At 62.3% G+C, this 110,473-nt stretch carries 104 protein-coding genes, 1 pseudogene and 1 riboswitch (2 of these 106 cut by a window edge); of the genes and pseudogenes, 36 read left to right on the top strand and 69 right to left on the bottom strand.

The genetic code is table 11. From position 1 onward, the window contains the following. Together ACQ4MS_RS12730 and ACQ4MS_RS12725 are read right to left on the bottom strand one after the other, a co-directional pair. Positions 1-2,005, bottom strand: partial view of a DUF2339 domain-containing protein gene (locus tag ACQ4MS_RS12730; protein ID WP_431094971.1) — the 5' portion only. 989 nt of this gene lie to the left of the window's left edge; 2,005 of the gene's 2,994 nt are visible here — the first part of the coding sequence; its start codon is at positions 2,003-2,005; the stop codon falls past the left edge of the window. 217 nt (positions 2,006-2,222) lie between these two features. Further along, complete coding sequence (locus ACQ4MS_RS12725; RefSeq protein ID WP_431094969.1) at positions 2,223-3,095, bottom strand: LysR family transcriptional regulator; 873 nt, start codon at positions 3,093-3,095, stop codon at positions 2,223-2,225. Positions 3,096-3,226: 131 nt separating this feature from the next. Between ACQ4MS_RS12725 and ACQ4MS_RS12720 the strand changes: the two genes are divergently transcribed. Continuing rightward, positions 3,227-4,195 carry a DMT family transporter gene (locus tag ACQ4MS_RS12720; protein WP_431094968.1) on the top strand — a complete coding sequence of 323 codons (969 nt, stop codon included), beginning with the start codon at positions 3,227-3,229 and terminating at the stop codon, positions 4,193-4,195. A gap of 741 nt (positions 4,196-4,936) precedes the next feature. Here ACQ4MS_RS12720 and glmU read toward each other — a convergent pair. After that, entirely contained in the window at positions 4,937-6,397 is a 1,461-nt protein-coding gene (glmU, locus tag ACQ4MS_RS12715; protein WP_431094967.1) for a bifunctional UDP-N-acetylglucosamine diphosphorylase/glucosamine-1-phosphate N-acetyltransferase GlmU, read from the bottom strand. Between glmU and ACQ4MS_RS12710 the strand changes: the two genes are divergently transcribed. Continuing rightward, positions 6,396-7,325 carry a DUF6279 family lipoprotein gene (locus ACQ4MS_RS12710; protein WP_431094966.1) on the top strand — a complete coding sequence of 310 codons (930 nt, stop codon included), beginning with the start codon at positions 6,396-6,398 and terminating at the stop codon, positions 7,323-7,325. The genes glmU and ACQ4MS_RS12710 overlap by 2 nt on opposite strands. Positions 7,326-7,347: 22 nt before the next feature. Here ACQ4MS_RS12710 and ACQ4MS_RS12705 read toward each other — a convergent pair whose 3' ends face one another. Further along, complete coding sequence (locus ACQ4MS_RS12705) at positions 7,348-7,539, bottom strand: hypothetical protein (RefSeq protein ID WP_431094964.1); 192 nt, start codon at positions 7,537-7,539, stop codon at positions 7,348-7,350. A 212-nt stretch (positions 7,540-7,751) separates the two neighbouring features. Continuing rightward, positions 7,752-8,510 (bottom strand): Crp/Fnr family transcriptional regulator, encoded by a 759-nt coding sequence (locus ACQ4MS_RS12700; protein WP_431094963.1) that lies wholly within the window; start codon positions 8,508-8,510, stop codon positions 7,752-7,754. 77 nt (positions 8,511-8,587) lie between these two features. Here ACQ4MS_RS12700 and ACQ4MS_RS12695 point away from each other — a divergent pair, with 77 nt between their 5' ends. Further along, positions 8,588-8,995 (top strand): BLUF domain-containing protein, encoded by a 408-nt coding sequence (locus ACQ4MS_RS12695; protein ID WP_431094962.1) that lies wholly within the window; start codon positions 8,588-8,590, stop codon positions 8,993-8,995. A gap of 15 nt (positions 8,996-9,010) precedes the next feature. Here the strand turns inward: ACQ4MS_RS12695 and ACQ4MS_RS12690 are convergent, their stop codons facing one another. Together ACQ4MS_RS12690 and ACQ4MS_RS12685 are read right to left on the bottom strand one after the other, a co-directional pair. Next, a complete protein-coding gene (locus ACQ4MS_RS12690; RefSeq protein WP_431094961.1) occupies positions 9,011-10,000 on the bottom strand; it encodes an MBL fold metallo-hydrolase in 990 nt (329 codons plus the stop codon). A gap of 235 nt (positions 10,001-10,235) precedes the next feature. Continuing rightward, entirely contained in the window at positions 10,236-10,796 is a 561-nt protein-coding gene (locus ACQ4MS_RS12685; RefSeq protein WP_431094960.1) for a gluconokinase, read from the bottom strand. A gap of 140 nt (positions 10,797-10,936) precedes the next feature. Here ACQ4MS_RS12685 and ACQ4MS_RS12680 point away from each other — a divergent pair, with 140 nt between their 5' ends. Further along, positions 10,937-11,416, top strand: a complete 480-nt coding sequence (locus ACQ4MS_RS12680; RefSeq protein WP_431094959.1) for a TfoX/Sxy family protein — start codon at positions 10,937-10,939, stop codon at positions 11,414-11,416. Between the two features lie 83 nt (positions 11,417-11,499). Here ACQ4MS_RS12680 and ACQ4MS_RS12675 read toward each other — a convergent pair whose 3' ends face one another. Continuing rightward, positions 11,500-12,129: a DUF2917 domain-containing protein gene (locus ACQ4MS_RS12675; RefSeq protein ID WP_431094958.1), complete on the bottom strand. Its 630-nt coding sequence runs from the start codon at positions 12,127-12,129 to the stop codon at positions 11,500-11,502. A 149-nt stretch (positions 12,130-12,278) separates the two neighbouring features. Between ACQ4MS_RS12675 and ACQ4MS_RS12670 the strand changes: the two genes are divergently transcribed. Both ACQ4MS_RS12670 and ACQ4MS_RS12665 read left to right on the top strand, forming a co-directional pair. Beyond that, positions 12,279-13,262: a LysR substrate-binding domain-containing protein gene (locus ACQ4MS_RS12670; protein ID WP_431094957.1), complete on the top strand. Its 984-nt coding sequence runs from the start codon at positions 12,279-12,281 to the stop codon at positions 13,260-13,262. Positions 13,263-13,345: 83 nt separating this feature from the next. After that, positions 13,346-13,705: a hypothetical protein gene (locus ACQ4MS_RS12665; RefSeq protein ID WP_431094956.1), complete on the top strand. Its 360-nt coding sequence runs from the start codon at positions 13,346-13,348 to the stop codon at positions 13,703-13,705. A gap of 459 nt (positions 13,706-14,164) precedes the next feature. Here ACQ4MS_RS12665 and ACQ4MS_RS12660 read toward each other — a convergent pair whose 3' ends face one another. From ACQ4MS_RS12660 to ACQ4MS_RS12625, 8 genes are all read right to left on the bottom strand, one after another. Next, positions 14,165-15,637, bottom strand: coding sequence for an N-acyl-D-amino-acid deacylase family protein (locus ACQ4MS_RS12660; protein ID WP_431094955.1), 1,473 nt, complete (start codon positions 15,635-15,637; stop codon positions 14,165-14,167). After that, complete coding sequence (locus tag ACQ4MS_RS12655; RefSeq protein ID WP_431094954.1) at positions 15,634-16,545, bottom strand: MurR/RpiR family transcriptional regulator; 912 nt, start codon at positions 16,543-16,545, stop codon at positions 15,634-15,636. The genes ACQ4MS_RS12660 and ACQ4MS_RS12655 overlap by 4 nt, the downstream gene beginning before the upstream one ends. Further along, entirely contained in the window at positions 16,545-17,828 is a 1,284-nt protein-coding gene (locus ACQ4MS_RS12650; protein WP_431094953.1) for an amino acid deaminase, read from the bottom strand. The genes ACQ4MS_RS12655 and ACQ4MS_RS12650 overlap by 1 nt, the downstream gene beginning before the upstream one ends. Then, positions 17,825-18,814 (bottom strand): ABC transporter ATP-binding protein, encoded by a 990-nt coding sequence (locus ACQ4MS_RS12645; RefSeq protein ID WP_431094952.1) that lies wholly within the window; start codon positions 18,812-18,814, stop codon positions 17,825-17,827. Before ACQ4MS_RS12645 ends, ACQ4MS_RS12650 begins: the two co-directional genes overlap by 4 nt. Then, positions 18,811-19,836: an ABC transporter ATP-binding protein gene (locus ACQ4MS_RS12640; protein WP_431094951.1), complete on the bottom strand. Its 1,026-nt coding sequence runs from the start codon at positions 19,834-19,836 to the stop codon at positions 18,811-18,813. The genes ACQ4MS_RS12645 and ACQ4MS_RS12640 overlap by 4 nt, the downstream gene beginning before the upstream one ends. Then, positions 19,833-20,681, bottom strand: a complete 849-nt coding sequence (locus tag ACQ4MS_RS12635; protein ID WP_431094950.1) for an ABC transporter permease — start codon at positions 20,679-20,681, stop codon at positions 19,833-19,835. Before ACQ4MS_RS12635 ends, ACQ4MS_RS12640 begins: the two co-directional genes overlap by 4 nt. Positions 20,682-20,685: 4 nt before the next feature. Further along, on the bottom strand, positions 20,686-21,627 hold the full coding sequence (locus ACQ4MS_RS12630; RefSeq protein WP_431094949.1) for an ABC transporter permease: 942 nt from the start codon (positions 21,625-21,627) through the stop codon (positions 20,686-20,688). 193 nt (positions 21,628-21,820) lie between these two features. Next, a complete protein-coding gene (locus tag ACQ4MS_RS12625) occupies positions 21,821-23,377 on the bottom strand; it encodes an ABC transporter substrate-binding protein (protein ID WP_431094948.1) in 1,557 nt (518 codons plus the stop codon). A 147-nt stretch (positions 23,378-23,524) separates the two neighbouring features. Here ACQ4MS_RS12625 and ACQ4MS_RS12620 point away from each other — a divergent pair, with 147 nt between their 5' ends. After that, on the top strand, positions 23,525-23,914 hold the full coding sequence (locus tag ACQ4MS_RS12620; protein ID WP_431094947.1) for a RidA family protein: 390 nt from the start codon (positions 23,525-23,527) through the stop codon (positions 23,912-23,914). Positions 23,915-24,554: 640 nt separating this feature from the next. Here ACQ4MS_RS12620 and ACQ4MS_RS12615 read toward each other — a convergent pair. Next, positions 24,555-26,417 (bottom strand): M48 family metallopeptidase, encoded by a 1,863-nt coding sequence (locus ACQ4MS_RS12615; RefSeq protein WP_431094946.1) that lies wholly within the window; start codon positions 26,415-26,417, stop codon positions 24,555-24,557. A gap of 112 nt (positions 26,418-26,529) precedes the next feature. Next, positions 26,530-27,168 (bottom strand): 5-formyltetrahydrofolate cyclo-ligase, encoded by a 639-nt coding sequence (locus tag ACQ4MS_RS12610; protein WP_431094945.1) that lies wholly within the window; start codon positions 27,166-27,168, stop codon positions 26,530-26,532. A gap of 10 nt (positions 27,169-27,178) precedes the next feature. Between ACQ4MS_RS12610 and ACQ4MS_RS12605 the strand changes: the two genes are divergently transcribed. Then, positions 27,179-29,296 (top strand): transglycosylase SLT domain-containing protein, encoded by a 2,118-nt coding sequence (locus tag ACQ4MS_RS12605; RefSeq protein ID WP_431094944.1) that lies wholly within the window; start codon positions 27,179-27,181, stop codon positions 29,294-29,296. Positions 29,297-29,520: 224 nt separating this feature from the next. Here the strand turns inward: ACQ4MS_RS12605 and ACQ4MS_RS12600 are convergent, their stop codons facing one another. From ACQ4MS_RS12600 to ACQ4MS_RS12590, 3 genes are all read right to left on the bottom strand, one after another. After that, complete coding sequence (locus ACQ4MS_RS12600) at positions 29,521-30,483, bottom strand: ROK family protein (protein WP_431094943.1); 963 nt, start codon at positions 30,481-30,483, stop codon at positions 29,521-29,523. A 15-nt stretch (positions 30,484-30,498) separates the two neighbouring features. Further along, positions 30,499-30,693, bottom strand: coding sequence for a DUF2905 domain-containing protein (locus ACQ4MS_RS12595; protein ID WP_431094942.1), 195 nt, complete (start codon positions 30,691-30,693; stop codon positions 30,499-30,501). Positions 30,694-31,026: 333 nt separating this feature from the next. Then, entirely contained in the window at positions 31,027-32,133 is a 1,107-nt protein-coding gene (locus ACQ4MS_RS12590) for a class I SAM-dependent methyltransferase (RefSeq protein ID WP_431094941.1), read from the bottom strand. Positions 32,134-32,198: 65 nt separating this feature from the next. On the opposite strand from ACQ4MS_RS12590, the gene ACQ4MS_RS12585 reads away from it, so the two are divergent. From ACQ4MS_RS12585 to ACQ4MS_RS12560, 6 genes are all read left to right on the top strand, one after another. Beyond that, positions 32,199-32,972, top strand: coding sequence for an SDR family oxidoreductase (locus ACQ4MS_RS12585; protein WP_431094940.1), 774 nt, complete (start codon positions 32,199-32,201; stop codon positions 32,970-32,972). Positions 32,973-33,025: 53 nt separating this feature from the next. Continuing rightward, positions 33,026-33,397, top strand: a complete 372-nt coding sequence (locus ACQ4MS_RS12580; protein WP_431094939.1) for a dihydroneopterin aldolase — start codon at positions 33,026-33,028, stop codon at positions 33,395-33,397. Between the two features lie 20 nt (positions 33,398-33,417). Further along, positions 33,418-34,368 carry a tRNA 2-thiocytidine(32) synthetase TtcA gene (gene ttcA, locus ACQ4MS_RS12575; protein ID WP_431094938.1) on the top strand — a complete coding sequence of 317 codons (951 nt, stop codon included), beginning with the start codon at positions 33,418-33,420 and terminating at the stop codon, positions 34,366-34,368. 51 nt (positions 34,369-34,419) lie between these two features. Next, complete coding sequence (locus ACQ4MS_RS12570) at positions 34,420-35,040, top strand: DUF4136 domain-containing protein (protein WP_431094937.1); 621 nt, start codon at positions 34,420-34,422, stop codon at positions 35,038-35,040. Between the two features lie 134 nt (positions 35,041-35,174). After that, on the top strand, positions 35,175-35,852 hold the full coding sequence (locus ACQ4MS_RS12565) for a histidine phosphatase family protein (RefSeq protein WP_431094936.1): 678 nt from the start codon (positions 35,175-35,177) through the stop codon (positions 35,850-35,852). Positions 35,853-35,876: 24 nt separating this feature from the next. After that, entirely contained in the window at positions 35,877-37,064 is a 1,188-nt protein-coding gene (locus ACQ4MS_RS12560; RefSeq protein ID WP_431094935.1) for a DSD1 family PLP-dependent enzyme, read from the top strand. Positions 37,065-37,231: 167 nt separating this feature from the next. On the opposite strand, the gene ACQ4MS_RS12555 is transcribed toward ACQ4MS_RS12560, so the two are convergent. The 4 genes from ACQ4MS_RS12555 to ruvA are packed head-to-tail and all read right to left on the bottom strand — an operon-like array spanning position 37,232 to position 41,038. Beyond that, positions 37,232-38,947: a rhomboid family intramembrane serine protease gene (locus ACQ4MS_RS12555; RefSeq protein WP_431094934.1), complete on the bottom strand. Its 1,716-nt coding sequence runs from the start codon at positions 38,945-38,947 to the stop codon at positions 37,232-37,234. Between the two features lie 54 nt (positions 38,948-39,001). Further along, the gene (gene ruvB, locus ACQ4MS_RS12550; protein WP_431094933.1) at positions 39,002-40,069 is read right to left on the bottom strand and encodes a Holliday junction branch migration DNA helicase RuvB; all 1,068 of its coding nucleotides are present in this window, start codon (positions 40,067-40,069) and stop codon (positions 39,002-39,004) included. Positions 40,070-40,097: 28 nt separating this feature from the next. Further along, a complete protein-coding gene (locus ACQ4MS_RS12545; RefSeq protein ID WP_431094932.1) occupies positions 40,098-40,469 on the bottom strand; it encodes a GNAT family N-acetyltransferase in 372 nt (123 codons plus the stop codon). Next, on the bottom strand, positions 40,466-41,038 hold the full coding sequence (gene ruvA, locus ACQ4MS_RS12540; RefSeq protein ID WP_431094931.1) for a Holliday junction branch migration protein RuvA: 573 nt from the start codon (positions 41,036-41,038) through the stop codon (positions 40,466-40,468). The genes ACQ4MS_RS12545 and ruvA overlap by 4 nt, the downstream gene beginning before the upstream one ends. A 426-nt stretch (positions 41,039-41,464) precedes the next feature. Here ruvA and ACQ4MS_RS12535 point away from each other — a divergent pair, with 426 nt between their 5' ends. Then, the gene (locus ACQ4MS_RS12535; RefSeq protein WP_431094930.1) at positions 41,465-42,478 is read left to right on the top strand and encodes a PhoH family protein; all 1,014 of its coding nucleotides are present in this window, start codon (positions 41,465-41,467) and stop codon (positions 42,476-42,478) included. After that, a complete protein-coding gene (gene ybeY / locus ACQ4MS_RS12530) occupies positions 42,468-42,923 on the top strand; it encodes an rRNA maturation RNase YbeY (protein ID WP_431094929.1) in 456 nt (151 codons plus the stop codon). The genes ACQ4MS_RS12535 and ybeY overlap by 11 nt, the downstream gene beginning before the upstream one ends. A 77-nt stretch (positions 42,924-43,000) precedes the next feature. Here ybeY and dtd read toward each other — a convergent pair whose 3' ends face one another. The 3 genes from dtd to ACQ4MS_RS12515 form a co-directional block, all read right to left on the bottom strand. Then, a complete protein-coding gene (dtd, locus tag ACQ4MS_RS12525; protein ID WP_431094928.1) occupies positions 43,001-43,450 on the bottom strand; it encodes a D-aminoacyl-tRNA deacylase in 450 nt (149 codons plus the stop codon). Continuing rightward, on the bottom strand, positions 43,450-44,205 hold the full coding sequence (locus ACQ4MS_RS12520) for a molybdate ABC transporter substrate-binding protein (protein WP_431094927.1): 756 nt from the start codon (positions 44,203-44,205) through the stop codon (positions 43,450-43,452). Before ACQ4MS_RS12520 ends, dtd begins: the two co-directional genes overlap by 1 nt. Before the next feature lie 77 nt (positions 44,206-44,282). Further along, positions 44,283-45,197 carry a cation diffusion facilitator family transporter gene (locus ACQ4MS_RS12515; protein WP_431094926.1) on the bottom strand — a complete coding sequence of 305 codons (915 nt, stop codon included), beginning with the start codon at positions 45,195-45,197 and terminating at the stop codon, positions 44,283-44,285. A 64-nt stretch (positions 45,198-45,261) separates the two neighbouring features. Here ACQ4MS_RS12515 and ACQ4MS_RS12510 point away from each other — a divergent pair, with 64 nt between their 5' ends. Next, entirely contained in the window at positions 45,262-45,828 is a 567-nt protein-coding gene (locus tag ACQ4MS_RS12510) for a FecR family protein (RefSeq protein WP_431094924.1), read from the top strand. Next, positions 45,825-46,460, top strand: coding sequence for an OmpA family protein (locus ACQ4MS_RS12505; protein WP_431094923.1), 636 nt, complete (start codon positions 45,825-45,827; stop codon positions 46,458-46,460). The genes ACQ4MS_RS12510 and ACQ4MS_RS12505 overlap by 4 nt, the downstream gene beginning before the upstream one ends. 103 nt (positions 46,461-46,563) lie before the next feature. Here ACQ4MS_RS12505 and tyrS read toward each other — a convergent pair whose 3' ends face one another. Beyond that, a complete protein-coding gene (gene tyrS / locus ACQ4MS_RS12500) occupies positions 46,564-47,796 on the bottom strand; it encodes a tyrosine--tRNA ligase (RefSeq protein WP_431094921.1) in 1,233 nt (410 codons plus the stop codon). Positions 47,797-48,023: 227 nt separating this feature from the next. On the opposite strand from tyrS, the gene ACQ4MS_RS12495 reads away from it, so the two are divergent. Both ACQ4MS_RS12495 and ACQ4MS_RS12490 read left to right on the top strand, forming a co-directional pair. Further along, positions 48,024-49,388, top strand: coding sequence for a peptidoglycan DD-metalloendopeptidase family protein (locus ACQ4MS_RS12495; protein ID WP_431094919.1), 1,365 nt, complete (start codon positions 48,024-48,026; stop codon positions 49,386-49,388). 140 nt (positions 49,389-49,528) lie between these two features. Then, positions 49,529-50,674 carry an anhydro-N-acetylmuramic acid kinase gene (locus ACQ4MS_RS12490; RefSeq protein ID WP_431094917.1) on the top strand — a complete coding sequence of 382 codons (1,146 nt, stop codon included), beginning with the start codon at positions 49,529-49,531 and terminating at the stop codon, positions 50,672-50,674. A 149-nt stretch (positions 50,675-50,823) separates the two neighbouring features. Here the strand turns inward: ACQ4MS_RS12490 and mdtD are convergent, their stop codons facing one another. The 6 genes from mdtD to rplM all read right to left on the bottom strand — a co-directional run bounded on the left by mdtD (position 50,824) and on the right by rplM (position 55,109). Continuing rightward, the gene (gene mdtD, locus ACQ4MS_RS12485) at positions 50,824-52,245 is read right to left on the bottom strand and encodes a multidrug transporter subunit MdtD (RefSeq protein ID WP_431094915.1); all 1,422 of its coding nucleotides are present in this window, start codon (positions 52,243-52,245) and stop codon (positions 50,824-50,826) included. A 103-nt stretch (positions 52,246-52,348) separates the two neighbouring features. After that, positions 52,349-52,714, bottom strand: a complete 366-nt coding sequence (erpA, locus tag ACQ4MS_RS12480; RefSeq protein ID WP_122955163.1) for an iron-sulfur cluster insertion protein ErpA — start codon at positions 52,712-52,714, stop codon at positions 52,349-52,351. 167 nt (positions 52,715-52,881) lie between these two features. Next, positions 52,882-53,283 (bottom strand): bactofilin family protein, encoded by a 402-nt coding sequence (locus ACQ4MS_RS12475; RefSeq protein WP_431094913.1) that lies wholly within the window; start codon positions 53,281-53,283, stop codon positions 52,882-52,884. Positions 53,284-53,339: 56 nt separating this feature from the next. Further along, complete coding sequence (locus ACQ4MS_RS12470; protein WP_431094911.1) at positions 53,340-54,047, bottom strand: DUF6776 family protein; 708 nt, start codon at positions 54,045-54,047, stop codon at positions 53,340-53,342. A gap of 230 nt (positions 54,048-54,277) precedes the next feature. Beyond that, a complete protein-coding gene (rpsI, locus tag ACQ4MS_RS12465; protein ID WP_341908585.1) occupies positions 54,278-54,670 on the bottom strand; it encodes a 30S ribosomal protein S9 in 393 nt (130 codons plus the stop codon). A gap of 10 nt (positions 54,671-54,680) precedes the next feature. Then, complete coding sequence (rplM, locus tag ACQ4MS_RS12460; RefSeq protein WP_431094908.1) at positions 54,681-55,109, bottom strand: 50S ribosomal protein L13; 429 nt, start codon at positions 55,107-55,109, stop codon at positions 54,681-54,683. Between the two features lie 219 nt (positions 55,110-55,328). Here rplM and ACQ4MS_RS12455 point away from each other — a divergent pair, with 219 nt between their 5' ends. The 3 genes from ACQ4MS_RS12455 (at position 55,329) to ACQ4MS_RS12445 (ending at position 60,689) form a co-directional block, all read left to right on the top strand. Further along, positions 55,329-56,324: a 23S rRNA (adenine(2030)-N(6))-methyltransferase RlmJ gene (locus tag ACQ4MS_RS12455; RefSeq protein WP_431094906.1), complete on the top strand. Its 996-nt coding sequence runs from the start codon at positions 55,329-55,331 to the stop codon at positions 56,322-56,324. A gap of 379 nt (positions 56,325-56,703) precedes the next feature. Next, a complete protein-coding gene (locus tag ACQ4MS_RS12450) occupies positions 56,704-58,620 on the top strand; it encodes a PAS domain-containing sensor histidine kinase (RefSeq protein ID WP_431094904.1) in 1,917 nt (638 codons plus the stop codon). Then, positions 58,617-60,689, top strand: a complete 2,073-nt coding sequence (locus ACQ4MS_RS12445; RefSeq protein ID WP_431094902.1) for a protein kinase domain-containing protein — start codon at positions 58,617-58,619, stop codon at positions 60,687-60,689. Before ACQ4MS_RS12450 ends, ACQ4MS_RS12445 begins: the two co-directional genes overlap by 4 nt. A gap of 325 nt (positions 60,690-61,014) precedes the next feature. Here ACQ4MS_RS12445 and ACQ4MS_RS12440 read toward each other — a convergent pair whose 3' ends face one another. The 3 genes from ACQ4MS_RS12440 to ACQ4MS_RS12430 are packed head-to-tail and all read right to left on the bottom strand — an operon-like array spanning position 61,015 to position 64,212. Beyond that, positions 61,015-62,046 (bottom strand): cytochrome d ubiquinol oxidase subunit II, encoded by a 1,032-nt coding sequence (locus tag ACQ4MS_RS12440; RefSeq protein WP_431094900.1) that lies wholly within the window; start codon positions 62,044-62,046, stop codon positions 61,015-61,017. Further along, positions 62,039-63,553 carry a cytochrome ubiquinol oxidase subunit I gene (locus tag ACQ4MS_RS12435; protein ID WP_431094898.1) on the bottom strand — a complete coding sequence of 505 codons (1,515 nt, stop codon included), beginning with the start codon at positions 63,551-63,553 and terminating at the stop codon, positions 62,039-62,041. Before ACQ4MS_RS12435 ends, ACQ4MS_RS12440 begins: the two co-directional genes overlap by 8 nt. A 2-nt stretch (positions 63,554-63,555) precedes the next feature. After that, positions 63,556-64,212: a GbsR/MarR family transcriptional regulator gene (locus ACQ4MS_RS12430; protein ID WP_431094896.1), complete on the bottom strand. Its 657-nt coding sequence runs from the start codon at positions 64,210-64,212 to the stop codon at positions 63,556-63,558. 536 nt (positions 64,213-64,748) lie between these two features. On the opposite strand from ACQ4MS_RS12430, the gene ACQ4MS_RS12425 reads away from it, so the two are divergent. Continuing rightward, the gene (locus ACQ4MS_RS12425; protein WP_431094894.1) at positions 64,749-65,219 is read left to right on the top strand and encodes a cupin domain-containing protein; all 471 of its coding nucleotides are present in this window, start codon (positions 64,749-64,751) and stop codon (positions 65,217-65,219) included. Positions 65,220-65,234: 15 nt separating this feature from the next. Here ACQ4MS_RS12425 and ACQ4MS_RS12420 read toward each other — a convergent pair whose 3' ends face one another. The 4 genes from ACQ4MS_RS12420 to ahcY form a co-directional block, all read right to left on the bottom strand. Beyond that, entirely contained in the window at positions 65,235-65,864 is a 630-nt protein-coding gene (locus ACQ4MS_RS12420; protein ID WP_431094892.1) for a septal ring lytic transglycosylase RlpA family protein, read from the bottom strand. Between the two features lie 10 nt (positions 65,865-65,874). Beyond that, positions 65,875-66,705 carry a methylenetetrahydrofolate reductase [NAD(P)H] gene (gene metF, locus ACQ4MS_RS12415; RefSeq protein WP_431094890.1) on the bottom strand — a complete coding sequence of 277 codons (831 nt, stop codon included), beginning with the start codon at positions 66,703-66,705 and terminating at the stop codon, positions 65,875-65,877. A gap of 8 nt (positions 66,706-66,713) precedes the next feature. Next, the gene (locus tag ACQ4MS_RS12410) at positions 66,714-67,787 is read right to left on the bottom strand and encodes a TlyA family RNA methyltransferase (RefSeq protein WP_431094888.1); all 1,074 of its coding nucleotides are present in this window, start codon (positions 67,785-67,787) and stop codon (positions 66,714-66,716) included. 158 nt (positions 67,788-67,945) lie between these two features. Next, positions 67,946-69,376: an adenosylhomocysteinase gene (gene ahcY, locus ACQ4MS_RS12405; protein ID WP_431094886.1), complete on the bottom strand. Its 1,431-nt coding sequence runs from the start codon at positions 69,374-69,376 to the stop codon at positions 67,946-67,948. Between the two features lie 98 nt (positions 69,377-69,474). Further along, a riboswitch (S-adenosyl-L-homocysteine riboswitch) is annotated at positions 69,475-69,547 on the bottom strand. Between the two features lie 263 nt (positions 69,548-69,810). Between ahcY and ACQ4MS_RS12400 the strand changes: the two genes are divergently transcribed. Beyond that, positions 69,811-70,644, top strand: coding sequence for an HAD-IIB family hydrolase (locus ACQ4MS_RS12400; RefSeq protein ID WP_431094884.1), 834 nt, complete (start codon positions 69,811-69,813; stop codon positions 70,642-70,644). Positions 70,645-70,718: 74 nt separating this feature from the next. Here ACQ4MS_RS12400 and ACQ4MS_RS12395 read toward each other — a convergent pair whose 3' ends face one another. Together ACQ4MS_RS12395 and uvrA are read right to left on the bottom strand one after the other, a co-directional pair. Beyond that, positions 70,719-71,687 (bottom strand): tripartite tricarboxylate transporter substrate binding protein, encoded by a 969-nt coding sequence (locus ACQ4MS_RS12395; RefSeq protein ID WP_431094882.1) that lies wholly within the window; start codon positions 71,685-71,687, stop codon positions 70,719-70,721. Positions 71,688-71,972: 285 nt separating this feature from the next. Continuing rightward, positions 71,973-77,846 carry an excinuclease ABC subunit UvrA gene (gene uvrA, locus ACQ4MS_RS12390; RefSeq protein ID WP_431094880.1) on the bottom strand — a complete coding sequence of 1,958 codons (5,874 nt, stop codon included), beginning with the start codon at positions 77,844-77,846 and terminating at the stop codon, positions 71,973-71,975. Between the two features lie 193 nt (positions 77,847-78,039). Here uvrA and ACQ4MS_RS12385 point away from each other — a divergent pair, with 193 nt between their 5' ends. Next, positions 78,040-79,152 (top strand): ABC transporter substrate-binding protein, encoded by a 1,113-nt coding sequence (locus tag ACQ4MS_RS12385; protein WP_431094878.1) that lies wholly within the window; start codon positions 78,040-78,042, stop codon positions 79,150-79,152. A 93-nt stretch (positions 79,153-79,245) separates the two neighbouring features. Here the strand turns inward: ACQ4MS_RS12385 and ACQ4MS_RS12380 are convergent, their stop codons facing one another. The 12 genes from ACQ4MS_RS12380 to ACQ4MS_RS12325 form a co-directional block, all read right to left on the bottom strand. Then, positions 79,246-79,710: a hypothetical protein gene (locus ACQ4MS_RS12380; RefSeq protein WP_431094876.1), complete on the bottom strand. Its 465-nt coding sequence runs from the start codon at positions 79,708-79,710 to the stop codon at positions 79,246-79,248. A 188-nt stretch (positions 79,711-79,898) separates the two neighbouring features. Further along, positions 79,899-80,057, bottom strand: a complete 159-nt coding sequence (locus ACQ4MS_RS12375; protein WP_431094874.1) for a hypothetical protein — start codon at positions 80,055-80,057, stop codon at positions 79,899-79,901. A gap of 109 nt (positions 80,058-80,166) precedes the next feature. Beyond that, positions 80,167-81,825: an MFS transporter gene (locus ACQ4MS_RS12370; RefSeq protein WP_431094872.1), complete on the bottom strand. Its 1,659-nt coding sequence runs from the start codon at positions 81,823-81,825 to the stop codon at positions 80,167-80,169. Positions 81,826-82,020: 195 nt separating this feature from the next. Further along, complete coding sequence (locus ACQ4MS_RS12365; RefSeq protein ID WP_431094870.1) at positions 82,021-82,722, bottom strand: 2-hydroxychromene-2-carboxylate isomerase; 702 nt, start codon at positions 82,720-82,722, stop codon at positions 82,021-82,023. After that, positions 82,719-83,471 (bottom strand): YbaK/EbsC family protein, encoded by a 753-nt coding sequence (locus ACQ4MS_RS12360; RefSeq protein WP_431094868.1) that lies wholly within the window; start codon positions 83,469-83,471, stop codon positions 82,719-82,721. Before ACQ4MS_RS12360 ends, ACQ4MS_RS12365 begins: the two co-directional genes overlap by 4 nt. Before the next feature lies 1 nt (position 83,472). Then, entirely contained in the window at positions 83,473-84,393 is a 921-nt protein-coding gene (locus ACQ4MS_RS12355; protein ID WP_431094866.1) for a hydroxymethylglutaryl-CoA lyase, read from the bottom strand. Positions 84,394-84,418: 25 nt separating this feature from the next. Then, positions 84,419-84,877, bottom strand: coding sequence for a DUF3592 domain-containing protein (locus ACQ4MS_RS12350; RefSeq protein WP_431094864.1), 459 nt, complete (start codon positions 84,875-84,877; stop codon positions 84,419-84,421). A gap of 24 nt (positions 84,878-84,901) precedes the next feature. Then, on the bottom strand, positions 84,902-85,831 hold the full coding sequence (locus tag ACQ4MS_RS12345; protein ID WP_431094862.1) for a 2-hydroxyacid dehydrogenase: 930 nt from the start codon (positions 85,829-85,831) through the stop codon (positions 84,902-84,904). Positions 85,832-85,859: 28 nt separating this feature from the next. Beyond that, positions 85,860-87,860: an acetyl/propionyl/methylcrotonyl-CoA carboxylase subunit alpha gene (locus ACQ4MS_RS12340; protein ID WP_431094861.1), complete on the bottom strand. Its 2,001-nt coding sequence runs from the start codon at positions 87,858-87,860 to the stop codon at positions 85,860-85,862. Continuing rightward, entirely contained in the window at positions 87,853-88,521 is a 669-nt protein-coding gene (locus tag ACQ4MS_RS12335; RefSeq protein WP_431094859.1) for a DUF4126 domain-containing protein, read from the bottom strand. Before ACQ4MS_RS12335 ends, ACQ4MS_RS12340 begins: the two co-directional genes overlap by 8 nt. Before the next feature lie 4 nt (positions 88,522-88,525). Next, positions 88,526-89,317: an enoyl-CoA hydratase/isomerase family protein gene (locus ACQ4MS_RS12330; RefSeq protein ID WP_431094857.1), complete on the bottom strand. Its 792-nt coding sequence runs from the start codon at positions 89,315-89,317 to the stop codon at positions 88,526-88,528. 31 nt (positions 89,318-89,348) lie between these two features. After that, positions 89,349-90,971 (bottom strand): carboxyl transferase domain-containing protein, encoded by a 1,623-nt coding sequence (locus ACQ4MS_RS12325; RefSeq protein WP_431094855.1) that lies wholly within the window; start codon positions 90,969-90,971, stop codon positions 89,349-89,351. A 181-nt stretch (positions 90,972-91,152) separates the two neighbouring features. On the opposite strand from ACQ4MS_RS12325, the gene ACQ4MS_RS12320 reads away from it, so the two are divergent. Then, the gene (locus ACQ4MS_RS12320; protein WP_431094853.1) at positions 91,153-92,187 is read left to right on the top strand and encodes an AraC family transcriptional regulator; all 1,035 of its coding nucleotides are present in this window, start codon (positions 91,153-91,155) and stop codon (positions 92,185-92,187) included. A gap of 40 nt (positions 92,188-92,227) precedes the next feature. Here ACQ4MS_RS12320 and ACQ4MS_RS12315 read toward each other — a convergent pair whose 3' ends face one another. Next, positions 92,228-92,533 (bottom strand): hypothetical protein, encoded by a 306-nt coding sequence (locus ACQ4MS_RS12315; RefSeq protein ID WP_431094851.1) that lies wholly within the window; start codon positions 92,531-92,533, stop codon positions 92,228-92,230. Beyond that, positions 92,530-93,939, bottom strand: a complete 1,410-nt coding sequence (locus tag ACQ4MS_RS12310) for an MFS transporter (protein WP_431099585.1) — start codon at positions 93,937-93,939, stop codon at positions 92,530-92,532. Before ACQ4MS_RS12310 ends, ACQ4MS_RS12315 begins: the two co-directional genes overlap by 4 nt. A gap of 256 nt (positions 93,940-94,195) precedes the next feature. Here ACQ4MS_RS12310 and ACQ4MS_RS12305 point away from each other — a divergent pair, with 256 nt between their 5' ends. The 4 genes and pseudogenes from ACQ4MS_RS12305 to ACQ4MS_RS12290 all read left to right on the top strand — a co-directional run bounded on the left by ACQ4MS_RS12305 (position 94,196) and on the right by ACQ4MS_RS12290 (position 97,913). After that, entirely contained in the window at positions 94,196-95,122 is a 927-nt protein-coding gene (locus tag ACQ4MS_RS12305; RefSeq protein WP_431094849.1) for a sigma-70 family RNA polymerase sigma factor, read from the top strand. Positions 95,123-95,233: 111 nt separating this feature from the next. After that, positions 95,234-95,407, top strand: a pseudogene (locus tag ACQ4MS_RS12300) (helix-turn-helix domain-containing protein); the annotation flags it as partial. Beyond that, a complete protein-coding gene (locus ACQ4MS_RS12295; RefSeq protein WP_431094847.1) occupies positions 95,404-95,928 on the top strand; it encodes a hypothetical protein in 525 nt (174 codons plus the stop codon). The pseudogene ACQ4MS_RS12300 and the gene ACQ4MS_RS12295, both read left to right, overlap by 4 nt. Continuing rightward, positions 95,904-97,913 (top strand): hypothetical protein, encoded by a 2,010-nt coding sequence (locus ACQ4MS_RS12290; RefSeq protein ID WP_431094845.1) that lies wholly within the window; start codon positions 95,904-95,906, stop codon positions 97,911-97,913. The genes ACQ4MS_RS12295 and ACQ4MS_RS12290 overlap by 25 nt, the downstream gene beginning before the upstream one ends. A gap of 118 nt (positions 97,914-98,031) precedes the next feature. On the opposite strand, the gene ACQ4MS_RS12285 is transcribed toward ACQ4MS_RS12290, so the two are convergent. Then, complete coding sequence (locus tag ACQ4MS_RS12285; protein ID WP_431094843.1) at positions 98,032-98,310, bottom strand: hypothetical protein; 279 nt, start codon at positions 98,308-98,310, stop codon at positions 98,032-98,034. Positions 98,311-98,385: 75 nt separating this feature from the next. Here ACQ4MS_RS12285 and ACQ4MS_RS12280 point away from each other — a divergent pair, with 75 nt between their 5' ends. Continuing rightward, the gene (locus tag ACQ4MS_RS12280; RefSeq protein WP_431094841.1) at positions 98,386-99,363 is read left to right on the top strand and encodes a Bug family tripartite tricarboxylate transporter substrate binding protein; all 978 of its coding nucleotides are present in this window, start codon (positions 98,386-98,388) and stop codon (positions 99,361-99,363) included. A gap of 54 nt (positions 99,364-99,417) precedes the next feature. Here ACQ4MS_RS12280 and ACQ4MS_RS12275 read toward each other — a convergent pair whose 3' ends face one another. From ACQ4MS_RS12275 to ACQ4MS_RS12265, 3 genes are read right to left on the bottom strand one after another with little or no spacing between them, the layout of a single operon-like run. Then, the gene (locus ACQ4MS_RS12275; RefSeq protein WP_431094839.1) at positions 99,418-100,365 is read right to left on the bottom strand and encodes a hydroxyacid dehydrogenase; all 948 of its coding nucleotides are present in this window, start codon (positions 100,363-100,365) and stop codon (positions 99,418-99,420) included. A 16-nt stretch (positions 100,366-100,381) separates the two neighbouring features. Further along, on the bottom strand, positions 100,382-101,065 hold the full coding sequence (locus ACQ4MS_RS12270) for an RraA family protein (protein WP_431094837.1): 684 nt from the start codon (positions 101,063-101,065) through the stop codon (positions 100,382-100,384). A gap of 1 nt (position 101,066) precedes the next feature. After that, complete coding sequence (locus ACQ4MS_RS12265) at positions 101,067-102,038, bottom strand: Bug family tripartite tricarboxylate transporter substrate binding protein (protein WP_431094835.1); 972 nt, start codon at positions 102,036-102,038, stop codon at positions 101,067-101,069. Between the two features lie 103 nt (positions 102,039-102,141). Here ACQ4MS_RS12265 and ACQ4MS_RS12260 point away from each other — a divergent pair, with 103 nt between their 5' ends. Next, the gene (locus ACQ4MS_RS12260) at positions 102,142-102,897 is read left to right on the top strand and encodes an IclR family transcriptional regulator (protein ID WP_431094833.1); all 756 of its coding nucleotides are present in this window, start codon (positions 102,142-102,144) and stop codon (positions 102,895-102,897) included. A 108-nt stretch (positions 102,898-103,005) separates the two neighbouring features. On the opposite strand, the gene ACQ4MS_RS12255 is transcribed toward ACQ4MS_RS12260, so the two are convergent. The 7 genes from ACQ4MS_RS12255 to ACQ4MS_RS12225 form a co-directional block, all read right to left on the bottom strand. Beyond that, complete coding sequence (locus ACQ4MS_RS12255; RefSeq protein WP_431094831.1) at positions 103,006-103,230, bottom strand: DUF6500 family protein; 225 nt, start codon at positions 103,228-103,230, stop codon at positions 103,006-103,008. A gap of 8 nt (positions 103,231-103,238) precedes the next feature. After that, the gene (locus ACQ4MS_RS12250) at positions 103,239-103,598 is read right to left on the bottom strand and encodes a DUF1801 domain-containing protein (RefSeq protein WP_431094829.1); all 360 of its coding nucleotides are present in this window, start codon (positions 103,596-103,598) and stop codon (positions 103,239-103,241) included. Between the two features lie 101 nt (positions 103,599-103,699). Beyond that, complete coding sequence (locus tag ACQ4MS_RS12245) at positions 103,700-104,158, bottom strand: hypothetical protein (RefSeq protein ID WP_431094827.1); 459 nt, start codon at positions 104,156-104,158, stop codon at positions 103,700-103,702. After that, positions 104,112-104,414: a transporter substrate-binding domain-containing protein gene (locus ACQ4MS_RS12240; protein ID WP_431094825.1), complete on the bottom strand. Its 303-nt coding sequence runs from the start codon at positions 104,412-104,414 to the stop codon at positions 104,112-104,114. The genes ACQ4MS_RS12245 and ACQ4MS_RS12240 overlap by 47 nt, the downstream gene beginning before the upstream one ends. A gap of 211 nt (positions 104,415-104,625) precedes the next feature. Beyond that, positions 104,626-104,925, bottom strand: a complete 300-nt coding sequence (locus ACQ4MS_RS12235; RefSeq protein ID WP_431094823.1) for a hypothetical protein — start codon at positions 104,923-104,925, stop codon at positions 104,626-104,628. Between the two features lie 47 nt (positions 104,926-104,972). After that, complete coding sequence (locus ACQ4MS_RS12230) at positions 104,973-106,130, bottom strand: formyltransferase family protein (protein WP_431094821.1); 1,158 nt, start codon at positions 106,128-106,130, stop codon at positions 104,973-104,975. Between the two features lie 89 nt (positions 106,131-106,219). Continuing rightward, positions 106,220-107,380: an aminotransferase class V-fold PLP-dependent enzyme gene (locus tag ACQ4MS_RS12225; RefSeq protein WP_431094819.1), complete on the bottom strand. Its 1,161-nt coding sequence runs from the start codon at positions 107,378-107,380 to the stop codon at positions 106,220-106,222. 327 nt (positions 107,381-107,707) lie between these two features. On the opposite strand from ACQ4MS_RS12225, the gene ACQ4MS_RS12220 reads away from it, so the two are divergent. The 3 genes from ACQ4MS_RS12220 to ACQ4MS_RS12210 form a co-directional block, all read left to right on the top strand. Beyond that, entirely contained in the window at positions 107,708-109,225 is a 1,518-nt protein-coding gene (locus ACQ4MS_RS12220) for a DUF4118 domain-containing protein (RefSeq protein WP_431094817.1), read from the top strand. Further along, positions 109,222-109,908, top strand: coding sequence for a response regulator (locus ACQ4MS_RS12215; RefSeq protein WP_431094815.1), 687 nt, complete (start codon positions 109,222-109,224; stop codon positions 109,906-109,908). Before ACQ4MS_RS12220 ends, ACQ4MS_RS12215 begins: the two co-directional genes overlap by 4 nt. A 186-nt stretch (positions 109,909-110,094) precedes the next feature. Then, on the top strand, positions 110,095-110,473 hold the 5' portion of the coding sequence (locus tag ACQ4MS_RS12210) for a potassium transporter Kup (protein ID WP_431094813.1). It continues 1,571 nt past the right edge of the window; 379 of the gene's 1,950 nt are visible here — the first part of the coding sequence; its start codon is at positions 110,095-110,097; its stop codon lies off the right edge, out of view.

The following is a 110,473-nucleotide window of genomic DNA, read 5'->3' as shown; positions in this document are numbered from 1 at the left end:
CGGGCGTGGCAAGCACGCGGTAGCCTTGACCTGCCTGCGCCACATAACCCAGCGCCAGCACCCCCACAGTGATGCGCGCGGGCCAGGTTGCCACCGCCCACTGCTTCTTCAGGCCCAGCAGCATCGACAAGGCCGCGCTGGCTACCACCGCCAGCATCATCAGCAGGCCGGTGGTGCGGTCGGTAAAAACCTGCTGGGGAAAGCCATCTGCCTCCAGCGCCGGCACACGGCGGTTGATTTCCAGCAACCAGGCCAGGCACCAGAAGAAAAAGCCGTAAAGGTACACAGGAGCGCTGAGCTGGGACTCCACACCGGCGTAAGCCCTCGCCCAGGAAGATTCGCTGTGCGGCAAGGGCTGGCGCAGCCACCACGCCAGTTGCAGCGCCGGCAGCGCGATCAGCAGCGCGCCGATAAAAGCCGGGTTGGCGAAAGGAATGGCCGAGACAGGATTGCCCAGCGCGCCGGCGTCATCCAGCCCGCCCAGAAACGCCATGGCGGCTACGCCCTGCAGCAGCAGGCCGAAGGCGCGCGGCATCCAGCGCGCCTGCCGCATGCCGACCCAGAACGCGCCCGCGCCTTCCAGCGCCCAGACCGCCGAGGTCCATTTCGCATCGAGCGCCAGCGGCACCGCCAGCGTGGCAAAACCCACGCCTGCCGCAATAAAGCATTCAATCAGCAAGCGGTAGCTGGACAAGGCACGGCGCACCAGCACCATGGCTGTCACCAGGTACAACGCGGCAAACCCCAGCGCTGAAAAGGCCGTCCCCAGTTCCATGTTGCGCACGAGCCCGGCCTGAAGGCCGAAGCCCACCAGCGGCGTGCCGAACACCAGCATGGTGTCGACCGCGTTGCCGAGCTTTGTGGGCGTGTTGCGCGCGTAGAGGATGGCGGCGAACAGATAGATCAGTACGAAGCCGATGAGGAAAGGCTGGGTGCTGGCGTAGTGCTCCGGCGTGTACCTGAGTACACCCCAGGCAGTCGCCACACCGAAGGTAGCGATGAAGCCCACCACGTTCAGGATGCGCCATGAGCGCTTGTATGCAATAAACAGGATGGCCAGGTTCAACAACGAGTAATAGCTGAAAAGCCCCACATGACTGCCCTGCCCCGTTGACAGCAGAATCGGCACGGCAAAGCCACCGGCGAATGCAGCCACCGCCAGCGCGCGCGAGTTTTGCAGCAAGGCCAGCGCGCAACTGAGCGCGCACACCACAATCATCAAACCAAAGGCCGGCAATGGTTCGAGCAGGCTGTACATGCGGAAGGCGGCAAACACCGTGAGGTACATCACCGCCACGCCGGCGCCCTGCAGCGCAAGCGCAAAGCCGGGCTTCTCGGTGCGCTTGCGAAAGCCCACAGCCAGCAGCGCGATCGCCGCGGCGGCAATGGCTGCCAGGCGGAATTCGACAGGAAGCAACCCGGCCGATGCAGCATAGCGCGCCAGGAAAGACAGGCCGATAAACAGAATGACCAGTCCCACCCGCACGATGGTGTTGCCACCCAGGAACCAGTTCTTGCCGGCAATCAGGGCCAGCTCGATGGCGTTGGGCTCGGCCGGCTTATAAGGAGGCCGCGCGGCGGGTGCAGGTTGAGCGTGCGGCAAGCCATTCGGGGCCAGGTCTTCTTGAAGGGATGCCTCTTCGTTGCTGACCGCGCTGAGCGTGCTGACCGCCACTGGCGCCATGGTTTGCGGCGCAGCGGGTGCACGTGCAGGAAGCGGAGCCACCGGCGAGGGAGTGGTGTTCTCAAAATCCCTGAATCCGCCGTCGTCTTCCGCGGCCTGCATATTGCCGCCGGACATAGCAGGCTGTGCTGCCGAGGCCGTCGCCACCCTGACCTGCGGCGCATGCTTTTTGCGCGCGGCCTCGACTTCAGCACGCACGGCCCAACGCAATGAAAGCCCGGCAAACAAACCGAGGAAGCCGCCCAGGAAAACACCAAAATCACCATAGCCCGGCCAGAACCAGCCCAGCACGGCACCCCAAAAAATACTCCAGATGATCATGACCCGGCCTCCCTGTTGTTTTCCGTGCTGCGAGGCAACGCGCCAGCCTGCGGAATGGGCTGATGGTACTTGATGGGCCTATGCCTGAGTCCCCACGGCACGCAGCCGGAGCAAGCCGTCAGGAAGGCCTGTCGAAATCCTACTTAATTTTGAGGGAAATCGGCCGTGGCCCAATCAAAACCGGCGTAATCAGCTATCAAATTAGTAGCATAAGGATTCAACGCGTCTTGGATCCCTCTTGGGCGGTGTTCCAGAAAGCGCGCGCCAGCGGCGACAGTTTTTCCACATTCAGGCAGGCCAGCCCCACCGTGCGTGGCTGTGGCGGTGACAAGGGCCGGTAGACCACGCCCTTGGGCGCTTCGGGCAGCGCCAATCGGGCAGCTACCGACACAGCCAGGCCCTGCTGCACAAATTGCAGGATGGAAATGATCTGGGTGAAGTGATACAGCACCTTGGGCAGCGCAATGTTTTTCTGCAGGATGGGCACGATAACCGGCCCGCAGCCAGCTTCCGTCAGCACAAAGTCCAGCCCTGTCAGCGCGGTGACCGGAACGGCCCTGAGTTTGGCCAAGAGGTGTTTCGCCGGCAGGATGGCGACAAACTCGTCCTGCACCAGCGGCAGCACCTCAAAGCGTTCGTCGGGCACAACCACAAATCCGAGCTCCACCCGCTTTTGCAGCAGCCAGTCGTCCACCACTTCGTCGCTTTCCTCTTCAATGCGCACCTGAGCGCCCGGGTGGCGCTTCTTGAATGCCGCTAGCAGTGGCGGCAACAGGTTGACGGTGGATGTAGGCCCAAACGAACCGATGCGCAGTGTGCCGGTTTTCAACTCACGGGCATCGCCCAGCTCCTGCGTCATGGTGGCGGCCAGGGCGGTCATCTCGCGGGCGCGCAGCAGCAGGCGCTCACCAGCATCCGTCATGGCGACACCGGAAGCGTCGCGCTGCGCGAGCTTGACGCCAAATTGTGTTTCAAGCGCACGCAGGGCGTGGCTGACAGCGGACTGCGTGGTGCCCAGTCGCATGGCTGCGCGTGAAAAGCTACGGCATTCATCCAGGGTGATCAGGACTTCAAGTTGGGCGAGTGTCATGGGGGTTCACAAGGCAATCAGGCGGCGCACGGGAATGATGAGTAAATACTCATTTGATAGTGAACCAGTTAGCAGGTAATCTCATGCATCAATCTAACCGATACCAGCCTTTTTTCCAACAAAAAAACCGCATGACCGCCACAGCCACATCTTCAACTTCAGCCCCTTTGCCCAGCACCACTCCCATCACTCCCACCGCTCCGCCGACCGGCAAAAGCCTTCTGGGGCTGTATCTGCGCCTGACCTGCGTTCCCTTCCTGTGGGGCGGCACCTTCATCGCCGGGCGCGTCATTTCGGCCCACTTGCCTCCCGCCACCGCGGGTTTCATCCGTTTTGTGTTTGCCACGCTGGCCCTGCTGGTAGCGCTGCACTTCACCGAAGGCCTGCGTGCGCTCACGACACTGTCGCGTCGTCAGCTGCTCGGCACGATGGCGCTGGGCGCCACCGGCATCTTTATCTACAACCTGCTGTTTTTTACGGCGCTCTCCGTGCTGCCGGCGGGCCGTACCTCGCTCATCATTGCCCTGAACCCGGTGGTCACGCTGCTGCTGGCGGCCACATTCCTGGGCGACAGGCTTTCGCCAACGCGTTGGCTGGGCGTGGCGCTGGCCTTGCTCGGCGTGTGGGTTGTCGTCACGCGCGGAGACCTCTCGCAAATCGCGCAGTCGCTCGGCAAAGGGGAGCTGTCGATGTTTGGCGCGGTGAGCGCCTGGGCGGTATACACGCTACTGGGCCGCAAGTTGTTGCAAGGCCTGTCGCCCGTGCTGGCCACGCTCTGGGCCGCCATCTGGGGCACCTTGTTCCTCGGCCTGCTCGCGCTGCGCGACATCTCCAGCGTGCATGCAGGATCGTTTACCCCTGAAGTATGGGCCGGTCTGGCCTTCCTAGGCGTGCTTGGCACCGCAGTGGCCTTTGTCTGGTACTACGAAGGCATCCGCCAGCTGGGCGCAGCACGCACCGTGGTGTTCAATAACCTCGTGCCGGTGTTTGGCGTATTGCTGGGCTGGCTGATTTTGGGGGAGCCCTTGAGCATCAGTTTGCTGGCGGGTGGGGGATTGGCGATTTTTGGGGTGTTTTTGGTGAATCGGGTGAAGAGTTGAGCCTGTCGAAACCGCTCTTGTTCCGGTGATTGCGCTTCCGCTGAGGCTTGCTGGCCGGGGGTGCCCGGCGGCATGTAACTTTCTTTTGCTTCGCCAAAAGAAAGTCACCAAAGGTCACGTAGTGGGGATTCGCTCACTTCGCGAAGCGAAGTTATGCGAATACCAAAAGGCGACCCGCAGTCTGGGTCCCTGCGCTTCGCTCCGGGCAACCTGCGCTGCTCGACTCCGGCGGCGTTCCGCAGAACTCGCTACGTTGCACTTCGCTCAAACAACTGCGGCCCGACCTTCCGCCTCCGTCTGCGCTGCCCGGCCCAGCCAGGACGGGGGAAGTCCGAATTCGAATATCGAAAACCAAACCAAATCCAATACCGAAAAGGACACGCAGTGGCGTGTCCTTTTTTCTTCAGGTATTCGCGTTCTTGCCTTCGGCTGTTGGTTTCCTTCCCCACCCCCTTCTGTATGCGCCGAGGAGCGGAGATCCAGACGGATCAGGGCAAAAACTTGTTTGAGCCGCAGGCGAGTTGTTTTTGACCCCGGCTGGACCGAGCACCGCAGGTTGCCCCGGAGCGCAGCGCAGGGGACGCAGACAGCAGGGTCGCCTTTCTTTTGCTTACTTTTATTTGGAGAAGCAAAGAAAAGTGAGTCGCCTGCCGGGCGACCCCGGCCAGCAGCACTCAGACGAACGCGCCCAAGCCTGAGCAACAACGGCCAAGGCAAGGCTCTGCCAGGATAGGCAAAGACCTACCCCTTAGCCACCTTCACCGGCCTCTTCCAGTTAGGCAAACTGATCTGCTTGCCCCGCGCGACACTCAATGAATCGGGCGGCGTGCTTTTGGTGATGGTCGACCCGCCGCCTACCGTGCCGCCCGCGCCTATGGTGACAGGTGCCACCAGCACACAATTGCTTCCGATGTGCACGTCCGCCTCGATCACTGTGCGGTGCTTGTTCGCGCCGTCGTAGTTGGCGGTGATGCTGCCCGCGCCGTAGTTCACGCGCTCACCCACGGTGGCGTCGCCCAGGTAGGCGAGATGGTTGGCCTTGGCGCCTTTGGCCAGGGTGGCGTTTTTGACTTCGACAAAATTACCGATGTGCACCTCGGCGCCCAGCTGCGCACCAGGCCTTAGCCGTGCGAAAGGTCCAATCAGCGCGCCTTCACCAATTTGCACGCCGAGCTTCTCGCCGTCGATATGGGTGAAGGGATGGATCACCGCGCCGGCGGCAATCGCGCAGTTGGCGATCACGCAGTTCGCACCTATACGCACGCCGTCACCCAGGCTCACGGCGCCTTCAAAAACGCAGTTCACATCGATCTCGACATCCTGTCCGCAACTGAGCTTGCCACGTACATCCAGCCGCGCAGGGTCAGCCAGCCGCACGCCTTGCTCCATCAGGGCCACCGCGCTGCGGCTTTGGTGCACGCGCTCCAGCTCGGCCAGTTGCACGGGGCTGTTCACGCCGGCCACCTGGGCAGCGTCGGTGATCTGGTGGGCTACCACGGCCACGCCGTCCGCCACAGCGAACTTCACGATGTCGGTGAGGTAGTACTCGCCTTGCGCGTTCTTGTTGTCCAGCCGTGCCAGCCAGGCACGCAAGAGGTGCGTGGGCACGGCCATGATGCCGCTGTAGATTTCGCGGATCTCGCGCTGGGCGGCGTTGGCGTCCTTGTGTTCGACGATCGCGCGCACCTGGGCCGAAGCCGCGGTGCCGGCCCGCAAGGGCTCAGAGGCGTGCGCCTGCGCGCGCACGATGCGGCCGTAGCCGGTGGGGTCGGCCATGGTGAGGGTGAGCAGCGCCAGGCGCTGGCCGTCGCACTGGGCGATCAGCGCCTCAAGCGTCGCGGGCTGGGTGAGGGGCACATCGCCCGACAGCACCAGCGTGACGCCGTCGTCGGCCAGCAGCGGCAGCGCCTGCTGCACGGCGTGGCCGGTGCCCAGTTGCGGCTCCTGGCGTGCGAACTGCAGCTCCAGCCTTGAATCCGGCCCTGCTGCGGCTTGCGTCAACCGGGTGCAGGCGGCTTCGACGGTTTCTGCGCCATGGCCGGTAATAACCACCGCCTTGCGCGCTGACACGGATGCGGCGCATTCGATGACATGGGCCAACAAAGCCTTCCCGCCCAAACGGTGCAGGACTTTAGGTAAGCTGCTCTTCATCCGCGTGCCTTTGCCCGCGGCCATGATGACGACATCAATTGGGGTTGCCATGAAATTTCCTCTGGAGCTTGGGGTGATAACGCGTTTTCTTGCCGGTGCGGCAATGGGACGCTGCACCCGGATTATCGGTGTGCTGGGCGTCATGGCACTGGCCGGCGTACTGCAGGGCTGCAGCATGATGAAAATCGCCTACAACCAGGCGCCAGAGCTGGTCTACTGGCACCTGGACAGCCACTTCGATTTCACCGATGCCCAAACACCCCAGGTCAAAGCCGACCTGGCCAAACTGCAGGCATGGCACCGGCAGACCCAGCTACCCGCTTACATCGAGACCTTGCAAAAACTGCGGCAGCAAATGCCCTCGGAGATGGACGCGGCAAGCGCCTGTGCGCTCTATGCGGACGTCCGCAGCAAGCTGATTGCGGTTTCCAACCATATGGAGCCTGCCGTGGTGGCTCTGGTGGGCACCCTCAACCCCGATCAGTTGGTGACACTGGAGCGCCGCTTTGCCAAAGGCAATACCGAGTATCGCGAAGACTTCCTGGACGGCTCGCCCAAGACGCGGCGCGACAAACGCTACAAGCAGGCGGTCAAACGCGCCGAAATGCTGTACGGCGATCTGGATGAAAAACAGTTGGCCGTGATCGGGCACCGGATAGACAACTCGCACTTCAGTGCGCCCGTGTCTTATCGCGAAAAGCTGCGGCGCCAGCAAGATGCCTTGCAGACCTTGCGCTCCTTGGTGGCGGGCCAGGCTACGCCGGAAAAAACGCAAGCCGCCATGAAGGAGCTGTTCGAGCGCTCGCTCAACTCACCCGACGCGGCGTATCGCGACTACATGGACAAGCTGACGCAGGACGCCTGCACCAGCTTCGCGGAATTGCATAACAGCACCACGCCCGCCCAAAGAGCCAGGGCGGTGGAAACCCTTCTGCGCTACGAGCAGGATTTCAGGACCCTGCATACCCGGAAATCCTGAGACCACAGCCCCTATCCAACCTTTACTGGCTAGGCGCCCTGGGGCGTGTGATTTCGTTGCCAACCTCGCCCATCTGGCCGGCGGGATAGTCAGGGGGTTGCGACGGCTGTGACTTGCGCGGCTGGAATTCACACGACCCGCTGCTCTGCTGTTGCTGCCGGTCGACGAAACGACGGGGTTGCTGCTGCAGCCGTGAGCGGTTGAAGGTGTCCATGCGGCTCTCCTGGGGTATTCGTGGATCACGGATTTTCATCCCTTGCTGAAGGTGAAGGAGCAAGGGAAATCCGGAACGGGAGAACACCTTAAGGGCCGATCCGGTACCGCCGTGTCATCCACCTCAAGGCCTTGATGTCAGTGCCCTCCTACAAGCCGGTGTAAGGACCCGCTTGTATAAGGAGCAGCTTCTTGCAGAGAAGTTGGGCAGCGTTACAGCAGGGGCACTTGCGGCGGCGGTGTGTCGTAGAAATCCGCAATGCGCTCCAGCGCGCGGGTATTGAGCAGCCGCAGTTTCCCGTTGTCGATCTCGTGCAGGCCCAGTTGACGCAAGCGCCGCAGCGTTTTATTGGTGTGCACCAGTGACAGGCCCAAGGCATCGGCAATGTGCTGCTGGTTGATGGGAAATTCGATCAGGCCGCCATTGGCCATACCCAGGCGTTCCAGCCGGCGGAACAGATGCATCAGCAGCATGGCCACGCGTTCGGTAGCGTTGCGCCGCCCGGCGGTGATCAAGTGGTCATCGACCATGCCTTCTTCACGCGCGGCCAGCCAGGTGATGTCATAGCCCAGGCTGGGGTGTTGGCGAAACAGCTCCCACAGCCCGTCCCGGGGAAACACGCAGAGATTGACATCTGTCACGGCCTCGATGCCGTGCATGGCGCCGTCGGCGAACTTTTGCTGCAGACCGATGAAGTCACCCGGCAGCAGGAAATTAAGAATTTGACGGCGACCATCACTCAGGGTTTTGTAGCGGAAGGCCCAACCCGAGTACAGCGTAAAGAGCTTTCCGTTGGGCTTTTGCTCATGCAGGATGGTTGTGCCGCCCGCTACCTGTGAGATGCCCGTGCGAAAGGTTTCGATGAATTGAAGTTCTTCCGTTTTCACGGGCATGAACGCGCCAGTTTTGCGTAAACCACAAGCGTTGCAGCGAGGTGGACAGATGGCTGATGTTGGCGGCAAAATGGTCATGGAAGACACATCTTAGGCGCATATATCTGTGTCTTTTGACATTGCGGGATGCGCGGCTGCTCGTTACATTCGGCGCCATGAAAAAAATAAGCACCACCCTGTATGAAATTCTTTATGTCAGCACGCTGTCCCCCGAAGAGCCGCTGAGCGTGGTGGGTGACATCGCCGTCAAGGCCCGCATTGCCAATGCGGAGAGGGACATTACCGGCCTGCTGATTTTTGACGGGATGCGGTTTTGCCAGCAACTTGAGGGAGACCAGAAGCAGGTGCTGGCGCTGCTGGAGCGCATCCGGCAGGACATCCGCCATATCAACATGCAGGTCCTGCACCACGGCGAATTGACAGCGAGGCGCTTCCGGCGCTTCAGCCTGGGCTATTGCATTGTTGAGGATGACGATGTGCTTGAGCGCATGGAGCAGCTGGATGGACAAGCCGCCCTGGATGCCTTTACCGGTTTGTTGTCCAGGCTGGACCTGGACGCGTGAGGCCGGCGCACGGGCTCAGCCCTGCAGCGCGCTCCACATTTCCTTGTCCCGCTCGGCCGTCCAGATGCGCGGGTTTTTGATACCGCTGGCTTCGTCGAACGCACGGCTCACATCAAAGGGCAGGCAATGTTCGTAAATAAAGACGTGGCCGAAGATCGGGTCCATGCTTTTGCGGGTATGGTCCATCGCCGCTTTGAGGTCCATCCCGGCGGCGGCGGCTTCCTTGCCGGCCTGGTACAGCGTTTCAACCCAGCGCTTTGTATAGTCCAGCGCCTTGTTGACATTGGCCGTGCCTTTCATGGCCTCACCGCGGCCGGGCACGATGGCTTCGGCCTTGAGCGCGCGCAGGGCTTCCAGTGTGGCGGGCCATTCTTCGAGTTGCGCGTCGCCGGTGTAGACACCCGCTTCGTACTCCACCAGATCGCCTGAGAACAGCACTTTTTCCTCTTCAACCCAGGCGATCGTGTCGCCGCGCGTGTGGCCAGGGCCAGGGTGCCAGATCTGTACCTTGACGCCGCCCAGGTCCAGTACCAGCTTGCCGGGCACTTCCCCCTTCACCGGGTTGCCGCCGTCTATCACCAGCGTCGGCCAGGTCAGGCCCGGCACACTTTCGGCGTTGCGGAACAGGCGCGGAAAACGCTCCATTTCACTTTGCATGTCCTGCGCGCCGCGCTCCACAATAAGTTCGTAGGTACCCCGGCTGGCAATGACTTCGGTCGCCCCTTCGGCCCGATAGGCGCTGGCGCCCAGCACGCGCACGGCGTGGTAGTGGGTCAACAGGACATATTTGATGGGCTTGTCGCTCACAGTGCGGATGCGGGCGATCAGGTCCTGGGCCATGGCGGGGGTCGCCGTGGCGTCGCTCACCATGATGAATTTGTCGCCGATGATCACACCGGAATTGGGGTCACCCTCGGCGGTGTAGGCCCAGCAATGCGCGCTGAGTTGCTCAAAGGTGATGGTTTTGTCGGTAAGGTCAGACTGCGAAGCGAAGGCTTTGGACATGGGGTTCCTGGTGTTTTAGCTGTGGGCCGGAAGCTCACTGAAGCACCGGCAGCTCAAAGTGATTTTACTTAAACGTAATGCATTACGGATAGTTGAATCTGATGCCTGACCGAAAGGCGGACCATCTGGAGTTATTGAGTTGTTTTTGAGTTGCTATCGATTTGATAGCTGATTGCGCCCGGATTGGTTGGGCCAGAGGCCAATTTTGTGCGGTAAAGGAACCGCGGGAACCGGTTCAGGGGTGCCGATTCACCAACCAGGCAACTGCGCTGTCGGCCAGCATCTCCAGGGGTGCATCCCCGGCCAGGGTCAGCACTCCCGGCTCGGCAGAAGGATCCTGCAGCGCCTCAAACTGGCTGGCAACCAGGCTGGGCGGATAAAAGTGGCCCGGGCGTACGGACACACGCCGCAGGGACTCGGCCTGACTGATGGCCAGGTGCACAAACCGCAGTCCAGGTGCGGCTTGGCGCAGGCCGTCCCGGTATTCGGCCTTGAGGGCGGAGCAGGTCAGCACCACGCCCGCAGGGTGGCGCGTCAGCTCAGCCCCGAGCTGCCGCAGCCAGCCGGCGCGGTCTTCGTCCATGAGAGGGATGCCCTGTTGCATTTTCCGGATGTTGCCCGGGGGATGGAAGTCATCGCCTTCAATCAACGGCACCCTCAACTGGTCGGCGATCAAACGTCCGACCGCTGACTTGCCGCAGCCGGCCACTCCCATGATCACCACATGGATGTCCAGCCTGGCGCGGGAGGAAGAAGGATCGGGTAGGGAAGAACAGGTCTGCATGGCGGTGGGCATCCGCAAATTATCACGTCACGCCGCGGTTCGGCGTGCGGCGCTGGCGGTCTCCGCCGCTTCCCGGGGTTTCGCCCCCGGCCCATGGCAAATCACAAGGCCCATGGGTCGAAGGTTTGCGGCCAGTTTGATATGGTTGCGCCATGACCTCACCTCGCGACGATTTTGCGTTGTATTGCTGCGAACTGCTCTCGGGCGTGGGGCCCTGCACGGCCAAACGCATGTTTGGCGGATTTGGTATCAGCACCTCGGGCCTGACATTGGCGCTGGTGGCCGACCTGGGCGGCGGCGACAAACTGTGGCTCAAGGCAGACGCGGACACCCGAAGCCTTTTTGAAGCCGAAGGGTGTGAACGCTTCACATATGAGATCACCCGCAACGGCCAAAGCGCTTCACACAGCCTCAGCTACTACAGTGCACCAGAAGAGGCGATGGAGTCCCCCGCCTTGATGCAGCCGTGGGCGCGTATGGCCCTGGACTGCGCGCTGAAGGCCCGGGCGGCCAAAGCGTCGAAAAAACCGAAAAAGCCGAAGAAGCCGCAAATGCCCAAGGCAGCGAGAACTCCAGGGGCACAAAAGACCGTAGTGACCAGGAAAACCAGGACCAGCCGGAGCCGCCCATAAAAAAACCCGCAGCCTTGGCAAGCTGCGGGTAAACGGATTTCTCCGGAGTGAAGGATGATGGCCGGGTAGCGGCCCGCCACTGGCTAGACGATATTGGACATGGCCAGCACGTTGTAGTTACGCGGCTGGACCTGGTTGTCCTTGTAAGTATCAAAGTCATGGCCAGTGACGTGTGGGCGTGCACGGACAGTGACGAATACCAGCGCTACGGGGGTCAGCACCGCTTCCACCGCAGCGGCCGCACCCAGCAGCAACCCGCGGCCAAGGCGCCGCAAGGCGCCGGCTGCCAGGCCAAACGCTGCGCGCAGGTCAACCAGGGGCTGAAGCACGCCGGCGCGCCAGGATGAAGGTTCAGCCAGTTGGGTCCCTTCGGCGCAGGCGGCAGTGGGTTCCCAGCTGAAATAAGCCGACGCGGCGTGGCCGGAACTGAAGGACTCCATCACCAGCGACTCACCCGCCCGCAGCGAAAGGCTGTCGCCCCGGCCGAGGAAGTAGTCGCCTGCGCGGACTTGGATGTCCTGGCTGGCGTGGTCAAAGGTGGCCCATACCCGGCCATGCGCAATTCGCAACACGCCGGCCTGAGAGGCACGCAGCGTCAGCGCTCGGCCGGTGCCCAGTTTCCAGAAGCCCGCCAGGCCGGCCACGTGGCCGTTGGTGGCATCGGAAGCTTGCTGCAGGAAGCGGTCGCCTGAGAGGTGAGCTGTGTGGTCCATGGTGTTCTCCAAAAAGGGCACAAAGTGAGTGATGAGGGTTGAATCATCTCGCTACGGGCTTGCACAGTCCAATGAAATCGCGGTAAGCTATTCATTCCATAATCGCATCAATCAATCAGGCTGAAATTGCCCTAATACCCCGGACTGTCATGCTGCATTCACAAACCCACCTGCGCTCCCGGCCAATTTCCGCCGGTCAATTGCGGGCCTTTGAAGCGGTCGCCCGCCATCTCAACTTTCGTGCTGCCTCGGAAGAGCTGGCCCTCACCCAGTCAGCGGTAAGCCGCCAGATCCAGGGTCTTGAGGAAGATGTCGGCGTCGGACTTTTCCACCGCCACACCCGCGCCGTGGAACTCACCAATGCAGGGGCGATCCTGCTGCGCGCGGTCACGCCTTCACTTGAGCGCATTGACGGGGCCGTGCGGCAAATCCGCCAGAGCGCGGGGCGCAAAAGCGTATCGCTCACCACGTTCGCCTCGTTCGCGTCGATGTGGCTGATACCCAGGCTTGAGGGCTTTCAGCGCGACAACCCCGACATCGACATCCGTATTGATGCATCTGACGTGGCGGTTGACCTGGACATTTCAGACCTCGACCTGGCCCTGCGCTATGCGCCGGCAAGCCACATGCCACCGCATGCGATACGCCTTTTTGGCGAGCAGATCACACCGGTGATCAGCCCCTGGCTGCTCAAAAGCGGGCCTCGCCTGAAAAAACCCGACGACCTGGCACAGTTCACCTTGATTGAGGCGGGCGACGCCCACCACACCCACCTGGAATGGCTGACCTGGCGCCGCTGGCTGGACGAGCACGCCAGCGCCAAGCTGGAGGCCAAGCGCTGGCTGTACTTCAATTACGCCTACCAGATGGTGCAGGCCACGCTGACGGGCCAGGGCGTGGTGCTGGCGCGGCTACCGCTGATCGCCGAAAGCCTGGCCTCAGGCGACTTGGTGGAGCCCCTGCCGCAAATGCGCATGGAGTCGCCCATGAGCTACTGGCTGATCATCGGCCCGCGCAATGTGGCCAGGCCCGAAGTGCTGGCGTTTTGCGATTGGCTCAAGGGCCAGGCCGCGCAGACGCGGGAGGCGATTGGGGATGTGCCGCATCCGGATACGGTGGATTCTCTCGATTGAGCCCCGCTTCCGTTCGCCCAGAGGCATCGAAGGGCCGGCACAGCGCCCGGCTTCGATGTGCAAATCAACAACGTTAGATGCTTATGAGCCACTTTCGCGACTTTGAGAAGCAAGCCGTTCGTATGCTTGCAACGCCCAGGCTCGGCAACGCTCTGGTCGAAACAGTTCTCGAGGACTCCGAGTTTGTGGCGTTTGAGCACACTGGAGTTGGTTATTTTCTTACTGTCCGGCATCCGCTGCTACCGATGGAGCGCGCAGTGTTCGATGAACCCACAGTCGTCGGCCGAATTGAGGAGTATGAAGGTGGTTACCTGGTCTTTGTCGAGAATCATGAACTCATGCTTGAGTGTTATTCGACAGGCGCTGTCGAAGTGCCAGCCGACTTCAGAGAGCGCAGGGTCAACCTTGCAACAGGCAATCGAGCCCTGGGCCAAGATCATTGAATACTGGCGCCTTAGCGAGGTTCCTATCCGCCCGGGCGTGCAACCGTCGCAGGTGGCTGAATTTCAACGCAAGTACGCCGTAACCATTCCACGTGACGTACTGGAGTATCTCGAAACAGTGGATGGAAGCAGTTCCGATTTCATGGACTCGGATTGTTATAGGTTTTGGCCGCTATCCGAGATTAGACCGGTTCACGAGGTACTCGACGACAGTACCGGTGTCATCTATCCAGATCGCTTTTTGTATCCGGACTGCTTTGTATTTTCTGATTACTTGATTGACTGCTGGCTATACGCAGTCAAGTTCACTGGCGATCCATCGCACCTGCGCCTGTCTATCGGGTGGCGGCGGATGCCACTTCCGGAGAGCCAATGGCACCCTCATTTCGGGAATTTATGGTGCGCTATGCCGCAAATCCGAAGAGCATTTTGTAGGTATGCGAGAAGGGTGACCGAGACTCAGGCCGCGCCGCGTCTGAGCAAGCGCCCAGCACGCGCCTGCACCGTGGCATTCGCCGCGTCGGCCTTACCAGCCACATACGCCAGCTCACCATTCACAAACACTTTTTCAATGCCTTCCGAAAGCGCAATCGGGTTTTCGTAAGTCGCTACATCGCGAACGCGGACCGGATCCAGCACCACCACGTCGGCATGCCAGCCAGCCTGCAGCTGGCCGCGCTGATGCAGACGGAAGTTGCGCGCCGACAGGCCGGTCATCTTGTAGATCGCAGTCTCCAGCGAGAGCAGCTGCTGCTCTCGCCAGTAGCGCGCCAGCACCCGAGGAAAGGCACCCCACAGGCGTGGGTGCGGGTGCTTGTCATGCGGCAGGCCGTCCGACCCGATCATGGAAAGCGGATGCGCAATGACGCGCCGCACATCGTCCTCGTGCATCTGGAAATAGCAGGCTCCACCGGGCTGCAGGCGGCGGCAAACTGTTTTCTGGTCAACACCCCACTCGGCGGCGATCGACGCCAGGGTGCGGCCCATCATTTCCGGGTGAGGGGCCGACCAGCTCACCAGCACATCAATAATGCCGTCCACCAGGTCTTCGCGCAGCACGGTCGAGCCGGCCACGTAGGGGTAGACATCCATGGCGATGTCCTGGCGCCGTGCCAGCGTGTCGATCAGCGGCAGCGTCTCCTGCGTGCGGCCCCAGTTGGCCGGGCCTGCGCATTTGTGATGCGAGATCACCAGCGGCACGCCGGCCTCGAAGGCGCAGCCGGCGGCCTCGTGCATGGCCTCCAGGATGTCGGCCATCTCCGAGCGCATGTGGGTGGCGTAGATGCCGCCGTATCGCGCAACAACGCGCGCCAGAGCCGTCACCTCGGCGGCCGGCGCAGGCATGGCTTCCGCATAAAAAAGGCCCGATGACAGACCGATAGCGCCCTGGGCCATGCATTGCTCCAGCAGGGCGCACATGGCAGCCACTTCGTCGGCGGTGGCCGGCCGGTTGAGGTCACTCATGCAGGCATAGCGCAGCGTGGTGTGGCCGATCAGCGGCGCCACATTAACGGCCGGCTGCGCCTCGGCTACGGCCTGTGCATAGGCCTCCACCGAAGGGTACTTGAACGAATTTCCGAGCAGGGTAAGCGCACCCTGCGGCTCCTCCACCACAAAGGGCGCGACCGACAGGCCGCAGTTGCCGGTGACCACCGTGGTGATGCCTTGCGATAGCTTGGGAAACATGCCTGGCGCGTTCAGCACGATGGCGTCGTCGTGGGTGTGCACGTCGATGAAGCCGGGCGCAATCACCAGGCCGCTGCAATCGTACACATCAACATCGGCTAGAGCCAGGCCATCCGGCAGGCGGTGCCGCAGGCCCGCACCTAGGGCCACGATCCGGTCTCCCGCCAGCAGAAGGTCCCCAGGCCTGCCGGCCGTGTTGGTGCCGTCCACCAGCAGGCCGTTTTCCAGCAAGGTGGCGCGTGTCATCGTACTTTTCCCATGGTGAGCTTGGCGCCTTCGTCCCAGTCCAGCCGGGGGTGGTGGTGCATGTCCACGCCGCGCGTCTCGAGCGTGCGCTGGATGTTGGCCAGCCGGTTCACGGCCTTGTCGCCCAGGCGCTGCGCCACCAGCACGGTGAGAATCTCGATCACCGTCAGGTGCGCCAGGTAAGCCTCGGGGCCCACCGGCATCACCGGGTCGGGCGCCACTTCCACGCCCAGCACGATATCGGCCAGCGCCGCCAGCTGCGAGCCGGGCTGCGTCAGCGCGATGATGGTGGCACCCTGTGAGCGCGCGACGTCCACCGCCTCCAGCAGCGAAGGCATGCCGCCGACGTGCGTGATAGCCATCACCACGCCACGCGGGCCGATGGTGGCGGCCGAGATCAGCTGCAGGTGCGGATCCAGGTAGCTGTTGGAAGCCACGCCCATGCGGTACAGCCGCGCCTGCATGTCCGAGGCCATGAAGTTGGAGGTGACGCCGACGCCATAACAATCCACCCGTGCGCCGTCGACGATGGCATCGGCCGCCGCCTGCACCGCCTCCACATCGAGCTGGGCCTGTACGCTGTTGATCACCGTAGCAGCGCCGCGCGTCACCTTGGCGATCACCTGGCGGGTGTCGTCGTCAATGCGCACACGGCGGTTGAGCGGCGAGCCGCCTACGGCCAGCTCTTGCGCCAGCGCCAGCTTGAACTCGCGCAACCCGGGGTAGCCCAGGTCGCGGCAGGTGCGCATGATGGTGGGTACCGAGCTGTTGGCGCGCTGGGCGAGGGTCTCGAAGGTTTCGTCCAGCACACGCTGCGGGTCTTCAAGGATCAGGGCCAGCACGGTGCGCCGCGCGGCGGGCGCGCGGTTCATGATCTCGGCAATTTTTTCAAGGACGCGTGGGGTCATTAAAAGCAGGTGACGATGGCGTCACACACGTTGTTTTGTTCGTCCACCACCGGCATCCAGCGCCATTTGTCGAAGGTGGTGCAGGGATGGGAGATGCCCAGCGCGACCAGGTCACCGACGCGCAGGGACTGGTGTTCCGGACCGCTGCCGCGCAAGTAGGCATGCTGGTCGTTGAGGCCAGCTATTTTCCAGTCGGCCGGCGCCGGCGTCATGGTGGCCTCGCCGGCCTTGCACAAGCCCAGGGGCACAGGAAGCTCCAGGTCGTAGGAGATGTCGCGCTTGCCCACCGCGAGAATCGCCAGGCCCGGCTCGGGGCAGGACTGCACTGCCGCCCACACCTGCATCGCCGCGTTCAAGCCATGGCCGCAGCCCATGCGCGCGGCCACGGTATTCATGAAGCGGTGGTAAGTGCCTTGGTCGTGCGTCACATAGCAGCCGGAGCGCAGCAGGCCTTGCACGGGCCGCGAGAGATTCATCTTGAGGTGTTCCGCGACCAGATCGAAGATGGCGGAGCCGCCGGCCGTGAGGAGGATCTCATCCGTCTCGAACAACTGCCGCTCGTCACAGGCTTGCGCAATGTCGCGCACACGTTGCATCAGCGCATTGGCGTAGGCCTTGTCGGCGTCCGATTCACCGGTGGCGCCCAGCCCCTCGTAGCATTCGATGCCGACCAGCCGGGTCGCCTTGCCGCTGCGCAGCCGCTTTGCCACTGCGAGCGCCTGCTCGTGGCTGCGGCAGCCGGTGCGGCCGCCGTCCACGCCGATCTCCAGCAGCACGTCGAAAGGCTCAACGTGTGCATTCACCGCATACCAGGCTTCAATGAGCTCTGCCTGCGCCAGGGAATCGACCAGAAAAGCCACGCTCAGCCCGGTATTGGCACGCTTGAGGTCGGCTATGCCCTGCAGGTCCACCGCCTGGAACACCTGGTTGGCGATGAGGCAGCGCTTCGCACCGGCCGTCACGCCCGCGCGCAGCTGCGTCACGGTGGCGAAGGTCAGGCCCCAGGCGCCGGCATCAAGCTGACGCTGGAACAGCTGCGGCGACATGGTGGTCTTGCCGTGCGGCGCCAGGCCCACGCCGTGGCTGCCGGCGAAACCCTGCATCCATTGCAGGTTGCCGCCCAAGGCGTCCCGGCGGATCACCGCCAGCGGCAGCGGCAGGTCGCCGCGCAGCACGTTCCAGCCCTGGCTACCGACGGCGGAGCGGCGCAGCGCCGGGCTGTGGTGCGGAAAGCCCTTCCAGGAAGCGTCTAACAGGGGGTCGAGAATATCTTGCAGTGTCATGGTGTCGTCAATGATTCAATGTCGTCGCGGATGCAAGCTTTCAGGCGGCCGCCGCCCATGTCGCGCGGCTCCGGCCGCGTCTGGGCACAGGCGTCAATGGCATGCGGGCAGCGTGTGCGAAACACGCAGCCCGAAGGCGGGTTGACCGGGCTGGGCATGTCGCCTTTCAAAGGCACATGCACCATCTTCAGCGCCGGGTCAGGCTTGGGCGAAGCGGCCAGCAGCGCCTGGGTATAGGGATGCAGCGGCCGCGCGAACAGCTGTGCTGTCGGCGCCACTTCCATCACCCGGCCCAGGTACAGCACAACCACCCGGTCACACAGGTATTCCACCACATCCAGGTCATGCGAGATGAACAGCATGGTCAGCTTCAGGCTATCGCGCAGGTCGCACAGCAGGTTCACCACCTGCGCCTGAATGGACACATCCAGTGCCGAGAGCGGTTCATCGGCCACAATGAATTCGGGTTGCACGGACAACGCCCGCGCCACGCCGATGCGCTGCCGCTGGCCACCGGAAAACTCGTGCGGGTAACGCGCCGCGTGCTCGGGGGGAAGTCCCACCAACTGAAGCAGCTCGGCGATGCGCTGCGCGGTGGCCTCCTTGCCTTTGGCCAGGCCGTGCACCTGCAGGGCCTCGCCCAGGATATCGCGCACCCGCATCTTGGGGTTCAGGCTGGCGTACGGATCCTGGAAGATCATCTGCAGCTTGCTGCGCAGCGCACGCATGCGGCTGCCCGAAGCAGCGCCCAAGTCTTCGCCGCGGTAGCTCACCGTGCCACCGGTGCTGTCGATGAGGCGCAGCAGGGCGCGGCCGATCGTACTCTTGCCCGAGCCCGATTCGCCCACCAGCCCAAGTGTCTCGCCGGAATGGATCACGAAGGACACATCGTCCACCGCGCGCACTGGCCGTACGGAGGAACCGAAGAACTTCTGCAGGTGGCGCACCTCGATCAAGGGCGCAGCGGCTGGCGTCTCCATGCTCATGCGGCCTCCGGCACCAGGATGCAGCGGGCGCTGCCGCCGGCTTCATCATTGCGCAACGCCGGCATGGCGTCGCGGCAGGCCGCGATGGCCTTGTCGCAGCGCGGCTCGAAGGCGCAGCCAGGTGGCGGCGCCAGCGGGCTGGAGACCTGGCCGCGGATGGCGTAGAGCCGGCGCTTGCCTCCCGTCGTATGCTCGCCCTCGCCCGCCGGCGGCCGCCCGCGCTGCTGCGCCGGCAGGCAGGCCAACAGGCCTTGGGTATAAGGATGCTGCGGCCGCGCGAACAGGTCGTTGACGGGCGCGGCCTCCACGATGCGGCCGGCGTACATCACAGCCACGTCGTCGGCATGGTGGGCCACCACGCCCAGGTTGTGGGTGATAAACAGGATGCTCATGCCGGTCTCGGCCTGCAGCCTGCGCATCAGCGCCAGGATCTGCGCCTGGATGGTCACGTCCAGCGCGGTGGTGGGTTCGTCGGCGATCAGCAGCGTCGGGTCGCAAGCCATGGCCAGCGCGATCATCACGCGCTGGCGCATGCCGCCCGAAAGCTGGTGCGGGTATTCATGCAGGCGCTGGGCGGCCGCCGGGATTTCCACCAGCTCCAGCATGCGCAGGGCTTGGGCCAGGGCAGCCGCATGGCCCAGGCCCTTGTGCAGGCGCAGCGATTCGGCCACCTGCTCACCCACGGTGAAGACAGGGTTCAGGCTGGTCATCGGCTCCTGGAAGATCATCGCTACCTCGTTGCCGCGGATGGCACGCATGCGCGGCTCGGGCAGCGTCAACAGGTCCAGCGTCTCGCCGGCGCGGTTGACGAACAGGGCCTGGCCACTGACCTGCGTCGAAGCGGTCCGCGGCAAGAGACGCATCAGGGTCAGGCTGGTCACCGATTTTCCTGAACCGGACTCGCCGACAAGAGCCGTGGTCTTGCCGGCACGGATGTTGAAGCTCACATCGGCAACGGAGCGGATCAAGCCTTCGTCGGTGTCGAAGAAGGTGGAAAGATGGCTTACTTCGAGACGGTTCACATCGATTTCCGCAGTCGCGGATCCAGCAGGTCGCGGATGCCGTCGCCCAGCAACTGGAGCGACAGCGCGGTAAGGATGATGGCCATGCCCGGGAACAGCACGATCCACAGCGCCTGGTGGGCGTATTGCTGGCTGCCGGCCACCATGGTGCCCCAGGTCGGAATTTCGGGCGGCACGCCCACGCCCAGGAAGGAGAGCGCCGCCTCAGCCAGGATGGCATAGGCAAAGATGAAGGAGGCCTGCACGAGGATGGGCGACATCAGGTTGGGCAGCACATGGCGCCACAGGATGCGCACGGTGGAGACCCCGACGGCACGCGCCGCTTCCACGAACAGCAACTCGCGCACCACCAGCGTCGAAGCGCGCACCACACGCGCCACGCGTGGCGTGTAAACCAGGACCAGGGCCAGCACCACGTTCAGCATGGAAGGGCCAAGGATGCCGACCAGGGCGATTGCCAGCAGGATGTCGGGAAAGGACATCATGGCGTCGACCACCCGCATGACGGGCGCATCGAGCCGGCGAAAGAAACCCGCGACCAGGCCAAACAAGGTGCCGGCGACCACCGAACCCAGTGCTGTCAGCAGCGCGATGGTCAGCGAATAGCGCCCGCCGAAGGCGATGCGGGCGAACAGGTCGCGGCCGAGTTCGTCGGTGCCGAACAGGTGGGTGGAGGACGGTTGCGCCAGGCGCTGGCTCACGGCGGTCTCGTTCGGATCCAGCCCGCTCAAGGGGCCGGCGAAGAGCGACACCAGCACCACCACGACCAGCGCGATGGCAGCGCCCAGCACGATACGGCGGCGAAACAGCTTGCGAAGGATGAGAGGGAGTTGAGGCATGCGCATCGCTTCAGTACTTCACGCGGGGGTCAACGACTGTGTACAGCAGGTCGATCGCGAAGTTGATCACCACATAGATCGCGGCCACCACCAGCAACGCGCCCTGGATCACCGGGTAGTCGCGCCGGATCACCGCGCTCACCACCAGGTTGCCCACACCGGGCAAACCGAACACCGTCTCGGTGACCACCGCGCCGCCTATCATCAGCGCCACTGTCAAACCGAGCACGGTCACGATGGGCACCAGCGCATTGCGCAGCGCATGCTTGAGCACCACCACGTTTTCCGCAAGTCCCTTGGCCCGGGCGGTGCGCACGTAGTCCTCGCCCAGTACATCCAGCATGGAGGCGCGGGTGAAGCGGATGATGAGCGCTGAATTGAGCACGCCCAGCACCGTGGCCGGCAGCACCAGGCAATGGATGCGGGCCGCCAGCGAGGCGCCCGGCTCTCCATAGCCCGAGACCGGAAACCAGCCCAGCGAAACCGCGAAAATCTGCATCAGCACAAGGCCGAACCAGAAGCTGGGCACGCTGGCACCCAGCATGGCAAAGCCGGTGAAGGCCTGATCAATGGCCTTGCCGCGGAACACCGCCGAAACGATGCCGCAAGGCACCCCGATCAGCGCGGCGATGGCAATCGCCATCAGCGAAAGCAAGGCTGTGGGCTCGGCCCGCTCCCACAGCGCCTGGGTTACCGGGCGCTGCAGAAAGATCGATTCGCCCAGGTTGCCGTGCGCCAGTTCGCGGATCCACAGGCCGAACTGCACCGGCAGGGGCTTGTCCAGGCCATAGACCTTCTGTACGCGCGCGATGTCTTCGGCCGTGGCCTGGTCGCCCAGCAGCACGGCGATCGGGTCACCCGGGGCGGCGCGCGTGAGAATGAAAACGAGCACTGCCACGATGGCCATGACCACCAGCATGCCGCCCAGCCGGGACAGGAGGTACCGTGTCATGACGTTGCTCTATTCATAAAGGTGAAATCTCTTTATCCATCCAAGGGCGTCCTGTCAGCACCACTAAACCCGGTCCGGTACGAAACGAAACAAGCCCGTCAAGTCGCGGAATCGGCTTTGCCGGGCCGGAGGTGAGCGGCCCCTATACGTGAAGAAAGGGGCAGCGCGCCGCAGGAGTGACGAGCGTGGGAGCTCAATTCTTTAGGCTTGTGTTCCAGAAGAACGGATAGGTGTAAGGCGTATAGCCCTGCAAAGCAGGCGCACGCGCCGACAAGCTGGCGAACTTGCCCACCTGGATGTAAGGCACCTCGTCGTACACCACCTGCTGCACCTTGCCCCACAGGGCACCGCGTTTGGCTGGGTTAGGTTCCTGGTTCAGCGCGGCCAGCGCCTCGGCCTTGGCTGGCGAGGTCCACCATCCCGGCGCGCCGTCACCCAGCTGCGGCGGCGACAGCATGGGTTCAGGGAACAGGCCGGAGTGGGTGATGTAGATGTCCCACAGCTTGGGGTCTGCGCGGCGCTGCAGCAGCGTTGCCCATTCGACCACATTGAGTTCGGCCTTGAAGCCGGCGCGCTTGAGCTGCTCAGCCATGATCAATGCCATGTTGTAGTGAAAGTCGTACTGCCGGCTGGTCAGGATGCGCACCGGCTCACCTTTGTAGCCGGCCTGCTCGGCCTGGCTCTTGGCTTTCTTGGCATCGCGCTCGTTATAGGCAGCGGTGCCGGCGGTGGAATAAAAAGGCGTGCCTTTGGGGAAGTGGTTGCCTTCGGCGATGAAAAAGCGCGTGTCGCCAAAGCCCGCCGCCAGCATCTCGCCTTCGCCCAGCGCGGTCTGCACTGCCTTGCGCACAGGCTGCCGTGCCAGCGAGCCCTCTTTGGTATTGAACACCAGGTAGGGAAAGCCAAAAGAGGGGGTCATGATGGGCACGACCTTGCCGCCGGCTTTTTCCAGCCGGGGCAGTGCCTCAATCGGCAACAGATCGGCGTAGTGGAACTGGCCGGCCAGCGCACCCTCTACCCGCGTGTTGGCATTGGGTACCGGCACAAAGCGCAGTTCCTCCACCGCAGCCACCCGCTTGCCGCCATAGCCGCTGGCAACTTCACTGCGAGCGCTATAGCCGTCGAAGCGGGTGAGCAGCACGTACTGGTCGGGCTTGCGCTCCTTGAACTTATAGGGCCCGGTGCCCACGTATTCGCGCAGCGGCTGGGCCAGCGATTCCTTGGCCATGATGGCTGCCATGCCCGACGCCATGGCCAGTTGCGAGAGCAGCGGCGCATAAGCGCTCTTCAAGCTGATCTCTACACCGTGTGAACCCTTGGCCGACAGGTCGGCTACCTGCACCGCCACCGACTTGCCGCGCGGCGAGACTTCCATCCAGCGTTTCAGGCTGGCCACCACGTCGTCGGCATGGAGCTCACGGCCGCTGTGCAGCATCACGCCCTTGCGCAGTGTGATGCTGTAGAGCTTGCCGTCCGCCGAGATCTTGGGCATCGCCTCGGCCAGCATCGGCACCAGGGCCGCCTTGGCGTCAAAGGTGAACAGCGGCTCGTAGACGTGCTGCATGATGATGCAGACCAGGTCAGCCGGGGTCGACTGTATGTCCAGTGTTGGCGGCTCGGCCACCATGGCCAGGTTCAGGGCCGACTTGCCCGTCTGCGCGGCGGCCGGACCGAAACCGGCGCCGGTTGCGCCCAGGGCCAGCAAGGAAGACAGGGCGGTACGGCGATGCATGCGGATTCCACGGATCATGGTGACTCCTGATTGAAGTTAAATTTCAAAAGTGAAGATTAATTGATCTAGAAATCGCCATTTTGAGGATAAACCCGAATATTTCCGCATAATTCTGAAAATATATTTCAATATTTGTTGGAAAAAAGACTTTAAAAGGAGCTCTTCATGCCTCTGGAATATTTGGGAAACCCGCCGCTGGCCTCCGACCGTCAGCCTCGCCCCTTCTCGCCGGCCGTGCGCGCCGGGGATTTTGTCTACGTTTCCGGTCAGGTTCCGGCGAATGAGAACGGCGAAATCGTCACCGGCGGAATCGAGGTGCAGACCCACCAGGTGATGAAGAACCTGCAGGCGGTGCTCGCCCTGGCCGGCTGCACGCTGGACGACGTCTGCAAAACCACGGTATGGCTGCAGGACGCGCGCGACTTCGGCAGCTTCAACCGCATCTACATGAGCTACTTCACAGGCGGCAAGCCGGCCCGCTCGACGACCGAGGCGCGGCTGATGGTGGATGCACGGGTGGAGATTGATGTGGTGGCTTACAAGCCCAAGGGCTAGGTGTGTGTGCACCGGCGACGTGCCCTTATCTGGGGGGGCTGGCCGGGGATTGCCCTGCAGCAACTCACTTTTCTTTTGCTTCGCCAAAAGAAAGTAAGCAAAGAAAAGGCGACCCTGCTGTCTGCGTCCCCTTCGCTGCGCTCCGGGGCAACCTGCGGTGCTCGGTCCAGCCGGGGTCAAAAACAACTCGCCTGCGGCTCAAACAAGTTTTTGCCCTGATCCGTCTGGCCCTCCGCTCCTCGGCGCATACAGAAGGGGTGGGGGAAGGAATACCAATACCGAACACCTGAAGAAACAAGGACACGCCATAGCGTGTCCTTGTTGGTATTGGGTGTTGGTTTTTTTGTCTTCGGACTTCCCCCCGTCCTGGCTGGGCCGAGGAGCGCAGAGGCAAGCGGATCAGGGATCGCGATTGTCTGAGCCGAAGGCGAGTTCGAGCGAGACCCCGCTTGCCTCGAGCACCGCAGGTTGCCCGGAGCGAAGCGCAGGGACCCAGACTGCGGGTCGCCTTTCTTTTGGTGACTTTTCTTTGGCGAAGCAAAGAAAAGTTACTTGCCGCCGGGCAACCCCCGGCCAGCAGGCCTTAGCAAGGAGCACTCCCGCCAGAGCAAGGCCCGGCCCGGCCCGGCCCGATAAAAGCCTACTCCGCCACCTGCCTGCGCATCACCTCATGCCGGTGCCGGTAAGCGCTCAGCACGGTCTGGAAGGGTTCACGCTGCTTGCTGATACCGGGCAGCTTGACCTTGGTGGTCTTGGCGCCCAGCAGGCCTTTTTCGTGGAGGGTGACGGTGAGTACATCCCCACCAAAACCGTTTTCATAACCCAGGTTTTTGATGTCATCCCATGACAGCTCATCGGGCTTGCCGGGCAGCTGCAGGCCGCTGTAATTCACGCCGACATACAGTTTTCCCTTGAGTGGAAACAGCACAGGCGGAAAGTAGCGCAGCACCAGCGCCTGCTCCATGTCGTTGTCAGGCCCGTAGCGGTAAGCGAGGATGCGCTCATGATCGGCGGCAAAACCCTGTTCGTACGCCGTCCACAGGCGCTGCTCGATCTGCGGCGCAGTCTGTATATCGTCAGCCCAGTTGCGCAAGGGCGGCTCGGTCACGATGGCGCCGAAGGCGTCGGGCTTCACCAGGTGGCGCACGTTCCTCATGCGGTCCAGCATGGCCGGGTGTGAGTCAAAGGGATGCGGCACGCTGGCCATGCCCATCGCTTTCACAAACTGGGTGGACGCGGCGTAAGGTGCCAGGCCCGAGGCCACAAACTGCGCTATACCGAGTTGCTGGCCGTGCTGACGGTCATGTTCGAACAGCTCGCGCTCAATTTTCGACCGGTAACTCGCGTAGGCCGAAATCTTGATCAGCGACTCCACAATGGCCTGCGGCGAAACCAGCCTGGCTGCGGCGCGGTCGGCCTTGAATTCACGTTCTCGGCTGTCGCGCATCAGCGCAAACTCAAAGATCACCCGATACAGGTACATGAGGTGATAGACCGCCACCGTCAAACCGCCACCGCGCATCGTGGCCAGGTAGTGGTCGTACTGCACCAGCTTGGGCCCAAGCCGCGCGCTGCCGGCGGCGTCGCCACCGCGAAAATGCGCGAGCTCGTGGCCCAGAACAGCATCGGCCTGGGCCCGGTCAAGCAGGCGTAGCAGCGGCAGGCTGACAAAGAGCGTACGGCCGGTGAAGACCTGGCCGGCCACCGTGAGCGGCGCTTCGGTGACAAAAAAATTCGTATCAATCCCAGCCACGATCTGCGCGGGCGGTGCGGTCTTCAGGCGCGCAGCCAGGGCTCGGGTGTTGGCCCACAGGCCCGGCGCGTCGCTGTCGCTGACCAGTTCCCCATCAATGGTGTTTCCCAGCGCAGGCCGCTTCAGTAGTCCGGCCACCGCAAAAAACACCGCCACGGCCACGATGAAGCCGATCAGCAAAATCAGCTTGATGTAGTACACCTGAAAGAAGACTGCGGTGACCCAGAAAGACAGCCACACCAGCATCGTGCCTTGCACCAGCATTTGCGCCGCGCTGGCCAGGCTCAACAGGCGCCAGCCCGTCACAAAGCTGGGGTACTGCACCTTGCGGTTCCAGAAAGCCACAGCGCCCAGCAGCAGTTCCGCCATCAGGATCGCCACCCCGCCGGCAACCGTCCATTTGGCGATCAGATGCGCTGCGTAGAACTGCCAGGCATCGGAAAAAGGTTCGCAGAACATGTCCGGGTCCTGCACGAGGTCGCTATCGGCGCATATGCGGGAAGTCGGGTTGTCGCGGTAAAAACCCTTGGTGTGCGCCTTGCTTTCAGCGGACATGCTTGGGTCCTGGTCGATTTGCCGCTCTACCGACTGGATGATTGTGCGGTCGAGTTGCTGCTGCGCATGCTGGGCGAAAAGCCACGTTGAAGCAGGAACCAGGAACAGTGACACCAGCGCGAGGCCCAGGACTTTCAGCAGGTCTTTCCTCACCCCGTTGCTCACCGCATTGCCGTCTGCTCCGCTGGCTGCCATGCTCCGCTCCCTGCATTTTTGTTGTTAATTGCTTCGCTCCGATGGCGAATCCTGCCTCTACATGCCAGTGCTCACCTGGCTCCGAAGCCCGCAGCAGGCGGGCGTCCAGCGGTCAAACCGGCCAGACCACGCCCTTGTCGTTGAGGATCGCGTCCAGCGGAATGTCGTGCGGCTCAGGCTGCATATCGGGCAGCCAGCCCTGGGTGTAACCCAGGCCCACCGTGAAGGGCCGCGGCTGCAGCGTGGCCAGTGTGCGGTCATAAAAACCGCCGCCATAGCCCAGCCGGTAACCGCCCGGCCCGTACCCCACACAAGGCACAAACAGCAGGGTCGGGACAATGACTTCCGTGTCTTTGGGTTTGGGGATGCCGTAGGCGTCTTCTTCCATCGGGCAGCCAGGGTACCAGGCGTGAAAAGTCAGGGTCTTGTGCAGCTTGTTGACCACCGGCAGGCCGATCTTGCGCGGCGACCGGGCTGCTATGCTTTCAGTAGCTAACTGCGCAGATTCCACCTGGGCTAGCTCCGGATTTGACGATGAATCCTGGCTCAGGATGGCGTCTTCCTGCCAGCGATACAGCGCAGGCAGCGGATCGAACTCGCCCTTGATGGGCCAGTAGGCGCCTATCACCTCGTGTTTGGAACCTACCAGCCATATGCGCATCACACGCTGCAGCAGGTCAGCCCGCACCAGGCGGTCAGGCATATTCAGTCGCGCTTCGACCAGCGCCTTGCGTGTGCTTAATTTGTCCATAATGTCCCAGATGCTATACAAATTTCTTATCAGCCCCCTGCGGACGGTGGCCCTGGCGCCCGTTTTGGGCGCCATTTCCTCCCTGGCCCTATTGGCTCCGGCCGCGGCCCAGGCGCCTGCCAGCGCGGGCGACAACGTGATTGTGGAGATGAACAAGGCTTTCAAGCGTGGTGACAAGGGCCGGCTGGCGCAATTGCTGCCGCAGGCCAGGGGCCATGCGCTGGAGCCTTGGGCCGCCTACTGGGAGCTCAAACCGCGGCTGGGCGAGGCCAGCGCGCAGGAGGTGCAGGACTTTTTGAGCCGCTACGCCGGCACCTACCAGGAAGACCGGCTGCGCAACGACTGGCTGCTGCTGCTGGGCCAGCGCCGCGACTGGACCGGCTTTACCGCCGAATATCCCAGTTACCGCATGAATGACGACAAGGAGGTGCGTTGCTACGCACTCCTGGTCGAACACCTCAAAAATCCAGTGGCTGATGCGCGGCTGGCCGAGGAGGTAAAAAAGAACTGGTTTGCGCAGCGCGAGGCCGACGACGGCTGCAACCTCGCTGCCGAGCAGCTGGTAACCGCCAGAATCCTCACACCGCAGGACGCCCGGATCAAAGCCCGCCTCGCCATCGAAGCAAACCGCCCCCGAGCGGCCGCGGGCGCAGTCCAGATCGTGGCACCCGACGCGGTTGGCCTGGTCAATGAACTCAACAGCAGCCCCAGCAAATTCCTGGCAAACAAACACCTTGCGATCAGCAAGACACGGCGCGAGATCATCGTACTGGCGCTGATCAAGCTTGCCATTACCGACATCGAGGGCGCAGCCTTCCAGATGGAAAATAAATGGAGCATGCAGCTGAACACGGAAGAGCGTAACTGGGTCTGGGGCGTGATCGGCAGGCAAGCCGCCACGCGGCTGGGCACAACGCCGGCCGGCGACGCACTGCAATACTTTGCCAAGGTCACCAAAGACACCGACCTCACCGACGACATGCTGGCCTGGAAAGTCCGTGCAGCCCTGCGTGCCGGCACCCAGCCCAACTGGGCGCAGGTCCTGGTGGCCGTCAACGCCATGAGCGACGATGCCCGCAAGGACCCCACCTGGACTTACTGGAAAGCACGCGCGCTGCTGGCCGCCGCGCCGCCTGATGCCACGCTCAAGGTGCCTGTTGTCGTCCCCAGCACGCCAGGCGTGACACAAACCATCAGTACCGGCATTACCATTTCGCCGCAACGCGCCGAGGCCCTGGCGCTGATGCAGTCGATAGCTTCGGTGCGCAGTTTTTACGAGCAGCTCGCGCTCGAAGAAACCGGCCAGAAGATCACCGTGCCGGCCAAACCCGCGCCGCTGACGCCGGAAGAAAAAGAATCCGCGAGGCTCAATCCGGGCCTGAGCCGCGCCGCCTACGCGATCGCTATCGGCCTGCGTCCCGAAGGCACGCGTGAATGGAACTACACCACCAACCTGCACAAGCGTGGCGGCATGGCCGACCGCGAACTGCTGGCGGCGGCCCAGTTCGCCTGTGATCGCCAGATCTGGGACCGCTGCATCAACACCAGCGAACGCACCAAAGCCGACATTGATTTCGACCTGCGTTTTCCCATGCCATTCCGCGAAACCGTCACCAAACGCAGCCAGTCCATCAACCTGGACCCGGCTTATGTGTACGGCCTGATCCGCCAGGAAAGCCGCTTCATCATGGACGCGCGCTCCGGCGTCGGCGCGTCCGGCCTGATGCAAGTCATGCCGGCCACCGCACGCTGGACAGCCAAAAAAATCGGCCTCGAAGGTTTCACGCAAGACCAGCTCAATGACCGCGACACCAACATCGCCATCGGCACGGCCTACCTGAAATTTGCCCTGGACGACCTGAACGGCTCCATGCCCATGGCCGCTGCCGCCTACAACGCCGGGCCCAGCCGGCCTCGTACCTGGCGCAATGGCCCGGTGATGGATGCCGCGATCTGGGCTGAAAGCATTCCCTTCAACGAGACGCGCGACTATGTGAAAAAAGTGTTGTCCAACACCACCAACTACGCCGCCATCCTGACGGGGCAACCGCAGTCGTTAAAAGCCCGGCTTGGCACCGTGGGGCCTAGGGATGCATCGCAACCGGAACCTTACAAGGATTTGCCCTGAGATCGTTTGAGGATGGGCGTTCAGGCGCCGAATTGATGGCACCGCCGCTTCGACTCATGCTCGAACGGGTTTTATGTTGGGCAGGACCACCCCCGAAAAGGGAAGTATTTCTGCGCTTTTTGCCGACCTCGAAATCAGAAGCGATCAGAAGCTGTCAGCAATGCAACAAAAGAGTAAGACGCTGGAACAAGACGTAAGACTCGGCCCAGACCTGGAAAACTACCTCAACTCACCAACGCCAAAGCCGCAAAATCCCCAACCTTCTCGCCCAGTCCGGCGGCCACCAGTTCAAAGTCGTCCGTCAGTGCCGGCAGCTTGCCCTTGATTTGCATGAGCAGCCGCGGCAAGAGGTAGTCGCGGTGATTCCAGAATACGCCACCGCCCATGCTGATGCGCTCCAGATCCAGCGTGGCGACGAGGTTGTAAAGGCCGCGTCCCAATACCCGGCACAATTCATCCACGATGGCGATGGCTGCCGCATCACCGGCCTGAGCCGCGGCGAACAAAGCGGAAGCACCGGGATACCCGACGCTGGCGAAACGCCGCGCAATTGCATTGCCGGCCACAACGCCCTCGAGATCGCCCATATTGCCGCAGCCGCACAGCGCATCGCTGCTGTCGCTGACAAAGGAGTGGCCCGCATGGCCCGCGTTGCCATGCTTTCCGCGCAGGATCCGGCCATCCACACATAAACCAAAGCCGATACCGGTGCTCCACGTCACATAGGCGCAGTGGTTCAAATTCTGGAGCGCCCCCCAGCGACGTTCGGCTTGCAGGGCGCCCACGCCGTCGTTTTCGACGCGGAGTTTTTCGGCAAAGCGGCTGCGCAGCGGTGCTTCCAGTGGAACACTGACCCAGTCGTTGGGCAGGCCGCGGGCCGGGCCCGCCAAGCCACCACAGATGTTGGGGTTGGATATCTCCAGCATGCCATCCCTCATCACGAAAGGGCCGCAGGACGACACGCCCACAGCGTCAAGATCCTGCATGCGGATGCCGGCGGCATCGCAGGCCTGTTCCAGCATGCGCAGCACCTGGCTGGCCAGTGCGTCGGGCGGGCCTTCCTTCACGGTAGGTTCGGTGCGCCGGGATTGCAGGGCCGAGGACGCCTGGGCAAAGGTGATTTCCGATGTTGCGGGGATCAAACTGACGGCGATCTTGGTGCCGCCCAGGTCAACGCAGGCTTTCATGTACAGACCTTATTCTCAAATGAGCTTGGCAATCAGGCTGGCGATGAAACTCAGCAGGATTGTGGTGGTGAGCGGAATAAACCACTCGCGCCCGAACAGGCGAAAACGCAGGTCACCCGGCAGCTTGCCGAAACCCAGTTTTTGCAACAGCGGGCTGAACCAGCTGATGAGCACCAAGGCCAGGAAGATAACGATGAACCAGCGGATCATGGAGCTAGTTTAGCCCCCACGGTGGAGTGGAGCCCCCACGGTCGCTCACTGCGTGTAGCTCCCGAGGCCTTGCAGGCCGCGGCTCGCGAGACGCTTCGCCTCTGTCGCCCGTCCAAGCCTGCGCAGGCAGGCTTGGAGCCGCGGGCTCCAGCCCCTCGGGGGCCGCCCGCCTGCAGTCCGGCAAAGCCGGCCCAGCGGCTCATGCTGGCATTAAGAATTCAGTGAGTTCGACCATCGGGTGCCGCGGGACTGGCTTTGCCAGACCGCAGGCGCCGCCCCCTGAGGGGGAGCAGGCGACACGAAGTGAGCCTGAACGGGGGTGGGCTTTTAGGACTACAAAGTCCCTGTACGGTCGCCGGCGGCGAAGCCCATGGGCTCCCACGGCGGGCTTCCCTTTGCGCCAAAGCCGATCACCTTGAACAGCTCGCCCATTTCATGCTCGTTCACCAGCTTTTGCAGCATTACCCTGTCTGGCAGGCTGGCGTTTTCCATGCCGTCCAGCAAGCCGCAGTTGAGCAGAAACCGACCCTGGCTGGTGTAGCCCAGCACCTGCAGGCCGGCGTCCTGCCCTGCCAGGGCCACACCGGTGAAGTTGACATGCGCCGTGATGTCCTTGTCGCCCACGTCCGCCAGCGCATCGGCATCGGCCAGGTGGCCGCGGTGGCACATCAGCGTGCCCATGCTGCGCTGCGGGTGGTAGTACTCGTGCTCGGGAAAGCCGTAGTCGAGCAGGAACACGGCGCCGGCGTCGAGCCGGTCGGCCAGCGTCCGCATGAAACCTTCCGCCTGCGGATGTATTTCAGTGAGGTAATCGTGCCCGCCTTCCACTTCAATCGGGGGCCGGAGACTGGTCGGGCTGTCGGCATGGACGAAGCCCTCCTGAAAGCTGGCCACGCCGCGCTCATGCCAGGTATTGTTGAGCCGCGCGAGCAGTTTCACCGGCATGGCGTCCAGCACCTCGTTGCCCACCGCTACGCCCCGCATCCGCACCGGCAGCTCGGCTACCCACTCCACCTTGCCGGCAAAAGCCTGCAGCCGGTCCTGCTGGCGTTCACGCAGGCTGCCCGAGAGGTCGACGATGTAATAGCGCGTGACCGATTCACCCAGAGCATCCAGCAACTGGTGCGCCAGCGCGCCCGAGCCGGCACCGAATTCCCAGACTTCCGCAGTGCCGGTTGCCTCCAGTGCTTCTTTCACCTGCCGGGCCATCGCCCGTCCAAAGTGGGCAGACATCTCCGGGGCCGTCGCAAAATCACTGCCAGACTGCGGCATCAGGCCGAATTTGCGTGAGGCGTTGGCGTAATAGCCCCAGCCGGGGGTGTAAAGCGCCATTTCCATGAAACGGTCAAAACCGATCCAGCCGCCGGCCGCGTCAATGGCCCTTGCGATGTGGCCCGCAAGGCCGGCCGGTAAAATGGGGGGATTGGTCATCTGGGTCATTGTTTGTCACCGCCTGCAATTGTCGGCGATACATCCCTGACCTTTTGCCCACCCTCCATCTACCCATGCCCCCAACCCAGCCATCCTCCCGACCCGTTGTCCTCGTGACCGGCGCTGCCAGGCGGCTGGGCCGCGACATCGCGCTGGCGCTAGCGGCCGGAGGCTGGCAGGTGGCGGTGCATTACCGCAGTTCCGAGGAAGATGCTATTAAAACAGTAGCAGCTTGCACACAAATGTCAGGGGCTGCAGGGGCTTTTCACGCAGATTTGAACGACGAGACCGCGGTGCGTGCGCTGCTACCGGCGGTGGTGGAGCGCATGGGCCGGGTCGATGCCGTGGTGAATAACGCCTCGACCTTTGAGCAGGACAACGCTGCCAGCTTCAGTTTTGCCGCCATGGACCGGCATCTGCACAGCAACACCGGCGCGGCCATTGTGCTGGCGCAGGCCCTGCATGCGCATGTGGCCTCGCGCGGCGCCAAGGGAGCTGTGGTCAACCTGCTGGACCAGAAGCTCTGGAACCAGAACCCTGATTTTGTCAGCTACACGCTGTCCAAGGCCGCGCTGGAAGCGGCCGGCACCATGCTGGCGCTCGCGCTGGCGCCGCAGGTCCGCGTGGTCGGCGTTGCACCAGGCCTGACGCTGACCAGCCACTTGCTGACCGACGAACAATTCGAAGCCCGCCACAAGCTGTCCCCTCTGGGCCGGTCGTCCACCCCCGCAGATGTAGCGGCCGCAGTGAAGTTTGCGCTCGAAAACAGCTCCATCACCGGCACCACGCTGCTGGTGGACGGCGGCCAGCACCTGATGAAGTTCGAGCGCGATTTTTCGCTGATGTAAGCCATCGGCAACGGCTTACACATCACCCACCCGACCCACCACAGACTGGCACCATGTTCAACTCCCGGGGCACCCAGATCCTGAACCTCACCGGCTTGCGTTTTGACGCCAACCTGGGGATTCTGGACCACGAAAAAACCGCACCGCAACCGATCCAGGTTGATGCCGAACTGAACCTGGGAACGCAGCCGCTGCTGCCCCATGACGACGACATCCACCATGTGCTGGACTACCGCAAGGTGCGACAGATCATCATCACCGAATGCACCTCCGAACACGTCAACCTTCTGGAAAGCCTGATCGGCAAGCTGGCGCACCGGCTGATGAAGTTGCCCGGCGTGCTGGGCGTGCGGGTGAAGATCGCCAAGCTTGAAATTTTTGACGACTGCGAAGTGGCGATTCGCATCGAAACGGGACAGTGGTGAACCCTATGGGAGCAAATGACATGAGTGCAGTCTGGGAAGAAGCTGTAGCGGAGTTCGAGCAGCAGGAAAGTTCGGCGCGCGTGCAAAACAGCATGAAGATCGAGCGCGAAGACCACAAGCTTGAAAAGCGCCTGTGCCGCGAAGTCGGCCGGGCCATCGTCGACTTCAACATGATTGAAGAGGGCGACAAGGTCATGGTGTGCGTCTCGGGCGGAAAAGACAGCTACGCCATGCTCGACATCTTGCTGAAACTGCAAAAGCGCGCGCCCATCAACTTCGAACTGGTGGCAGTCAACCTCGACCAGAAGCAGCCCGGTTTCCCCGAGCACATCCTTCCGGAGTATTTGAGCAAGCTGGGCGTGCCCTTCCACATCGAAAACCAGGACACCTACAGCATCGTCAAGCGCGTGATCCCCGAAGGCAAAACACTGTGCTCACTGTGCTCACGCCTGCGCCGCGGCATCCTGTACCGCGTGGCGGGTGAGCTGGGCTGCACCAAGGTCGCACTGGGCCATCACCGCGACGACATGCTGCAGACGTTTTTTCTCAACATGTTTTTTGCCGCCAAGCTCAAGGGCATGCCGCCCAAGCTGGTGAGCGACGATGGCAAGAACATTGTCATTCGTCCCATGGCCTACGTGACCGAGAAAGACCTGACGCGCTGGGCGCAGGTGCGTGAGTTCCCCATCATTCCCTGCACGTTATGCGGCAGCCAGGAAAACCTGCAACGCAAGCAGGTCGGCAACATGCTGCGCGAGTGGGAGAAAAAATTCCCCGGCCGGCTCGAAAACATGTTTGCCTCGCTGCAAAACATCGTGCCGTCACACCTGATGGACAACAAGCGCCATGATTTCAAAGGCATCAAGACAACGGGCATTGCCGACCCGGAAGGCGACAAGGCTTTTGACGCCGAGGAATTCAGGGAGCCGGTGCCCCCGGGGCTGTCCGTGATTGGCGTCCACTCAGGTTGATGGGCTTTTCAGCGTTCTCCGTTTTCAACAACTCATTGCTTTGGAGGTTCCATGAAACGTGCGTTCGCGATTTTCTTCATGGCTGCCATGGCCTTTGTCATGGCGGGTTGTTCCACCGTGCGCCTGGTCGACAGTGATGTCACCGCCTTTTACAACTGGAACGGGCCCCCGCCAGCGCCGGGTACACCTTACCGCTTTGAGCGCCTGCCTTCCCAGCAGGCCGCGGGGTCACCGCAGGAGGCTCTTGAGGGCATGGCGCGCAGCGCATTGGCCAAGGTGGGGATGGAACTCAATCCGACCGCTGCACGGTACAGCGTGCAGATTGTGGCCAACACCCAGATCATCGACCGCGGCCCTTATGGCTACAGCCCCTATGGTGGTTTTGGGTTTGGAAGCGGTGTGTTTATGGGCGGCGGCAGCCGCGGTGCTTCGGTCGGCCTGTCATTTCCGCTGGGCGGCGGCATCCCGGAGGCCACCTATTTCAAGCGCGACCTGAGCATCGTGATGCGCGACCTTCGCACCAACCAGGTCGCCTTTGAAACGCGGGCCCTGCATGACGGTATCTGGGGGGACACGCCGGCCGTGCTGCCCGCCATGCTGGACTCGGCCTTGCGCGGCTTTCCGCAGCCGCCCCCGGGTACACGCCGCATCAATGTCGAGATCCCAAGGTAGATGTTCCCCGCGCTTTACATTTCGGCAAAGCCTTTTTGCCAATCGGGGCCGCGGAAACGGATTTGCCGGGCTGCAGGCGCAGCGGCGCCCTCGGGAGCACAGAGCCACACGCAGTGGTCGAACGTGGGGGTTCCATGACTGAAGCCACGCGCGTGATTGCGATACGGCACGGGGAAACCACCTGGAATGTGGACACACGCATCCAGGGCCATATGGACATTCCCCTCAATGAGACCGGCCGGCGGCAGGCTGAGCGCATGGCGCTGGCCCTGGCCGACGAACCCATCACGGCCATCTACGCCAGTGATCTGGCCCGCGCTTGGGAAACGGCCCAATACCTGGGACGTGTGCTGAATCTCGAGGTAAGGCGCGAGCAAGGCCTGCGCGAACGCGGCTTCGGGGACTTTGAAGGAAAAACCTTTGCCGAGATCGAAGCCCTGCTACCCGACCAGTCGATGCGCTGGCGCAAGCGGGATCCGGAGTTTGCGCCCGCTGGCGGCGAATCATTGCTGGACTTGCGTAGCCGGGTGGTCACCACCGCCGAGCGCCTGGCGGCCGCCCACCCGGGTGAGCTGATCGCCATGGTGGGCCACGGCGGAGTGATGGACGTGCTTTACCGGGCTGCCACGCGGCTCGATATCCAGGCCCCGCGCACCTGGATCCTGGGCAACACGGCCATCAACCGCCTGCTCTGGACGCCTCAAGGCTTTTCCCTGGTGGGCTGGGCCGACACCCAGCACCTGGACAACGACACACTCGACGACAACGGATTTTCCGGTGGTGATGCCCGCGCCGGCGTCGGCGCACAATAGGCACATATACACTTCAACGCATCTATGAGCACTCAGCCATCTCACCTGGCCGAACTGATCGGCAAATCGGTCAACGAAATCGATACGCCCGCCTTGGTCATCGACTTGGACGCGATGAAGCGCAACCTCGCGCGCATGGCCGAATTTGCCAAAAAGCACAATGTCCGCTGGCGTCCCCATGCCAAGCTGCACAAAAGTGCCTCTCTGGCCAAGGCGCAGATGCGGGCCGGTGCCATCGGCGTGTGCGTACAAAAAACCGCCGAAGCCGAGATCATGGTGGCCGGCGGCATCACCAATGTCTATATCAGCAACGAGGTGATCGCCCCGGCCAAGCTGGCCCGCGTCGCTGCGCTCACCCAAAAAGTAGCGGCCCAAGGCGGCCAGCTTTCCATCGCGGTGGATAGCACTGAGGGTGTAATCCGCCTGGCGCAGGCCATGACCGAGGCCCGCATCAACAACAAAAGCGCGGGTGCCACCGTGATCGACGTGTTTGTGGAAATTGACGTTGGCCAGGGGCGCTGCGGTGTCGAACCCGGCGCCGCCGCCGTCACCCTGGTACTGGAAATTCGCAAACACCCCGCGCTGCGTTTTGCCGGCTTGCAGGCCTACCACGGCAAGGCCCAGCACATGCGCAGCGCGCAGGAAAGGCGCGATGCCATCGCCAGGGCGGTGGAGGCCGTGCTCCTGACGCGCAAATTGATAGAAGCACAAGGCATCACGGTAGACTTGGTTACGGGTGCCGGCACCGGCAGCCTGATGCTGGAGGCCGCCAGCGGCGTTTACGGCGAACTGCAGGCCGGCTCTTTCATGTTCATGGACGCCGACTACGCCCAGAACGAACGGGACCCGTCGCAGCCGCAGTTTGAGCACGCGCTGTTCGTCAAAACCCAGGTGATCAGCACACGCGGTAGCCATGCGGTATGCGACGCCGGACATAAAAGTCACGCCATTGATTCGGGCCTGCCGCTGGTACATGCCTTCGACAGTGAAAGCGAGCTGGCCTATTTCAACGGTGGTGACGAACATGGCATCTTGCGGCCCGCCGGCGACAGCAAGCGCCTGCCCGGCCTGGGCAGCATGCTGTGGCTGATTCCAGGCCACTGCGACCCTACCGTGAATTTGCACAACGCGATGATCGGTGTTGCCGGCGGCCTGCGCCACGGTACAGTGCAGCGCATTTACCAGGTCGACGCGCGTGGCGCGCTGACCTGAGCGGCTCTCCGCGCTGAAAAAGTGTGCCTGGAGGTGGAAGCGAGAGGCGCGGCCAGGTTGGGCATGCGCGGTCCCGGCGCCGTGACCGCGCAGCCGTTGACAGTCACTGTCCCACACAGCACCAGTCCTGGGGAAATCAAAGAACGACGGGACATGTCACTATTTTTTCAAGGTTTGGATTTCGGTTTGGCAGCACTCACACGCTCGGAAATCCGCAAGTCAATGGCCTTGAGCTCCGCGCTGATCACCTGCACGCGGATCTGGCTCGCTGCGGCGGCGACATCGCCCTGCACGGCACGTGCAGTGGCCAGCTGAATTTGCATCAGCTCCACCATCAGGCTGTTGGCGCGCTTGACATCGCGCATGCCGGCGCCGACTTTGTCGCTGGCAGGAACGTCCAGCGGAGCCAAAGCGCGCTGTACCGCCTGGTAGCCCGGCAGGTGCCGTGTTTCTATCGCCTGGATAAAGTCGGGCTCCGGCATCTTGCCTTCCCGAAAAGCTTTGACGTCGGCCTGGAAGGCTTTTTCCGCTGCCTGCATCGCGGGCAGAATACGGGTCAATCCGGTCTGGAATTCAAACAGCTGCCGATGGTGCACGGCAGGAGTGGGTGTTGTGACTATCAGCGCAGCCACCGCCGTGGCCGACACCAGCGCACCGATTGCCGCCGTGAAAAGGCGCCGCGCCGGTGTAGCCGTGTCGGCGATCTTTTCCGTCAGCAGCCAGGCCAGTACCGACCCCGCGACGAGACCACCCACGTGCGCGGCGTTGTCGATGCCCTGCTGGCTAAAGCCCTGGACAAGGGCATAGGCCAAGAAAACCCCCTGGCTGGTCATCACCTTCCTGGTCGTGAGGCCGGGTATCTGCCCGCGGTGCTGGTGCATGGCCACCAGCAAGGCCCCCAAGACCCCGAACACCGCACCGGAAGCACCTACTGAAACCGATTGCTGGGCAGAAAAGTGCAGGCTAAGCGCGCTGCCGGTCAGCGCGCTGCCCAGGTAAATCAGCAGGAACTGGAAATTGCCGTGGAGCCGGTTGAGTTGCTTGCCGGCTTCCCACAAGCCCAGCATGTTCAGCGCGAGATGCAAAAAACCGCCATGCAGAAAAGCGGCCGTCAGCAGGCGCCAGTATTGCCGGTCTTCCACCACCGAAGCCGCCGAATTGGCGCCCCAGGCCAAAAGGTCCGAGGGCAAGGGCTTGAACGCGCTCAATCCGGACCCCAGATTGGCCAGCCAGACAGCGACGTTCACGCCCACCACCCCGTAAAGCGCCCACGTCACGGGTGTGAGCTGCTTGAGCCGGTCTTCAAAGTCTTCGACCGCCTTGAGCTCCGCAGTGCGCTGTTCCATGGCCTGCATGAAGCCCTGCCCGCCATAAGCGGCAAAAGCCTGCGTCGCAGCCACTATTGCCTGGGCGTGGTCTTTGGTCCGGATGCTGCTCAACGGAATACCGAGGCGTTTTTTACGGCTGCCCCACCACCATTTTTCGTTCACGTGCGGTGCGAGCGACACGATGATTGACGTGTTGCCCTGCACGCTCTGCGATTCGATGTCGGAGACCTCTGACCACGCGATGCGCCTGTTTTTCAATACCGCAGCGCTGATGCCTTCGGGGCCCACCCGCAAGGCGGGACGTCCGCCGACAAGCTGGCGCCCAAGGAGCCAGACGAACCACAGCAGGCCGCCCAGGCTGGCCACCCGCCAGCCGGGAAAACCGGAAAACGGAACAAACACGAGCATCAAGGCCGGAATGACGGCCAGGAATGAAAAGAGGATCGTCAGGGTTCCCGTGGTGCTGCGCCACGATGGGCGGAACTCCCGCACATAAGCATCGTCAGGGGCATCGCGGGTCAGTTCGGCCGACGGAACGGTATCTGGAAATTCCATGGTTTCCCCTCCTGCCCTTGCCACCTCGGTGATCGGGCTTGTTTTTTAAAGGTGTTACGCGCCGAAAAAGTCCTGTCCCTGCTGCGATGGCGCCACGCCCAGGTGGCGATAAGCGGCCAGCGTGGCGATGCGTCCACGCGGCGTGCGCTGCAGGTAACCCTGCTGGATCAAATAGGGTTCGATCACATCCTCGATCGTGTCACGCTCTTCACCAATACTGGCGGCGATGTTGTCCAGGCCCACAGGGCCGCCGTCGAAGCGGTGGATGACGGCCTCCAGCAACTTGCGGTCCATCACGTCAAAACCCTGCGGATCCACGTCCAGCATGGCCAGCGCCTTGTTGGCGATGTCCAGAGAGATGTGGCCGCTGCCCTTGACGTCGGCGTAGTCGCGCACGCGGCGCAGCAGGCGGTTGGCAATGCGCGGCGTGCCGCGCGAACGGCGGGCGATTTCAAAACCGCCCTCTTCGTCCATGGGCGCGTTCAGCAGCTTGGCGCTGCGCGTGACGATACGGGCGAGTTCGTCGGGCGTGTAAAACTCCAGCCGCGCCACGATGCCGAAGCGGTCACGCAGCGGGTTGGTCAGCATGCCGGCGCGGGTGGTGGCTCCCACCAGGGTGAAGGGCTGCAAATCGAGCTTGATGCTGCGCGCCGCCGGACCCTCACCGATCATGATGTCGATCTGGTAGTCCTCCAGCGCGGGGTAAAGGATTTCTTCCACCACCGGGCTCAGGCGATGGATTTCGTCGATAAAGAGGACGTCGTTCTTTTCGAGGTTGGTGAGCAGCGCCGCCAGGTCCTTGGGCTTTTCGAGCACCGGGCCCGACGTTTGCCGCAGGTTCACGCCCAACTCGTGCGCGATGATGTGCGACAGCGTGGTCTTGCCCAGGCCCGGCGGGCCGAAGAGCAGCACATGGTCCAGCGCCTCGCTGCGCTTTTTAGCCGCACCGATGAAGATCTCAAGCTGGTCACGCACTTTGGTCTGGCCGACGTATTCGTCGAACAGCTTGGGGCGCAGGGCACGCTCGATCGCCTCCTCACCGGGCGAGGCCGGCGCTGCCGACATCACGCGCTTGGCGGGCGGAAATTCTCCCGGGGAAAAGTCGTCAGTCTGAATGCTCATTTTTCACTATCGCCTCAATTCCATGGCGTCAGCTGAGGGCGTGAAGGCCAGGCTTGAAAAGAACTCCTTCGCACCATCGCGACCGGCACGAAGCACCCACGTCATGCCGCGGCCTTGGTCGAGCAGCTTTTCCATCAAGGCGCGGCCAATCCCCCTGGCGCCTATAGCCAGGAGCTACCACGACCATCGACACATACCCGTTGCTCAGCTGATCACTGATTGCTCGTGCAAATCCCACTATTGCGCCATTCGCCAATGCGACGATGGCGAGATCTGAGTTTTTGATCAGTGTTTCAAACCAGGGCGCACTTTCCACACGGTGGGCCCAGCCGTTGTCCGACAGCAATTGCCGCACGGCTTCTATTTCATGCGCATGAACAGGGCGAACCTCTATATTCATTTCGCCAGTGCCTTCAGCGCCAGCTTGATGCCGTCGCTCACGCCAATATCTTTCGGCAGGGCCTTGAGCGCCAGCGCCGCATCGCGGTCGCTGTAGCCCAGCGCCACCAGTGCCTGCAGAATGTCCGATTGCGCATCATTGGCCAGGCTGACCTGGATGCCGATATCGGCGCCCAGCTTGCCTTTCAGTTCAAGCAGCAGGCGCTCGGCAGTCTTCTTGCCGATGCCGGGCACCTTGATGATGCGGCCGGCTTCCTGCTGGGTGACGGCTTGCGAGAGCTCTTCAACACTCATGCCGCTGAGCACGCTGAGCGCGGTGCGCGGGCCGACGCCGGAAATCTTGATGAGCTGGCGGAAGGCGGCGCGCTCAGTGGCGCTGCCGAAGCCGTAGAGGATTTGCGCGTCTTCGCGCACCACAAAATGCGTCAGCAGGCTGACTTTTTCGCCGAGCCCGGGAAGGTTGTAGAAAGTGCTCATGGGCACCAGCACTTCATAGCCGACACCGTTGCAGTCCACCAGGATTTCAGGGGGATTTTTTTCGGCCAGCTGGCCAGAGAGTCTTCCTATCATGGGGGAATCTTATCAGCCGGGTCTAAGAACCTGTTCACGGTCTAAACGGGCCGCGCAAGCCTCTTTTCGGGATGGGATGCAAGGCGCGGCGCGCTGCCCATAGTTCATCTATGGGCAAGCGCCGCAACGCCGCAGACCGCCCGAAAAGGGGCTTGCCCTCCGGGTTTGGGTGACGCAAACGCGGTCGCGTTTGCATCCCCATTGGGGCAGCCGCACGACGCCCAGCCGGCCGGCTGGGCGGTCGGGCGATTGAGCCACCCAGACCCTTGCATGGGCATTAGCCCATGCGGCGTGCCCGGTCGGCCCACTCATCCCGATTGCACCCAAACGCGGCTCCGTTTAGACCGTGAACAGGTTCTTGGGATTTAGGCGGACAATTGCGTTTTCGGGCCGTTATCGGCCTTCTTTTTCAGGAAAACCACCGCCTTGATTCTTCGCCATACCTTCACGCCGCCCAACAACACCCGCATGGGCCACCTGTGCGGTCCCATGGACAGCCACATCCGCACCATTGAGGCGGCACTGGACGTGACGATCGCGCACCGCTTTGAGCAGTTCAAGATCGACGGCACCAAGGTGAAGGCCACGCTGGCACTGGAGGTGCTGCAGGCTTTGTACGAAATCGCCCAGCGCCCCATCGAGCCTGAAACCGTGCAGCTGATGCTGGCCGGTGACACCGCGCTCAGCACCGCACCTGATGGCGGCATGGCGCTATCCACCCGGCGCGCCGACCTGCGAGCCCGTACCACCAACCAGGGCACCTACCTGGAAAACATCGCCACCCATGACATCACCTTCGGCATAGGCCCCGCCGGCACCGGCAAGACCTACCTGGCCGTGGCCTGCGCCGTCGATGCGCTGGAGCGCAGCACGGTGCAGCGCATCGTGTTGACACGCCCGGCGGTCGAGGCCGGCGAGCGCCTGGGCTTTTTGCCGGGCGACCTGAGCCAGAAGGTGGACCCTTACCTGCGGCCGCTGTATGACGCGCTGCACGAGCTGATGGGTTTTGAGCGTGTACAGAAAGCCTTCGAGCGCCAGCAGATCGAGATCGCGCCGCTGGCCTTCATGCGTGGCCGCACGCTGAACCATGCGTTCGTCATCCTCGACGAAGCGCAAAACACCACCCCGGAGCAGATGAAAATGTTTTTGACCCGCATCGGCTTTGGCAGCAAGGCCGTGGTGACGGGTGATATCAGCCAGGTGGACCTTCCGCGCACACAGCTCAGCGGCCTGGTGGACGCGGAGCGCGTGCTCAAGCGCGTAAAAGGCATCGCGATCACGCGCCTGACGAGCGCCGACGTGGTGCGCCACCCGCTGGTGGCGCGCATTGTGGATGCGTACGACAAATCGCCGGGTGCCGCTGCGGCCGCAGCCGAAGAGAGCCTTGCAGAACCAGCCCCGGCCCGCCGCGCCAGCGCCCGGAGCCGCAATGGCTCTTAAGCAGCTCAGCCTGTCGCTGCAGTTTGGCGAGTTGAAAGACGCCGCCCGCCACCGCGCAGCCCTGCAGCGCCACAGCGTGGCACGCTGGATCCGCCACGCGCTGGCCCATGATGGCGAGATCACCGTGCGCATCGTCGACGCCGAGGAAGGCCAGGCGCTGAACCGCGATTACCGCCAGCGCGACTACGCCACCAATGTGCTGACCTTCGACTACACGCAGGAGCCCGTGGTGACCGCCGACCTGGTGCTGTGCGCGCCGGTAGTGGCCAAAGAGGCCAAGGAAAACAAAAAGACGCTGCAGGCCCACTACGCGCATCTGCTGGTGCACGGCACGCTGCATGCACAGGGCTGGGACCATGAAACCGGCGAGGAAGACGCCGAGGCCATGGAAGCGGAAGAAATCCGCATCCTGGCGGGTTTGGGCGTCAAAAACCCTTACCGCTGAAGATTCTCAAGAAAAATGGCTGCAGGCCAAACGATACGGGCGCAAGTAGCTATCAAATCAATAGCATCCAGAGCTATTCAAACGCCAGGCGCAATCTGTAGCGGAATGGTCACCGGCCCGTCATTGACCAGGTGAACCTGCATGTCGGCCGCGAACCGCCCGGTTTCCACTTGCGGGTGCAAGCCCCGGGCCTGTGCCACAAAGTAGTCGTAGAGTCGGCGCCCTTCATCGGGGGCGGCTGCGCCGGTGAAGCTGGGCCGGTTGCCGCCCGAGGCGTCTGCGGCCAAGGTGAATTGGCTTACTACCAGTAGCCCTCCCTTCACGTCTTGCACCGACAGGTTCATCTTTCCGGCCTCGTCGGAAAAAATCCGCAGTTTGAGTATTTTGGCCAGCAGCTTGTCAGCCTGCACCTCGGCATCACCGCGCTCGGCGCACACCAGCACCAGCAGCCCGGCGCCAATCTGTCCAACAGTCTCGCCGGCAATCACCACGCGGGCTTCGGCCACGCGTTGCAGTACCGCCTTCATCAGTCGGCCACGCCGGCGGCGACAAACAGCGGCTTGCCCACCGGGCCGGAAAGGAAACTCACGAACTGCTGGGCCACTTCCTGCTGCTTGGCGGACGCCAGCGGCGCGGCAATATAGGACGTGTAGTTCTGCACTTCGGCCGGCACTGGGCCGACGAATTTCAGCCCTTTGTCCTTGTACAGAAGGATCTCGGTCATGGCGCCGAAACCAATTTCGCGCCCCTTGCCTTTGATCACGTGTTCCATCACGGAGGCACCGTCGGGGTAACGCGTGGTCTTGCCTTCGACCTGCGCATACACATCCATCTTCCTGAGCAGCCCCTCCAGGTACAAGCCGGTGGATGCGCGGTTAAACACCAGCGAGTCTGCCGCCAGCACGGAGCGCTTGAGCGCGTCGGCATTGGCGATGTCCGGCAGCGGCGCGCCTTCGCGCACCGCCACGCCCATACCGACGCGGCCGACATTGGCACGCGTTTCCGCCAGCTTGCTGGCCGCGGCAAACTCGCCGATGACGGCCGGCGGCGCAATCACCACATCAAACGCCGGGTTGCTGTCCATGCGCTTTTTCAACTCGGGCGCGGTATTGAAGGTGATTTTGGCGGTATGGCCAGTCTGCTTTTCAAAAGCAGCCACGGCCGCCTTGAGGCCAGGCTCGATGGCACCGGCGCTCAACACCTGGAGCTCCGCCGCTTGTGCGGCGCTGAGCAGTGCACAGGCAAGGACCTGGGCGGCAAGCGTGGGAAGGATTCGTTTCATCAAGGCTCCTGGATTCAGGGATAGCAGGTTGGAAGATCGGGGAAATTATCGGTGGCCGGAAGAAGGCAGCCAGACCATCAAGTGAGGTCAGCCTCGTCATCAAAATGGGCTTCCACGTCGTTGGGCAGCAGCTGGATGCTGGCGCGCAAGCCGGGCACGGCGCTCATCAGGGCCTGCTCGACGCTGGCCCGCACCGCCGCGGCGCGCCCCAGCGACCAGCTGGCCGGCATGTGCATGTGCAGGTCGACATAGCGCCGCTGGCCGGCGCGCCGCGTGCTCAGGTGGTCAAACCGGATGGCGGGGTCGCTGAAAGCTGCCAGCGTTTTCTGGATCTCGGCCAGCACTTCGGGCTCCACCGCCTCGTCCATCAGGCCCTGCGAGGAGCGCCAGATCAACCGGCCGCCCTCCCACAGGATATTCAGGGCCACGCCGATGGCCACCACGGCGTCCAGCCACAACCACCCGGTCAACATGACAGCGGCGATGCCGGCTACCACGCCAACCGACGTCCAGACATCGGTGAGCAGGTGCCTGGCATCCGCTTCAAGCGCGATGGACCGATGCACCCGGGCCGAACGCAACATCGCCCAGGCCAGCAGGCCGTTGAGCGCCGAGCTGCCCACGGACAAGGCCAGGCCCCAGCCAAGCTGCTGCAGGGGCTGCGGGTCAAAAAGGCGGTGTGTGGCGGCCCAGATGATGGCAGCTGCCGCGCCGACGATCAGCGCACCCTCAAAACCGGATGAAAAATATTCGGCCTTGTGATGCCCGTAGGGATGCTCGTCGTCGGCAGGCCGCTGCGCAATCGTGACCATGGCCAGGCCAAACAAGGCCGCGGCAAGGTTGACGAAAGACTCCATCGCGTCAGACAGGAGGCCCACCGACCCCGTGATGTACCAGGCAGCGGTCTTGAGCACGATGGTGGCCACGGCCACCGCCACGGAAATCTGCAGCAGCCGTTGTGGTGTGAAGGATTGCCAGCCAGGAAAACTCATCTGCGCATTGTGGGGTACAGGAGGCACGGCGCAAGGCAATGGATAATCCGGCAAAGGGGTCTTCATGAAACATCGCTATCTGACAGCTTTGGCCGGCCTGGCGCTTGCAGCCGTGCAAGCCACCGCGCAAACCCAAACGGAACCTGCGGCGGCTGGTCCCGTCGCCCCGGCAGCGACGCCAGCTCCTGCTGCCGAGGCATCCGCCGCACCTGCTTCAGTGCCCTTGCCCCCGCCTCCACCCGCCCCCGGTCAGGCCGGTTTCCTGAAAACCCTGCGTGGCGACGTCAAGCTGATGGAGGCCAGTGGCGCTGCACGGCCGGCAAAAGCGGGAGACGCCGTGTTACCTACCGGCCGCATCGTCACCGGCGCCGGCTCCGCCGCCAGCCTGGTACTGCGCGACGGCACCACGGTGGTGGTAGGCCCGGCTTCGCAGCTGGACATCAAGGGCTTCAGTTTTGATGCAACGACGCAGGAGGGCGGCCTGCTGCTTTCCTTGCTGCAAGGTTCGCTGCGCATGATGAGCGGCCTGGTGGGCAAGGCCCACCCCGAGACTGTGCGCATCGAGACCAAGACCGCTTTCGTCGGCATTCGCGGCACTGACTTCATCGTGCAGGCGGATCCCCAGCCATGAGAATCATGAGAAGCCATCGCCCCCTCACCCGTCCCCTTCCCGCGTTTCTCATTTTTCTTCTGGCCGCGCTTGCGGGTTGCTCCACCGGAACCCGTGTCGTTTTGCTGCCGCAGGAAGACGGCACGCCGTCTTCGGTCGTGGTTCGGGCCAGGGAAGGTACCGGTGCAGAAGCCGTGCTGTCGGCGCCTTTCCAGCGTGCCACTGCAGCGCAGGGCGCGAGTGGCGCACCCAGGATAGACCAGGCCGACCCGGCCAGGGTGCGTGCCGACAACGCCGCACTGTTCGACATGGCGCCGCCCAAGGGCAAGCGCTACACGGTGTACTTTGATGCGGGCGGTACGGTGCTGACCGCCGAGTCGCAAAAAGTCATGGAAGACGTGCTGGCCGATGCACTCGCACGCAGTGGCGGCGACATCGTGATCACCGGCCATACCGACACCATCGGCACGGGCGCCAGCAACGATGTGCTGTCGGCGCAACGGGCGCAGCAGGTCCGGCAGATACTGATTGACCGCCAGTTTCCAGCGGAACGCATTGAAGCAGCAGGCCGGGGCGAACGCGATCTGGCCGTGCCTACCGCTGATGAAACAGAAGAGCCGAACAACCGGCGCGTGGCGATTGAAGTTCGCTAGGATTCAAGAAGAATCGCCCTTTAGCCCGATATATCCGGGCGCAGGTTGCTATTAAAACAATAGCAAAATACTTGAATCCACCGCAAGGATGCCGCGCTGCAGCTCAGGCCAGCGTGACCCGGGCAAACTTGCGCTTGCCCACCTGCACGACATAGATTCCGGCGTTCAATTTGAGCGCCTTGTCGCTCACCACACTGGAATCGATCCGCACGCCGCCGCCTTCAATCAGGCGGGTGGCTTCGCTGCCCGAGGGCGCCAGGCCTGCGGCTTTCAGCAGCGCGCCAATGCCCATCGGTGCGCCTGACAGCGACACCTCGGGGATCTCGTCGGGCACGCCGCCCTTGCTGCGGTTGATGAAGTCCTGCTCGGCGGCATCGGCAGCGGCAGCGGAGTGAAAACGCGCGGTGATTTCCTTGGCCAGCGCGACCTTGGCGTCCTTGGGGTTGCGCCCGCCTTCGACTTCGGCCTTCAGCGCGGCAATGTCGGCTTCGCTCTTGAAGGACAGCAGCGTGTACCACTTCCACATCAGCACGTCGGAGATCGACAGCACCTTGGCGAACATGGTGTTGGCGTCCTCGCTGATGCCGATGTAGTTGTTCTTGCTCTTGGACATCTTCTCGATGCCGTCCAGGCCTTCGAGCAACGGCATGGTCAAAATGCACTGCGGCTCCTGGCCGTATTCCTGCTGCAGGTGGCGGCCCATCAGCAGGTTGAACTTCTGGTCGGTGCCGCCGAGCTCGAGATCGCTCCTGAGCGCGACCGAGTCGTAGCCCTGCATCAGCGGGTACAAAAACTCGTGCACGCTGATGGGCGTGCCGGCCTTGTAGCGGTCGTTGAAGTCGTTGCGCTCCATCATGCGGGCTACGGTGTAGTGCGAAGCCAGCTTGATCATGCCGGTGGCGCCCAGCGGCTCGCTCCATTCGCTGTTGTAGCGCAGCTCGGTTTTGGCCGGGTCCAGGATCTTGTCGGCCTGGGCACGGTAGGTTTCGGCATTGACCTTGATCTGCTCGGGCGTGAGCGGGGGCCGGGTCGTGTTGCGGCCGGACGGGTCGCCGATCAGGCTGGTGAAGTCGCCTATAAGAAAAATGACTGTATGGCCCAGATCCTGGAGCTGACGCATTTTGTTTAGCACCACGGTATGTCCGACATGAATGTCAGGCGCGGTGGGGTCCAGCCCCAACTTGATGCGCAGCGGTACGCCCGTGGCCTCGGATTTGGCCAGTTTTTGTATCCAATCGTTTTCCGGGATCAGCTCATCGCAGCCTCGCAAGGTGACCGCGAGGGCCATCTTTACACGGTCGGTCACGGGATATTTTGTAACAAGCTCTTGATTCATAAGGGTTTTTCACATGTCGGGGAATTGTCCGACAGATATACTGGCGGCTCTCCTGCAGCGGCGGAGCCATTTTAGTTGGCCTGCAATTTGCTGATCAGGAAACACATTGTCCGGATGGTTCTGGCCCCACCCCCTGCATCCAGGGTTGGCCGCCACAGCTCTCCACCTTTTATACAGCAGTCCGGTGCTTGCGCAGCGCCCGACGCATTTTTGTTGGGAATACTGCTTTGTCACTGCCATCTCCCTTCCAGATACTTCTTCCTGTCGTCGACAGCCTCCGCCGCCATCCCAAACGGGTCACCGCCAGCCTTGCAGCGCTGTTGCTGGGAACGGGCGTCACCGCATTTGGCGTCGCGCCCATGGCGCCGGATGCGGCCAACCTGCCGGTCCGCCAGATACTCGAAGCGGTCGAGCCCTTGCCCACGCAGATACAGACCGATTCCCTCACCGATTTCCGTTTCAAGCTGTTCCGCACCGAAAGCACCCGCAGCAGCGACACTGCCGACACCCTGCTCAAGCGCCTGAATATTGACGACAGCGCCGCGGCCGCCTTCCTGCGCACCGACCCGAATTCCCGCATCATCCTGGCCGGCCGCGCCGGCAAGAACGTGACCGCTGAAGCCAGCGACAGCCAGCAGCTGCTCAAGCTCAGCATGCGCTGGCCCACCGACGACGAAACCATGTTCAAGCGCCTCGTCGTTGAACGCGGTGCGGATGGTTTCACGTCACGCATTGAAACCGCGCCCTATGTAGCCACCGCGCGCCTGTCCAGCGGCAGCATCCAGACCTCGCTGTTCGCCGCCACGGACGACGCCCGCATCCCCGACGGTGTGGCCGTGCAATTGGCCGAAATTTTCTCCAGCGACATCGATTTCCGCCGCGCGCTGCGCAAGGGCGATCGCTTCAACGTCGTCTATGAAAGCCTGGAAGCCGACGGTGAGACGCTGCGCACCGGCCGCGTGCTGTCAGCTGAATTCGTCAACGCCGGCAAAGCCTACCAGGCCATGTGGTTCCAGCCCCCGGGCGTGGACGCCGCCGGCGCCGCCAACAAGGGCGGCTATTACACCCTCGACGGCCAGAGCCTGCGCCGTGCCTACCTGAGCTCGCCGGTCGAGTTCTCGCGCATCAGCAGCGGCTTTTCAATGCGCTTTCACCCCATCCTGCAAAAGTGGCGCGCCCACCTGGGCACAGATTTCGCGTCTCCCACCGGCACACCCGCGCGTACCGTGGGCGACGGCGTGGTCGAGTTCTCCGGCGTGCAGAACGGCTACGGCAACGTGGTTTTCGTGCGGCACCGCAACGGCCACGAAACCGTGTATGCCCATTTGAGCAAACTCATGGTGCAAAAAGGCCAGAGCGTCAGCCAGGGCCAGACCATCGGCCTCGTCGGCAGCACCGGCTGGGCCACCGGCCCGCACCTGCATTTCGAGTTCCGCGTCAACGGCGTACACCAGGACCCGATGATGATCGCCAAACAAAGCGAAGCCATTCCTGTTGCGGCAACGTCCATGCCGGTGTTCCGCGAACTGGCAGCAGGCGTGAAAACCCAATTGCTGGCTGCAGCCACCATCACCCAAACGCGCGCTGAATAAGTGGCCCCCACGGTCGCTCACTGCGTGTAGCTTCCTGCCCCCCCGAGGGGCCGCCCGCCTGCGGTCTGGCAAAGCCAGTCCCGCGGCTCATGCTGGTGAAGAGCCCATCACAGGTTCTTTGTGACTGGCAAAATAGCCAAATGACCGATCTCTACGTTGGCCTGATGTCAGGCACCTCGCTCGATGGCGCCGATGGCGTGCTGGTTGATTTTGCGGATGGGAAGTTGCGTGTCCTTGCCGCGGCCACCGAGGCCTTCGACGGTGTTTTCCGGGCCGAGCTGCTGGCGCTGAATTCACCCACACACAATGAACTGCACCGCGCGGCCATCGCCGCCAACCATATAGCAGCGGCGTATGCCAAGGTCGTCCATTCGCTCCTTGACCAGGTTGCGGCGCGGGGCATTTCTGCCTCGCAGGTTCGTGCCATCGGTGCGCACGGCCAGACAGTGCGGCACCAGCCCCAAAGAACATCACCCGATCCGGCAGGCGCCGGCTACACGCTTCAGCTCAACAACCCGGCCTTGCTGGCGGAACTCACAGGCATTGATGTGGCAGCCGATTTCCGCAGCCGCGATGTGGCAGCCGGCGGCCAGGGTGCGCCACTGGCGCCGGCGTTTCACCAGGGCGTTTTTGGGCGCACGGACACCACGGTCTGCGTGCTGAACCTGGGCGGCATTTCCAACCTCAGCGTTTTGCCGCCAGGCGGCCCGGAACCAGTGCTGGGCTTCGACTGCGGCCCCGGCAACGCGCTGATGGACGCGTGGTGCCTGCAGCACACCGGCCGGCCGTATGACGCCGGCGGCGCCTGGGCCGCCACGGGCAAGCTGCTGCCGGGCTTGCTGGCCAGCCTGCTGGGCGAGCCCTATTTCGCGCAGCCGATTCCCAAAAGCACCGGCCGCGACCTTTTCAGCATGCAGTGGCTTTCAGCCAGGCTCCAGCCGTTTTCCGCGGAGCGGCCCGAGGACATCCAGAACACGCTGGCCGAGTTCACCGCCCGAGCCTGCATTGAAGGCGTCAACCGCTACGGAAAAGGGAGCAAATCGCTGATCGTGTGCGGGGGAGGCGCTTTCAACACCTATCTCCTGGAGCGTTTGCAGGCCGGTTTGCCGCAGCTTCAAGTCAGCACCTCCGACGCGCACGGCTTGCCGCCCCTGCAGGTTGAAGCGGCGGCCTTTGCCTGGCTGGCGCAGCAGGTGATTTTGCGCAAGCCAGGCAATCTGCCCAGTGTGACGGGCGCGAGCGGATTGCGGGTTCTAGGGGCGATTTACCCCGCCAACGCGCAATAGCGCGGTTGAGCCCGTTTGCAGCACCTGTGAGGGGCAATTTTTGAGCATTTTTGGCTATTGGCCCAATATGAATCTGCGCGAGCAGCTATTAATTTGATAGCATTCGTGCCGTGCAAGCGACCCGGCAGGATCAGCCGGGAGCACCTGCCTTAGCCCTGCCCCGAAGCCTCGGTAGCCTCGGCTTTCTTCACCACCCTCACCTCCGGCGACAACTGCCAGAAGATCCCCGCAGATGCGAGCGTGATCAGCCCCATCGCGGCAAATGTCGCCTGGAAGGAATGCAGCGTCTGCACCGCCTCGCCGCTGCCGAAGATACCGGTGAAGGCTGCCAGCACAGCGCCGGCAGCAGCTACGCCCATGCTCATGGCCAGCATCTGCACCATCGACAGCAAACTGTTGCCGCTGCTGGCCATGGTGCTGTCCAGGTCGCGCAGGGTCACGGTGTTCATCGCCGTAAATTGCATGGAATTGACTGCGCCAAAACACGCCAGTTGCAGGATGTGAAGCCACAGCGGCTGAGCCGGTGTAATGAACGCAAAACTCGCCATCGTCAGTCCCACCAGCGCGGTGTTGGTCACCAGCACGCGGCGGTGGCCGTAGCGTGTAATCAGCGGCGTAGTGACACGCTTGACCAGCATGCTGGCCACGGCAACCGGAACCATCATCATCCCGGCCTGCAGCGGGGAGTAATCCAGGCTGACCTGCAGCACAAGCGGCACCAGGAAAGGCATGCACGAGCTGCCGAGCCGCGAGAACAGATTTCCCAGCAAGCCGATGCTGAGCGTAGGAATCGAGAAAAGCTTCGGCGAAAACAACGGGTCGGGCCGTTTCGCCGCGTGTAACCAGTACGCCGTGAGACTGGCCATGCCAAACACGAGCAACACCAGCACACTGGCCTGCTTCAGGCCAAGGCCCGACAGCCCATCGACCGCCAGCGACACCGCCACCATGCCGAAGGCCAGCAAGAGATAACCCGGCAGGTCAAAGCGCGGCATTTTCGGCCGCGGGTTGTCCTGCATGTAGAGCACCGTGGCCACCCCGCCCAGCAGTCCGACCGGGATGTTGATCAGGAACACCCAGTGCCAGGTCGCCACCTCGACCAGCCAGCCGCCCAGCGTGGGGCCGATCAGCGGGCCGACCAGGCCAGGGATGGCAATAAAGCTCATGGCCTGCAAGAAGCGCTCACGCGGAAAAGCCCGCAGCACAGCCAGCCGGCCCACCGGCAAAAGCAGCGCACCGCCCATTCCCTGCACCACACGTGCCGCGACCAGCTGCATCAGGTTGGCGGAGAGCGCGCACGCAATGGAGCCCATGACGAACAGCGAGATCGCCGCCACATACACCCGCCGCGTGCCGAAGCGATCAGCGATCCAGCCCGACGCCGGAATCAACATCGCCATGGTCAGTGAGTACGCCACCACCACAGACTGCATGCGCAGCGGGCTTTCGCCGAAGCTGCGCGCCATGGCCGGCAAGGTGGTGTTGACGATGGTGGCGTCCAACGTCTGCATGAAAAAGCCGATGGCCACCAGCCACAGCAGCATGCGCAATGATTTTTCTTCTGCCTGCATGGATGAGTGATGCGAATGGAAGAACTTGGCTCGCCCGTTTAAATCAACGCGCAGCAAAAAGCCGCCTCAAGGGCGGCTTTTGAAGCGGGACGTCAGGAAAACCTCAGGCCGAGAAGCTGGATCCGCAGCCGCAGGTGCTGGTAGCGTTCGGGTTTTTGATGACGAACTGGGCGCCTTCGAGGTCGTCCTTGTAGTCGATTTCCGCGCCCACCAGGTACTGGTAGCTCATCGCGTCGATCAGCAGCGAGACACCATTCTTGGTCATGGTGGTGTCGTCTTCGTTGGTGATTTCATCAAAGGTGAAACCGTACTGGAAACCCGAGCAGCCGCCACCCTGCACAAACACGCGCAGCTTCAGGTCTGGGTTGCCTTCTTCGGCGATCAACTCAGCGACCTTGGATGCGGCGCTGTCGGTGAAGACAAAAGGCGCGGGCATTTCGGTCTGGATATTTTCGGCAACTGCACTCATGGGGGACTCCAATACTTAAGGCGAATCAGGTTCGCGATTCCAGGCGTTCAAGGGCTCTGATGGCACTTATGGGCAAATAGTACAGCAATTCAATCAACCATAACGCCCATGCGTGTTAGGCGCCGAGCGAAATTGTGAGCGCCCACTCTCACAATTCTTCGCTCCACTCAGATATTGTTGGCAGCCAGCTTGAGCGTGGGTTTTTCTTCCAGCTCCGCATGGCTTGTCGCGCGTAACTGCCCAAAGATGACGGCGCCCTGGTGCATTTCAAGCGCCTTGTAAGACACATCACCCTCGATTTTGGCCTTGGGCTGCAGCTCCAGCAGCTCGGACGCATGCACGGGGCCCATGACGCGGCCGTTGATGATCACGTGGTCCGCATGGATATGACCGGTCACCGTGGCGGACTCGCTGATCACCAGAATGCTGGCACTGCCTTCGGCAGCGCGGATATCGCCGATCACTTCACCGTCGATTCGCAGGCCGTCGGTGAATTTCAGGTTGCCCTCAATGCAGCTACCCTGGGCAATCAGGCTTTTGATGGGCGGCTGCTTTTTCTTTCCAAACATACAAGATTCCTGTGCTGGGTCGGCGTGACGGTGGATGGGAAGGACTGGGGGGAAATTCAGAGCTTAAAGGTCTGGGAAGATCTGATCGCAGTCCCCTCGATAACCTTAGCTGTAACTGTTTGTACCACGGCTTGGGGGGGCAAGTCGAGGACACCTTCCACACGGTGATACTGTTTGAACTGTAAAGTTTGCGGTCCACCGGGCAAAGTCATCACCCAGGGCTTCCCGGCCTGGGTGCCATGCACCGTCAGGTCCAGTTTTCCGTTGAAATTCGGGGCGCCTTTCACGGCCTGGATGACCAATACCTGCCACTTGAGCTGGGTTTCCGATAGAACCTCGGCCTGGAGGCTGCGGATGGAGGCGACTTCGGCGCTTCCAGCCGGCAAAAGTTTCTCAAAAAAGCCCAGATCGTCGCGCAGGCTGCGGTTGTCGCTCTCCAGCTGGCGGATCTGGCTCATCATCTTTTCCCGCACGGCCTTTTCCGCGGTCAGCAGGCTCCCAGAGGTATTGGCGATGGACTGGGCCTTGTCGCGGTCCTCGCGCAGGCTGGCTATTTCCTGCCGGAGCAGGATCAACTCTTCCTTGTCGCCCGTATCCACGCCGGCGATTCCCGTCCCGAATTCAAAGGCCCACATGGCGACGGCAGCGGAAAACCCCAGCATCAGGGCGCCGGCAATCCACCGTAAAGGCCAGGGGAGTGAACTGCGAACCGACATGCGCGGGGAGCTGATCGTCAGGCGGCGGCGAAACAGGCGAAATTTCAAATCGAAGGCCCTGCAGTTTTCGGTTCAAGGAGGTGCATTGTGCACTCAGACATCTTCGATAAGAGCCAATTCAGCCGTAAAGCCGGGTAAGGCTTTGCATCAGGAAAACTAAACGCTTACAAAGCATTGACAGGGCGTTGCGGGCGTCACACAAAAGCCGCGCCCATGAAAAAAGCCGCCAGGCGAACCAGGCGGCTTTTTGGGAACAGCGAAAGCGGCTAAATGTCGACTTAGCGCTTGCTGAACTGCTTGCGACGGCGAGCTGAACGGAAACCGACTTTTTTACGTTCGACTTCACGTGCATCGCGGGTCACAAAGCCAGCCTGGCTCAGGGCCGGCTTCAGGCTTGCGTCGTAATCGATCAGCGCACGGGTGATACCGTGGCGCACTGCGCCGGCCTGGCCGGACTCGCCGCCGCCGTGGACGTTGACCATGATGTCAAACGTCTCGACGTGGTTCGTCAGAAACAGGGGCTGGCGGCAGATCATGATCGAGGTTTCACGACCGAAGAACACCTGGATGTCACGGTCATTGATCGTGATCTTGCCGGTGCCTTTTTTGATAAACACACGGGCGACGCTGGATTTGCGACGGCCGGTGCCATTGTTCCATTCACCAATCATCAATGGCTCCTTAGATGTCCAGCACTTTAGGCTGTTGGGCGGTATGCGGGTGCTCTGCACCACCGTACACCTTGAGTTTCTTGATCATGGCGTAGCCGAGCGGACCCTTGGGCAGCATGCCCTTGACGGCTTTTTCCAAAGCGCGGCCGGGGTGTTTGGCTTGCATGTCGCGGAAGCTGGTGGCAGTGATGCCGCCTGGATATCCGGAATGGCGATAGTAGATTTTGTCAGTCGACTTGGCGCCGGTGACGCGCAGCTGGGCTGCATTGATGATGACGATGAAGTCACCGGTATCGACGTGAGGCGTATAAATGGCCTTGTGTTTGCCGCGCAAACGGAGAGCAACTTCGCTGGCTACTCGTCCGAGGACCTTGTCGGTCGCGTCAATCACAAACCACTCGTGCGTCACGTCAGCGGGTTTTGCGCTGAACGTTTTCATGAGTTTTCTTTCGAAAAATGGTTTGTCGGGTTCTTTTCTGCGGTCGGTGTTCTTCTGATGAGAACCTCTTAGGCAGTATGGTTAAGCAGTGTTATTGCTCCTCTGCCGCGGAACCACTAGGCGCTGCAGAGCCCACGATTATATGAAAAATCAAGGACTTGCGTCAATATTGAGGCCCAAAAATGCCTTACTTCCCCGTCCAGAAGGTACGATAGCCCCATGTTTTCCTATCGCCACGCCTTCCACGCAGGCAACCATGCCGACGTGCTCAAGCACACAACGCTGATCGCGTTGATGAAGTATTTGACCCAGAAAGACACGGCCCTGACCGTGATCGACACCCATGCGGGTGCCGGCCTTTACCGCCTGGACGGCGACTACACCGAGACCAGCGGCGAAGCCCAGGAGGGCGTTTTCCGGCTACTTTCAGAACCAAAAGCGCCTCCAGCCCAAGCACCTCGGGCACAAGCAGCTCCTAAAACTGTAGCAAAACCTGCCGCCGCCAAACCAGCCAGTACCGCCGCAGCAGGCTGGGCGCCGGCCCTGCAGGACTACATCGGCATCCTGCGCGGGCTGAACCCCCAGTTCGCCGAAACCGGTGACGTCGCGCACCTGAAGATCTACCCGGGCTCGCCGTTCATCGAGCAGCAGTTCCTGAGCGGGCGTGACAAGCTCAAGCTGTTTGAACTGCACCCGACCGACTACAAGTCGCTTTCCGGCAACATCGAGCAACTGGGTGTGGGCCGCCAGGTGGCTGTTGCCCGTGAGGACGGCTTTGAAGCCCTGAAAACCTTCCTGCCGCCGCCGGCCCGCCGCGCCATGGTGCTGTGCGATCCGAGCTATGAAATGAAGAGCGACTACGGGCGTGTCGCGACTTGCATGGCCGACGCCGTCAAACGTTTTGCCACCGGCACCTATGTGGTCTGGTACCCCATCATTCCACGTCCTGAAGCCCATGATTTGCCGCGGAAGCTCAAAACACTGGCCGTCAAGGCCAGCCGCAGCTGGCTGAATGCCACTTTAACGGTGAAATCGAGCAAATTAACAACAGATACCAGCGGAGAGGTTATTCGCCCCGGCCTTCCCGCCAGCGGTATGTTTGTCATTAATCCCCCTCACACACTGAAAGCAGAACTGCAGGCAGCCTTGCCGCAGATGGTCGCCTTGCTGGGGCAGGACCGTAATGCGGGCTTCACGTTGGAGCACGGCGGCTAGGGCTTCAGCGGCGGCAGTGCAGCCAGCAGGAGCTCAGCCCCCAATCCTGCACGGCCCACCGGGCACGCCAGCCGTTTGTGCCCATGTTTTGCCCGTGTTGTGCGTCCATGCTTTCCTGTCTTTACCGCCGCAGCGAGTTGTGGCAAGGTTGCCCGGTCGCCTCCTGAGTTTGCGCCTTACCACTTTGCCCCTCCCCAGCCTTCCAGCTTCAACGGCGCTCCACCTCCAACCTCCACTCATGCCCGCCCAGGCTCAACCTTTACCGTTAGTCCTCCCGGACACGCCAGGCCGCGGGCCGCGCGCAGGCGCAAAGGCAGCCAGGGCCCCGCGCAAAGGCACAAACAAGAAAGAGGCAGTCAAAGGGGCGGCAACAGGAAGTATGGAGGAAGAGATCGCGCGCCAGGTGGCCCTTCGCACCCATGAACTGAGCGCGTCGCTGGCGCGTTACCAGACCATGGTCGACCTGGCGACCGAAAACATCTGCGTGGGCCAGGACGGCCTGCTCCGCTTCGCCAATCCGCCGTGCCTGGCCCTGCTGGGTACAGCGGCCGCCACCATGGCCGACCGGCCGATGATCGAATTCATCCACCCGGAAGACCGCGACTTTGTTTCCGGCAAGCACCAGCTGCGTGCAGCCGGTAAAGTCGTCCCCGCCTTTGAGGCCCGGTTCCAGCGCGACGACGGCACGATTTCCTGGGTGGAAATCAATGGCGTGCTGGTGGACTGGGAGGGCGCGCCGGCGGATCTGTTTTTTCTGAAGGACATCACCGAGCGCAAAAGGCTCGAGGCCCTGACACGCTCCGCTGCCGAGCGATACCGGGCGGTGGTGGAAAACGTCAACGATGCCATCCTCGTGGTGCAAAAAGGCATCGTGCGCTTTTCCAATACCAGCGCCCAGGCCATGTTCGGCCATACGCTCATCGGCCTGCCGTCGCTGCACCTGATCCACCCCGACGATCGCGGCACGATGCAGCGCCAGCGCGAACTCATGCAGTCAGGCACCCTGGTCAGCGCATACGAGGCACGCTTCATCTCGCCACCGCGCGAAACCATGGCGCCGGACCTTCGCACCGGCTGGGCCAGCATCTACGGCACGCGCATTGAGTGGGACGGTGAACCCGCCCTGCTGGTGCTCATGTCCGACATCAGCGAACGCCGCCGGCTGGACGAAGAACTCAAGAGCGCGCTGGTGCAGCGCGAAGCCATCCTGGAGACCACCGCCGTCGGTGTCACCTTCCTGAAGGCGCGGCGCCACCAATGGCTCAACCGCACGCTGGCCGCGATGCTGGGCTACAGCCCGGCCGAGCTGCTGGGCCAGGAAACCCGGGTGCATTACCCCGACGACGAAGAGTTCGAGCGCCTGGGCGCGCTGGCCTACGCGCAGATCATGCAAACCGGCCTGTTCTCGGCCGAAGCGCGCATGCGCCGCAAGAACGGCGAACTGATCTGGGTGCAGCTGGACGGCTCGGCGCTGGACCGTGGCCGGCCTGAAGAAGGCTCCGTGTGGACCTATGTGGACATCACGCGGCGCAAGGAGGCCGACGAGGAAACCCGTCGGGCGCTGGCGCGCGAACGCGAACTCGGCGAGCTCAAGACACGCTTTGTGTCCATGGCCTCGCATGAATTCCGCACGCCGCTTGCGACCATTCTTTCGTCAGCCGAGCTGATCGAGCATTACGGTGAAAAAATCACGCACCGCGAGCGCCAGGACATCATGGCCGACCTGGTCGTTGCGGTCAAACGCATGCAGGGGATGCTCGAGGACATGCTTACGGTCGGACAGGCCGACGCCGGCAAACTCAAGCTCAACCTGAAGCCGCTGGATATCGCGGCCCTGTGCCGCAAGCTCGTGACGGAAGTTCACACCAGCGACGCGGGCCAGCATGCGATCGAGTTTGAAGCCCCTATCGGTCACGACACCTTTTCGCAGCTGGTCATGCTCGATGAACGGCTGGTCCGGCACATCGCCAGCAACCTGCTGGCCAACGCCTGCAAGTATTCGCCGGCCGGCAGCGTGGTGGTGCTGACGCTGGACCGCCGGCAGGACGAAGCCGGGGACCACCTGATCCTGCAAGTCAGCGACGAAGGGATCGGCATCCCCTCGACAGACCTGCCGCGCCTGTTCGAAAGCTTTCACCGCGGCTCCAACGTGGGCAATCGCCAGGGCTCCGGATTGGGGCTGTCCATTGTGAAACACGCCGTCGACCTGCACCACGGCAAAATCGACGTGTCAAGCATCCCAGGGGCAGGCACCCGCTTCACGATCAGCCTGCCCATTTCCCGAGGAAACCCATGACCCAGATCCTGATCGTTGAGGACGACGACGCCATCCGCAACAACATCGTGCGGCTGCTCAAGCTTGAAGGCTTCGAAACCGTTGCGGCGGCGGACGGACGGCAGGGCCTTGAGCAGGCCCGCACCGGCCGGCCCGACCTGATCGTTTCCGACGTCGGCATGCCCGGCATGAACGGCTTTGAATTGCTGGCGGCTGTGCGCTCCGACCCGCTCCTGGTTAACACCCCATTCATGCTGCTGACTGCACTGGACGACCGCGAAAGCATGCGGCGCGGCATGACTGCCGGCGCCGATGACTATCTGTCCAAACCGTTCAGCCGCGCCGAACTGCTGGACGCTGTCAACGCCCAGCTGAAGAAAAAAGAACGCGTGCGCGAAGCCATCGACTCGGGCGTGGCCGCCGGCGAGGAGCGCCTGCGCGCGGCATTCGCCAGCCGTATCAGCGGCGGCCGCCCCGACAGCGTACCGGTCGACATTCCCGCCAGCGCGCAAACCGAGGAACTGGCCAATGCCACCGTGCTGGTGGCCAGCATCCGCAACTTCACCTCGCTGGCTGAAAAACTCAATGCCGCGGAGGTGTCGCAACTGCTCACCGAATATTTTGAGCGCATCTCCGAGCCCGTGCTGAAAAACAGCGGGCGGCACATCAAGTTCGTTGGCGACGGACTGATGGCGGTGTTTGTCGACACCCTCACCGGTTCGCCGCTGCCGGCTCCGCGCCGCGCCATTTCCGCAGCGCTCGCCATGGCACTGGCCACGCATGAGTTCCGCGACTGGCTGGAGCAGCGCTTTGGCGGCCGCGCGCTGCCGCCGTTTGCCATGGGTATCGGCATTCACGGCGGCCCCGTCACGCTGTGCCAGCTCGGCACACAGCAGACCAAGGAACTCACGCCCGTGGGCGACACCGTGACGCTGGCCTCGCGGCTGGAAGACGCCACCGAAGAAAAAGGCTGGACTGTGATGGCCAGCGAGCACACGCTGGCCGAGGCCGGTACCGGCATCCAGACCGGCATCCACACTTCGCTCACACTGCCCGGACGCAACCTCGCCATTGATGTGGCCGAGGTCACGGGCCTGGTCACCACCATGGAAGACAAGATCCACGGCATGGCCAGCCTGACCGAGCGCGCCAGCGAAATCAGCGACGCCGTGCGCGCGAACTCAGACATCACCGCACGCGCGGTCAAGGGCGCACTGGACGCCAAACTCTCAGCGCTGAAAGACCTGCGTTTTGACGCCAGCAGCGAGCCCGTCCGCCTCAAGGGCTACCGCATCACCCGCAAGATCGGCGCGGGCGGCATGACCGAGGTCTACCTGAGCGAGCGCGAATCCGACGGCCTGCCAATCGTGCTCAAGGTACTGGACTCCCGCGGCAAGGAAGCGTCGGAACACCTGGTGCGTTTCATCCAGGAGTACGCCCTGCTCTGCAAGATCGACCATCCACACGTGATCAAGATCTATGACCAGGGTTTCACGGACGAGCATGCCTACATCGCGATGGAATACTTCGAACGCGGCGACCTGCGCAGCCTGTTCGGCCCCAATCTGGCCCGGTCAGAGGCGCTGACCGTGGCGCGCGAAGTCGCCCAGGCGTTGTCGGCCATCCATGCGCACGGCATCGTCCACCGGGACATCAAGCCGGAGAACGTCATGCTGCGCGGCGATGGCAGTGTGGCGCTGGCCGATTTCGGGATCGCCAAATCGATGCTGCAGACCCCGAGCATGGGCCTGACCCAGACCCATCATGGCGACGTCGTCGGAACGCCCTATTACATGAGCCCCGAGCAAGCCACCGGCCGCAAGGTAACGGCCCAGTCAGACCTCTACAGCCTGGGCGTCATGCTGTTTGAAATGCTGGCCAACCGGCGGCCCTACATCGCCGAGTCGCTCGAGCTGCTGCTGGCCAAACACCTGAATGCCGACACCCCCGCGCTGCCCGAAGTGCACGCCGAACTGCAGGGCGTCGTCAACAAACTGATGGCCAAAAATCCCGAGCACCGCTACGAATCCGCCGAAGCCTTTTTGCTTGAACTCGAATCCATCGCACCTGCGCCTGAAATTAGTCTATAACCCCCGTCCAGGCTCACTTCGTGTAGCCCGTTCCCCCCTTTCAGGGGGCGGCGCCTGGGGCCGGCAAAGCCGGACCCTCGGCCCCCACTGGTGGAATACCCCGTTAGTTACGCCCACCGGACTCTTCAAGCCAGGGGTGCCGCGGAACCGGCTTTGCCGGGCCACAGGCACCGTCCCCTGCAAGGGGGAAAAGGGCTACACACAGTGAGCCCGATAGGGGTGTGCCAATTTTTCGGCTTTGCCGGGCCGCAGGCGCAGCGGCCCCCTCGGGGGGCAGGGAGCTACACGAAGTGAGCGACCGTGGGGGCCATATCCTGCGTGGGGGCTAATACCGCAATGCCGTGCTCTTTCCCCAGAACACGCGGTAAGCGAATACCGTGTAGCCGATGATCATCGGCAACACCACCGCGGCACCGGCCAGGATCACGCCCATGGCCTCGGGGGCGCTGGCCGATTGCCAGATCGTCAGTTTGTCGATCACCAGCCACGGGAAGAGGCTGTAGGCCAAGCCGTAAAAGGCCAGCAAGAACACGCCCACTGTCGCGCCAAAGGGCACCCAGGCGCCGTACTCATTGCTCTGCGACAGACGCACCGGCAAACGTTGCAGGCTGCGGAAGATCACGCCGAACAGTACCGCCGTGGCCGCCGGGATCGGCAACAGCAGCACGATGTTGGGAAAGGAAAACCACTTGGCAAAAATCGTCGGGCTGACGAGGGGCGTGGCGATCGAGATCGCGGCGACACCCGCCATGGTGAACCACAAGCTGCCTCGCGCCCAGCGCACCGCGCGCAGCTGCAGCTCACCTTCGGACTTGATGATGAGCCAGCCGGCGCCCAGCAGGCAGTACGCCGCCACCAGTGCTGCGCCGATGACGGCGTTGAACGCGATGGTCCACCAGGTCGTCGCAAACCCCGTGATCAGTGAACCCAGCATATAACCCTGCGACCAGCTCGCCAGCAGCGAGCCCGTATAGAACATCCGGTTCCACAACGGTTTGTGGCTGGCACGCGCCTTCACGCGGAAGTCAAACGCCACGCCGCGCAAAGTAAGGCCGATCAGCATGAAGGCCACCGGCAAATACAGCGCACCCAATATGACGCCATGCGCCAGGGGGAACACCGTGAGCAAAATACCGACACCCAATACCAGCCAGGTCTCGTTGGCGTCCCAGAAGGGCCCGATGCTGGCGATCATGGTGTCCTTGTCGTCGTCACTGGCGCGGCGCATCAGCACGCCCACACCCAGGTCGTAGCCGTCCAGAATCACATAGGCCAGCATCGCCAGGCCCATCACCACAAGGAAAACGATAGGCATCCAGCCGGCGGCTTGCGTCAGGTCAGGGGCAAGGTCAAGCATGGGGTGCTCCTTCCTTTTCGGGGTAGTTCACGACGTTGAGTTCCTTTTCAGTCTCGCCGGCGGTGTCGTCGTCTCCGAATGGCTTGTCCGCGTGCTTTCTGTGCCGCGCAAGGTAGAACACCACCGATACATAAGACACCAGCAACACCGCATACAACACAAGGTACATCGCGAGCGTGAGCGCGATGCGCGGCGCGGGCACCGTGGAGGCAGCCTCCACCGTCGTCAGTACGCCCGTCACCAGCCAGGGCTGGCGGCCAATTTCGGTCACATACCAGCCGGCGACCAGCGCGATCCAGCCGGAGAATGTCATGGCGACCAGCAGCCGCGCGTGCCACACCGTCAGTTCACGTGCAACAGGCGCCAGCGACTTGTCCGAAGCAACAGGCACGGCGCCCTCCATTTCAGCCGGGGCCTGGGGGGGCAGCGAACCACGCGAAGCGGGAAGCATGGGGGCATATTTCTTCCATGGGGCAAGCCGCAGCACACTGGCCCAACTCACGGCCAGCATCAATATGCCCACACCCACCATGATGCGGAAGGCCCAGAACACCGGCGCCACGGGGGGGTGCTTGCCCTCGAACTGGTCCAGGCCTTTGACCTCTCCATCCAGCGAATGCGTGAGATACAGCGAGGCCAGCTTGGGAACCCCGATTTCATAGCGGTTCTCTTTGGCCTTCTCGTCCGGCAAGGCAAACAGAATGGCGGGCACGCCTTTCTCCGTCTTCCAGATGCCTTCCATCGCCGCCAGCTTGGCCGGCTGGTGCTCCATCGTGTTCAGGCCATGCAAATCACCCGCGATGATCTGCAGCGGAATCAGCATGGCCGCCATATAGATGCCGGTCTTCAGGCTCGCGACGACTTCAGCGCTGCGGTCGTCGCGCAACCAGCGGTAGGCCGACACACCCGCCACCAGAAACGCCACCGTGAGACCCGAGGCCAGCAACATGTGCGTAAGGCGGTACGGAAAGGACGGGTTGAAGATCACCTGGAGCCAGCTCGTCACATGCGCCTGTCCGTTGATCATTTCAAAGCCCGCGGGCGTCTGCATCCAGGAGTTGAGCGCCAGGATCCAGAACGCCGAGAGCGTGGTGCCGCCCGCCACCAGCAGCGTGGCCACGGTGTGCATGGTTTCGCTCACACGTTCGCGCGCAAACAGCATCACGCCCAGCATGGTGGCCTCCAGGAAGAAGGCAGTGAGCACTTCATACGCCAGCAACGGCCCGGCGATGTTGCCGACCTTCTGCATGTAGCCCGGCCAGTTGGTGCCGAACTGGAAACTCATGGTGATCCCGCTGACCACGCCCAGCGCGAAGGTCAGCGCAAAAATTTTCACCCAGAACTGGTAGGCGTCCATCCAGTATTGATCCTGGCTTTTGACGAAGCGCAGCTTGAAGTACAGCAGCACCCAGCCCAGCGAGATGCTGATGGTGGGAAAGAGGATGTGGAAGGTAATGTTGGCCGCGAACTGGATGCGGGCCAGCAGGAATGCGTCTAAACCGTCCATCATCAACTCCTGTTCTCGTCGGGAAGGTTGGAAGCGGGTGCTGCGGGGGCGGGAAGCTCACCGGAAGGCCTCGCCTCCACTTTGCTGGATGCGCTGCGGCCTGTCAAACCGGCCTTCATGGTGCTGGCGACCTTGTCTTTCACCTCCAGCAGCTTCTGCACCTTGGCCCCCATTTTCATGAGACTCATCAGCGTCGCCGAATCCATCTTCTGCACGTCGGCCAGCCAGCCCGTCATCAGCTCGATCAGATCGTGCATCTGCTTCATGCGCGCCTGGGCGTGGATGTCGTCCTGGTTGGCCGGGTGTTCCATCAGCGCATCGCGCAGCATCGAAAGCGTCGGGTCAATCTCGCGTTTGCGGCGTTCTTCGGCCAGCGTGCGGAAGATCGCCCAGACGTCTTCCGGCGCACTGAAATACTCGCGACGGTCGTTCGGCAGGTGCTGCAGCCGCACCAGGTTCCACGACTGCAGTTCCTTCAGCCCCATGCTGACGTTAGACCGCGAAAACGCCAGTGCTTCGCCAATTTCATCGGCATTCAGGGCCCGCGGTGAGACGTAGAGCAAGGCATAAATCTGCCCCACAGTGCGGTTGATGCCCCAACGGCTGCCCATTTCACCGAAATGGAGAACAAAACGCTGGGTCAGAGGGGCTAGGTTCATGAGGTGAGTTTATTGAATTTTCAGGAATTACTGAAATTCTAATAAATTGAAACGATTTACGCTGGTGATCGGATTACCCCTGTGTGCAGCCGGGTGAAGCCAGATGAATCCGTCGAATGCTGACCTGACGCGGCACGGGTCTGTGTCGGCGACGCCATCGGGCCAATCGTCAGGTTGCTATCAAATTCATAGCTTCTTGTGCCCGTTTTCATTGGGGCATAAGCCAATTTCATGCATAAAAAGCCCCAACAGCGTCAAAAGCGGGTCCGGAAGCGTCACGGCGACTTGACGCTGTTTTTCGGGCAGTTTTAAGCAATTTTTATCGCGAAAACTGCCGTCAGGCCAACGGAGTTGGGCGCAATATGCTATCAAATTGATAGCAAGTACGACAGGCAACAGACAACTCATCGCTGTGGTGACAGGATTTGCGTCGAAGCGAAAAAGGCAGGTTGCCGGGTCGGGTCACCGCTATTGGCAAGCCCGTCGCAACATGCACATACTGGCCCGCCCATACACAAACCCCACAAAAGGATTCCATGCGCCATACCACCACCGTCCTCGGTTTTGCCGTCACCTTGGCCTTTGTGGCCGGGATGGCGTTGTCGCCGCTGGCCCGGCACGCCCTGCCCGATGCGCATGCGCAGGCTGTGCCCCTGGCGCCGGCAATGATTGACCTGGCGGCACTCAAGCACGTCGACATACCCGGCACACCGAATCCTGAAATGAACGCCAGGGGCCTCGTCATCACCGACAACGCCACCATCGGCATCCAGTCGGGCAACGTGGCCAAACACATTCACCCGAAAACCGACGAGATCCAGTACATCATTGAAGGCAGTGGTGCCATGTGGCTGGGTGCTGAGCGCAAGGAGTTCAAGCCGGGCACGCTGATCATCATTCCCAAAGGCACGGCGCATGGCGGCACCTTGGTGACCAGCGGGCCCGTCAAGGCGCTGGCCATCAAGATCCCGCCGCAGGCCAGGGACGATGTGACCTTCGTGAACTGAGCGACGCGCTTTTAATCAGCGAGCGGTGCGGGGCGCCGCTGGACGCCGCCGTGCCGGCTGGCGTTTGGGTGGCGGCGTCGTAGCGACTTCAGGTGTGGACTCCGGCACCAGCAACACAACTTCCTTCAGCCCCATGCCCAGCATGCCGAGCTCTTCCGCCGCGGCGCGGCTCAGGTCAATGATGCGGTTGCCGCTGTAGGGGCCGCGGTCTGTGATGCGGACATCCACGTCGCGGCCGTTGACCAGGCTGTGGACCCGCACCATGGTGCCGAAGGGCAGCGTGCGGTGCGCGGCGGTGAGGTCGTGCATGTCAAAACGCTCACCGCTGGCGGTACGCCGCCCGTTGAAGCGCGGCCCGTACCAGGAGGCCTGGCCGCGCTGGAATTCGCGGGGCACTTCGCCGGCGAGCAGCTGCGGCCGGGGCGCGGCGGCTGAAGGCGGTACCTCGTCGCTTATGCCACTGGCCGCGGGCGATGCATCGGTTGCCGGGCGTGAAGGACGCGATGCAGGTCCGGCAGCACCTGCGGACGCCGTCGCTGGCGCGGTGGATGGCCTGTTTGATGGCGCCGCAGTACATGCTGCCAGCACAGCCAGCAGCAGCGCTGCACCCAGGGTGGCGGCAGACCGGATGGCACCCTGCTGCATGGTGGCGGCCTCAGGTGCGCTGCAGCCGCCCGATGATTTCGGTCGTTGCCGCGGCCTGGTTCATCGTATAGAAATGGATGCCGGGCACGCCTGCGGCATAGAGCTGCTCGCACAGGCCGGTGATCACGTCGAGGCCGAAGCTCTTGATGGACGCTGTGTCGTCGCCAAAGCCCTGCAGGCGCAGGCGTATCCAGCGCGGAATCTCGGCGCCACAGGCATCGGAAAACCGCATGAGCTGCGTGGAACTGATGATGGGCATGATGCCGGGCACGATGGGCACATCCACACCCAGCGCCTGCACGTCATCAACAAAACGATAGTAGGCGTCAGCGTTAAAAAAATACTGTGTGATGGCCGAGTCGGCGCCGGCCTTGACCTTTTGCACAAAGGCTTTCAGGTCGGCGTCGGCCGATCTGGCCTGGGGATGGACTTCCGGATAGGCAGCTACTTCGATGCGGAAGGCATCGCCCGTTTCAGCGCGGATGAAGGCCACCAGGTCGCTCGCGTAGTGGAACTCGCCGCCCGCGCCGTAGCCACTGGGCAAGTCGCCGCGCAGGGCGACCAGGCGTTTCACGCCCATGATCTGCAAAGTGGTGAGCTGCTGGCGCACGGTGGCCTTGGTGGCTCCCACGCATGAGAAATGGCAGGCTGCGGGCACGCCTTCTGCCAGGATTTCGCCCACCGTGCCGAAGGTGCCGTCTTGCGTAGAGCCGCCTGCGCCAAAAGTGACAGAGCAGAACTCGGGCTTGTGCGCATACAGAGCCTGACGCGCCATGCGCAGCTTCTCTGCGCCTTCAGGTGTCTTGGGCGGGAAGAATTCAAAGCTGAGGGGAAGGTTCATCACAGATCTCACTCGTCGTTATCGTCGTTATCGTCGTTATCGTCGTTATTCGGCGCTGAATCGCCGGAACTGGTTTTCTTGTCGCGCCGCTTTCCACGCGCAGGACCAGGCTGGCCGGCATGCGCGAGTTCGGAATCTTCGTGCGGCGCGCGGGAGGCTCGCAGCTCGCTGCGCGAAACACGTTTGGCAATCTTGCGCTGCGGCGCAGCGGGTAGCGGCTGGTCTTCGCCCGCCACGTCCTGGCCTTTCACGGCCTGGATAAAAAATTCGCGATTCCCGTCGCCGCCTTCAATCGGTGACTCCAGCCAGGCTTTCACTTCCAGCCCCAAGGCCGCGCAGGCGTCGCGCAAGCGCTTTTCCACAAATTCAAAATGCGCTGCATCACGCACAATGCCGCCCTTGCCGATCTGGCCGGGCTGCAATTCGAATTGCGGTTTGACCAGCATGAGCAGATCACCGCCTGGCTTGAGCAGGCGAACCACCGCAGGCAAGACCAGCGTCAGCGAGATAAATGACAGGTCGCCGGTCAGGAAGTCGAAGTTGGCTTCTGTTGCCGGGCTCGTCTCACCAAGGTCAGCGTCATCCTCATCGCCGTCGAAGTTCTCCGAAAAATCCATGTCGCTGCTGTCGCCCGCATGGCCGGCCATCAGGTCGGCCGCCGTCATGGACCGGGCGTTCACACCTTCAATGCAAACCACGCGCGGGTCTTCACGCAGGCTGGCGTGCAGCTGGCCATGACCCACATCGACGCCCACCACCTGCGCTGCGCCGTGCTGCAGCAAGCAGTCGGTAAAACCGCCGGTGGACTGGCCGATATCGAGGCAGCGCATGCCGGCCACATTCAGCCCGGTGGCCTTGAGGGCGCCTTCGAGCTTGAGCCCGCCGCGCGAGATGTATTTCGCTTCGGTGGTGTCCAGCAACTGCAGCTCGGCGCCTGGGGGAATCTCGTCGCCGTTCTTGGCGACCTTCTTCCAGGCAGCGTCGGGCTCAGGACGCCACTGCACACCTGAAGCAATCAGGCGCTGGGCCTGCGAGCGGGTGGCGGCATGGCCGTGTTCGACGAGGAAAAGGTCAGCGCGCATGTAGTGTGTCCGGTATCCCAACAACAGCCTCAAAGGCGTAGCGAGCGGCCCGAGAGCAAGGCGCGGGCGTCAGGCAACCGGAATGCACTTGAGGTGCATGAGGATTGCCTGATCGGGACCCGCAACACCGCTATCGGGTCGCGCAGTAGCCAGGAAGCTTAATAGCGGTAGGTGTTGGCTTTGTACGGGCCAGCCTTGCTGACACCGATGTACGCAGCCTGCTCGTCGCTCAGCTCGGTCAGCACAGCGCCGACCTTCTTCAGGTGCAAGCGTGCCACCTTCTCATCCAGGTGCTTGGGCAGCACATAGACCTTGCCCACTTCGTAAGCGTCTTTCTTGGTGAACAGTTCGATCTGCGCAATCGTCTGGTTGGCAAAGCTCGACGACATCACGAAGCTGGGGTGGCCGGTGCCGCAACCCAGGTTCACGAGGCGGCCCTTTGCCAGCAGGATGATGCGCTTGCCGTCCGGGAAGATCACGTGGTCGACTTGCGGCTTGATCTCTTCCCATTTGCATTTTTCGAGCGCAGCAACGTCGATTTCGTTGTCGAAATGGCCGATGTTGCAGACGATGGCCTGGTCTTTCATCGCAGCCATGTGCTCATACGTGATCACGTTCTTGTTGCCGGTGGCGGACACAAAAATGTCGGCCTTGTCGGCAGCGTATTCCATGGTCACGACCTTGTAGCCTTCCATCGCGGCCTGCAGGGCATTGATCGGGTCGATCTCGGTCACCCAGACTTGTGCGCTCAGTGCGCGCAGGGCCTGGGCAGAACCCTTGCCCACGTCGCCGTAACCGGCCACGAGTGCGACCTTGCCGGCGACCATCACGTCGGTGGCGCGTTTGATGGCGTCGACCAGGGATTCGCGGCAGCCGTACAGGTTGTCGAACTTGCTCTTGGTGACGGAATCGTTCACGTTGATGGCGCGCAGGGCCAGCGTGCCCTTGGCCGACATTTCATTGAGGCGCAGCACGCCGGTGGTGGTTTCTTCGGTCACGCCGATGATGTTCTTCAGGCGGCGGCTGTACCAGGTCGGGTCTTGCGCCAGCTTGGCCTTGATCGAGTTGAACAGGCAGATTTCTTCTTCGCTGCCGGGCTTGGAAATGAGGCTCGCGTCTTTTTCGGCCTTGGTGCCCAGGTGCATCAGCAGCGTTGCGTCGCCGCCGTCGTCCAGGATCATGTTGGGGCCTTCTTCAGGCGTGCCCTTGGCGCCGTTGAATTCAAAAATCTTGTGGGTGTAGTCCCAGTAGTCGGCCAGGGTTTCGCCCTTGATGGCGAATACCGGCGTGCCGGCGGCGGCAATTGCGGCAGCGGCGTGGTCTTGCGTCGAGAAGATGTTGCAGGAAGCCCAACGCACTTCAGCGCCCAGGGCCTGCAGCGTTTCGATCAGCACGCCGGTCTGGATCGTCATGTGCAGCGAGCCGGTGATGCGCGCGCCCTTCAGCGGCTGCGCCTTCGCGAATTCTTCGCGGATGGCCATCAGGCCTGGCATTTCGGTCTGCGCGATGTTCAATTCCTTGCGGCCCCAGGCGGCAAGCGAAATATCGGCAATGGTGTAGTCGGTGGAAGGTTTCAGGACAGCGCTCATACGGTTCTCCAAATATCAAACGTCAGCTGGGCAAAATCGCCACGGGCATGGTTTTCAAGAAAGGGAGAATTCAGTCATTCACCCGGCTTGAAAGCGCATGCGGGTGAGCGTGGTTGCAATGAAGTCCTGAGCCTGGTCCACGTGATGTGGCTTGCAACGCTCCTCAGGAAGCCACGATTATACCCCCCCCGTTCAGGCTCACTTCGTGTAGCCTGTTCCCCCCTCTAGGGGGCGGCGCCTGGGGCCGGCGAAGCCGGACCCGCGGCCCCCGCTGGTGAAATACCCCATCACAGGCCGTACCAAAGAATTCTTCAAGCCAGCATGAGCCCCGGAACCGGCTTTGCCGGGCCGGAGGGCGGGCGGCCCCCTCGGGGGGCAGGGCGCTACACGCAGTGAGCAACCGTGGGGGCCACATTCAGTGCGAAAATTTCACCATGCAAGAACTCAAGCAATGGCCGGTTACAGAACGTCACCGCATCACAGGCGTCTTTACCGACATCGACGACACGCTGACCACCGAAGGGGCGATTACCAGCGACGCGCTGGAGGCTCTGGGTGCGTTAAAAGGTGCCGGGTTCAAAGTCGTGGCCATCACCGGGCGGCCTGTGGGCTGGAGTGAGCCCTTCGCGGCGAGCTGGCCGGTTGATGTGATCGTGGCGGAAAACGGGGCTGTCGCCCTGCTTTCTGAGCATGAAAAAGGCCTGCAGCCCTTGCAGAACGGGCACAAACCGCTATCAAAACTATATCAACAAGATGCCGCCACGCGCACCGCCAACTTCGCGCGCATGCAGGCCGTTCTGGCGCGCATCGAGCGCGAGCTGCCTGGCATTACCCGTGCCACCGACTCGCCGGGCCGGGAAACCGACATTGCGATTGACCACAGTGAATTTGTACAGCTGAGCGACGCGCAAATCGCCGCCGTCGTGGCGTTGATGAAAAGCGAAGGCATGCACGCCACCGTGAGCAGCATCCACATCAACGGCTGGTACGGCAGCCACAACAAACTTGAGGGCGCGCGCTGGATAGTCCACCAGCTCTGGCAGCGCGACCTGGACGCCGAGATGGACCGCTGGGTGTATGTGGGCGACTCGACCAACGACCAACTGATGTTCAAGGCTTTTGCAAATAGCGTGGGCGTAGCCAACGTCGCGCGTTTTGTGCCGCAGCTGGCGCACCTGCCGCGCTATGTAACGCGTGGTGAGCGCGGCGCGGGGTTTGCCGAAGTGGCCAATATGTTGCTCACCCCTGCTGACGTTCACCCCGTGTAGCGTCCCGCCTGCGGGCTTCGTCGCGCAGCGGGGCCAGCGCAGCCAGCGAACACCAGCCCGGCATGGGCCGAACTTTAGTTGGGCTTGGCCAGCCCGAGCTTGTCGATGAGAATCTTCTCGCGTCCCACTGTCTCCTGCGCAAACTTCGTGTAGTCGGCTGAACTCAGGTAGTTGGGCAGCATGTCGTAGCGCGCCAACGCGGCCACGTAGCTGGGCTCTTCCATTGCCTTCTTGAAGGCATCGTGCAGGCGTTTCACCACCTCAGGCGGCGTGCCCTTGGGCGCGCCTATGCCGAAGGGCGAGTTCTGCACGACGTCGTAGCCCAGCTCTTTCAGCGTGGGCGCATTCGGGAATTTGTCGAGCCGCTTTTCGCCCCAGGTGTTGAGCACGCGCAGCTTGCCGGCTTCGACCTGGGGCGCAAAGCCGGTGCTGTCGGCGCCTGCCATCAGCTGGCCGCTGACCAGCGCGAGCATCAGGTCGGCGCTGCCTTTGTAAGGCACATGCTGCAATTCGATGCCGGCCTTTTGTGCGATGAGTTCGGTCGTCAGGTGCGGGCTGGTCAACGTGCCGGTGGAGCCGTAGGTCAGCTTTCCGGGATTGGCCTTGGCATAGGCCACAAAGTCGGCCCAGGTCTTGAGCGGGCTGTCGGCCGGCACCACGATGCCGAAGGCGTAGCCGGTCACATTGATGACGTAGCTGATGTCCTTGACCGGGTCCCAGTTGATCTTGGTCGTGTAGCCCAGGCGGAACACACCCAGCGGAATTTGCGCCAGCGTGTAGCCGTCGGCGGGCACGCCCTGCAGCTGCTGCGCCGGCAGGGTGCCGCCCGCGCCGGGTTTGTTTTCCACAATGACCGTCTGGCCGAGGATTTTGGAGGCGTTGTCGGCCAGTGACCGCATCGTGATGTCGGTCGGCCCGCCCGCCGGGAAGGCGATGACCAGCTTGATGGGTTTGGCCGGGAAAGTTTGCGCCTGGGCCGGCATGGCCGCGGCGGCGATCAGGGCCAAGACGGCGGCGATGTGCAGAAAAGGGCGGCGTTGCATGAACATTTCTCCTGGTCGTGTGGCAGATACAGCCCCCATCATGCGTTCCGCAAGCCACCGGCACATCAGGGCAACACCTGAAGGGCTGTCACACCGGCGTCAGGCTGCCCGGGGATTTTTTAAGCGATTTAGGGCTCTAGCCCAGGTAATATCCGGACCATTAGCTATCAATTCAATAGCAAACGGATTCAGGTCAGCAGGGACCGCGGAACTGGCTTCGCCAGCCAGCAGGCGCCGCCCTCCTCCACAAATGGGAACAGCCTACACGCAGTAAGCCGGGAGTGTTCAACTTCTTTCCAAAACACCTTGCAACGCTTTCCCTGTGTGCGTACCGAGCTTGACCACAGCCTCAGGTGGCGCGGATGCCACCACCCGCCCACCCGCATTGCCGCCGTCCGGCCCCAGGTCAATCACCCAGTCCGCTTCGGCAATCACGTCCAGGTCGTGCTCGATCACCACCACGCTGTGCCCACCGTTGACGAGGCGGTGCAGCACGTGGATCAGCTTTTCGACGTCGGCCATGTGCAGGCCCACCGTGGGCTCGTCCAGCACGTACAACGTATGCGGCGCTTTCTGTCCGCGGCGGGTGATGTCGTCGCGCACTTTGCTGAGTTCGGTTACCAGCTTGATGCGCTGCGCCTCGCCGCCTGACAGCGTCGGTGAAGGCTGGCCCAGCGTGAGGTAGCCCAGGCCCACGTCCTTGAGCAACTGCAGCGGGTGGCTGATGTTGGGCATGGAGGCGAAGAAGTCCACCGCCTCGTCCACTTCCATCTTGAGCACATCGCCGATGTTTTTGCCGCGCCAGGTCACGGTCTGGGTTTCTGGGTTGAAGCGCGCGCCGTGGCAGGTTTCGCACAGCACCTTCACATCGGGCAAAAAGCTCATGCCGATGGTGCGCACGCCCGCGCCTTCGCAGGTCGGGCAGCGGCCTTCGCCGGTATTGAACGAAAAGCGCCCGGCGCTGTACCCGCGCGCGCGGGCTTCCAGCGTATCGGCAAAGAGCTTGCGTATGGTGTCCCAGAAGCCGATGTAGGTCGCAGGGCAGGAGCGCGGCGTTTTACCGATGGGCGTTTGGTCCACTTCAAGCACGCGGTCTACCGCCGCATAGCCTTCGATGCGTTCGCAGCCGGTCCAGTCGGGCGTGTTGCCTTTGTTGTCGGCATCGCGGCCCGACTTGGTGGAGCGCTGCATGACGCCGGCATGCACGTTGGTCAGCAACACATCGCGCGCGAGCGTCGATTTGCCCGAGCCCGACACACCCGTCACCGCCACCAGGCGGTACAACGGCACGGTGACCGACACATCCTTGAGGTTGTGGAGATCGGCATTGACCACGGTAAGCCAGGAGGTGAAAGGCCCGGCGGCGGCGGGCGCCGCGTTGTGCAGCGCACTGGCACTGGCTGCGGCGGCCTTGAGTGCCGCGGCTTTCAGTGTGGCCGCCTTTTGCTTGCTCACGGGTTTGGCATTGACATCGACAGGCGCATCGTTCACCGCAACCACCGGCGCTGCACCCTTGCGGGTTTCACGCCGGACCTGCAGCGGATGAATCAAGGGGTTCGCGAGGTAACGGCCCGTCAGTGACTCGGGTACGGCCGACAGCTGCGCCGCCGTCCCCTGCGCCACCAGCGTGCCGCCGCGCTTGCCTGCGCCGGGTCCGATGTCGATGATGTTGTCGGCGCGGCGGATCGTGTCTTCGTCATGCTCAACCACCACCAGCGTGTTGCCGCGGTCGCTGAGCTTGCCCAGCGCGCTCAGCAAGATCTGGTTGTCGCGCGGGTGCAGGCCAATCGTCGGCTCGTCCAGCACGTAGCAGACGCCTTGCAGGTTGGAGCCCAGCTGCGCCGCCAGGCGTATGCGCTGCGCCTCGCCGCCCGAGAGCGTGGGCGCGCCGCGGTCCAGCGTGAGATAGCCCAGGCCCACGTCTTCGAGGAACTCAAGCCGGCTCTTGATTTCGGGAATCAAATCGCGCGCAATGCCGGCCTCGCGGCCCAGCAGTGCGAGTGTTTCGACCCAGCGCCGCACGTCCGTGACCGACAGCGCCGCGATGTCGGCAATGCCGACGCCCGCAAATTTCACAGCGCGGGCCTTGGCGTTCAGACGCGTGCCCTCGCAGGTCGGGCAGGCGGTGCCGGCGACGTCTTCCATTTCAGGCTCGGCAAAGCTCTGCTCGCGACCCTTGTTGTCATCGTCCATCACCGAGTCGTCAAACACTTTGCGCTGCTCTTTGGTGAGCTTGACGCCCGTGCCCACGCAGTCGGGGCACCAGCCGTGCTTGCTGTTGTAGCTGAAGAGGCGCGGGTCCAGCTCGGCATACGAGGTGGCGCAGATCGGGCAAGCGCGCTTGGTCGAAAACGCAATCAGCTTGCCGATATTTTTGGCGCTACTCCCAGCCATCATCGCGCCGCGCAGGCCGTCAAGCGGCGCCAGCACGTGGACCACGCCCTTGCCGTGTTCCAGCGCCGTCGCCAACGCAGCGCGCAGTGCGCCTTCGTTGTCGGGCGATACATGGATATCGGCAATCGGCAGCTCAACCGTGTGCTCCTTGAAGCGGTCAATACGCGGAAAGCCGGTGGTCGGCAGAAATTCGCCGTCGATGCGCAAATGCGTGTAACCGCGCGGGCGTGCCCAGTCGGCCAGCTCGGTGTAGACGCCTTTGCGTGCGATCACCAGCGGCGCCAAGAGACCGATGTGCTGGCCGCGGTAGGTTTTGATGAGCTGCGCGGCAATACTCTCGGGGCTTTGCGGCATCACGGCCGCGCCGTCTTTGGTGCAATGCTGGATGCCCAGCTTCACATACAAGAGGCGCAGAAAATGCCAGACCTCGGTGGTGGTGCCCACAGTGGACTTGCGCCCGCCGCGCGACAGGCGCTGTTCGATCGCCACAGTGGGCGGGATGCCATAGACCGCATCGACCTCAGGCCGGCCCGCCGGCTGCACGATGCTGCGCGCGTATGCGTTGAGCGATTCCAGGTAGCGCCGCTGGCCTTCGTTGAAGAGGATGTCAAAGGCCAGCGTGGATTTGCCCGAGCCCGACACGCCGGTCACCACATTGAACTTGCCGCGCGGAATGTCGACCGACAGGCTCTTGAGGTTGTTCTCTTTGGCGTTGACGATCTGGATCAGGTTGGAGAAAGCCGGCCGCGTGGCCCAGACCTTGGGCCGCGACTCTTCGACGCCGTGCACCTTGCCCATGGCCTGCTCGTATTCGCGCAGCGCCAATGCGGTGTGCGAAGTCGGATGCTGGCGCACTTCTTCAGGTGTACCCTGGGCCACCAGCAGGCCGCCGGCTTCACCACCTTCCGGGCCAAGGTCGATCAGCCAGTCGGCAGAGCGGATCACGTCGAGGTTGTGCTCAATCACGATGAGCGAATGGCCGGCCTCGAGCAGTTTGCGAAGCGCGCGCATCAGCTTGGCGATGTCGTCAAAATGCAGGCCGGTGGTCGGTTCGTCAAACAAGAACAGCGTGCCGCGGCCCGGCTGCCGAAGCGCCAACGCCTGCTTGCTGGCGCTCGTAGTCTTGCTGGCATTGGCCAGAAAACCCGCGAGCTTCAGGCGCTGCGCCTCGCCGCCCGAGAGCGTGGGCACGGGCTGGCCCAGCTTCACATATTCAAGGCCCACGTCCACGATGGGCTGCAGCGCGCGCACCACTTCACGGTCTTGCGCAAAGAGTGCCACCGCCTCGCTCACCGTCAGATCCAGCACGTCGGACACATTCAGCAGGCGCGGCTTGATATCACCAATCGCTTTGCGCTCAATCGTCACTTCAAGGATCTCGGCGCGGTAGCGCTTGCCGTCGCAGTCGGGGCAGCGCAGGTAAACGTCGCTCAGAAACTGCATCTCGACATGCTCAAAGCCCGAACCGCCGCAGGTTGGGCAGCGGCCGTCGCCGTTGTTGAAGCTGAATTTGGTCGAGGTGTAGCTTCGCTGTTTCGCCATGGGCGCCAGGGCGAACAGGTCGCGCACCGCATCCCACGCACCCACATAGCTGGCGGGGTTGGAGCGCGCTGTCTTGCCGATGGGCGACTGGTCGACAAACACCACGTCAGTCAGGTGGTCGGCGCCCATGAGGCGGTCGTGCAGACCCGGCGTTTCAGTCGCCTTGCCGAACTGGCGCAGCAGTGCCGGCGCCAGGATGTCCTGCATCAACGTGGACTTGCCCGAGCCGCTGACGCCCGTCACGCAGACCAGGCGCTGCAGCGGGAAATCAACCGTCAGGTTTTTCAGGTTGTGGTCGCGCGCGCCTTCGAGGATGAGGCGCGGCGTGTTGTCGGTCACCGCGCGCTTGAAGCCCATGCCCACCTGTTTGCGGGATCCGAGGTAGGCGCCCGTCAGCGTATCGGCATGTTTGATGTCGTCAGGCGTACCGTCAAACACGATCTGGCCGCCCTTCTCGCCCGGACCTGGGCCCATGTCGATCAGCCGGTCGGCCGCCAGCATGACGGCCGGGTCATGCTCAACCACCACCAGCGTGTTGCCGGCGTCGCGCAGGCGGTGCATGGCCTGGGTGATGCGGTTCATGTCGCGCGGATGCAGGCCGATGGAAGGTTCGTCCAGCACAAACAGCGTGTTGACCAGCGAGGTGCCCAGCGCGGTGGTGAGGTTTATACGCTGCACTTCGCCGCCCGAAAGCGTGCGGCTTTGTCTGTCGAGCGTGAGGTAGCCGATGCCGACGTCGCACAGGTATTTCACACGGGTCTGGATTTCTTCAAACAGGGATTTGAGCGCCTGCAGCTCGGCATCGTCGCCCATCACGTCGAGCGATAGGCCGCTGAAGAACTGCCGAAGCCTGTCGATGGGCAGGCGCATCAGGTCATGCAGCGCCAGGCCCGGCAAGGCTTCGAGCTGCTCGCGGCTCCAATGCACGCCGACCGGCATGAAACGCTGGCTGGGTGGCAGCACCGCGTCGGCGGCTTCCTTGGAACCAAGGCGCCAGAGCAGCGACTCGAGCTTCAGGCGCGCGCCTCCGCAGGTCTCGCACTGCGTGTAGCTGCGGTACTTGGACAGCAGCACACGGATGTGCATCTTGTAAGCCTTGCTTTCAAGGTATTCAAAAAAGCGCTTGATGCCGTACCACTGCTTGTTCCAGTTGCCGTCCTTGTAGCCCGGCATGCCGTTGATCACCCAGCCCTGTTGCGCCGGCGTGAGCTTGTACCAGGGCGTGTCACGCGGAATGCCCGCCGCCTCGGCGTGGCGCATCAAATCGTCCTGGGCCTCTTTCCAGGCCGGGGTCTGTATGGTCTTGATGGCACCGGCGCGCAGGGTGAGCTTGTCATTGGGAATGACCAGGCCGTAGTCAACACCGATCACGCGGCCGAAGCCGCGGCAGGTTTCGCAGGCACCCATGGCCGAGTTGAAGGAAAACAGCGAGGGTGTGGGGTTGGTATAGCGCAGGTCGCTGTCGGGGCAATGCAGGCCTGTCGAAAAGCGCCACATCTGATCAGGCTGACCATCCTCAGCGTGTTGCACATAGATGTTGAGCCGCCCGCCGCGTTTGAGGGCGGTTTCGATGGCGTCCATTACACGGGACTTTTCCACCGCATGCGTGCGAAAACGATCTGCCACAACATCGAGCAGCTTGTGCGGGCCGGCGGGCGTGGCGACGTCGCGCTGGGCATGCACGCGCGTGAAGCCGCTGACCGACAGCCACTGCTCCACCTGCTCGGCGCTGGTGTTGCCAGGCAGCTCGACCGGGAAGGTCAACACGACGCGCGGATCGCCATCCTTTGTACGCGCCATCAGCTCGGCGTAAATTGATTCGGGCGTATCGTGGCGCACATTCTGTGCGGTCTGCTTGTCAAAGAGCTGCGCGGCGCGGGCGTAGAGCAGCTTGAGGTGGTCGTTCAGCTCCGTCATGGTGCCTACGGTGGAGCGCGAGCTGCGCACCGGGTTGGTCTGGTCGATGGCAATCGCGGGCGGCACGCCCTCCACCTTGTCGACAGCCGGCTTGTCCATGCGATCCAGGAACTGACGCGCATAGGCCGAGAAGGTTTCCACGTAGCGGCGCTGGCCTTCGGCGAACAGCGTGTCGAACACCAGGGAAGATTTTCCCGAGCCGCTGGGCCCTGTGACGACCGTCATTTCACCGGTGCGAATATCCAGATCGAGGTTTTTGAGATTGTGCTGGCGCGCTCCGCGGATGCGGATGGTTCCCTGGGACATGAGTGCGGTCTTTCCTGAAGAGGTCAAACATTCTAGACAGGGCAACCGGCTGTGCGGGGTGTAGGGATTAATGTCCTTTTTGCACACTTTTCACTACGCCAATTAGGGCGACTTCTGGTTTTCCTGATCGCAATTTCGGCGGTTTCATGGTCCACTTGAAGGCACATCCCTCTTCACTTACGGAGTCACCCAAATGAACAAACTCAGCCGATGGTGTGCCACCATCGCGATGATCGTCGTCACCCACGCAAGCCACGCACAAATCCTCGTCGGGCAAACCGCCGGCTTCAGCGGCCCGGTGGGCGCGGGCGTCAAGGAAACCACCGAGGGAGCCAAGCTCTACATCGATGCCGTCAACGCCAAGGGCGGCGTGAACGGGCAAAAAATAGAACTCATCTCGCTCGACGACAAGTTCGAACCCAAGCTCACGGCGGAGAACGCCCGCAAGCTGGTTGAAGAGCAGAACGTATTGGCGCTGTTCCTCACACGCGGCACACCGCATACCGAAGGCATCATTCCTCTGCTCGAAAAATACGGCGTGCCGCTGATAGGCCCGTCGACCGGTGCCATGGTGTTGCACCAGCCCGTCAGGAAACATGTGTTCAATGTGCGGGCCACCTACCAGCGCGAAGCTGAGAAGGCCATCACGCACCTTCATTCCATGGGCATCACGCGGATCGGCATTGTGCATGCCGATGACAGCTTTGGCGCCGACGGTGTGGCGGGCGCACAGAAGGGGCTGACCACGGCAAAACTGCAACCCGCTGTGCTGGAAAAATTCGACCGTTCCAAACCCGACTTCGGCCCGATCGCGCCCAAGGTCTACCAGTCCAACGCGCAAGCCGTCATCATGGTGGCGTCAGGCCAGGCGGTGGTCGATGGCGTCAAGGCATTCCGGGCAGCCGGCTCCACGGCGCAGATCGTGACGCTGTCCAACAACGCCTCGGGCGGTTTTGTGAAAAGCCTGGGCGACAACGCCCGCGGCGTGATCGTCACCCAGGTGTTTCCTTATGAGCGCTCCATCGCCTATCCCATGGTGAAAGAAGCGCAGGAACTTGCCAAAGCCAAAGGCCTGAGCGAGGTCAGCCCCGCCATGCTGGAAGGCTTTGCCGCCGCCAAAGTGCTGGTGGAGGGCTTGCGCCGCGCCGGCTCAAAACCCACCCGCGAGAAAATCCAGACGGCGCTGGAAGGCATCCGCAAGCTGGACATCGGCGGGCTTGAAGTGAGCTTCAGCCCCGAGGATCACACCGGGCTGGACTTTGCCGACCTGTCCATCATCGGCACTGACGGAAAATTCAAGCGCTAGGCGCAGCCGAATCAAGCGATCAAACCATCCGTAAAAACGCCCGGCTGTGCCGGGCGTTTTGCTTGGAGCCCCGATGCCCGGCTCCGCGTCAGGTCAGCCGTACAAGGCCTGTTCAAGTTCCCTGAATTTTTCAGGGCCTACGGCTTCCTTGATCTTGGGCGCCAGCTCCTTGAGCTTGTCGATGTCGCCCGCGGCTTCCACCGCGAGGTTGAGCCGGAAGCCCCTGAGGCCCAAGCTGGCCGTGAGGCGGGTCGCGATGGGATAGGCCTTTGAATAATGTTCCTGAGCACTTAACGTCGGCGAGCCGTCGGCGTTTTGCGTCGCCACCTCCGGGGGAGGTGCGGCGGGCGGCTGCACAGCCGCCGGCGCCAGCAGACCCAGCGAAATCAGGTGGCTGATATCTTCTGCGGTGACGCCAAAACCCGAAGTGGCCTTGACGACATCCTCCATGGTGCGTTTGCCGTCAAACATGATGAAGGCAGAACGCTGCCGGGGAGTCAATGCGACGGTTCGGTTCTGTACGGCTGCTTGGCCTGATTCCGTCTTGGTGTAAATCATCAGCTGGTCTCCAGTAAATGCGCTAGGGCGCCACCATACGGTGCTTGATATTCAGAGACGATGTAATGATTAATTTTAGTCCCTGCTAATTCAATTTACCTCATTTTTATCTGAGGCGCACCTTTTTTGGGCATTGTCGCGGCCATGTCCTGCACGCGAAGCGCCACGCTACCAGCCTGACCCCTCACTCAACCATGCGCGTCCAACGCCAAAACGGTGGCAACAACGGGAGCGGGCAGCGGTGAAGCACCGTGCTTTTCGCCCCCCATATCAATATCACCACCCTTATTTAATAGAAATATTGCCAGTCCGGCAATGACGAGAAACCCGAGCACAATTTTCCACATTTTTCTTTTCTCCAAAAAACAGGCCCCCGGCAATGAATGACGAGGGCCTGCGGTTTCACAAGGCCTTGCAGGCATGCGCTAGCCAAGGGCCGCGCATGCCACGGACCGATCAGTCGTTTGCGTAAATATCCACGTCCTTGGTTTCCTTGATGAACAAGGTTCCCACTACCAGCGTCATGCCGGCAACGATGATGGGGTACCAGAGGCCGTTGTACATATTGCCGGTCTGCGCCACGATGGCAAAGGCAGTCGTTGGCAGCAGGCCACCGAACCAGCCGTTACCGATGTGGTACGGCAGGCTCATGGAGGTGTAGCGGATACGGGTCGGGAACAACTCCACCAGCATGGCGGCGATCGGGCCGTACACCATGGTCACCAGTACCACCAGGTAGAACAGGATGACAGTGACCATGACCTTGTCGACTTTGGCCGGGTCAGCCTTGGAGGGGTAGCCGGCAGCCTTCAGGTCGTCCGCGACGGCCTTCTTGAACTCGGCGTCCTTCTTCTTGGCGTCTTCGGCGCTCAGGCCCTTGGCGGTGTAGCTAGGGATCGCGTTTTCGCCGATCTTGATGGTAGCCACCGTGCCAGCGGGTGCGGCGACGTTTTCATAGCTCACCGAAGCGCCTGCCAGTACCTGCTTGGCGATGTCGCACGAGCTGGTGAACTTGACGGTGCCGGTCGGGTTGAACTGGAACGAGCACTCTTTCGGATCGGCAGTCACGACCACCTTGTTCTTGGCTTGTGCAGCGGCTAGGTCAGGATTGGCAGCCTTGGTCAGCGCGGTGAACACGGGGAAGTAAGTGACCACGGCCAGCAGGCAACCAGCCATGATGATGGGCTTGCGGCCGATCTTGTCGGACAGCGTACCGAAGATCACGAAGAAAGGCGTGCCCAGGATCAGCGAGTAAGCCACCAGGATGTTGGCGGTAGGACCGTCAACCTTGAGCGCTTGCGTCAGGAAGAACAGTGCATAGAACTGGCCCGAATACCAGACCACGGCCTGGCCGGCGGTCAAGCCGATCAGCGCCAGAATCACGATCTTCAGGTTTTTCCACTGGCCGAAAGATTCGGACAAAGGAGCCTTGGAGGTCTTGCCTTCAGCCTTCATTTTCTGGAAGGCAGGGGATTCGTTCATCGACAGGCGGATGTAAACGGACACGCCCAGCAGCAGGATGGAGACCAGGAAAGGAACGCGCCAGCCCCAGTCGGCAAATGCAGCCTCGCCCATCGCGGTACGCACGCCCAGGATCACCAGCAAGCTCAGGAACAGGCCCAGCGTTGCCGTGGTCTGGATCCAGGAGGTGTAGGCACCGCGCTTGTGTGCAGGGGCGTGTTCGGCCACATACACAGCAGCACCGCCGTACTCACCGCCGAGCGCCAGGCCTTGCAGCATACGCAGCGCAATCAGGATCACCGGAGCGGCGACACCGATCGAAGCGTAGTTGGGCAGCAAGCCCACGATGAAGGTCGACAAGCCCATGATCACGATGGTGACCAGGAAGGTGTACTTGCGGCCGATCATGTCGCCCAGACGGCCGAACACCAGCGCGCCGAAAGGACGCACGATGAAGCCGGCAGCAAAAGCGAGCAGCGCAAAGATGAAGGCAGAGCCGGCATCCAGTCCGCTGAAGAACTGCTTGGCAATGATGGCGGCTAGTGAACCGTAGAGGTAGAAGTCATACCACTCAAATACAGTGCCGAGCGAGGAGGCGAAAATCACCTTCTTCTGCTCGGCGCTCATCGGTCTGTTATCGACGGCTGTTGCCATGATGTTGTCTCCAAAAATATTGAGACTTCCGGTATGGAAGCTGCCCTCATTATTTTGGTTGTGGCTGACCTAGCTCTGACGTGAAACTAACAGGAGCTTTCGCGAAACTTATGCGTGGCTGACAACTCAAGGGGAAACCCTTGAAGAACTTTTCAGCATGCGAAGATCCCTAGGGAAAACACGTAAGGGGTGATACTAGCGGGCCCGAGTGATGCCTGACACCACCTGACGCACACCATCCCATTCATTTCCATCAAACCAGGGGCTGCCGAGCAGGTACTCGCGCAGCATCGGCAACGCATCCAGTCCCCAGAAAATTTTGCCATCCACTTCAAACGCCGGCACGCCAAAAACGCCCTTGGCAATCGCCGCTTCGGTATTGCTTTTGAGCTGTGCCTTCACGCTCTCGCCATTCACATCGCGCACGGGTGCAAGCTGCTGCGACAGCGTTTCGTAGCGCGCCGCATCGCCGGCCTCACCGCCTTCGCGCCAGACATGGCGAAGAATGGTTTCACACACATAGCGGTTGGGCGTGGCGCCCTGTCCCTCCGGGCCGCAGGCCACAGCCAGGCGCAGCAAGGGCAAGGGGTTGAAGGGATGGCTGGCCGGCATCTTCAACGCGATGCCCAGGCTGTGCGCCAGCCATAGCACCTGGCGGTACGTCCAGTCGCGTTTGGGTGCGATCTCGGCGGGACCCAGCTGGCCATAGTGCTTGAGCATGCCCGCGAACAACACAGGCGTGTACGCCACGCTGTGGCTCACACCTTTCAGCGTTTCGGGAAGGCGCTCAAACGCCAGATAGGCGTAGGGCGAAATCACGTCGAAATAGCACGTGATGTGCCTGACGGCCGGAGCGCCACCGGCCGCCGGTTGCGCCGTTGTGGATACGCCGCTCATGGCTGCATCGCAGCCATGCGCTGCTCTATGGATTTCCAGATACGGCGCTTGCCGGCATCGTCGGCACCGCTCCACTGCGCGATTTCATCACGCGTTCGAAAGCAGCCTTCGCAAAAGCCCGAAGCCGCGTTCATGCGGCACACGGAAATACAGGGCGACGGTACGTAGGGTTCACTGTCCAGCGTGGCCGCACGCTGGGACACCAACGCGATCGCATGCTGGCGCGCCAGCGTTTCCTCGTCCACATTCACCGCGAAGTCCGCCACCGGCGCGCCCGTCAGCAACTCAAGCTCCTGCGGCGACAGCTGGAACACCGCATGCGGATGCCCCGCGGCCGCCCATATGGTGTCAAAGCGGAAAAGCGAACGGTCGATCAATGTCACGGAAGGCGTCGCATGGGCGAGCGGCGATACGCCGCCTATTGAAAACCCCGTGCGCGCCTTCACAAATTCCGCATCGGCACGCGCCAGCCGTTTGCCATCGGTGCACACCACCGCCTCGACCTTCTTCTCATTGACGCGCTGGTCGCCAGACGTCACCACCAGCACCGCGGCATCGTCGGACTTGCGGCGAAAAATAATGCTCTTGGCGATCTGGCCCACATGCACGCCCAGCGCGTCGGCCGCCTGCTGCGCGGTGCGCGCCGCGTCGTCAAGCATCACCGGTGCATGCAGATGGCCGCTGTCCAGCAACACCGCAGCAACTCGCTGCACACCTTCAGGCAACGCTTTCAATTCAGCACCACACATGTCAGTTCATTCTCTTATTGAGAAGCGCCGTAGCGGCGCGGGAATTGGGCTTGCGCCCCAGAAAATCGCTGATGAATTTTCCCGCATCAATGAGCTTGTCCAGGTCAATGCCCGTTTCAATGCCCATGCCGTGGAGCATGTAGACCACGTCTTCAGTGGCAACGTTGCCGGTGGCGCCCTTGGCAAACGGGCAGCCGCCCAGGCCCGCCGAGGAGGTGTCGTATTGCCATACCCCCATCTGCAATGCCATCAGCGTATTGCCCAGCGCCTGGCCGTAGGTGTCGTGGAAATGGCCGGAAACATCATTGATGTCGAAATGCTTGAGCGTTGCCTCCATGGCGTGCTGCACCTTGAGCGGCGTGCCCACGCCAATGGTGTCGGCCACACCCACATGCTGCACCCCGATGCCTTTCATGAGGCCCGCCAGCATGTCCACACGTTCAGGTGCAATTTCGCCTTCATAGGGACAACCCACGGTGCAGGACATGGCGCCCCGCACATAGATGCCTTTTTCACGCGCAGCCTCCACCACAGGGCGGAAGCGCTCAATGCTTTCGGCGATCGAGCAGTTGATGTTCTTCTGGCTGAAAGCCTCACTGGCCGCACCAAACACCACGATTTCATCGGGCCACAGTTCACGCGGCGGTTCAATCGCAGCTTCAAAGCCCTTCATGTTGGGCGTCAGCACCGAATAGCGCACACCAGGCTTGCGTTGGATCCCCGCCATGACCTCGGCGTTGTCAGCCATCTGCGGCACCCACTTGGGCGACACATAGCTCGTCACTTCAATCTCGGTCAGGCCCGCATCCTGCAGGCGGTGCACCAGCTCGATCTTCACAGCGGCCGGCACCTGGGCTTTTTCATTCTGCAACCCGTCGCGCGGGCCGACATCAACGATTTTGACTTTGGAAGGCAATGACATGGTTTTCCCCGTATTCGATTTCAGATCAGGCTGCCGCAGGGGCCACGCCGCGCGGACGCAAACGCAAAAGCAGCCAGCCGGCCAGCACCCCGACCGTGCTGAGCAACAAAAAAACAGCACTGATGAGCCCCTGCACAAACACCGAGCCCACGATCTCGGCCTGGACCGGGTCATCCGTCAGGTAACGCACTTTCACCGCTTCGCCCACTTTGTGGACGGCAAAACCCTGGCGCACCATGGGATCAGCCACACGCAGGGTGCGGCCATCGTGTGCGGAAAATTCAACAATGCTTTTCTGGCCGGCGCTGAGCTTCAGGCGGGAAGCCTCGTGCCCCACCACCCGCCCCGCAACCGTGCGGGTGTCACTGCCAAGCCCCAGACTTGAGGCCAGCATCCAGAGCGACACCAGTGCTGTCAGGCCGCTGGGCACCAGCAACACCCAGCCAAAAAGACTGAGCAGGCGGTGGGTTGTAGACGATGGCATCAATGAGACTCCGGCAGCGTGCCTTCAGTAGCCACGCAGTGGATCGACGATACCAGCAACCCGCTCCCCGCGTTCAACGGCGCGCACCTTACCCGCAATCTGGGCAATGCTTTCCTCGCGCAGCGTACGGGCCGAGGTGTGCGGTGTCACCGTGATTTTTGGGTGCTTCCAGAATGGATGGTCCGCCGGTAGTGGTTCAACATGAAACACATCCAGCGTCGCGCCCGCCAGGTGGCCGTTGTCGATCAGCGTGATCAGGTCGCCATCCACCAGGTGGCTGCCGCGCGCCACGTTGATGACGTAGCCCCCAGTCCGCAGCCGCGACAGGGTGTCCATGTTCATGATGCCCCGCGTTTCGGACGTGAGGGGCAGCAGGCACACCAGGATGCGGCTGGCCGCGAGGAAATCCTGGAAACCCTGCCCGCCCACATCGCCTGAAAAGCACTGCACACCCTCAATCGCCTTGGGTGAGCGGCTCCAGCCATTAACCGGAAAGTCAAACTGCGCCAGCGCGCGGCTGACGCGTTCGCCCAGCACGCCCAGGCCCATCACGCCAATGGGGTAGTCCGTGCGCAGTCGCGGCTTGCGGTATGACCACTTGCCCTCAGCCACGTCGGCCTCGTAGCCGTCGAACTCGCGAAAATGGCGAATCACCGCGTGGCACACAAACTCAGCCATTTGCACCGACATCCCCGCATCGTCCAGCCGCACCACCGGCACGCCGGCAGGTAGCCGCAACTTCATCAGCGCATCAACCCCGGCACCAATGTTGAAGATCCCTTTGAGCTTCAGCTGCTCATCAAAAAACTGCTGGGGCGGCATCCAGACCACTGCATAGTCGGCCGGTTCGGCGCCGGCAGACCAAAGGCTCACTTCCGCATCGGGAAATGCGGCCTTCAGGCCATCTACCCAAGGCTGGGGTTTGGTGTCGGAGCAGCAAAAACTGATACGCATGAAGAAAATCCCGTTGAACGTTGAAATGTCAAACGGCTATTTTCAACAATTCCGCGCCTTCGCTCACCTGGTCACCGGGCGCGTACAACAACTCCTGCACCACGCCGTCGGCCGGCGCCGCAATCGTGTGCTCCATCTTCATGGCTTCCATCACCGCCAGCGGCTGGCCTTTGCTGACCTTGTCACCAGCTTTGACGGTGAACGACACCACCTTGCCGGGCATGGGCGCCGTGAGGCGGCCGCCTTCCGCATGCGCCTCGCCCGCATGGGCGAGCAGGTCGATGGAGAGGATTTGCGTCGCACCTTTGGCGGCAAATACATAGTCCAGCTCGCCTTGCGCGTACACAGCCGCCGTCATTCGCCGGGCCGCGAACTGCAGGTCAATGCCATGAGCGGTTTCGCTAAACGCCAGCGGTCCCGCCACCTGAACATCTCCCTCCATCGCCAGGTGCAAGGCGCCGTCATGCCCATAGGTCAGCACAGCCGTGGCCGGCGCACCATGGAATTCAAACGCGAAACGCCGCTGCATCACCCCATGGGAACGCCAGCCATCGCGGCGGCTGAAAGGGTCTGCACCCTCGGTGGCACGCTCGTCCAGCAGCGCCTTGGTCACTGCCGCGGCGGCTGCCATGGGCAGGCCTATGGGCTCCTGCTTGAAGAGCACGGTCTCTTCGCGCTGGATCAGCGCGGTGTCGAGATTGGCCTCGGCAAACGAAGGGCTGCGCACCACGTAGCGCAGGAACTGCACATTGGTGCTCAGGCCGACGATGCGGGTCTGCGCCAGCGCATCGTCCAGCCGGGCCAGCGCTTCTTCGCGTGTGGCGCCGTGCACGATGAGCTTGGCCACCATGGAGTCGTAATACGGTGAGATTGCATCCCCCTCACGCACGCCGTCGTCCACGCGCACCTGGCCTCTTTCAAACGCGGTATGCACCGGCTTCTTGTAGACATGCAGCGTGCCGGTAGCCGGCAGGAAGTTGTTGTCGGGCGTTTCGGCGCAAATGCGTGCCTCAATCGCATGGCCGGTGATGCGCAGCTGGTCTTGCGCCAGCGGCAGCTTTTCACCCGAGGCCACGCGCAGTTGCCACTCCACCAGGTCCAGGCCGGTAATGGCTTCGGTCACCGGGTGCTCCACCTGCAGGCGCGTATTCATCTCCATGAAGAAGAAGTTCATCGAGCCGTCTGCGCGCTGCTCCACAATGAACTCCACCGTGCCTGCGCCAACGTAATTCACGGCACGCGCCGCCGCCACGGCCGCCTCACCCATCTGCTTGCGCATGGCTTCCGTCATGCCGGGGGCCGGTGCTTCTTCCAGCACCTTCTGGTGGCGGCGCTGCACCGAGCAGTCGCGCTCAAACAGGTAAACGTAATTGCCGTGCGTGTCGCCAAACACCTGGATCTCGATATGGCGCGGGCGCTGCGCATACTTTTCCACCAGCACCGCGTCGTCGCCAAAGCTGTTGATGGCTTCGCGCTTGCACGACGCCAGCGCGGCTTCAAAGTCTTCCGTCTTGTCGACAGCGCGCATGCCCTTGCCGCCGCCGCCGGCGCTGGCCTTGATCAGCACCGGGTAGCCAATACGGTCGGCTTCCCGCTTGAGCAGGGCCGGGTCCTGGTCGCTGCCGTGGTAGCCGGGCACTAAAGGCACGCCGGCTTTTTCCATCAACTGCTTGGACTCGGCCTTCAGGCCCATGGCCTTGATGGCGGAGGCCGGCGGGCCAATGAAGACCAGCCCCGCGTCGGCGCAGGCCTGGGCGAACTCTTCGTTCTCGCTCAGGAAGCCATAACCCGGGTGGATCGCCTCAGCGCCTGTGGCCTTGGCGGCTTCGATGATGCGCTCCCAGCGCAGATAACTGTCTTTGGGCGCGCTGCCACCGATGTGGATGGCCTCATCGCAAAAGCCGACATGTTTGGCGCCTGCGTCAGCATCGGAATACACAGCAACGGACTGGATGGCCATGCGGTGCGCAGTCGCAGCAACGCGGCAGGCGATCTCCCCCCGGTTAGCAATAAGGATTTTTTTAAACATGGTCGTTCTTTGAGAAAGGAGACTTCAAGGTAAAAGCAGACGTGGTGCCGGGGTCGGGCCGGCCGCTGAAGATGCGAGCCACGCGGGTGAACAGTTGACGCAGAAAGCGCCAGCAAATGCGGATCAACCAGATGCTGAGCGCCAGCACCAAAGCCAGCACCACCACAAACACCAGAGGGTGCGCAATCGCCAGCCACAGGCCGGCCGGCACCAGCGAGTCCTCCACCAGCGAGGCGCCGATGTTGCTGAAAGGCTCGGGCGATGTGTTGATGGCTGCGCGCGTCGTGGCCTTGGCCGCAAAGCTGGTAGCGGCCAATGTGCCGCCCAGCAGCGCCGCTACCAACGCGCCCAGACCGTTGTCGGCGCCAAACACGGCGGCGGCCAGCGCGGCACCGGCAGGGATGCGGATCACGCCGTGCACCACGTCCCACAGCGAATCAAGGCCGGGAATCTTGTCGGCAAAAAATTCAATGAACACCATGAAGCCGCTGACACCCAGCACCACCGGGTTAGACAGCAGTTGCAGGCCTTGCGGCAGCTCCATCCAGCCCATAAAACCGGCGAGGCCTGTCAACAACACGACCAGGTACAGGCGCACGCCGCTGGCCCAGCCCAGCGCACCAGCCAAGGCGATTAATTGTGTCGTGTCCAAGGTGTTCATGACGTCATTCCGGTTTGGAAGGCAACCAATTGGGCTTGCGCTTTTGCAGGAAGGATTGAACGCCTTCGCGCCCTTCCGGACTCACGCGCACATCGGCAATGCTTTCCACCGTCATCTGCACCAGCTCCGGCGTGATGGGCTGGCCGCCTACATCCTGCACCAGTTGCTTGCACAGCTTCACGGCCTCGGGGCCGGCGTTGACAAGTGCCTTCACCATGTCAGCCACCTTGGCGTCCAGTGCGTCGGCTGTCACCACTTCATGAACAAAACCAATGCGCAAGGCCTCGGCCGCATCAAAGCGCTCGGCCGTGAGGAAGTAACGGTGCGCCGCCCGCGCACCCATGGCGCGAATCACATACGGGCTGATGGTGGCCGGAATCAAACCCAGCTTCACCTCGCTGAGGCAATAGCCTGCCGTGTCCACTGACACAGCCATGTCGCAAGCCGCCACCAGGCCCATGCCGCCGGCATAGACGTCGCCCTGTATGCGGGCAATGACGGGCTTGGGGCATTCATAAACGGCCTGGAGCATGGTCGCCAGGCGGCCCGCGTCTTCCAGGTTCTGCGCATGGGTGTAGTCGGCCATGCTGCGCATCCAGTTCAGGTCGGCGCCTGCACAAAAGGCCGGGCCGTTGGCCGCCAGCACGATGCAGCGCACTCCCTCGTGCATGCCCAGCTCAACAAAAGCCTGCGTCATCTCGGCGATGACTTCCTGGTTGAAGGCGTTGCGCACGTCAGGCCGGTTCAGTGTGACGGTCGCCACCAGCGCCTCGATCTGGATGTTCAGATGGTTCATCTCATTTGTCCTTTCCAGCTGGCTTCTCTGATCACATGCGGAACACGCCGAACTTCGTATCCGGAATCGGCTGGTTCAGCGTGGCAGAAAGGCCCAGCGCCAGCACACGCCGCGTGTCCGCCGGGTCAATCACACCATCGTCCCAGCCGCGCGCGGTGGAGTAATACGGGTGCGACTGCTGGCCAAACTGGTCCAGCACCGGCTGCTTGAAGGTGGCCTCTTCTTCGGCACTCCAGGTGCCGCCCTTGGCCTCAATCGCGTCGCGCTTCACGGTGGCCAGCACGCCGGCGGCCTGTTCGCCGCCCATCACGCAGATGCGCGCATTCGGCCACATCCACAAGAAGCGCGGTGAATACGCCCGGCCGCACATGCCGTAGTTGCCGGCGCCGTAGCTGCCGCCGATGATCACGGTGAACTTGGGCACCTGGGCCGTGGCCACAGCCGTCACCATCTTGGCGCCGTGGCGCGCAATGCCTTCGGCTTCGTACTTGCGGCCGATCATGAAGCCGGTGATGTTCTGCAGAAACACCAGCGGCACCTTGCGCTGGCAGCACAGCTCGATAAAGTGCGCGCCCTTCTGCGCTGATTCGCTGAAGAGGATGCCGTTGTTGGCGATGATGCCCACCGGCATGCCTTCAATGTGCGCAAAGCCGCAGACTAGCGTGGGGCCAAAGCGCGCCTTGAACTCATGAAACTCGCTGCCGTCGACGATGCGGGCAATCACCTCGCGCACGTCATACGGCTTTTTCGGGTCAACCGGAATCACGCCATGCAGCTCTTGCGGGTTGTAGAGCGGCGGCACCGGCGTGCGCAGGGCCTGGTCGAAGCGCTTGGTTTTGTTGAGGCTGGCCACGGCCTGGCGGGCCAGGGCCAGCGCATGCGCGTCGTTTTGCGCCAGGTGATCGGCCACGCCCGAAAGCCGCGTGTGCACATCGCCGCCACCCAGGTCTTCAGCGCTGACGATTTCGCCAATCGCCGCCTTCACCAGCGGCGGGCCGCCCAGAAAGATGGTGCCCTGGTTCTTGACGATGATGGTCTCGTCGCTCATGGCCGGCACATAGGCGCCACCGGCCGTGCAGCTGCCCATGACCACGGCGATCTGCGCAATGCCCTGCGCGCTCATGTTGGCCTGGTTAAAAAAGATACGGCCAAAGTGGTCACGGTCTGGGAACACGTCGTCCTGATTAGGCAGATTGGCGCCGCCCGAATCGACCAGGTAGATGCAGGTGAGGTTGTTTTGCATCGCGACTTCCTGCGCGCGCAAATGCTTTTTCACCGTCATCGGGTAGTAGGTGCCGCCCTTCACCGTGGCGTCGTTGCACACGATCATGCAGTCCACGCCATTGACACGGCCAATGCCGGTGATGACACCGGCGCAAGGCGCGCTGTCGGTGCCGTCACGGTCGGGGTACATGTCTTTGGCGGCCAGCGGGCCAAGCTCGAGGAAAGGCGTGCCCGGGTCCAGCAGCATCTGCACGCGGTCTCGCGGCAGCAGCTTGCCGCGTGATACATGCCGTGCCCGCGTGGCCTCGCCGCCACCCAGGGCGGCCTTGGCAACTTGCGCGTTCAGGTCGTCTACCTGCGCCTGCATGGCGGCGGCATTGGCCTGAAAGTCGGCAGAACGGGCGTTGAGTTTTGTCTCCAGAGCGGGCATGGCAATTCCTGAAATACGAGTGAAAGGCGCTGAAACTGGGCTGGCCTGCGCCGGACCTTCGGGCGCGTGGGCCCTACCTTAGCGCCAGATTAGCGCTAAAGAGCCAGCTTAGCGAAAACCCGCCCCATCCACACAGCCAACGAGGTTGCAAATCCTGCCACCTGAGCAGAAAATTGCCGCCATGCCCACCAAAGCACCCGCCAAGTCCGCCAGCCCACCCAAAGCCGCCACCCCCATGGCCTTTGCCAGAAGCATTGCGGCGGCCTACAAACGCTACAACCAAAGCCCGACAGAAGCCCTGAAACTGGCACATATCACGCCAGCGCAACTCAAACAAGCCAACGCCCACATCACCGCCCGCCAGATGGAGCTTCTTTCAGGCGCCGCCATGCAGGAACTGGGCGACGAAGGCCTGGGCGCCTTCAGCCGCAAACTGCCCTGGGGCAGCTACGGCATGCTGGCCCGCGCCTCCATCAGTTCACCCAACCTGGGCGTGGCCCTGAAACGCTGGTGCCGCCACCACGCACTGATTGCCGATGACATCACCCTGCGCGTCACCACCCCTGGCGACACCGCTGCCATCACGGTCGAGGAGAAGCTGCCCGGCCACGTTGGTGAGTTTGCTTTGGTCCACGTGCTGCGCAACATTCACGGCCTGGCCTGCTGGTATGTGGATTCGCGCATCCCGCTGCAGGGCGCACGCTTTCCGTTTGCGGCGCCGCCGCATGTAGAGGCCTATGGGCTGATGTTCCCCGGCCCGCTGCAATTCAACGCCGCGCAAGCCGAGATCCGGTTTGATGCGCGCTATCTGGCCCTGCCGCTTCGGCGTGATGAAAAGGCTTTGCAGCAAATGCTGCAACGGGCCTTGCCACTGACGGTGTTGCAATACCGGCGCGACAGGCTGCTGGTGGAACAGGTGCAGCAGGCGCTGGCGAATCCCGCGGTCGCTTCGCACAATGCGGAGACTTTGGCGGCAGCGCTGAACATGTCGTCTCGTACATTGCACCGCCAACTGAAGGAGGAAGGCGCCTCGCTGCAGGCACTCAAGGACGGTGTGCGCTTTCAGCAGGCCGGTGAACTGCTTCACCGCACCAGCCAGCCGGTGAAAAAGGTGGCTGCGGCTGCGGGCTTTGGCAATGAGAAAAGCTTTACCCGGGCGTTTCGTGCGTGGTCTGGCCTCAGCCCCGGGGACTTTCGCAAAAACCTAAAAGGCTGACGGGCCTTGACGCGCCTGGCGTTACACCGGGCGCGCCCCTTCAGTCAAAGCTGCTGAAAAACCCGACGGGCTGCAGTTCCTGCGTGACGGGCAATTCGTCGCAGCGCGCCTTGATCTCCGCCGTGAAGGCCTTGAAGGCCGTCAGCCCAAGCAGCGGACTCTCAAGCACCCCGTCGCCGTACATCGCCACATGCACAAAGCTCACCCCGTCGGGCAGTTTATGTGTCTGGTAGCTCAGGCCGGCAGGCTTTACGGCCTGCAGTTCGGCGGACACGGCGCGAATGAGGCGCTCATTTTCTTCGGCCATTTCGGGCTTGACGCGGTAACGAACCATGACTGCTCTCATACTTTTGCTCCTGTGGGTTGAATAAAAATAGGCGCCTTGCCGCGCAGCCGAAGGGCCACCGCGGCACCGGCAAATGAAAGAAGGGCGCAGGCCATCAGAGCCTGGGCAAAGCCGCCACTGAACTGTTGCGCGCTGTCATAGCCGCCCACATGCGCGAACACCGTGGCCGCAACGGCCACGCCCAGTACGCCGCCAAGCTGCCGCAAAGTCTGAAACAAGCCCGAGGCCTTGCCTATATCGCCCGGCTCCACCTCTGCCAGCACCGTGCTTTGCACCGCCGGCATGGCCATGGAAACACCCATGCCCGTCACCACCATGGGCAGCACCCACAGCGCGTAGGCACTTTGCGGGTCGGCCAGCAGCGCCACCCACGCCACGCCAATGCCCTGCAGGGCCAGGCCAGCCACCACCAGCTTGCGCGCGCCAACGCGCGCCACCATGGCCCCGGCCACCGGCCCGACAAAAAACAGTGTGGCCGTCCACGGCAGCATGCTCAGGCCCGCGCCCAGCGGCGTGCGGCCCTGCACCACCTGAAAGAACTGCGCCATGAAAAACAGCGTGCCCATCAACGACGCCGTCATCAAAAACCCCGCCGCGTTGCCCGCCGCAAACACCGGCGAGCGAAAAAGCCTGGGCGGCACCATGGCGTCCCACGCCTCACGGCGCTGCAAGGCCACAAAGGCCGCGCCCAACACGGCCCCCATGCCCAGCGCGCCCAGCACAGGCAGGCTGAGCCACCCGCCGTGCGCGCCGCGCATCAGCCCCCACACCAGCCCCAGCAAGGACAGCACCATGAGCACCGCGCCCCGCCAGTCCAGCCGGCCCGGCGTACCCCTGCTTTCGGGCACCTTGCGCCACACCAGCGCAGCCACCAACAGCGCAAACGGCACGTTGATCCAGAAGACCCATTGCCACGCCAGGCCGTGCACGACCGCACCGCCCGCCACCGGCCCGGCCAGCACCGCCAGGCCGGTGATGCCGCTGAACAGCCCCAGCGCCTTGCCCCGCTGCGCCGGCGCAAACGTCGCCGCCAGCAAGGCCATGGCCAGCGGCAGCACCATGGCCGCACCCAGGCCCTGGAGCGCCCGCCCCGCAATCAGCCAGCCCATGCCCGGCGCCAGCGCACAGGCCGCCGACGAGGCGGCAAACACCAGCAGCCCGCAGACGTAAACCCGCTTGCGGCCAAAGCGGTCACCCAGCGCGGCAGCCGTCATCAACAGCACGGCAAAGCTCAGGCCATAGGCATTGACCGTCCACTCCAGCGCCTCGACTGAGGCCGACAGCTCATGCCTGAGGGTGTCCAGCGCCGTGGTTACCACCAGCGCATCCAGCGCCGCCATAAACGACCCGGCCGCCGCCAGGCCCAGCACCCAGCGCTGCTGCGCGGTAAAACCTGCTTGATTCATCTGCGTCACTTCATCGCTCCTTGTTGGGAGGCGGCGCACCCCATCCGATGCCACATACAGACAGATGCCCGCTCCTATGCCAAAGACGGTACCGCCCGGCGAATCGATGCAAAAATATTTTTGCGCGGCCGCGCATCGTTTGGGCCCCGCCCAACGTCTCACCAAAGGAAGCCCCCCCGGTTTGCCGCAGCCTTTCATCGGCAAAGCCACCCAAGCGCCCACCTCCGAAGCACAATCACCAAGCCAAGGCCCCTTCATGAACGCCATACCCCACGCCACCGCCCTGCCTGCCGCACCAGCCGGCACACCCCAGCTGGCCCTGCCGGAGTTCATCACCCTCATGGGCAAGCTGCGGCCCCGGCTGCACCGCTACTGCGCGCGCATGACGGGCTCCATCTTTGACGGCGAAGACATCGTGCAGGACACCCTGGCTAAAGCCGCGCAGGCCTACGACCCGGCCACGGTGCAGCATGCCGAGGGCTGGCTGTTTCGCATTGCGCACAACACCGCCATGGACTTTTTGCGCAGCAAGGCCCGCGAAGAAGTGCACCTTGCCGATGAAGAGCCCGACACCACCGCCGACCCGCACGCCAGCGCCGAGCTGCGCCATGCCACCACGGCAGCGCTGCGCACCTTCATGCAGCTGCTGCCGGCCCAGCGCAGCGCGGTGATCCTGGCCGACGTGCTGGGTTACGCGATGGACGAAGCCGCAGAAGTGATGAACGTGAGCCTGCCCGCCATCAAGGCCTCACTGCACCGCGGCCGCCTGCGCCTGCGCGAACTGGCCCAGCAACCCCAAGACAAAGCCCCGCCGCCAGCTTTGTCACCGGCAGACCAGGCCCTGCTCACCGAATACGCGGCCCGCTTTAACGCACGAGACTTTGATGGCCTGCGCGACATGCTGGGCGACCAGGTGCACCTGAACCTGGTGGCACGTTTGCAACTGGACGGCAAGGCTCATGTGGCCGAATACTTTGGCCGGTATTCAGCCGTGACAGGCGTGATGCGCGTCACCCCCACCAACATTGAAGGCCGGCCGGCCATCTGGCTACACCAGGAGAGCGATTCCACGGTGAATGGCGACTACATCGTGGGGCTTGAGTGGCGGGACGGGAAGCTCATTGCGATTCGCGACTTCAGGTATGCGTTTTACTTTGATGATGGGGTGCTGTTTGATATTTGAGTGTGAGCCATTGGGGTGAGCATCGACCGGCGAGCAGTTGGCAGTCCGGTGGTCGGGCTATACCGCGGAAACGCTGACGGCGCACCCTGCGTTGGCAGTTGGGGTGATGTTTCGCTGCAGCAACTCAAGGACGAGGTGCGGCTCGAGAAGGCGAAGGAGTTGTTGCTGCGAACTTCAAAGCCGATCAAGCAGGTGGCTGAGGCTTCGGGGTTTCCGAATGAGAGGAGTTTTATTCCAGCGTTTCGGTTTCGGACTAGCAAGTCCCCGGGAGCATTTGACAAATGAAAATCAGCCCGGGAGTAACTTCGCGTGATATGGTTCAGGTGAAGGTCGAAACCATTCAACGGGAGGGGCGCATGTCACTAGCTGCAGCAGAACTGCTCATTGATACGGCTAAAAAGGCCGACTTCAACGAGGCAGACACACGCTTTCATCTGATCGATAGACTATTGATGGATGTTTTGGGCTGGCCAAGTGGCTCGTTCAGAAACGAGCCATCAACTCTTGATGGATATTCTGACTACCATTTACTGCGTCCAAATGGCAAGATTGCCCTAATCATTGAGGCGAAGCGAACAGGGAGTTACTTCACACTTCCTGCCAATTACAACTTCGACAAACCTTTTCGATCCGTTAAAACGAAAACGCTGTTGACGAGTGACACGCTCAAAGCTGCAATCCTGCAGGTTCAGCGCTATTGTTCTGACGAAGGCTGCGAATTCGCCGCAGTCTCAAATGGTATTCAGCTAATCCTATTTAAAGCGTACGAGACAAATAGGAAATGGCGCGATCTCACGGCAATATGATTAGCGACATAGCTTGGTTTAAGGAGCATTACTCGGAAGCGGTGGCACTCCTTGGCTACTCTTCGGTCGTGGAGCGTTGGAGCATTCGAGAGGCGTTTGACAAAAGCCATCCTGACTTTAGAGAAATCTTTTATCCGAAGGAGAAGATTACCTCTTACAACCAAATCATTAACGCAAATGGCCTTGCGCACGTCATTAGGTCAACGGTACAAAAATATTTCGGCCCATTGGACATTGATGATGCCGAGTTTGTGGAGAGCTGCTACGTCAACCAGCGAGCACACGACAAAAGTCTGGCGGGAATTCGCAATCTCATAAACGATTCCGTCTCTCCATTTATGCAGTCCTATGGTGTTATCGAAACTGAGGATGCAGATACAGGTGGTGCATTTGCCAATAGGTTGGTCAAGGGCGTAAAGCAAGCGGTTGCAGGGGATGTAGTTATTCTTTTTGGCGGCAAGGGAGCTGGAAAGTCAACCTTCATAAAAAAAGTTCTCCTTCATAAGCCTCCTCAATTTATTGTTAAGCATGCGCTGCCAATAATTGTTGATTTACTTCCCGCGTCAAAAGATCCTCAGTCCATACGTGAACGCTTATGGCAGACCTTAATAACCGGGCTAGATAGTGAGCGCCTGCTTGACGGAGATCGAGATGATCTTGTGAAGCTTTTTAGCGATCGATTTGATGTAGCGAAGAAGCAAAACCTCAAAGGACTTTCAGAGGACTCCTCCGATTACAACGTGACTCTTAACGGCTTAATCGCGACTTGGAAAGCTGATTTGCGATACACGGCCAAGCGGCTCGTGGTATGGCATCAAAGACATCACCGAGGGGTGATACTCGCAATTGACAACACCGATCAGCTAGAAAATGAACTACAAGACTATGCTTTTTCCTTGGCAGTCGAGACTAGTAACGAACTAGGGTGTCTGGTGCTCATATCCATGCGGGAGGAGCGCTTCTACGCGTCAAAGGTCCGCGGCATGTTGGATGCTTACCAGAACAGCGCATTCCATATAAGTTCACCCACTCCAGAGGAGGTCTTCAAGCGACGGATTCAGTACGTGCTTAATTTGCTGGGAAAAAACGCCCTATCAATCCCCCCCGACTGGAAGGAACCGGCAGAGAAGTTTTTCAGAATCTTCGCAGAGGATTTTTTGAGGAACCCTCCTTCTTCGCTCAATCGATTTATCTCCGCATCCGCACACGGCAATATACGGCTGGCTCTCGAGCTTTTTGGCGATTTGGTCTTATCGGGCTACACCAAAGCAATCGAAATGACTCAGTCCAACAACGTTTGGACGATCCTTATTCATCAGGTTTTAAGACCCCTTCTGACTCCTACTCGACTTTTTTACGACGAGAAACTAAGCAAAGTACCGAACCTGTTTCAGATTCGAGCGACTGAGGGCGGATCGCACTTCACCGGTCTCCGAATACTTCGTAAGCTATCAGCAGGACAGGATCCGAGCGCGCCGGCGTATTTGCCGTTTGAAGAAATACGCTCTTACTTCAGCGACGTGTTCGGCAGCGATGATGACTTTTCTATTTGGGTAGACAAATTGCTGGCCGCAAATTTAATAGAAGCATCCACAAGGCAAGACAGCTTTAGTGATGAGATAGACGCGCTTCGCATTACGTCGTTTGGTCAATTTGCCGTGAGCGACTTACACAAGCTCTTCACATATATTGATCTCGTTTCAACTGATTGCGGTATTCGTAACGAGAGCACAACGAATAATTTAGTGCGGCTGTCTAACTTAGAGGTGCAGGCTCTCAACGAGCGACGGAGACTTGAGAGAGTCGAGCAACGAATAAATAGAACCGATGCATTCATTGAATATTTGCTTCTGGAAGAACAGCGAGAACTAGAGTTTTTCTCGCTGGGAGAGGGGCACGCTTTTGTTCCAGGAATAATCGAATCTTGGAAAATGGAGAAATTGGGAGTATTGCAAAGCGCTCGCAAACCTAAGAACTCCAGATAGAGATCTCCTTGGATCACCAACCGCCAATCTAAGGAGCGAGTGGATCTGACATTTCGTAAGGCCCGCACCACGATCAAGATCAAAGGGTGTGCCTTTGCTCAAATCGCTCCCCAGCAACCTACCTCTCCCCAAACGCAATATCCAGCATCATTTCGCTGGCCAGCGCGCCCAGTACCTTCCGCAACGCTTCCACCGACAAATTGGCCAGCACCAGCAAATGCGTCTCGACCTTGAAGGTCTGCTTGCCTGACACACCACTGCACACGATATCGGTGTGAATGCTCCTAATGCTGATGCCGCGTTCGGCGAGCATTTTGGTCAGCTTGCCGACGAAGCCCAGGCGGTCTGCCCCCACCAGCTCCAGTTCCAAACCTGCTTGCAGGCATACAACTTGCATCCCATGAGCTAAGGCGAAGCAAGTTTGCAGAGCGAACTAGCGACGCCCCCTGCACCCCAACTCTGAAAGCGACCCATGTCATTCACCCGCACCGCCTGCCTGGCGCTTTGCGCCGCGTCCAGTCTGGCGCTCGCAGCGCCCTCCTTCGCACAAGAGCCCTACCCCAGCCACCCGGTCAAAGTCATCGTGGCGCTGCCAGCTGGCGGCAGTGTTGACAATGTGGCGCGCCAGGTCAGCCAGCAGCTCACCACCGACCTGGGCCAACCCTTTGTGGTGGACAACCGGGCCGGCGGCTCGGGGCAGATTGGGGTGCCGGTGGTGGCCAAGGCGGCGCCGGATGGCTACACCATCATGGTGTCGCCGGCGTCTTTTCTGACGACCAACAAGAGCATCTTCAAAACGCTGCCCTACAACCCCGAAACCGACTTTGTGGCGGTGACCAAGCTGGTCAACCAGGCCATGGTGCTGGTCGTGAACGACAAGGCGAAGTACGGCACGCCGGCCAGCATTCTGGCGGCGGCCAAGGCCAACCCGGGCAAGCTGACGTATGCCTCTTCAGGCGACGGCAGCCCGCAGCACCTGGCGGGGCTGATGTTTGAAAGCCAGACCGGCGCCAAGCTGCTGCATGTTCCCTACAAGGGCGGTGCGCCGGCCATTACCGACCTGATCGGCGGCGTGGTGGACATGGCCTTTGCCCCGCTGCCGGAAGCGCTTCCGCACATCAAGTCGGGCAAGCTGCATGCGGTGGGGGTGCTGAGTGAAAAGCGTGCCATCTCTGCGCCGGACATTCCCACGCTGCGTGAAGGCGGCGTGAACAATGTGGTGCTGTCGGCTTGGATCGGCCTGCTGGTCCCCGCCAAAACGCCGCAGCCCGTGATCGACAAGATCAGCAAATCCGCGAAGGCCTTCCTCAGAGGCGATGCCAAAACCAAGCTGCTGGAAATCGGCATGGAGCCCGCGCCCGATGAGGCCAAGCCTTTGGCACAAGTGATTTCAGAAGAGATTGGCATCCACGCCAATTTGGTGAAAGCCGCCGGCCTGGTGCCGCAGTAAAGCGGAAGGCGCTGGCGGGCTGGGGCGCATGCCCCAGGCACCGCAGATCAAAAGCTAGGCCAAAGCCTCGGCGGCCACGCCTTCGATCACGCTTCGCGCATTGCGTGCCGCCGCAACGCCCATGTTCACATACGCGTTGCTCGTGACACCGCCGATGTGTGGGCTCAGAATGACGCCCGGCTCGTTCTGGAAAGGGTGCCCTGGCACCATGGGCTCCACGCTGAAGCTGTCGAGGCCCGCAGAATGAACCTGCCCGCTGCGAAGGGCTTCGAGCAACGCTGACTCATCCACCAGCCCGCCGCGCGCTGTGTTGACGATGATCACGCCCCTCTTGCACTTTGCCAGCGTGGTGCCATTCAGCAGGTTGCGGTTCTCGTCCGTCAGTGGGCAATGCAGCGAAATCACGTCTGCGTTTTGCCAAAGCGTTTCGAGTTCGACCCGCGTCACAAATTCGGGCAGCTCTTTGGCATAAGGGTCAAAGCCCAAGACCTCCATGCCCAACGCACTCGCCATGCGTGCAAAGCGCAGCCCGATGGCGCCCAGGCCCACCAGCCCGATAGTCTTGCCATACAGTTCCACGCTCTTGTGGGTGGCCTTGTCCCAGTGGCCGGCACGCATGCGCGCGTCCAGCATGGGGATCGACTTGGCACAGGCAAGCATCAATGCCAGCGCCTGCTCGGCGACTGCCGCGGCGTTGGCGCCGGCTGCGGCACACACCTGGACGCCCCGCGCGGCGGCGGCCACCTTGTCGATGGTGTCAGTGCCGCTGCCGTGTTTGGAGATCACGCGCAGGGATGGCGCCGCGGCGATGGCGGCTGACCCCACCTTGCTGTAGCGCACGATGATGCCCACCGGGTCACGTTGCCTGCAGAGGGCGACGATGTCGTCTTCCGTTGGCGTCTTGCCGGCGTAGATGACTTCGTAGCCCTGCAGAAGCGCCAGCGCTTCGGGTGCAAGGTCTGCCGCGGTGACCAGAATGACGGGCTTCATGACGGGGCTCATGATGGCTTCCCGTTGCTCACAGCGACTCGCCTTCTTTCAGCACACCGGCGCTGCGCAGCGCTGACTCCAGCCACTTGGCCGCTGTGTCGCCTTTTTTGATCGCCGCTATCCGTGCGTTTTCGTCGGCCACTTTTTTCGCAGCGGCCGGCAGCAGGGATTCGATCTTTTCGCGTTCAACGACGACAACGCCGTCCGCGTCGCCCGTCACGAAGTCGCCCGCCTGCACGGTGACGCCACCCACCGTCACAGCATGGCCGATCCGGCCGGGGCAGTTTTTGGTGGGGCCGTTCGGGTTGTACCCGGCCGCAAAGACAGGGAAGTCCATTTCGTCGATTTCGAGGGTGTCCCGGACTGCGCCGTCAATGACGACACCGGCGATACCCAGCTGTTTGCAGGCCGTCATCATGATGGTGCCCATCAGCGCGGCGGTGAGGTCGCCCTTGCCGTCAATCACCAACACATCACCCGGTTGCGCCAGTGACATGGCGGCGTGGATCATCAGGTTGTCGCCAGGGCGAACTTCAACCGTGAAGGCCGTACCGGCAAATTTCATGCGGGGGTGCAGTGCCTTGATGCGCCCGTGCATCGCACCCCGTCGGCCGGCCACGTCGGCCAGGATGGCGGGCTGGAATGCAGCGGCCTGGCGCACAACGGCTGCGGGCACGCGATCAAACTTGCGGACGATGTCCTGTTGTGTCATGTCAATCTACTTTCGCTCCGGATTCTTTAATAATCTTGCCCCAGCGGGCGGTTTCTTCTCGGATCAGCGTGCTGAATTGCTCCGGTGTACTGCCCGCCACGATGGCGCCCTGGTCGCCCAGCTTTTTGCGCAGCTCAACCGCCTGCAGCGCCTTGTTGATGTCAGCGTTGAGTTTGGCGACCACGTCCTTCGGCAGGTTCGCGGGCCCGGCGATGCCGAACCAGGTCATGGCCTCGAAGCCTTTGTAGCCTGACTCGGCAATGGTCGGCACCTGCGGCAGGTCTTCGGTGCGTTTGGCCGACGTGACGGCGATGGCGCGCATTTTTCCGTTCTTGATGTGGCCGATGAGCGTGGGGATGGACGACACATAAAGCTGCACCTGCCCGCCAATCAGGTCGGTAGCGCCCTGCGCCGCGCCCTTGTACGGCACGTGCGTCAGCTTGACGTCTGCTGCCTTCTGGAAGGATTCGGTGGCGAGGTGCGCGACGGTGCCGTTGCCGGAAGTCGCGTAGTTCAGGAAGCCGGGTTTGGCCTTGGACGCCGCAACGATGTCGGCAAGCGTCTTGTACGGCGAGTCCGCCGCGACGACGATGACCAGCGGCGCGCTCGCCACCAGGCTCACGGGGGTGAGGTCCTTCACGGGGTCGTACGAAAGCTTGGCGTACAGGCTGGGGTTGATCGCCAGGTTGCTGGTCTGGCCGAGCACCAGCGTGTAGCCGTCCGCCGGCGACTTTGCCGCGGCGTCCACGCCCAGGTTGCCACCCGAGCCTGGTTTGTTGTCGACGACGAAGGTGTAGCCCGAGCCCGCGAGCTTGTTCGCGACTTCGCGGGCAATGATGTCGGTACCGCCGCCGGCCGGGAACGGGACGACGAGGCGAATGGGTTTGGCGGTGGGCCAGGCCTGCGCAAAGGCGCTGGTGGCCAGAGAACACGTGACGGCAGCGGCCAGCACGCAACGGCGGGAAAGTTTCATGAAATGTCTCCTGGGCTCCGCTTGAAAGTGCGGTATGGGTGGGACTGTAGACGCGTGTTGCACGCCATACAATACCGTTTCATACAGTGAACCATGGTGCGATATGCGCAACGATGCAGCAAATGAGGCAGTTGAGACGGGCGGCGGCGTCATCGCGGTGACACGGGCGCTCTCGCTGATGGAAGCTTTTGCGGTGGGCGAGTCGACGCTTTCGCTGGCGGAGCTGAGCCGGCGTTCGCAGATGCACAAGACGACGGTGCTGCGCCTGGCGCGGACGCTGGCCTTGTCGCACTACATGGTGCAGGCCGACGACGGCCAGTGGCGGCTGGGGCCGGCCGCCGGCTGGCTCGGTGCGCGCTACCAGGCCGGGTTTGATGTCAACCGGGTCGTCGAGCCAACGCTGCACCAGCTCGTTGAGGCTACTGGCGAGAGCGCATCGTTCTACGTGCGCGAAGGCGACATTCGCGCCTGCGTGGCGCGCGTCGAAGGGCCGCAATCCGTGCGGCACCATGTGCGTGTCGGCGAGCGGCTGCCCCTGAACAAGGGCGCGCCGGGACGTGTGATCCTGGCCTTCAGCGGCGCAGCGGGAGAGCCGTATGAGTCGATCCGCGAGCAGGGCTTCCAGATCTCGATGGGCGAGCGCGAAGCCGAGGTGGCCAGTGTCGCAGCGCCGGTGTTCGGCCTCAACTGGCGATTGCTGGGGTCCCTCTGCATCTCGGGCCCGAGTGCACGGCTCTCAAAGACCAAACTGATGAAGCACGCAAAAAGTGTCATCCGCGCGGCGAACCAGCTTTCGTATGCGCTCGCCGGAAGCAAGTCGGCTCACACGCCGCGGGCGGTGTCGCGCTGGCATCCTTGAAAGTTGCGAAAGTTGCTAGTGAGACGCCTTGGGGTCGTCTGGAAAAAAGAGAGGGAGCCTGGGGCGGATATGGCCCTGGAGGACGCTTACATCAAGGCGCGGTTTTTCTCAATCGACCGCTTCCTGCTCAACCAGACGCCTGATCTTCAACGCTTTCTCAAAGTGGTCCAGCCGGTGCGTTTGGATCCACCATGTTGCGGCCTCCATCAGGAGTTCCGGGTTGTCATTCTTGTTGGCAAAAAACGCGTAGAACGAAACGCCGACGTTTTCGCCTTTCTCTCTGATCTTGTTTTCGCATACATCGATTATTTTCTGTTTCAGGTGGGCGCGCATTTGCATCTTCACGCCTTCGCCGACATCTTGAGCGCCAAAGCAAGATAGTCACGGGCATGCTTGCCCGTGATGTCTTCAACTGATGCCAATTTGATGTGGCGACGGAACTTGCCTTCGCCCTCGAGCACTTTGAACTTGTCCGGCAGTGATGCGCCCTCGCCGAACTCCAGGGAAACGTGTTTTGCGTAAGAGAACACCCCACAAAACGGCTTTACAGCGGAGAACAAGAGTCCACCGTATTTCACCTCTTCAGAGATCGAGGAATCCAGGCCAAGGATGATTTTTCTCAGTGCCTGTACAAGCTCGAAGCGTTCGGGATCAAGAAGGCGTATATCGTCGAGAAATTTTGAGATGCGATCACTGGTCATGGTTTCAGGATTTTTAGTGTTGCTTGAACTCAGGTCTGGGTTCGTGCCCAGAGTAATGTAGAGAACAACCGGAAACCACCGTATCTGGGTTTCCCGCTGGCTTATTCGTCACGCTCATCACGCGACCGATTCAGGACCGGCCCGATATCCGCCGCCGCAAAACCGTACCGGCGTATCAATTCAAGATGTGCTGGCGAACCGAGGTACGCGCGCAACTTGGCGTCGAACGCGTCAACAAGATCGCGCGCGGACTTGGCGAACGTATAAGCCCCGAGCGGTGTTTCCGCGCGAGCGGGGTGGTCAATCGCCACCAGATCCTGCATGCCAGGCATGGAGATGAGCGTCCTGTTACCAAGCGCCGTGCTCGCATAAGCATCGACGCTTCCGCGGCGAAGGGCGGCGATGGCATGCTCCTGTGACGCGAAGCGGACCAGCCGGGACTGTGGAACGCCTGCCGCCATTGCCGACTGGATCTGGATCTGCTCCTGCACGACCGCCAGGCGCGCACCGGCGTCACGCGCCAGATCCTCGTAAGACTGATATTGCCGGGCGGTAGCCATCGCCCAGGGCCCAGACCGGCGCGCTGAATGCCACCTGCAATGCGCGCCCGGGCGAAACAAACATCGGGACGTTGACATCCCAGTCACCGCGCACCACGCCGGGCAGGAGGTCGGCGAAGGTCGTCTTCCGATAGGTGATGTCTGCAACCCCCAGCGAGCGCAGGATCACCGTCGCCAGTTCCACGTCCGCGCCAACCGGCTGGCCAGTGGCGTCCTCCCAACCGAACGGGGGCTCGTCGATGTAAGCGAGCACCACACGTTCCCTCCAATTGCCTTGCGCAGCCATTCCCAAGATTCACTCCTTGCCAAAATTTCCCAGCGACCGGGGCAAGCACAAGCATAACGAGCCTCACGACTGCCTATTGCGGAGAACATGATTTTCGTTACCGCAATCCCTCACAGCCTCCGCGCAGGACAAACCGGATCCCAGCTCACTGCCGGAAACCCGCCGCCCTCAAAGCAATCTCTTAAAGCTCGCGCACGATCAACCAGGCACACAAGCCCGCAACCAGAACTCCGGCAGCGACAAGTCCGGTCATCGTGGACATCCGGCGCTGGCGTTGAAAGCATGCCACGCAGTAGTTGAAAGTTGCGCCTTTGTAGTGAGCTAGAGGCAATAGAAAGCCTGACCCGCCGCAGGCGTAGCACCTGCCCTGCGCATTCCTGCGCTTGCCGCGGTGGTCACGCCACACCTGAATGATGAGCCCGGCGATGGGCAGCACGGCCAAGCCGCCAACCACCAACACCGCCACAATGATTTCGACCATGGCTATCCCGCGCTTTTAACCCGCTTCACGTCCGAGGGAATGTCGACTCACCCGACAGCAACCTGCCGCTCCCCCAGCGCAATATCCAGCATCATCTCGCTGGCTAGCGTGCCCAGCTCTTTCTGCAATGACTCCACCGACAAATTAGCCGGCACCAGCAAATGCGCCTCGACCTTGAAGGTCTGTTTGCCTGAGACACCGCTGCGCACGATGTCGGTGTGAATGCTCTCGATGCTGATACCGCGCTCGGCGAGCATCTTGGTGAGGTTGCTGACGATGCCCAGGCGGTCTTCGCCTACCAGTTCGAGTTCAAACACGCGCAGTGCGGCGGGGGTGTTGGCGCCGTCGCTTTTGGCCACGACCACTTGCAGGCCACTGGACTGCAGGCCGCGCAGTGAGGTGGCCAGGTTGTCGGCGTTTTCGCGGGGTACTTCGAAGTGGACCATGCCGGCGAATTCACCGGCCAGGCGTGTCATGCGGCTGGCGGCCCAGTTGGCGCCGAAGCGCTGGGCTTTGTCTGCGAGTGCGCTGACGATGCCCTGGCGGTCTGTGCCGACGATGGAGACGACGAGCGATGTGTTGGCTGGCGAGGTCTCTTCCGTCAGCACCACCGCTTTGCGCAGCATGGGGGCGCGGGTGGCGAAGGCCGGGTCTTGTACCTCGGCGGGCAAGCTGCCGTGCTGGCGGGCGTGGTGCACGACCTTGCTGAGCAGCGCCAGGCCCATGGGTGCCAAGGCACGCTCCCATAGCTCGCGGGCGGTTTCGCCTTTTTTGACAAAGCACCAGTCTTGCGCGGCGATGGCGCCGGCGTCCCAACCGTCGGCCAGGTGGTAGACGGAGCCGCCGGCAATCGGGTCACCTTCCAGGATCGTCCACTCCACCGCCGCGATGCCGCGGTGCCTTGGCAGCAGCGAAGGGTGGTAGCCGATGCCGCCCAGACGCGAACGGGCGAGTGCGTCGTCACTCACTCGGGCATGGGTGTGTGCGGCGATGATGAGTTCTGTGCCTTCGGCAATCGCCTCGCCGGGCACGATCTTGGGGTTGGCCAGCACGTGAACCGGGATGCCGGCGGCGCGCCCGGCAATCGCCAGCCGGTCGTCTTCTGCCGGGGCGACGATGCTGGTGAACTCAATGCCTTCTTCTTTGCGAAGCGCCTCAAACACGGAGGCAGCGAAAAAACGGGAACCGACCAAAGCGCATTTCATCGACACGTCTCTTTATGAATGAATTGATGGATTAAAAAAGGAAGCGAACATAAAAAAGGGAGCCGAAGCTCCCGATGAAAAACAGCCGCTCAGGCCGCGACAGCCTGGCGCGCCTTCTCGGTCAGGCCGATCTGGTCGAGTGCGGCGGCAAGCTGGCCGACGGTGCGGTCAGATTGGTGCCATTTCTCCAGGCCAAACAGGCCGACGCGGAAGGTCTTGAAATCGGCAGCCTCGTCGCACTGCAGCGGCACACCGGCGGCGGTTTGCAAACCCTGGGCGAGGAATTTTTTACCAGACTGGATGTCGGGGTCTGTGGTGTAGCTGACCACTACGCCTGGAGCCTTGAAGCCTTCGGCGGCCACGCTGGGCAGGCCGCGGCTTTCAAACAGTTTGCGCACCTTGGCGCCCAATGCTTCCTGCTCGGCTTTGACTTTGGCAAAGCCGTAGTCTTGCGTTTCCTTCATGGCGGCACGCAGGCGCGTGAGGGCGTCTGTGGGCAGAGTGGCGTGGTAGGCATGGCCGCCGTTTTCGTACGTCTCCATGATCTGCATCCACTTTTTCAAATCGCAGGCAAAGCTGGAACTGATGGTGCTGTCTATCGCGGCGCGGGCGCGCTCGCTGAGCATGACCATGGCGCAGCAGGGTGAGCTGCTCCAGCCTTTTTGCGGGGCCGAAATCAGCAGGTCAACGCCGGTGGCCTTCATGTCAACCCACATGGCGCCGGAGGCGATGCAGTCAAGCACAAAGAGGCCGCCCACGGCATGCACTGCCGCGGCGACGGCCTGCAGGTAGCTGTCGGGCAGGATCATGCCGGAGGCGGTTTCGACGTGTGGGGCAAAAACGAGTGCGGGCTTTTCTTTGGCGATGGCGGCGACCACATCGGCGATGGGTGCGGGCGCCCAGGGGGCTTGCGCGCCGGGGCCGGTTTGTTTGGCCTTGAGCACGGTGTGGGATGCGGGGATATGGCCCATGTCAAAGATCTGCGTCCAACGGTAGCTGAACCACCCGTTGCGGATGACCATGACGTGCTTGCCACCCGCAAACTGACGGGCCACGGCCTCCATGCCGTAAGTGCCGCTGCCGGGCACCAGGGCCACGGCGTGCGCCTTGTAGACGTCTTTGAGAATGCTGGAGATGTCGCTCATCACACCCTGGAAGCTCCTGGACATGTGGTTGAGGGCGCGGTCGGTGTAGACCACCGAAAACTCGAGCAGGCCGTCAGGGTCAACGTTGGGAAGGAGTCCGGGCATGGTGTTGTCTCTCAAATCGTTATTAAAAGTCGGGCAGCCAGCTTAACAGGATGGGACGATTTTGGCAGTGGGGTTATGGGTGGCGTCGGGAGACTGCAAGGACCGGGAAGGCCGCGCGGCGGGGCGTGCTGGGCGAGTCATTTGCTATTTATTTCATAGCTAGTTGCGCCGATTCTTATTGGGCTACAGGCACTTTTTATGGGTAAAAGTTGATACAGATCAAGAATTTGGGCGGTTGGGGGCCTTGGGGTCCGCCGTATCCGCCACCGCACCCAGCCCGGCTTCCTGATGCAATCCTGATGCGGCCGATGGTACGCTGGCCTTCTGATGACGAAAGCCCCTGAATCCACTCCCGCCACGGGCACCTCTTTGCGCCACTGGTTCGCCGTGGCGCTGCTGCTGGCGGCGGCCACCGGCGGCGGGCTGCTGCTCGACAGAGAGGTGACGATTGCCAGCCAGGCCATGCTGTATGTGCTGGTCGTGGTGGTGGTGTCTTACACCATGGGCTGGAAGGAGTCTGTGGCCTCGGCGCTGGTGGCCGTGACGGCGCTGAATTTCTTTTTTGTGCCGCCGCGCTTTACCTTTGAGGTGGAGAGCCGCGACCACCTGATTGCCCTCTTCAGCATGCTGCTGGTGGCGCTGGCCATCAGCCACCTGTCAGCGCGGCTGCGGCGTGAGACGGCTGCGGCGCAGCTGAACGAACAGCGGGCGCGCCAGCTGCAGGGCTTGGCCACGCAGCTTTCTACCGCGGCCGCGGTGCAGGACATTGCCGCTTTGGGCCAGGCCGCGCTGGACGAAGCCTTTACAGGCCCCTGCCTGCTCGGCACGGTGGACGCTGCAGGGGAGCTGTCGAATGCAGCGGTGCTGGAGCCTTCCGTGCTGGATGGCATGCGCTGCTGCATGCGCGAAGTGGCCACGCTGGGCCCCGGCACCGGGCGCTGGCCGGGGCTGAACGCCTGGTACCTGCCGCTGGGCGACAAGGCGCAAATGCACGGCGCCGCACGGGTAGAACCCGCACCGGCACACGACACCGGTGGGCGCGAACATGCCGAGGCGCTGTGTGCGCTGCTGGGCCAGGCGCTGTGGCGGCTGCGGCTCAGCCAGTCGATGCAGGCGGCGCAGGGCGAGGCCCAACGCCAGCAGGTGCAAAGCACTTTCCTGGCGGCCATTTCGCATGACCTGCGCACGCCGCTGGCGGCCGTCGTGGGCGCGGCTTCGGCACTGCAGACGCAGGGCGACAAGCTGGCCCCGGCCGAGCAGGCGCGGCTGCTGGGCAGCATTGTGAGTGAGGCTTCTTATTTATCGACCGTGACGGAGAACACGCTGCAGCTGGTGCAGCTCTCCAACACGGCGCAGCCGCCGGCGCGGCAATGGGAGTCACCCGAAGAAATTGTTGGCACGGTGCTGGCGCGCGTGCGCAAGCGCGACCCGGAGCGCCGCATCACTTCCACCGTGCAGGCCGGGCTGCCGCTGATCAAGGCCGACCCGGTGCTGCTGGCACAGCTGCTGGACAACCTTCTGGACAACGCGCTCAAGTACAGCACAGGTGCGATTGCGCTGGCGGTGCGCGCAGAAGGCGGCACCCTGCTGCTGGCCGTGAAGGACAGCGGCCCGCAGATAGCGAAAGACAAGTACGAGGCGATCTTTGCGCCCTACGCACGGGGTGACCAATCCGGCGCGCGCGGCGCAGGCCTGGGCCTGGCGCTGTGCCGCGCCATTGCAGAGGCGCACCAGGGCCAGCTCACCATTTCGTCGCGCAGTGATGCCGGCGAATCGGGTGAAGGCAATGTCTTCACGCTGACACTGCCCATCGCCGCGCAGCAACCGGCCGGGATGCAGCCATGAGCCTGCGCATCCTGGTGGTGGAAGACGACCGCGACCTACGCGAGCTGATGCGCGCCTCGCTGTCGGTGGAAGGTTTTGAGGTGCAGACGGCCGTGTCGCTGAGCGAAGCGGCGGCGCTGATACGCCACGACCCGCCCGACGTCATCGTGCTGGACTTGGGCCTGCCCGACGGCGACGGCGCCGAGCTGGTGCAGGAGGTGCGGCGAAAACATTCGCTGCCGATCCTCGTGGTGTCGGCCCGGCACCAGGAGGCGCAGAAAATCAAGCTGCTGGACGCGGGGGCCGACGACTACCTGACCAAGCCTTTCAGCGTGAGCGAGCTGCTGGCGCGCATACGCGTGGCGCTGCGCCACCGCGGCACCACGCTGGCCGCGGCCGTGACGGTGCACGCGCTGGACGGCCTGCGTGTGGACCTGACGCTGCACACCGTGCAGCTGCACGGCGAGACGCTGCACCTGACGCCGACCGAGTTCAAGCTGCTGGCGCGGCTGGTGCGCAGCGCGGGCCGCGTCGTCACGCACCGGCAGCTGCTGGCCGACGTGTGGGGGCCGGAGTACACCGAGCACGTGCACTACCTGCGCCTCTACATGGCGCAGCTGCGCGCCAAGATTGAGCAGGACCCGGCCGAGCCCCGGCATTTGCTGACCGAAACCGGCGTAGGCTACCGGCTGGCGGTGGACTGACACCGTTCCATTTCCATATCAACCGTGCACTTTGTCGGCTTCGCTTGCCGTACTTCTGTACCGTCTGCGCTTCGCCTCGCGTTCACGGGTGATCTGAAAACGGAATCATTGAATCATTGAATCACTTATGCGTTCCTGATGCGCATCCGCCGACAGTGAAGGCTTCTTCACTGCTGGATGGAATGTATGGGAATGACGACGAATGCTGCGCCTGCGCAAGAAGGCACGGCCGCAGCCACGAACCACACCACGGGTAAAAAGGGCCACCGCGAAGGCGTGGCGGCGCTGACGCTGGGCGCTCTGGGTGTGGTGTATGGCGACATTGGTACCAGCCCGCTCTACACGATGAAGGAAATCTTCAGCCCGGCCACGGGCATCCCGCTGGATGAGGCGCACCTCATCGGCGCTGTGTCGGTGATCTTCTGGGGCTTGATGATGATCGTCACGCTCAAGTACATCCTGCTGATCCTGCGCGCCGACAACAACGGCGAAGGCGGCATCATGGCGCTGACCGCGCTGGCGGCCAAGGCGGCCGGGCACAACCCCAAGGCGCGCACGGCCCTGC

The sequence above is a fragment of the Polaromonas aquatica genome (assembly GCF_050626995.1).
In the GTDB taxonomy this organism is placed as follows: Bacteria; Pseudomonadota; Gammaproteobacteria; order Burkholderiales; family Burkholderiaceae_C; genus Polaromonas; species Polaromonas aquatica_A.
The sequence above is the reverse complement of the archived record's forward strand: the minus strand, read 5'-3'. Positions and strand labels throughout refer to the sequence as shown.

What these genes read in the sequence shown, in the direction of transcription:
- ACQ4MS_RS12725 (WP_431094969.1), bottom strand. Translation starts at nt 3,095, where the DNA reads ATGACACTCGCCCAACTTGAAGTCCTGATCACCCTGGATGAATGCCGT.
- ACQ4MS_RS12260 (WP_431094833.1), top strand. Translation starts at nt 102,142, where the DNA reads ATGCGCAACGATGCAGCAAATGAGGCAGTTGAGACGGGCGGCGGCGTC.
- ACQ4MS_RS12350 (WP_431094864.1), bottom strand. Translation starts at nt 84,877, where the DNA reads ATGCCATCGTCTACAACCCACCGCCTGCTCAGTCTTTTTGGCTGGGTG.
- ACQ4MS_RS12325 (WP_431094855.1), bottom strand. Translation starts at nt 90,971, where the DNA reads ATGCCCGCTCTGGAGACAAAACTCAACGCCCGTTCTGCCGACTTTCAG.
- ACQ4MS_RS12590 (WP_431094941.1), bottom strand. Translation starts at nt 32,133, where the DNA reads ATGACCCAGATGACCAATCCCCCCATTTTACCGGCCGGCCTTGCGGGC.
- ACQ4MS_RS12295 (WP_431094847.1), top strand. Translation starts at nt 95,404, where the DNA reads ATGAAAATCAGCCCGGGAGTAACTTCGCGTGATATGGTTCAGGTGAAG.
- ybeY (WP_431094929.1), top strand. Translation starts at nt 42,468, where the DNA reads ATGGCTCTTAAGCAGCTCAGCCTGTCGCTGCAGTTTGGCGAGTTGAAA.
- ACQ4MS_RS12700 (WP_431094963.1), bottom strand. Translation starts at nt 8,510, where the DNA reads ATGACCATTTTGCCGCCAACATCAGCCATCTGTCCACCTCGCTGCAAC.
- ACQ4MS_RS12665 (WP_431094956.1), top strand. Translation starts at nt 13,346, where the DNA reads ATGAGCCACTTTCGCGACTTTGAGAAGCAAGCCGTTCGTATGCTTGCA.
- ACQ4MS_RS12655 (WP_431094954.1), bottom strand. Translation starts at nt 16,545, where the DNA reads ATGACCCCACGCGTCCTTGAAAAAATTGCCGAGATCATGAACCGCGCG.
- ACQ4MS_RS12400 (WP_431094884.1), top strand. Translation starts at nt 69,811, where the DNA reads ATGCAAGAACTCAAGCAATGGCCGGTTACAGAACGTCACCGCATCACA.
- ACQ4MS_RS12310 (WP_431099585.1), bottom strand. Translation starts at nt 93,939, where the DNA reads ATGAATCAAGCAGGTTTTACCGCGCAGCAGCGCTGGGTGCTGGGCCTG.
- ACQ4MS_RS12245 (WP_431094827.1), bottom strand. Translation starts at nt 104,158, where the DNA reads ATGGCTACCGCCCGGCAATATCAGTCTTACGAGGATCTGGCGCGTGAC.
- ACQ4MS_RS12705 (WP_431094964.1), bottom strand. Translation starts at nt 7,539, where the DNA reads ATGGACACCTTCAACCGCTCACGGCTGCAGCAGCAACCCCGTCGTTTC.
- ACQ4MS_RS12720 (WP_431094968.1), top strand. Translation starts at nt 3,227, where the DNA reads ATGACCGCCACAGCCACATCTTCAACTTCAGCCCCTTTGCCCAGCACC.
- ACQ4MS_RS12490 (WP_431094917.1), top strand. Translation starts at nt 49,529, where the DNA reads ATGACCGATCTCTACGTTGGCCTGATGTCAGGCACCTCGCTCGATGGC.
- ACQ4MS_RS12630 (WP_431094949.1), bottom strand. Translation starts at nt 21,627, where the DNA reads ATGACACGGTACCTCCTGTCCCGGCTGGGCGGCATGCTGGTGGTCATG.
- ACQ4MS_RS12690 (WP_431094961.1), bottom strand. Translation starts at nt 10,000, where the DNA reads ATGTCCAAAGCCTTCGCTTCGCAGTCTGACCTTACCGACAAAACCATC.
- ACQ4MS_RS12685 (WP_431094960.1), bottom strand. Translation starts at nt 10,796, where the DNA reads ATGCCCACCGCCATGCAGACCTGTTCTTCCCTACCCGATCCTTCTTCC.
- ACQ4MS_RS12355 (WP_431094866.1), bottom strand. Translation starts at nt 84,393, where the DNA reads ATGTCATTGCCTTCCAAAGTCAAAATCGTTGATGTCGGCCCGCGCGAC.
- ACQ4MS_RS12615 (WP_431094946.1), bottom strand. Translation starts at nt 26,417, where the DNA reads ATGGCAGCCAGCGGAGCAGACGGCAATGCGGTGAGCAACGGGGTGAGG.
- ACQ4MS_RS12305 (WP_431094849.1), top strand. Translation starts at nt 94,196, where the DNA reads ATGAACGCCATACCCCACGCCACCGCCCTGCCTGCCGCACCAGCCGGC.
- mdtD (WP_431094915.1), bottom strand. Translation starts at nt 52,245, where the DNA reads ATGCAGGCAGAAGAAAAATCATTGCGCATGCTGCTGTGGCTGGTGGCC.
- ACQ4MS_RS12280 (WP_431094841.1), top strand. Translation starts at nt 98,386, where the DNA reads ATGTCATTCACCCGCACCGCCTGCCTGGCGCTTTGCGCCGCGTCCAGT.
- ruvA (WP_431094931.1), bottom strand. Translation starts at nt 41,038, where the DNA reads ATGATAGGAAGACTCTCTGGCCAGCTGGCCGAAAAAAATCCCCCTGAA.
- ACQ4MS_RS12710 (WP_431094966.1), top strand. Translation starts at nt 6,396, where the DNA reads ATGAAATTTCCTCTGGAGCTTGGGGTGATAACGCGTTTTCTTGCCGGT.
- ttcA (WP_431094938.1), top strand. Translation starts at nt 33,418, where the DNA reads ATGAGTGCAGTCTGGGAAGAAGCTGTAGCGGAGTTCGAGCAGCAGGAA.
- ACQ4MS_RS12370 (WP_431094872.1), bottom strand. Translation starts at nt 81,825, where the DNA reads ATGGCAACAGCCGTCGATAACAGACCGATGAGCGCCGAGCAGAAGAAG.
- rpsI (WP_341908585.1), bottom strand. Translation starts at nt 54,670, where the DNA reads ATGATTGGTGAATGGAACAATGGCACCGGCCGTCGCAAATCCAGCGTC.
- ACQ4MS_RS12545 (WP_431094932.1), bottom strand. Translation starts at nt 40,469, where the DNA reads ATGAATATAGAGGTTCGCCCTGTTCATGCGCATGAAATAGAAGCCGTG.
- ACQ4MS_RS12505 (WP_431094923.1), top strand. Translation starts at nt 45,825, where the DNA reads ATGAGAATCATGAGAAGCCATCGCCCCCTCACCCGTCCCCTTCCCGCG.
- ACQ4MS_RS12555 (WP_431094934.1), bottom strand. Translation starts at nt 38,947, where the DNA reads ATGGAATTTCCAGATACCGTTCCGTCGGCCGAACTGACCCGCGATGCC.
- glmU (WP_431094967.1), bottom strand. Translation starts at nt 6,397, where the DNA reads ATGGCAACCCCAATTGATGTCGTCATCATGGCCGCGGGCAAAGGCACG.
- ACQ4MS_RS12620 (WP_431094947.1), top strand. Translation starts at nt 23,525, where the DNA reads ATGCCTCTGGAATATTTGGGAAACCCGCCGCTGGCCTCCGACCGTCAG.
- ACQ4MS_RS12675 (WP_431094958.1), bottom strand. Translation starts at nt 12,129, where the DNA reads ATGGACCACACAGCTCACCTCTCAGGCGACCGCTTCCTGCAGCAAGCT.
- ACQ4MS_RS12285 (WP_431094843.1), bottom strand. Translation starts at nt 98,310, where the DNA reads ATGCAAGTTGTATGCCTGCAAGCAGGTTTGGAACTGGAGCTGGTGGGG.
- ahcY (WP_431094886.1), bottom strand. Translation starts at nt 69,376, where the DNA reads ATGAGCGCTGTCCTGAAACCTTCCACCGACTACACCATTGCCGATATT.
- ACQ4MS_RS12365 (WP_431094870.1), bottom strand. Translation starts at nt 82,722, where the DNA reads ATGAGCGGCGTATCCACAACGGCGCAACCGGCGGCCGGTGGCGCTCCG.
- ACQ4MS_RS12560 (WP_431094935.1), top strand. Translation starts at nt 35,877, where the DNA reads ATGAGCACTCAGCCATCTCACCTGGCCGAACTGATCGGCAAATCGGTC.
- metF (WP_431094890.1), bottom strand. Translation starts at nt 66,705, where the DNA reads ATGAACCTTCCCCTCAGCTTTGAATTCTTCCCGCCCAAGACACCTGAA.
- ACQ4MS_RS12215 (WP_431094815.1), top strand. Translation starts at nt 109,222, where the DNA reads ATGAGCCTGCGCATCCTGGTGGTGGAAGACGACCGCGACCTACGCGAG.
- ruvB (WP_431094933.1), bottom strand. Translation starts at nt 40,069, where the DNA reads ATGAGCATTCAGACTGACGACTTTTCCCCGGGAGAATTTCCGCCCGCC.
- ACQ4MS_RS12255 (WP_431094831.1), bottom strand. Translation starts at nt 103,230, where the DNA reads ATGCGCGCCCACCTGAAACAGAAAATAATCGATGTATGCGAAAACAAG.
- dtd (WP_431094928.1), bottom strand. Translation starts at nt 43,450, where the DNA reads ATGAAGGCGGTACTGCAACGCGTGGCCGAAGCCCGCGTGGTGATTGCC.
- ACQ4MS_RS12425 (WP_431094894.1), top strand. Translation starts at nt 64,749, where the DNA reads ATGCGCCATACCACCACCGTCCTCGGTTTTGCCGTCACCTTGGCCTTT.
- ACQ4MS_RS12610 (WP_431094945.1), bottom strand. Translation starts at nt 27,168, where the DNA reads ATGGACAAATTAAGCACACGCAAGGCGCTGGTCGAAGCGCGACTGAAT.
- ACQ4MS_RS12570 (WP_431094937.1), top strand. Translation starts at nt 34,420, where the DNA reads ATGAAACGTGCGTTCGCGATTTTCTTCATGGCTGCCATGGCCTTTGTC.
- ACQ4MS_RS12315 (WP_431094851.1), bottom strand. Translation starts at nt 92,533, where the DNA reads ATGAGAGCAGTCATGGTTCGTTACCGCGTCAAGCCCGAAATGGCCGAA.
- ACQ4MS_RS12455 (WP_431094906.1), top strand. Translation starts at nt 55,329, where the DNA reads ATGTTTTCCTATCGCCACGCCTTCCACGCAGGCAACCATGCCGACGTG.
- ACQ4MS_RS12435 (WP_431094898.1), bottom strand. Translation starts at nt 63,553, where the DNA reads ATGGACGGTTTAGACGCATTCCTGCTGGCCCGCATCCAGTTCGCGGCC.
- ACQ4MS_RS12265 (WP_431094835.1), bottom strand. Translation starts at nt 102,038, where the DNA reads ATGAAACTTTCCCGCCGTTGCGTGCTGGCCGCTGCCGTCACGTGTTCT.
- ACQ4MS_RS12565 (WP_431094936.1), top strand. Translation starts at nt 35,175, where the DNA reads ATGACTGAAGCCACGCGCGTGATTGCGATACGGCACGGGGAAACCACC.
- ACQ4MS_RS12385 (WP_431094878.1), top strand. Translation starts at nt 78,040, where the DNA reads ATGAACAAACTCAGCCGATGGTGTGCCACCATCGCGATGATCGTCGTC.
- ACQ4MS_RS12335 (WP_431094859.1), bottom strand. Translation starts at nt 88,521, where the DNA reads ATGAACACCTTGGACACGACACAATTAATCGCCTTGGCTGGTGCGCTG.
- ACQ4MS_RS12270 (WP_431094837.1), bottom strand. Translation starts at nt 101,065, where the DNA reads ATGACACAACAGGACATCGTCCGCAAGTTTGATCGCGTGCCCGCAGCC.
- rplM (WP_431094908.1), bottom strand. Translation starts at nt 55,109, where the DNA reads ATGAAAACGTTCAGCGCAAAACCCGCTGACGTGACGCACGAGTGGTTT.
- ACQ4MS_RS12475 (WP_431094913.1), bottom strand. Translation starts at nt 53,283, where the DNA reads ATGTTTGGAAAGAAAAAGCAGCCGCCCATCAAAAGCCTGATTGCCCAG.
- ACQ4MS_RS12595 (WP_431094942.1), bottom strand. Translation starts at nt 30,693, where the DNA reads ATGATCCGCTGGTTCATCGTTATCTTCCTGGCCTTGGTGCTCATCAGC.
- ACQ4MS_RS12515 (WP_431094926.1), bottom strand. Translation starts at nt 45,197, where the DNA reads ATGAGTTTTCCTGGCTGGCAATCCTTCACACCACAACGGCTGCTGCAG.
- ACQ4MS_RS12230 (WP_431094821.1), bottom strand. Translation starts at nt 106,130, where the DNA reads ATGAAATGCGCTTTGGTCGGTTCCCGTTTTTTCGCTGCCTCCGTGTTT.
- ACQ4MS_RS12395 (WP_431094882.1), bottom strand. Translation starts at nt 71,687, where the DNA reads ATGCAACGCCGCCCTTTTCTGCACATCGCCGCCGTCTTGGCCCTGATC.
- ACQ4MS_RS12320 (WP_431094853.1), top strand. Translation starts at nt 91,153, where the DNA reads ATGCCCACCAAAGCACCCGCCAAGTCCGCCAGCCCACCCAAAGCCGCC.
- ACQ4MS_RS12275 (WP_431094839.1), bottom strand. Translation starts at nt 100,365, where the DNA reads ATGAGCCCCGTCATGAAGCCCGTCATTCTGGTCACCGCGGCAGACCTT.
- ACQ4MS_RS12670 (WP_431094957.1), top strand. Translation starts at nt 12,279, where the DNA reads ATGCTGCATTCACAAACCCACCTGCGCTCCCGGCCAATTTCCGCCGGT.
- ACQ4MS_RS12445 (WP_431094902.1), top strand. Translation starts at nt 58,617, where the DNA reads ATGACCCAGATCCTGATCGTTGAGGACGACGACGCCATCCGCAACAAC.
- ACQ4MS_RS12680 (WP_431094959.1), top strand. Translation starts at nt 10,937, where the DNA reads ATGACCTCACCTCGCGACGATTTTGCGTTGTATTGCTGCGAACTGCTC.
- ACQ4MS_RS12340 (WP_431094861.1), bottom strand. Translation starts at nt 87,860, where the DNA reads ATGTTTAAAAAAATCCTTATTGCTAACCGGGGGGAGATCGCCTGCCGC.
- ACQ4MS_RS12440 (WP_431094900.1), bottom strand. Translation starts at nt 62,046, where the DNA reads ATGCTTGACCTTGCCCCTGACCTGACGCAAGCCGCCGGCTGGATGCCT.
- ACQ4MS_RS12235 (WP_431094823.1), bottom strand. Translation starts at nt 104,925, where the DNA reads ATGGTCGAAATCATTGTGGCGGTGTTGGTGGTTGGCGGCTTGGCCGTG.
- ACQ4MS_RS12660 (WP_431094955.1), bottom strand. Translation starts at nt 15,637, where the DNA reads ATGACACGCGCCACCTTGCTGGAAAACGGCCTGCTGGTGGACGGCACC.
- ACQ4MS_RS12600 (WP_431094943.1), bottom strand. Translation starts at nt 30,483, where the DNA reads ATGAAAGCCTGCGTTGACCTGGGCGGCACCAAGATCGCCGTCAGTTTG.
- ACQ4MS_RS12450 (WP_431094904.1), top strand. Translation starts at nt 56,704, where the DNA reads ATGGAGGAAGAGATCGCGCGCCAGGTGGCCCTTCGCACCCATGAACTG.
- ACQ4MS_RS12345 (WP_431094862.1), bottom strand. Translation starts at nt 85,831, where the DNA reads ATGCGTATCAGTTTTTGCTGCTCCGACACCAAACCCCAGCCTTGGGTA.
- ACQ4MS_RS12695 (WP_431094962.1), top strand. Translation starts at nt 8,588, where the DNA reads ATGAAAAAAATAAGCACCACCCTGTATGAAATTCTTTATGTCAGCACG.
- ACQ4MS_RS12220 (WP_431094817.1), top strand. Translation starts at nt 107,708, where the DNA reads ATGACGAAAGCCCCTGAATCCACTCCCGCCACGGGCACCTCTTTGCGC.
- ACQ4MS_RS12430 (WP_431094896.1), bottom strand. Translation starts at nt 64,212, where the DNA reads ATGAACCTAGCCCCTCTGACCCAGCGTTTTGTTCTCCATTTCGGTGAA.
- ACQ4MS_RS12420 (WP_431094892.1), bottom strand. Translation starts at nt 65,864, where the DNA reads ATGCAGCAGGGTGCCATCCGGTCTGCCGCCACCCTGGGTGCAGCGCTG.
- ACQ4MS_RS12225 (WP_431094819.1), bottom strand. Translation starts at nt 107,380, where the DNA reads ATGCCCGGACTCCTTCCCAACGTTGACCCTGACGGCCTGCTCGAGTTT.
- ACQ4MS_RS12410 (WP_431094888.1), bottom strand. Translation starts at nt 67,787, where the DNA reads ATGCGCGCTGACCTTTTCCTCGTCGAACACGGCCATGCCGCCACCCGC.
- ACQ4MS_RS12585 (WP_431094940.1), top strand. Translation starts at nt 32,199, where the DNA reads ATGCCCCCAACCCAGCCATCCTCCCGACCCGTTGTCCTCGTGACCGGC.
- ACQ4MS_RS12330 (WP_431094857.1), bottom strand. Translation starts at nt 89,317, where the DNA reads ATGAACCATCTGAACATCCAGATCGAGGCGCTGGTGGCGACCGTCACA.
- uvrA (WP_431094880.1), bottom strand. Translation starts at nt 77,846, where the DNA reads ATGTCCCAGGGAACCATCCGCATCCGCGGAGCGCGCCAGCACAATCTC.
- ACQ4MS_RS12290 (WP_431094845.1), top strand. Translation starts at nt 95,904, where the DNA reads ATGGCGCGATCTCACGGCAATATGATTAGCGACATAGCTTGGTTTAAG.
- ACQ4MS_RS12250 (WP_431094829.1), bottom strand. Translation starts at nt 103,598, where the DNA reads ATGACCAGTGATCGCATCTCAAAATTTCTCGACGATATACGCCTTCTT.
- ACQ4MS_RS12635 (WP_431094950.1), bottom strand. Translation starts at nt 20,681, where the DNA reads ATGCGCATGCCTCAACTCCCTCTCATCCTTCGCAAGCTGTTTCGCCGC.
- ACQ4MS_RS12650 (WP_431094953.1), bottom strand. Translation starts at nt 17,828, where the DNA reads ATGACACTGCAAGATATTCTCGACCCCCTGTTAGACGCTTCCTGGAAG.
- tyrS (WP_431094921.1), bottom strand. Translation starts at nt 47,796, where the DNA reads ATGAATCAAGAGCTTGTTACAAAATATCCCGTGACCGACCGTGTAAAG.
- ACQ4MS_RS12520 (WP_431094927.1), bottom strand. Translation starts at nt 44,205, where the DNA reads ATGAAACGAATCCTTCCCACGCTTGCCGCCCAGGTCCTTGCCTGTGCA.
- ACQ4MS_RS12580 (WP_431094939.1), top strand. Translation starts at nt 33,026, where the DNA reads ATGTTCAACTCCCGGGGCACCCAGATCCTGAACCTCACCGGCTTGCGT.
- ACQ4MS_RS12510 (WP_431094924.1), top strand. Translation starts at nt 45,262, where the DNA reads ATGAAACATCGCTATCTGACAGCTTTGGCCGGCCTGGCGCTTGCAGCC.
- ACQ4MS_RS12360 (WP_431094868.1), bottom strand. Translation starts at nt 83,471, where the DNA reads ATGTGTGGTGCTGAATTGAAAGCGTTGCCTGAAGGTGTGCAGCGAGTT.
- ACQ4MS_RS12625 (WP_431094948.1), bottom strand. Translation starts at nt 23,377, where the DNA reads ATGATCCGTGGAATCCGCATGCATCGCCGTACCGCCCTGTCTTCCTTG.
- ACQ4MS_RS12645 (WP_431094952.1), bottom strand. Translation starts at nt 18,814, where the DNA reads ATGAGCATGGAGACGCCAGCCGCTGCGCCCTTGATCGAGGTGCGCCAC.
- ACQ4MS_RS12375 (WP_431094874.1), bottom strand. Translation starts at nt 80,057, where the DNA reads ATGTGGAAAATTGTGCTCGGGTTTCTCGTCATTGCCGGACTGGCAATA.
- erpA (WP_122955163.1), bottom strand. Translation starts at nt 52,714, where the DNA reads ATGAGTGCAGTTGCCGAAAATATCCAGACCGAAATGCCCGCGCCTTTT.
- ACQ4MS_RS12380 (WP_431094876.1), bottom strand. Translation starts at nt 79,710, where the DNA reads ATGATTTACACCAAGACGGAATCAGGCCAAGCAGCCGTACAGAACCGA.
- ACQ4MS_RS12605 (WP_431094944.1), top strand. Translation starts at nt 27,179, where the DNA reads ATGCTATACAAATTTCTTATCAGCCCCCTGCGGACGGTGGCCCTGGCG.